General features: G+C 40.8%; 99 protein-coding genes, 1 rRNA gene and 4 pseudogenes. 62 read left to right on the plus strand and 42 right to left on the minus strand.

Annotated features, from left to right (window positions below; genetic code table 11):
• Positions 1-73: ribosomal RNA gene (locus C2M30_RS19470) — 16S ribosomal RNA — on the minus strand; the annotation flags it as partial.
• A gap of 585 nt (positions 74-658) precedes the next feature.
• Between C2M30_RS19470 and C2M30_RS19475 the strand changes: the two genes are divergently transcribed.
• Positions 659-1,192, plus strand: coding sequence for a gamma carbonic anhydrase family protein (locus C2M30_RS19475; protein WP_105173008.1), 534 nt, complete (start codon positions 659-661; stop codon positions 1,190-1,192).
• Here the strand turns inward: C2M30_RS19475 and C2M30_RS19480 are convergent.
• Complete coding sequence (locus C2M30_RS19480) at positions 1,187-1,429, minus strand: DUF1488 domain-containing protein (protein ID WP_010561282.1); 243 nt, start codon at positions 1,427-1,429, stop codon at positions 1,187-1,189. The two genes, C2M30_RS19475 and C2M30_RS19480, sit on opposite strands and share 6 nt — an antisense overlap.
• A complete protein-coding gene (aroE, locus tag C2M30_RS19485) occupies positions 1,429-2,250 on the minus strand; it encodes a shikimate dehydrogenase (RefSeq protein ID WP_105173009.1) in 822 nt (273 codons plus the stop codon). Before aroE ends, C2M30_RS19480 begins: the two co-directional genes overlap by 1 nt.
• Before the next feature lie 47 nt (positions 2,251-2,297).
• Here aroE and C2M30_RS19490 point away from each other — a divergent pair, with 47 nt between their 5' ends.
• Positions 2,298-2,729, plus strand: coding sequence for a group II truncated hemoglobin (locus C2M30_RS19490; RefSeq protein WP_442792820.1), 432 nt, complete (start codon positions 2,298-2,300; stop codon positions 2,727-2,729).
• A gap of 85 nt (positions 2,730-2,814) precedes the next feature.
• Complete coding sequence (locus tag C2M30_RS19495) at positions 2,815-4,422, plus strand: methyl-accepting chemotaxis protein (protein ID WP_105173011.1); 1,608 nt, start codon at positions 2,815-2,817, stop codon at positions 4,420-4,422.
• Positions 4,423-4,493: 71 nt separating this feature from the next.
• Here C2M30_RS19495 and hemF read toward each other — a convergent pair whose 3' ends face one another.
• The 6 genes from hemF to C2M30_RS19525 all read right to left on the minus strand — a co-directional run bounded on the left by hemF (position 4,494) and on the right by C2M30_RS19525 (position 9,328).
• The gene (hemF, locus tag C2M30_RS19500) at positions 4,494-5,408 is read right to left on the minus strand and encodes an oxygen-dependent coproporphyrinogen oxidase (protein ID WP_105173012.1); all 915 of its coding nucleotides are present in this window, start codon (positions 5,406-5,408) and stop codon (positions 4,494-4,496) included.
• Between the two features lie 2 nt (positions 5,409-5,410).
• Entirely contained in the window at positions 5,411-5,974 is a 564-nt protein-coding gene (locus C2M30_RS19505; RefSeq protein WP_105173013.1) for an L-threonylcarbamoyladenylate synthase, read from the minus strand.
• Positions 5,975-5,987: 13 nt separating this feature from the next.
• Complete coding sequence (locus tag C2M30_RS19510; RefSeq protein ID WP_105173014.1) at positions 5,988-6,545, minus strand: DNA topoisomerase family protein; 558 nt, start codon at positions 6,543-6,545, stop codon at positions 5,988-5,990.
• Between the two features lie 78 nt (positions 6,546-6,623).
• Positions 6,624-7,097: a DUF494 family protein gene (locus C2M30_RS19515; RefSeq protein WP_105173015.1), complete on the minus strand. Its 474-nt coding sequence runs from the start codon at positions 7,095-7,097 to the stop codon at positions 6,624-6,626.
• Between the two features lies 1 nt (position 7,098).
• Complete coding sequence (gene dprA / locus C2M30_RS19520; protein WP_105173016.1) at positions 7,099-8,190, minus strand: DNA-processing protein DprA; 1,092 nt, start codon at positions 8,188-8,190, stop codon at positions 7,099-7,101.
• 31 nt (positions 8,191-8,221) lie between these two features.
• Positions 8,222-9,328, minus strand: a complete 1,107-nt coding sequence (locus tag C2M30_RS19525; RefSeq protein WP_105173017.1) for a LysM peptidoglycan-binding domain-containing protein — start codon at positions 9,326-9,328, stop codon at positions 8,222-8,224.
• A gap of 124 nt (positions 9,329-9,452) precedes the next feature.
• Between C2M30_RS19525 and def the strand changes: the two genes are divergently transcribed.
• The 5 genes from def to C2M30_RS19550 all read left to right on the plus strand — a co-directional run bounded on the left by def (position 9,453) and on the right by C2M30_RS19550 (position 14,914).
• Positions 9,453-9,965, plus strand: a complete 513-nt coding sequence (gene def, locus C2M30_RS19530) for a peptide deformylase (RefSeq protein ID WP_100912359.1) — start codon at positions 9,453-9,455, stop codon at positions 9,963-9,965.
• A gap of 18 nt (positions 9,966-9,983) precedes the next feature.
• Positions 9,984-10,937, plus strand: a complete 954-nt coding sequence (gene fmt, locus C2M30_RS19535) for a methionyl-tRNA formyltransferase (RefSeq protein ID WP_105173018.1) — start codon at positions 9,984-9,986, stop codon at positions 10,935-10,937.
• Entirely contained in the window at positions 10,921-12,213 is a 1,293-nt protein-coding gene (rsmB, locus tag C2M30_RS19540) for a 16S rRNA (cytosine(967)-C(5))-methyltransferase RsmB (protein WP_105173019.1), read from the plus strand. The genes fmt and rsmB overlap by 17 nt, the downstream gene beginning before the upstream one ends.
• A gap of 35 nt (positions 12,214-12,248) precedes the next feature.
• Positions 12,249-13,625: a Trk system potassium transporter TrkA gene (gene trkA / locus C2M30_RS19545; protein WP_010561295.1), complete on the plus strand. Its 1,377-nt coding sequence runs from the start codon at positions 12,249-12,251 to the stop codon at positions 13,623-13,625.
• 164 nt (positions 13,626-13,789) lie between these two features.
• The gene (locus tag C2M30_RS19550; RefSeq protein WP_105173020.1) at positions 13,790-14,914 is read left to right on the plus strand and encodes a DUF3103 family protein; all 1,125 of its coding nucleotides are present in this window, start codon (positions 13,790-13,792) and stop codon (positions 14,912-14,914) included.
• 380 nt (positions 14,915-15,294) lie between these two features.
• Here C2M30_RS19550 and C2M30_RS19555 read toward each other — a convergent pair whose 3' ends face one another.
• The 4 genes from C2M30_RS19555 to C2M30_RS19570 all read right to left on the minus strand — a co-directional run bounded on the left by C2M30_RS19555 (position 15,295) and on the right by C2M30_RS19570 (position 20,797).
• Entirely contained in the window at positions 15,295-16,746 is a 1,452-nt protein-coding gene (locus tag C2M30_RS19555; protein ID WP_010561297.1) for a TrkH family potassium uptake protein, read from the minus strand.
• A gap of 37 nt (positions 16,747-16,783) precedes the next feature.
• Positions 16,784-17,401: a YigZ family protein gene (locus tag C2M30_RS19560; protein ID WP_105173021.1), complete on the minus strand. Its 618-nt coding sequence runs from the start codon at positions 17,399-17,401 to the stop codon at positions 16,784-16,786.
• A gap of 59 nt (positions 17,402-17,460) precedes the next feature.
• On the minus strand, positions 17,461-18,783 hold the full coding sequence (pepQ, locus tag C2M30_RS19565) for a Xaa-Pro dipeptidase (RefSeq protein WP_105173022.1): 1,323 nt from the start codon (positions 18,781-18,783) through the stop codon (positions 17,461-17,463).
• 121 nt (positions 18,784-18,904) lie between these two features.
• Positions 18,905-20,797, minus strand: coding sequence for a transglycosylase SLT domain-containing protein (locus C2M30_RS19570; protein WP_105173023.1), 1,893 nt, complete (start codon positions 20,795-20,797; stop codon positions 18,905-18,907).
• Positions 20,798-21,123: 326 nt separating this feature from the next.
• On the opposite strand from C2M30_RS19570, the gene fadB reads away from it, so the two are divergent.
• The 3 genes from fadB to tusA all read left to right on the plus strand — a co-directional run bounded on the left by fadB (position 21,124) and on the right by tusA (position 24,833).
• A complete protein-coding gene (gene fadB, locus C2M30_RS19575; RefSeq protein ID WP_105173024.1) occupies positions 21,124-23,286 on the plus strand; it encodes a fatty acid oxidation complex subunit alpha FadB in 2,163 nt (720 codons plus the stop codon).
• A 1-nt stretch (position 23,287) separates the two neighbouring features.
• Positions 23,288-24,451 (plus strand): acetyl-CoA C-acyltransferase FadA, encoded by a 1,164-nt coding sequence (gene fadA / locus C2M30_RS19580; protein ID WP_105173025.1) that lies wholly within the window; start codon positions 23,288-23,290, stop codon positions 24,449-24,451.
• A gap of 139 nt (positions 24,452-24,590) precedes the next feature.
• On the plus strand, positions 24,591-24,833 hold the full coding sequence (gene tusA / locus C2M30_RS19585; RefSeq protein ID WP_010561303.1) for a sulfurtransferase TusA: 243 nt from the start codon (positions 24,591-24,593) through the stop codon (positions 24,831-24,833).
• Between the two features lie 59 nt (positions 24,834-24,892).
• On the opposite strand, the gene C2M30_RS19590 is transcribed toward tusA, so the two are convergent.
• The 7 genes and pseudogenes from C2M30_RS19590 to dnaA form a co-directional block, all read right to left on the minus strand.
• The gene (locus C2M30_RS19590) at positions 24,893-25,351 is read right to left on the minus strand and encodes a hypothetical protein (RefSeq protein ID WP_234004806.1); all 459 of its coding nucleotides are present in this window, start codon (positions 25,349-25,351) and stop codon (positions 24,893-24,895) included.
• A 174-nt stretch (positions 25,352-25,525) separates the two neighbouring features.
• The gene (glyS, locus tag C2M30_RS19595) at positions 25,526-27,592 is read right to left on the minus strand and encodes a glycine--tRNA ligase subunit beta (protein ID WP_105173026.1); all 2,067 of its coding nucleotides are present in this window, start codon (positions 27,590-27,592) and stop codon (positions 25,526-25,528) included.
• Between the two features lie 2 nt (positions 27,593-27,594).
• Positions 27,595-28,518: a glycine--tRNA ligase subunit alpha gene (glyQ, locus tag C2M30_RS19600; protein ID WP_010561306.1), complete on the minus strand. Its 924-nt coding sequence runs from the start codon at positions 28,516-28,518 to the stop codon at positions 27,595-27,597.
• A gap of 138 nt (positions 28,519-28,656) precedes the next feature.
• On the minus strand, positions 28,657-31,074 hold the full coding sequence (gene gyrB / locus C2M30_RS19605; protein WP_105173247.1) for a DNA topoisomerase (ATP-hydrolyzing) subunit B: 2,418 nt from the start codon (positions 31,072-31,074) through the stop codon (positions 28,657-28,659).
• Positions 31,075-31,086: 12 nt separating this feature from the next.
• Positions 31,087-32,181, minus strand: a complete 1,095-nt coding sequence (recF, locus tag C2M30_RS19610) for a DNA replication/repair protein RecF (RefSeq protein ID WP_105173027.1) — start codon at positions 32,179-32,181, stop codon at positions 31,087-31,089.
• A 22-nt stretch (positions 32,182-32,203) separates the two neighbouring features.
• Positions 32,204-33,306: pseudogene (gene dnaN, locus C2M30_RS19615) on the minus strand (DNA polymerase III subunit beta).
• A gap of 12 nt (positions 33,307-33,318) precedes the next feature.
• Positions 33,319-34,698 (minus strand): chromosomal replication initiator protein DnaA, encoded by a 1,380-nt coding sequence (dnaA, locus tag C2M30_RS19620; protein ID WP_105173028.1) that lies wholly within the window; start codon positions 34,696-34,698, stop codon positions 33,319-33,321.
• Between the two features lie 546 nt (positions 34,699-35,244).
• Here dnaA and rpmH point away from each other — a divergent pair.
• The 8 genes from rpmH to C2M30_RS19660 all read left to right on the plus strand — a co-directional run bounded on the left by rpmH (position 35,245) and on the right by C2M30_RS19660 (position 42,922).
• Positions 35,245-35,379 carry a 50S ribosomal protein L34 gene (gene rpmH, locus C2M30_RS19625; protein ID WP_010376846.1) on the plus strand — a complete coding sequence of 45 codons (135 nt, stop codon included), beginning with the start codon at positions 35,245-35,247 and terminating at the stop codon, positions 35,377-35,379.
• 4 nt (positions 35,380-35,383) lie between these two features.
• Positions 35,384-35,812 carry a ribonuclease P protein component gene (gene rnpA / locus C2M30_RS19630; RefSeq protein WP_010561311.1) on the plus strand — a complete coding sequence of 143 codons (429 nt, stop codon included), beginning with the start codon at positions 35,384-35,386 and terminating at the stop codon, positions 35,810-35,812.
• 79 nt (positions 35,813-35,891) lie between these two features.
• Positions 35,892-36,158: a membrane protein insertion efficiency factor YidD gene (gene yidD, locus C2M30_RS19635; protein ID WP_010561312.1), complete on the plus strand. Its 267-nt coding sequence runs from the start codon at positions 35,892-35,894 to the stop codon at positions 36,156-36,158.
• Positions 36,159-36,166: 8 nt separating this feature from the next.
• Positions 36,167-37,795, plus strand: a complete 1,629-nt coding sequence (gene yidC / locus C2M30_RS19640) for a membrane protein insertase YidC (protein ID WP_105173029.1) — start codon at positions 36,167-36,169, stop codon at positions 37,793-37,795.
• Positions 37,796-37,888: 93 nt separating this feature from the next.
• The gene (gene mnmE, locus C2M30_RS19645; protein WP_010561314.1) at positions 37,889-39,253 is read left to right on the plus strand and encodes a tRNA uridine-5-carboxymethylaminomethyl(34) synthesis GTPase MnmE; all 1,365 of its coding nucleotides are present in this window, start codon (positions 37,889-37,891) and stop codon (positions 39,251-39,253) included.
• A gap of 85 nt (positions 39,254-39,338) precedes the next feature.
• A complete protein-coding gene (locus tag C2M30_RS19650) occupies positions 39,339-39,698 on the plus strand; it encodes a ribosome recycling factor family protein (protein ID WP_105173030.1) in 360 nt (119 codons plus the stop codon).
• Between the two features lie 596 nt (positions 39,699-40,294).
• Complete coding sequence (locus C2M30_RS19655) at positions 40,295-41,332, plus strand: leucine-rich repeat domain-containing protein (RefSeq protein WP_105173031.1); 1,038 nt, start codon at positions 40,295-40,297, stop codon at positions 41,330-41,332.
• Between the two features lie 435 nt (positions 41,333-41,767).
• The gene (locus C2M30_RS19660) at positions 41,768-42,922 is read left to right on the plus strand and encodes an IS30 family transposase (RefSeq protein WP_105173032.1); all 1,155 of its coding nucleotides are present in this window, start codon (positions 41,768-41,770) and stop codon (positions 42,920-42,922) included.
• A gap of 148 nt (positions 42,923-43,070) precedes the next feature.
• Here C2M30_RS19660 and C2M30_RS19665 read toward each other — a convergent pair whose 3' ends face one another.
• Entirely contained in the window at positions 43,071-43,325 is a 255-nt protein-coding gene (locus C2M30_RS19665; protein ID WP_105173033.1) for a hypothetical protein, read from the minus strand.
• 449 nt (positions 43,326-43,774) lie between these two features.
• Between C2M30_RS19665 and C2M30_RS19670 the strand changes: the two genes are divergently transcribed.
• The 16 genes from C2M30_RS19670 (at position 43,775) to nadE (ending at position 57,633) form a co-directional block, all read left to right on the plus strand.
• Positions 43,775-44,209: a flavodoxin domain-containing protein gene (locus tag C2M30_RS19670; protein WP_105173034.1), complete on the plus strand. Its 435-nt coding sequence runs from the start codon at positions 43,775-43,777 to the stop codon at positions 44,207-44,209.
• A gap of 428 nt (positions 44,210-44,637) precedes the next feature.
• Positions 44,638-46,527: a tRNA uridine-5-carboxymethylaminomethyl(34) synthesis enzyme MnmG gene (gene mnmG / locus C2M30_RS19675; protein ID WP_010561324.1), complete on the plus strand. Its 1,890-nt coding sequence runs from the start codon at positions 44,638-44,640 to the stop codon at positions 46,525-46,527.
• A 30-nt stretch (positions 46,528-46,557) separates the two neighbouring features.
• On the plus strand, positions 46,558-47,178 hold the full coding sequence (gene rsmG, locus C2M30_RS19680) for a 16S rRNA (guanine(527)-N(7))-methyltransferase RsmG (protein WP_105173035.1): 621 nt from the start codon (positions 46,558-46,560) through the stop codon (positions 47,176-47,178).
• A gap of 16 nt (positions 47,179-47,194) precedes the next feature.
• Complete coding sequence (locus C2M30_RS19685) at positions 47,195-47,980, plus strand: ParA family protein (protein ID WP_010561326.1); 786 nt, start codon at positions 47,195-47,197, stop codon at positions 47,978-47,980.
• A gap of 16 nt (positions 47,981-47,996) precedes the next feature.
• Complete coding sequence (locus tag C2M30_RS19690; protein WP_105173036.1) at positions 47,997-48,905, plus strand: ParB/RepB/Spo0J family partition protein; 909 nt, start codon at positions 47,997-47,999, stop codon at positions 48,903-48,905.
• Positions 48,906-49,123: 218 nt separating this feature from the next.
• Positions 49,124-49,501 carry an ATP synthase subunit I gene (locus C2M30_RS19695; protein WP_010561328.1) on the plus strand — a complete coding sequence of 126 codons (378 nt, stop codon included), beginning with the start codon at positions 49,124-49,126 and terminating at the stop codon, positions 49,499-49,501.
• 15 nt (positions 49,502-49,516) lie between these two features.
• Positions 49,517-50,371: a F0F1 ATP synthase subunit A gene (atpB, locus tag C2M30_RS19700; RefSeq protein WP_100914453.1), complete on the plus strand. Its 855-nt coding sequence runs from the start codon at positions 49,517-49,519 to the stop codon at positions 50,369-50,371.
• Positions 50,372-50,420: 49 nt separating this feature from the next.
• Complete coding sequence (gene atpE, locus C2M30_RS19705) at positions 50,421-50,654, plus strand: F0F1 ATP synthase subunit C (RefSeq protein WP_010561330.1); 234 nt, start codon at positions 50,421-50,423, stop codon at positions 50,652-50,654.
• A 44-nt stretch (positions 50,655-50,698) separates the two neighbouring features.
• Positions 50,699-51,169, plus strand: coding sequence for a F0F1 ATP synthase subunit B (gene atpF / locus C2M30_RS19710; RefSeq protein ID WP_010561331.1), 471 nt, complete (start codon positions 50,699-50,701; stop codon positions 51,167-51,169).
• Between the two features lie 15 nt (positions 51,170-51,184).
• Positions 51,185-51,718 carry a F0F1 ATP synthase subunit delta gene (atpH, locus tag C2M30_RS19715; protein ID WP_010561332.1) on the plus strand — a complete coding sequence of 178 codons (534 nt, stop codon included), beginning with the start codon at positions 51,185-51,187 and terminating at the stop codon, positions 51,716-51,718.
• Positions 51,719-51,732: 14 nt separating this feature from the next.
• Entirely contained in the window at positions 51,733-53,274 is a 1,542-nt protein-coding gene (gene atpA / locus C2M30_RS19720; protein ID WP_105173037.1) for a F0F1 ATP synthase subunit alpha, read from the plus strand.
• Positions 53,275-53,318: 44 nt separating this feature from the next.
• Positions 53,319-54,179, plus strand: a complete 861-nt coding sequence (gene atpG, locus C2M30_RS19725) for a F0F1 ATP synthase subunit gamma (RefSeq protein WP_105173038.1) — start codon at positions 53,319-53,321, stop codon at positions 54,177-54,179.
• 30 nt (positions 54,180-54,209) lie between these two features.
• Positions 54,210-55,595 carry a F0F1 ATP synthase subunit beta gene (atpD, locus tag C2M30_RS19730; RefSeq protein ID WP_105173039.1) on the plus strand — a complete coding sequence of 462 codons (1,386 nt, stop codon included), beginning with the start codon at positions 54,210-54,212 and terminating at the stop codon, positions 55,593-55,595.
• A gap of 13 nt (positions 55,596-55,608) precedes the next feature.
• Positions 55,609-56,028, plus strand: coding sequence for a F0F1 ATP synthase subunit epsilon (locus C2M30_RS19735; RefSeq protein ID WP_105173040.1), 420 nt, complete (start codon positions 55,609-55,611; stop codon positions 56,026-56,028).
• Positions 56,029-56,139: 111 nt separating this feature from the next.
• A complete protein-coding gene (locus tag C2M30_RS19740) occupies positions 56,140-56,787 on the plus strand; it encodes a YceH family protein (protein ID WP_105173041.1) in 648 nt (215 codons plus the stop codon).
• A gap of 15 nt (positions 56,788-56,802) precedes the next feature.
• On the plus strand, positions 56,803-57,633 hold the full coding sequence (nadE, locus tag C2M30_RS19745) for an ammonia-dependent NAD(+) synthetase (protein WP_100914450.1): 831 nt from the start codon (positions 56,803-56,805) through the stop codon (positions 57,631-57,633).
• A gap of 63 nt (positions 57,634-57,696) precedes the next feature.
• Here the strand turns inward: nadE and C2M30_RS19750 are convergent.
• A pseudogene (locus C2M30_RS19750) lies at positions 57,697-60,217 on the minus strand (zinc-dependent metalloprotease).
• A gap of 171 nt (positions 60,218-60,388) precedes the next feature.
• On the opposite strand from C2M30_RS19750, the gene C2M30_RS19755 reads away from it, so the two are divergent.
• The 4 genes and pseudogenes from C2M30_RS19755 to C2M30_RS19770 all read left to right on the plus strand — a co-directional run bounded on the left by C2M30_RS19755 (position 60,389) and on the right by C2M30_RS19770 (position 65,703).
• Entirely contained in the window at positions 60,389-62,464 is a 2,076-nt protein-coding gene (locus C2M30_RS19755) for a S9 family peptidase (RefSeq protein WP_105173042.1), read from the plus strand.
• Between the two features lies 1 nt (position 62,465).
• Positions 62,466-63,056 carry a DUF938 domain-containing protein gene (locus C2M30_RS19760; RefSeq protein ID WP_105173043.1) on the plus strand — a complete coding sequence of 197 codons (591 nt, stop codon included), beginning with the start codon at positions 62,466-62,468 and terminating at the stop codon, positions 63,054-63,056.
• Positions 63,057-63,185: 129 nt separating this feature from the next.
• Positions 63,186-64,493 carry an alpha/beta hydrolase gene (locus C2M30_RS19765; RefSeq protein WP_105173044.1) on the plus strand — a complete coding sequence of 436 codons (1,308 nt, stop codon included), beginning with the start codon at positions 63,186-63,188 and terminating at the stop codon, positions 64,491-64,493.
• 230 nt (positions 64,494-64,723) lie between these two features.
• Positions 64,724-65,703 (plus strand): annotated as a pseudogene (locus C2M30_RS19770) (GGDEF domain-containing protein).
• Between the two features lie 29 nt (positions 65,704-65,732).
• Here the strand turns inward: C2M30_RS19770 and C2M30_RS19775 are convergent.
• From C2M30_RS19775 to C2M30_RS19800, 6 genes are all read right to left on the minus strand, one after another.
• Positions 65,733-66,227, minus strand: a complete 495-nt coding sequence (locus C2M30_RS19775; RefSeq protein ID WP_010561344.1) for a YcxB family protein — start codon at positions 66,225-66,227, stop codon at positions 65,733-65,735.
• A gap of 6 nt (positions 66,228-66,233) precedes the next feature.
• Entirely contained in the window at positions 66,234-67,133 is a 900-nt protein-coding gene (locus C2M30_RS19780) for a prenyltransferase (RefSeq protein WP_105173045.1), read from the minus strand.
• A 10-nt stretch (positions 67,134-67,143) separates the two neighbouring features.
• The gene (locus C2M30_RS19785) at positions 67,144-67,851 is read right to left on the minus strand and encodes a substrate-binding periplasmic protein (RefSeq protein ID WP_158683602.1); all 708 of its coding nucleotides are present in this window, start codon (positions 67,849-67,851) and stop codon (positions 67,144-67,146) included.
• Between the two features lie 149 nt (positions 67,852-68,000).
• Positions 68,001-69,272, minus strand: a complete 1,272-nt coding sequence (locus C2M30_RS19790) for a hypothetical protein (protein WP_105173047.1) — start codon at positions 69,270-69,272, stop codon at positions 68,001-68,003.
• The gene (locus C2M30_RS19795; RefSeq protein ID WP_105173048.1) at positions 69,259-70,146 is read right to left on the minus strand and encodes an ABC transporter ATP-binding protein; all 888 of its coding nucleotides are present in this window, start codon (positions 70,144-70,146) and stop codon (positions 69,259-69,261) included. Before C2M30_RS19795 ends, C2M30_RS19790 begins: the two co-directional genes overlap by 14 nt.
• A gap of 2 nt (positions 70,147-70,148) precedes the next feature.
• Entirely contained in the window at positions 70,149-70,547 is a 399-nt protein-coding gene (locus tag C2M30_RS19800; RefSeq protein WP_105173049.1) for a GntR family transcriptional regulator, read from the minus strand.
• Positions 70,548-70,613: 66 nt separating this feature from the next.
• On the opposite strand from C2M30_RS19800, the gene C2M30_RS19805 reads away from it, so the two are divergent.
• Positions 70,614-70,931, plus strand: a complete 318-nt coding sequence (locus C2M30_RS19805; protein ID WP_105173050.1) for a DUF4144 family protein — start codon at positions 70,614-70,616, stop codon at positions 70,929-70,931.
• Between the two features lie 22 nt (positions 70,932-70,953).
• Here C2M30_RS19805 and C2M30_RS19810 read toward each other — a convergent pair whose 3' ends face one another.
• The gene (locus C2M30_RS19810) at positions 70,954-72,942 is read right to left on the minus strand and encodes a winged helix-turn-helix domain-containing protein (protein WP_105173051.1); all 1,989 of its coding nucleotides are present in this window, start codon (positions 72,940-72,942) and stop codon (positions 70,954-70,956) included.
• Between the two features lie 164 nt (positions 72,943-73,106).
• On the opposite strand from C2M30_RS19810, the gene C2M30_RS19815 reads away from it, so the two are divergent.
• Positions 73,107-75,341 carry a DUF5916 domain-containing protein gene (locus tag C2M30_RS19815; protein ID WP_105173052.1) on the plus strand — a complete coding sequence of 745 codons (2,235 nt, stop codon included), beginning with the start codon at positions 73,107-73,109 and terminating at the stop codon, positions 75,339-75,341.
• Positions 75,342-75,369: 28 nt separating this feature from the next.
• Here C2M30_RS19815 and C2M30_RS21655 read toward each other — a convergent pair whose 3' ends face one another.
• The 4 genes from C2M30_RS21655 to C2M30_RS19830 form a co-directional block, all read right to left on the minus strand.
• Positions 75,370-75,543 carry a hypothetical protein gene (locus tag C2M30_RS21655; RefSeq protein WP_010561356.1) on the minus strand — a complete coding sequence of 58 codons (174 nt, stop codon included), beginning with the start codon at positions 75,541-75,543 and terminating at the stop codon, positions 75,370-75,372.
• A 22-nt stretch (positions 75,544-75,565) separates the two neighbouring features.
• Complete coding sequence (locus tag C2M30_RS19820) at positions 75,566-75,829, minus strand: hypothetical protein (RefSeq protein WP_010561357.1); 264 nt, start codon at positions 75,827-75,829, stop codon at positions 75,566-75,568.
• Positions 75,830-75,936: 107 nt separating this feature from the next.
• Entirely contained in the window at positions 75,937-77,817 is a 1,881-nt protein-coding gene (locus tag C2M30_RS19825) for an ATP-binding protein (RefSeq protein ID WP_105173053.1), read from the minus strand.
• Positions 77,810-78,769 carry an ABC transporter substrate-binding protein gene (locus C2M30_RS19830; RefSeq protein WP_105173054.1) on the minus strand — a complete coding sequence of 320 codons (960 nt, stop codon included), beginning with the start codon at positions 78,767-78,769 and terminating at the stop codon, positions 77,810-77,812. Before C2M30_RS19830 ends, C2M30_RS19825 begins: the two co-directional genes overlap by 8 nt.
• Before the next feature lie 187 nt (positions 78,770-78,956).
• On the opposite strand from C2M30_RS19830, the gene C2M30_RS19835 reads away from it, so the two are divergent.
• Positions 78,957-79,706: a helix-turn-helix domain-containing protein gene (locus tag C2M30_RS19835; RefSeq protein WP_105173055.1), complete on the plus strand. Its 750-nt coding sequence runs from the start codon at positions 78,957-78,959 to the stop codon at positions 79,704-79,706.
• Between the two features lie 65 nt (positions 79,707-79,771).
• Here C2M30_RS19835 and C2M30_RS19840 read toward each other — a convergent pair whose 3' ends face one another.
• Positions 79,772-80,185 (minus strand): MAPEG family protein, encoded by a 414-nt coding sequence (locus tag C2M30_RS19840; RefSeq protein WP_105173056.1) that lies wholly within the window; start codon positions 80,183-80,185, stop codon positions 79,772-79,774.
• Positions 80,186-80,284: 99 nt separating this feature from the next.
• Here C2M30_RS19840 and C2M30_RS19845 point away from each other — a divergent pair, with 99 nt between their 5' ends.
• Positions 80,285-81,277: a GlxA family transcriptional regulator gene (locus C2M30_RS19845; RefSeq protein ID WP_010561362.1), complete on the plus strand. Its 993-nt coding sequence runs from the start codon at positions 80,285-80,287 to the stop codon at positions 81,275-81,277.
• Between the two features lie 23 nt (positions 81,278-81,300).
• Here the strand turns inward: C2M30_RS19845 and C2M30_RS19850 are convergent, their stop codons facing one another.
• A complete protein-coding gene (locus C2M30_RS19850) occupies positions 81,301-82,575 on the minus strand; it encodes a Xaa-Pro dipeptidase (protein WP_105173248.1) in 1,275 nt (424 codons plus the stop codon).
• Positions 82,576-82,762: 187 nt separating this feature from the next.
• On the opposite strand from C2M30_RS19850, the gene C2M30_RS19855 reads away from it, so the two are divergent.
• From C2M30_RS19855 to C2M30_RS19870, 4 genes are all read left to right on the plus strand, one after another.
• Positions 82,763-83,911 carry an efflux RND transporter periplasmic adaptor subunit gene (locus C2M30_RS19855; RefSeq protein WP_105173057.1) on the plus strand — a complete coding sequence of 383 codons (1,149 nt, stop codon included), beginning with the start codon at positions 82,763-82,765 and terminating at the stop codon, positions 83,909-83,911.
• A gap of 9 nt (positions 83,912-83,920) precedes the next feature.
• Positions 83,921-87,049 carry an efflux RND transporter permease subunit gene (locus C2M30_RS19860; RefSeq protein ID WP_105173058.1) on the plus strand — a complete coding sequence of 1,043 codons (3,129 nt, stop codon included), beginning with the start codon at positions 83,921-83,923 and terminating at the stop codon, positions 87,047-87,049.
• A gap of 166 nt (positions 87,050-87,215) precedes the next feature.
• Positions 87,216-88,247 carry a GGDEF domain-containing protein gene (locus C2M30_RS19865; RefSeq protein WP_105173059.1) on the plus strand — a complete coding sequence of 344 codons (1,032 nt, stop codon included), beginning with the start codon at positions 87,216-87,218 and terminating at the stop codon, positions 88,245-88,247.
• A 9-nt stretch (positions 88,248-88,256) separates the two neighbouring features.
• Positions 88,257-88,457: a hypothetical protein gene (locus C2M30_RS19870; RefSeq protein ID WP_054979358.1), complete on the plus strand. Its 201-nt coding sequence runs from the start codon at positions 88,257-88,259 to the stop codon at positions 88,455-88,457.
• Between the two features lie 11 nt (positions 88,458-88,468).
• Here the strand turns inward: C2M30_RS19870 and C2M30_RS19875 are convergent, their stop codons facing one another.
• The gene (locus C2M30_RS19875; RefSeq protein WP_234004807.1) at positions 88,469-89,377 is read right to left on the minus strand and encodes a sulfite exporter TauE/SafE family protein; all 909 of its coding nucleotides are present in this window, start codon (positions 89,375-89,377) and stop codon (positions 88,469-88,471) included.
• Positions 89,378-89,739: 362 nt separating this feature from the next.
• Between C2M30_RS19875 and folM the strand changes: the two genes are divergently transcribed.
• The 3 genes from folM to folX are packed head-to-tail and all read left to right on the plus strand — an operon-like array spanning position 89,740 to position 91,376.
• Positions 89,740-90,447 carry a dihydromonapterin reductase gene (gene folM / locus C2M30_RS19880; protein WP_105173061.1) on the plus strand — a complete coding sequence of 236 codons (708 nt, stop codon included), beginning with the start codon at positions 89,740-89,742 and terminating at the stop codon, positions 90,445-90,447.
• Between the two features lie 9 nt (positions 90,448-90,456).
• Positions 90,457-91,011 carry a GTP cyclohydrolase I FolE gene (gene folE / locus C2M30_RS19885; protein WP_010561370.1) on the plus strand — a complete coding sequence of 185 codons (555 nt, stop codon included), beginning with the start codon at positions 90,457-90,459 and terminating at the stop codon, positions 91,009-91,011.
• Between the two features lie 2 nt (positions 91,012-91,013).
• Positions 91,014-91,376 (plus strand): dihydroneopterin triphosphate 2'-epimerase, encoded by a 363-nt coding sequence (folX, locus tag C2M30_RS19890; protein WP_010561371.1) that lies wholly within the window; start codon positions 91,014-91,016, stop codon positions 91,374-91,376.
• On the opposite strand, the gene C2M30_RS19895 is transcribed toward folX, so the two are convergent.
• On the minus strand, positions 91,373-91,795 hold the full coding sequence (locus C2M30_RS19895) for a YqaA family protein (protein WP_105173062.1): 423 nt from the start codon (positions 91,793-91,795) through the stop codon (positions 91,373-91,375). The two genes, folX and C2M30_RS19895, sit on opposite strands and share 4 nt — an antisense overlap.
• Before the next feature lie 91 nt (positions 91,796-91,886).
• On the opposite strand from C2M30_RS19895, the gene C2M30_RS19900 reads away from it, so the two are divergent.
• On the plus strand, positions 91,887-92,384 hold the full coding sequence (locus tag C2M30_RS19900) for a TlpA family protein disulfide reductase (protein ID WP_105173063.1): 498 nt from the start codon (positions 91,887-91,889) through the stop codon (positions 92,382-92,384).
• A 118-nt stretch (positions 92,385-92,502) separates the two neighbouring features.
• The gene (locus C2M30_RS19905; protein WP_010561374.1) at positions 92,503-92,952 is read left to right on the plus strand and encodes a c-type cytochrome; all 450 of its coding nucleotides are present in this window, start codon (positions 92,503-92,505) and stop codon (positions 92,950-92,952) included.
• 70 nt (positions 92,953-93,022) lie between these two features.
• Here C2M30_RS19905 and C2M30_RS19910 read toward each other — a convergent pair whose 3' ends face one another.
• On the minus strand, positions 93,023-93,676 hold the full coding sequence (locus tag C2M30_RS19910) for a cytochrome b/b6 domain-containing protein (protein WP_105173064.1): 654 nt from the start codon (positions 93,674-93,676) through the stop codon (positions 93,023-93,025).
• A 219-nt stretch (positions 93,677-93,895) separates the two neighbouring features.
• On the opposite strand from C2M30_RS19910, the gene C2M30_RS19915 reads away from it, so the two are divergent.
• The 3 genes from C2M30_RS19915 to C2M30_RS19925 are packed head-to-tail and all read left to right on the plus strand — an operon-like array spanning position 93,896 to position 95,729.
• Positions 93,896-94,720: an AraC family transcriptional regulator gene (locus tag C2M30_RS19915; protein WP_105173065.1), complete on the plus strand. Its 825-nt coding sequence runs from the start codon at positions 93,896-93,898 to the stop codon at positions 94,718-94,720.
• 26 nt (positions 94,721-94,746) lie between these two features.
• Complete coding sequence (locus tag C2M30_RS19920; RefSeq protein ID WP_100914424.1) at positions 94,747-95,433, plus strand: AzlC family ABC transporter permease; 687 nt, start codon at positions 94,747-94,749, stop codon at positions 95,431-95,433.
• The gene (locus tag C2M30_RS19925; RefSeq protein ID WP_010561378.1) at positions 95,427-95,729 is read left to right on the plus strand and encodes an AzlD domain-containing protein; all 303 of its coding nucleotides are present in this window, start codon (positions 95,427-95,429) and stop codon (positions 95,727-95,729) included. The genes C2M30_RS19920 and C2M30_RS19925 overlap by 7 nt, the downstream gene beginning before the upstream one ends.
• Before the next feature lie 35 nt (positions 95,730-95,764).
• On the opposite strand, the gene C2M30_RS19930 is transcribed toward C2M30_RS19925, so the two are convergent.
• On the minus strand, positions 95,765-96,916 hold the full coding sequence (locus C2M30_RS19930; RefSeq protein WP_105173066.1) for an iron-containing alcohol dehydrogenase: 1,152 nt from the start codon (positions 96,914-96,916) through the stop codon (positions 95,765-95,767).
• Between the two features lie 142 nt (positions 96,917-97,058).
• Between C2M30_RS19930 and C2M30_RS19935 the strand changes: the two genes are divergently transcribed.
• The 3 genes and pseudogenes from C2M30_RS19935 to C2M30_RS19945 all read left to right on the plus strand — a co-directional run bounded on the left by C2M30_RS19935 (position 97,059) and on the right by C2M30_RS19945 (position 98,938).
• Positions 97,059-97,931: a LysR family transcriptional regulator gene (locus C2M30_RS19935; RefSeq protein ID WP_010561380.1), complete on the plus strand. Its 873-nt coding sequence runs from the start codon at positions 97,059-97,061 to the stop codon at positions 97,929-97,931.
• 83 nt (positions 97,932-98,014) lie between these two features.
• Positions 98,015-98,496 (plus strand): annotated as a pseudogene (locus C2M30_RS19940) (glutathione peroxidase).
• 1 nt (position 98,497) lies between these two features.
• Positions 98,498-98,938 carry a MarR family winged helix-turn-helix transcriptional regulator gene (locus tag C2M30_RS19945; RefSeq protein WP_010561382.1) on the plus strand — a complete coding sequence of 147 codons (441 nt, stop codon included), beginning with the start codon at positions 98,498-98,500 and terminating at the stop codon, positions 98,936-98,938.
• Positions 98,939-99,115: 177 nt separating this feature from the next.
• On the opposite strand, the gene C2M30_RS19950 is transcribed toward C2M30_RS19945, so the two are convergent.
• Positions 99,116-99,295: a PA3496 family putative envelope integrity protein gene (locus tag C2M30_RS19950; RefSeq protein WP_040641207.1), complete on the minus strand. Its 180-nt coding sequence runs from the start codon at positions 99,293-99,295 to the stop codon at positions 99,116-99,118.
• Between the two features lie 278 nt (positions 99,296-99,573).
• Between C2M30_RS19950 and C2M30_RS19955 the strand changes: the two genes are divergently transcribed.
• Positions 99,574-100,392, plus strand: a complete 819-nt coding sequence (locus C2M30_RS19955; RefSeq protein ID WP_105173067.1) for a YggN family protein — start codon at positions 99,574-99,576, stop codon at positions 100,390-100,392.
• 72 nt (positions 100,393-100,464) lie between these two features.
• On the opposite strand, the gene C2M30_RS19960 is transcribed toward C2M30_RS19955, so the two are convergent.
• Positions 100,465-101,328 carry a diacylglycerol/lipid kinase family protein gene (locus tag C2M30_RS19960; protein ID WP_105173068.1) on the minus strand — a complete coding sequence of 288 codons (864 nt, stop codon included), beginning with the start codon at positions 101,326-101,328 and terminating at the stop codon, positions 100,465-100,467.
• 221 nt (positions 101,329-101,549) lie between these two features.
• Between C2M30_RS19960 and C2M30_RS21575 the strand changes: the two genes are divergently transcribed.
• The 3 genes from C2M30_RS21575 to C2M30_RS19970 all read left to right on the plus strand — a co-directional run bounded on the left by C2M30_RS21575 (position 101,550) and on the right by C2M30_RS19970 (position 104,380).
• Positions 101,550-101,690: a hypothetical protein gene (locus C2M30_RS21575; RefSeq protein ID WP_157813522.1), complete on the plus strand. Its 141-nt coding sequence runs from the start codon at positions 101,550-101,552 to the stop codon at positions 101,688-101,690.
• 400 nt (positions 101,691-102,090) lie between these two features.
• Positions 102,091-103,719, plus strand: a complete 1,629-nt coding sequence (locus C2M30_RS19965; RefSeq protein ID WP_105173069.1) for a sensor histidine kinase — start codon at positions 102,091-102,093, stop codon at positions 103,717-103,719.
• Positions 103,700-104,380 carry a response regulator transcription factor gene (locus tag C2M30_RS19970; protein WP_010561387.1) on the plus strand — a complete coding sequence of 227 codons (681 nt, stop codon included), beginning with the start codon at positions 103,700-103,702 and terminating at the stop codon, positions 104,378-104,380. Before C2M30_RS19965 ends, C2M30_RS19970 begins: the two co-directional genes overlap by 20 nt.
• An 85-nt stretch (positions 104,381-104,465) precedes the next feature.
• On the opposite strand, the gene C2M30_RS19975 is transcribed toward C2M30_RS19970, so the two are convergent.
• Complete coding sequence (locus tag C2M30_RS19975) at positions 104,466-104,759, minus strand: DUF3718 domain-containing protein (RefSeq protein ID WP_105173070.1); 294 nt, start codon at positions 104,757-104,759, stop codon at positions 104,466-104,468.
• Positions 104,760-105,008: the final 249 nt, after the last annotated feature.

Genomic DNA, 105,008 nt, shown 5'->3' on the forward strand with positions numbered 1-105,008 from the left:
GTTACCGCTCGACTTGCATGTGTTAGGCCTGCCGCCAGCGTTCAATCTGAGCCATGATCAAACTCTTCAATTAAAAGTGTTTTTGGACTTACGTCCGACTCAATGAATTCTGATTTTGATATCATAAAGATATCGAATTGACTGTGCTGAAATAAACTATGTTTATTTCCGTTGGTCACTCAGCTCAATTAAGTCTAAATTTTGTTACGCTTTAAAAGCGTATGTTAGAACTTAACCTGTACGAGTGCCCACACAGATGATTGCTTAAATTTTTAAAGAACAGTGCAAACAACTTTGTGTTTGCCGCGACGCTTCGTCGCTGTTAGGGCTGCGTATGTTACGCTTTCCTAATTTTTTGTCAACACTTAATTTTGATTATTTTCTTTTTATTTTGAAAACGTTCAAAACTCAGTTTTACTTGACTCAACCAACTCGTGATTCGCTGCTATGCTGCGTCGTTCCCCGTGTTGGTGGAGGCGCATTATAGAGAGATTTGATCTGAGCGCAACCCTTTTTTAAAGAAAATTTGTATTTTTTTACTGTTTGTTTGAAATAACAGCTAAAAGCCTTAAAAACATACATTTTCTGATCAGAAATTAACAAATCCGTTACTCTTCTCTATACTTTGCCTATCAATAAGCATGTAAATGGTAGCGTGATGACTATTAGAAGTTATAAAGGTGTAGAGCCAAAAATAAATTTAAATACCTATATAGACGAGTCGGCTGTATTAGTTGGCCAAATTGAAGTTGGTGCCGATTCAAGTATCTGGCCATTAGTTGCCGCACGCGGTGATGTTAACTATATAAAGATTGGTGAGCGTACTAATGTACAAGACGGGTCTGTGCTTCATGTAACGCGTAAAAGTAAATCCGTGCCAAATGGCTACCCGTTAATTATTGGCGATGATGTTACTATTGGTCACAAAGCCATGTTACATGGTTGCGTACTGGGAAACCGTATATTAGTTGGTATGGGTGCTATTATTATGGACAATGCAATTATTGAAGATGATGTGATTATTGGAGGAGGCTCATTAGTGCCACCTAATAAGACGTTAGAATCAGGTTATTTATATGTAGGTAGCCCAGTGAAGCAAGCCCGAAAGCTAACTGAAGCAGAATTAGCTTTCCTTAAAGTATCTGCTGATAACTACGTTATATTAAAGAATGAATACCTAGAAGAGCTATAAAAGCTCTTCTACTTCTATCTCACCTAGATCATTGTATAGTTCGTCTTCAATTGCGCTTTCAGCAATATCTTCGTAGTCGAACTTTTTACTTTCAAAGTCTTTTATAGCACTTTCTTTAGATTGCTTAGTTAAATAAAAGCAGGTAATCAACTGTCCACTTACCTGTGCAAAAAAGTTTATACGTTTTGCATCTTCTATGTATTCAACGCGGTCGACAAATAAAATAGACTGGTTCATTACAAAATTCCTGATTTTAGCTTTTCAATCACATTATCGGTTAACGGCCTAACACCTCGCCACACAAAAAATGCCTCAGCGGCTTGCCCCACCAGCATACCCGAACCATCTAGCGTTGTTGCGTTTGGGTTTATGCTGTTAACCCAATCATTAAATGAAGTGCTTTGTTGGCTATAAAACATATCGTATGCCAGTTCACACTGTGCAACAAAACGCTTAGAAATTGGCGGCACATCACCTGTTATACTTGCTGAAGTAGAGTTGATTACAATATCGTAGTCAATGTCAGGTTCGTGCTCGAAGCCATAGGCTTCGATATCACCATATTTTGCAAATTCGTCTCTTAAGGTTTGTGCTTTCGCTTTTGTTCTATTGATTACTGTTAGCTGAGCTGGATGTTGCTGTAATAGAGGTAGCAAGGCACCTCGTGCTGCGCCGCCTGCACCAATTACCAATACTCGCTTTGATTGCAGCGTAAAGTTATTACTTAAGATGTCGTTTACTAAGCCAATACCGTCTGTGTTATCACCTAGTAACGAACCATCTGAGCTAACCTTTATTGTATTAACTGCGCCCGCACATTTAGCTCGTTCCGAAAGCTCATCTACTAACGCAAATGCTTGCTCTTTGAATGGCACAGTCACATTTGCTCCCTTGCCACCACGTGCGACAAACTGCTCTACTGATTCCTTAAAGCCGTCAATCGGTGCTAAGATTGCGCTGTATTCGATTTGCTGATTTAGTTGGCTAGCAAACTCACTGTGAATTTTCGGTGATTTTGAGTGATTTATTGGGTTTCCGAATACAGCGTATTTATCCATTAGTTTTCTCGCATTGAGTTAGAGTTATGAAACAAATATTAAGACGTATGTTTGGCACAACGCAGACACAGAGTGAACCTCATCAATCTCCTTCACCTGAAACAACACCTTATATGCTAATGGGTGGTGAAAGCGGTGCTCGCGCGCTAGCAAATCGATTTTACGACATTATGGCAGAAGAAGAATACGCCAAACCATTATATGATATGCATCCTCAACCTTTAGATAGAATTAGACAAGTATTTTTCGAGTTTTTATCAGGTTGGCTTGGTGGGTCTGATTTATTTGTAGAGAAATACGGGCATCCTATGTTGCGAAAGCGTCATATGCCCTTCCCTATTGATCAAGACTTAAGAGATCAATGGATGTTTTGTATGAACAAAGCACTTGATATTGAAGTTGATAACCCCGTATTGCGCGAAGGACTTAAACAATCACTAGCGCAACTTGCGACACATATGATTAATCAGGGACGTTAACACTCACCATTAGATTGCGTTAAATCAATGCAGCTTCGTTGATAATTGCGCATACTCAGTTTACTTAGTGCTTGAGAAAACTGTTATGCGTCACCACTCTATTCAACACAAAATTTTTGCATTACTTACGGTTACGGGTATTTTGGTACTTGTTGCTAGCTTGCTTACTGGGCAAAAGCAACAAAGCGAACTTGCTCATCAAACCATTGAGCAAAATATAAAAATACTTGCCGACAACTATTTTGACTCGATAAACACCATGATGCTTACTGGCACTATGGCAAACCGAGAAATTTTGCGTCAAAAAATACTCAGTGAAGAACAGATAAAAGATATTCATATTATTCGCGGAGATAAAATAAATAAATTTTTTGGCCCCGGCGAAGCAAATCAAACACCACAAAACCAACAAGAAAACGAAGCTTTAAACGGCACCGAACAAATCCACTTTAGCAAAAGCGAAGACGGCAGCAATTTAATTACATACTTAAAACCAGTTGTTGCCAGTGAAAATTATCGCGGCACCAATTGTTTAGGTTGCCATCAAGCCACTGAAGGAGAAATACTCGGTGCGGTGAAAATCAGTTATTCACTTGATAAGGTAGATGCGGCAGTCACTCGTAATTCATGGATTAGCTTTGCCATTCTGACAACAATATTCGTTATTACCTTTGCTACACTTGGCTGGTTATTTAGAAAATTCTTAATTGAACGTCTTCGTGTAATTGGCAAATCAATGCGCTTAGCATCGCAAAATAACGATTTAACCATTCATGTGGAAGATAAAACCAATGATGAACTTGGACGTTTAGCAAATAACTTTAATTTAATGATGGCTGCATTTAAGGGAAATATTAGTCAGTTATCAGAGTCGTCCAAGGTGCTTATTCACAGCGCTGAAAAAATTTATGCATCAGCTGAAACAACAGAGCAGGCTATTAATCAGCAAAAACAAGGTACTGACTCAGTAGCTGCTGCAATTAACGAGTTAGAATCTTCGTCTTCTGAAGTACGCAATACTACACATTTTGCATCGGAGCGTTCAGATACCAGTAATCATCTTGCTGAAAGCAGTTTAGAAATTGCTGAAAGCACAGAAGAGAGCATTAACGGCCTTGCGTTAGAAGTACGCACTGCAGCAAAACAAGTCAGTGAGCTACAAAACCGGACATTAGAAGTTGGCAAAGTACTGGAAGTGATCAGTAACATTGCAGAACAAACTAACCTACTCGCGCTTAACGCAGCTATTGAAGCTGCACGGGCTGGTGAAGCTGGCAGAGGATTTGCTGTTGTTGCTGATGAAGTACGCACACTCGCAAATCGTACTCATGACTCAACCGATGAAATAAAGCGCACCATTGAGAATTTGCAATCTGAAGCGTTGGACACTGTAAATACCATGAATCGCTCTAGTGAAGATGCGGATCAACGAGCCGAGCAAGTAAAAAAAGTAGCGTTGGCGCTGAAAGATATTTCAGAGCATATGAAAGAAATTAACCAACTGAATACGCAAATTGCCGATGCAACAGAACAGCAGAACTTAGCGGCAGAAGAAATTAATCAGAGTGTGATTGCAATAAGTGATAACGCAGAGACCTCTCTTGTGGATGCCCATGAAAGCAAACAAGTAAGTGAAAGCTTATTATCGCTGGCAAGAGAGCTTGATCAGCAAGTACGTAAATTTAAATTATAAGCACAAAAAAAGCCGCAGAATTGCGGCTTTTTATTAACCTCTTATTTTTATGAAAAGTTATGAGGTTATTATTAAATTTGCAACCAATCCTTTGGCGACAAGTAATTCTCGTAGAGGTTGACTTCTAAGCTATTTGGCTCAGGTTTAAAGTCATACTCCCAACGCGCAAGCGGCGGCATCGACATTAAAATAGACTCAGTACGACCGCCAGTTTGTAACCCAAATAGCGTGCCTCTATCCCATACCAAATTAAATTCCACATAGCGACCACGGCGGTAGAGCTGGAATTCACGTTGCTGCTCGGTGTGCGGGAAGTCTTTGCGTTTTTCTACAATTGGTAAGTAAGCATCTAAGTAACCATTACCTACGGCACGCATAAAAGCAAAACAGCGGTCAAAGCCCCATTCATTTAAGTCATCAAAGAACAAACCGCCTACGCCACGGGTTTCACCACGGTGCTTTAAGTAAAAGTATTCGTCACACCATTTTTTGTAGTCATCATAAACGGTTTCACCGAATGGCAAACATAATTTACAGGCTTCTTGGTGCCAATGTTTTACGTCTTCAAGCACAGGGTAAAACGGTGTTAAGTCAAAACCACCACCAAACCACCAAATCGGGTCTTCACCTTCTTTTTCAGCAATAAAGAAACGAACATTGGCATGTGATGTGGGTACATGAGGGTTTTTTGGGTGAATAACTAACGATACACCGCATGCATGAAAACTTCGACCAGCAAGTTCTGGGCGATGTGCAGTAGCAGAAGCTGGCATTGATTCACCATACACATGAGAGAAATTCACTCCGCCTTGCTCTATTACGGCACCATCTTTGATCACTCGTGTGCGGCCGCCACCACCTTCTTCGCGTTGCCAAGCGTCTTCGACAAATTTAGCGCTACCATCAGCTTGCTCTAAAGCATCACAAATTTTGTCTTGTAAGGCCAATAAAAACTCTTTTACTACTTCTAAGTTAACGTGCGACATAATTACTCTCTAAACAACTTACCTGTAAATGCATCTTTAATCTGGCTTGGTTTGGTGTTGCCACCAAGTGCACCTTCAACATAAGCTGATACCTTATTGCCAAATGCACTTTTAGCTTCTTCTAATGTTAAAACAGGATCTTGCCCCGTTAGATTTGCGCTTGTTGATACTAATGGTTTACCAAACTCTTGGCATAACTGTTTTACTACTGGATGAGCAGTAACCCGAACTGCGATTGTATCAAACTGCCCCGTTAGCCATTTTGGTGTACTTTTTTTAGCTGGCATTACCCAAGTTACTGCTGCTGGCCACGACGAAAATATATCAGCGCGTTTATCCATGGGTATTTTATCATCATCGACATACTCTAACAGTTGACCATAGTTATCTGCGATAAGGATTAACCCTTTTTCTACTGGGCGTTGTTTTATATCTAATAGCTTCATTACCGCAGTTTCGCTGTCAGGATCACAACCCAAACCGTAAACGGCTTCTGTAGGGTAAACAATTACACCGTCACTATTAAGTGCAGAGACAATTGGGTTTTCTAATAACTCGTTACTCACAACTCACTCCAATTCATAACGAGACTTTGTGGTTACAATGCTTTTGTGGGCACTGTAACATTAAGCCTTTTGCTGTTTTTTTCTCAACCATCACTTGCCAACCACATTCAGGGCACGATTGTGCAACTGGTTTATTATTTAAAATATATTTGCATTTGGGGTACCCCCCACAGGAGTAAAATGTTTTACCCGATTTATTGCTGCGTTCAACTAGCTCAGACTTATTGCAGCTAGGGCAAATAGGTAATGACTCTTTAGATTCTTCTTGTGCGACATAATGGCACTCGGGAAAGTTAGTGCAGCCAATAAACATGCCAAAGCGGCCATTTTTTACTGCTAAAGGCGACTCACAAAGAGGACATTCGCTGTCATCAAGCACTTTAAGAAGTGTTTCATGGTGTTCGACTAATGGGCGAGTATAATCACAATTAGGATAATTATTGCATCCGACAAACGCACCTTTTTTACTGTGCTTCACACTCGTTTCAGAGCCACACTTCGGACACACTTCATGCTCTTTTTCTAAAGCATGTTCGTGAACAGAAAATAAAGAATGATCAATTTTGCTCATAATTGTCAAAACGCAGGCGTAAATTTCGCAGAATTATACCATGCAAGCCTTGGCAAGATGCAAATTTAAACATTCTCGCTAGTGAATGGTACCGTTTTGCTCTTCAAACAATAGATCTTCCATTTGCGCATAGGCAATTTCTTTGCCTGGCACGTTAAACAACACCATTAGCACAACCCACTTTAAATCATCTAATTCGATAATGTCTTTATCAAGCGCAAAAATACGATCGATCACCATCTCACGCGTGGTTGTGTCGATAACCGAAATTTGCTCCAAAAACATTAAAAAGCCACGACAAGTCAGATCCAGTTTGTCGCATTCTTGCTGCGTATAAATACGTACTGACTTGCCAGGAACGCGATTTAAGTAAGGGCATTCATCGCTGTGTTGTAGATCTGCTAATTGCTCAAGCCAATCGAGCGCTTTATAAATTTCTCGATGATTAAACCCGGCTCGTAATAATTCATCTGTTAATTCACTTTGTTCAACGAAAATTTCTGTTTCACTGTGAATATAGTTCTCAAACAAGTACATGAGGATATCAAACATTTCAACTCCTCCCTATTCGGGTGTAACCATCTAGTACACGAACAACTTGACCAGATAGCTCTAGATCTAATAATCGGGATAGCAATTCATCCATTTGAATCCCTGAAAGTTGTTGTAATTTATCTACTGACGTCACTTCAAAAGTTAGGTGCTCTAAAACAGAATCTGAAATCACATTTTTTTCAGTCTCATCTACTTTATATAGACAACTTTTTGGTAAAACGCTTAATTCTGAAAAAATATCATCGCAATTCTCTATTAATTTAGCGCCTTGTTTTATTAACGCATGACACCCTTTTGCTAATTCGTTATACACAGAACCAGGTACAGCAAAGACTTCCCGATTTTGCTCTAGCGCAAACTTTGCGGTAATCAGTGAACCGCTCTTTTGCTCTGCTTCAACTACAATGACTCCCATGGAAATCCCTGAAATAATGCGATTTCTACGTGGAAAATTTGCCGCTTGTGCGAGAGTTCCTGGTTTATACTCTGAAATTAACAAGCCATGCTCTGAAATGTTCTCATACAATTTACTCGCACGTTTGGGGTAGCATAGGTCAACGCCAGTACCGAGTACTGCAATAGTTTTACCATTTGCTTGCAATGCGCCTTGGTGCGCACAACTATCAATACCTCGGGCCATACCAGAAACAACACAGAATTCATTAATCGCTAGACTATGCGCTATATCAAAACTGACTTGCCTGCCGGTTTCAGTTGCATTTCTAGAACCAACAATTGCCAACTTAGGTGAGTCAAGTAATTGGATATCACCTTTACAAAAAAGCACCAAGGGTGGAGCGGGAATTTCTTTTAGTAATGCGGGATAATCAGAATGAGATAAATGGATAATTTGAATGTTTAACACTTCGCATTGTTGAATAATTGAATCAACTTGCTGCCATTCAAAAGTTTTAATGGCGTTGGCTACTGCAGATTTGAGTCCTAATTCGCATAGTTCGTTACACGAGCGAGAGAAAAGCGCTTCGAAGCTTGTATGCGTTAGTAACTGTTTAGCAGTTTGAAAGCCTATTCCTTTAATCAAATAAAAAGCGAGCCAATATTCAAGCTCGCTTCGTGTAGTTCTTTGCATCTTCCCTCCTTAGAAGACGCGCCAAATATTTTTAGTTATCTACATGGATTGTGTCGCCAACACGAACAGGTTCTAATGTTTTAGTAACGATCGCATAACTTACTTTATCGTAAACTTTAAACACCATTAATTCGCCAACTTTCTCTTTTGGCATCTCCCATTCTCGGCTGTCTTCTCCGTCACCAAAAATACTCATTGCTCGTTCATATCGTGAAGCAGAATCTTTATATTTAGGTCCATCTTTGCCTACTACAACTGTAGGTGATGCTCTGCGAATGTCCAATATATGGCCAGGTTTAAGCGAATTAACTTCACCGCGGTTAATTACAACCACATCCATAGTACTAAATTCACGTAGCTTAGAAGTAGTATCAATAATCGTTCCCGAGATTGCAGAATCGGGACGTTGCATCATAAAGAAAGCTGGTAAGGTTTGCCCTTCTAACGCTGGCATTAAGAAGTCACCTTGGCGAACTTCTCGTTTTACATTTTTTACACGAACAGATGCAGGTACGGCACTTGCTTCATCACCGGTTCTAAACGCACGGCCTGTACCAACTAAAATAGCTTCGTGACCTAGCACTTCGTCTGTATCTGGATCAATATAAGGGTCACCTTGACGATAGATGCCATAGTACTGTGAACGCTCTAAATTGCCTTTCACGTAAATAATATGGTCTGTCTTCATATTTTTTACGCTGTGGTTTGCACCTAAAACAACTGGCCTTGCGTCGATATCTTCTTTATCTAAAGCTTGCTCATAGGTTAGGAAAGGACGAATCACTTCCAAAGGTAAGGTTGGAATAGCATCACCTTTTTTCATAGTTTTACGTACACCCGGAGACAATCGCTTAAACTTTTGATTAATCACAAGCATTGGACGACCCTGTGAATCATAAACTAATGACAGTTTATCACCTGGGTAGATAAGATGAGGGTTATCAATTTGTGGATTAAGGCGCCATAGCTCAGGCCATAACCATGGCTGATCAAGATAAATGGCTGAGATATCCCAAAGGGTATCGCCTTTTTCTACAACATATTCTTTCGGGGCGTCCTTTCTGATCTGAAGCACATCAGCAAGAGTTGGAAACGCCATAGTTAATGCGACTATCGCAGCTGTCAGCTTTTTGACCATAACTAGCTTCCTTGAGCTGTTTTTTATTATTATTTACTTAAACCTGTAAAAGGTGAAGACAAATGGCTAAAATAAAAACATATCATAATTTGATGATTTTCGCATAGTTAAAATTAAGGTAAATATGGCTATTTTAGAAGTTTTACGCTTTCCAGACGAGAGATTACGCACAGTCGCACAAGAAGTTGCGCAAATTAATGATGATACTAAGAAAATTGTATCAGACATGCTTGAAACCATGTATGACGAAAACGGCATTGGTTTAGCCGCAACGCAAGTTGACATCCACCAGCGCATCGTTGTTATTGACGTATCTGAAGAAGGTGACGAGCCTTTGGTACTCATTAATCCAGAAATCATCAAAAAAGATGGCAGTAAAATTAGCGAAGAAGGCTGTTTGTCAGTACCAGGTTCTTATGCAAAAGTAGACCGCGCAGAAACGGTTACAATTAAAGCGTTTGATGAGAATGGCAACCAATATGAAAAAGATGCTGATGGCTTGCTTGCTGTATGTATTCAACATGAATTAGACCATCTAAAAGGCGTACTTTTCATCGATTACCTTTCACCTTTAAAGCGTCAACGTATTCGTAAAAAGCTAGAAAAAGAAGCAAAATTAGCAGCTCGTGCTGGCTAACCTACCTGGAGTTAAAACTTGAGCAAGCCTTTAAAAATTGTATTTGCGGGTACCCCTGATTTTGCCGCGCAGCACCTCGATGCTTTAATAAAATCGCACCATGATGTGATCGCCGTTTACAGTCAGCCAGACCGCCCTGCTGGACGCGGAAAAAAGCTAAAAGCAAGTGAAGTAAAACAACTGGCTTTAACCCATGACATTCCAGTGTACCAGCCAGAGAATTTTAAGTCAGACGATGCCAAGCAGCAGTTAGCTGATTTGAATGCGGATATTATGGTAGTGGTTGCGTATGGCCTACTACTACCAAAAGCAGTTTTGGAAACACCTAAACTAGGCTGTATCAATGTGCATGGTTCAATTTTACCTCGCTGGCGTGGTGCTGCACCGATTCAACGCGCTATCTGGGCTGGTGATGCCGAAACAGGTGTAACCATTATGCAAATGGATGAAGGTTTAGATACCGGTGATATGATTTCCATAGCCACCTGTCCAATTGAGGCGGCAGATACAAGTGCAAGCCTTTACAGCAAGCTTGCTGAACTTGGTCCCACAGCACTCATCGACACGTTAGCCACAATTGCCGATGGCACTGCAACTCCTGAAAAGCAAAATGATGAGCTTGCCAACTATGCGAAAAAGCTAAGCAAAGAAGAAGCGAATATCGATTGGCACATGCCTGCCCAACAAATCGAACGCAATATACGCGCATTTAACCCTTGGCCAATTTGTTTTACGCAAATGCAAGGAAACACTGTAAAGATATATGCTGCTGAATTAGTTGAAAACACTGGTAACCCGGGTGAAATATTAGCAGCTGATAAAACAGGCATTACCGTTGCGACCACTGAAGGCGCGCTAAAGATCACGCAGCTTCAACCACAAGGTAAAAAGCCAATGTCGGCACAAGATTTTTTAAATGGTCGTGCTGATTGGGTAGCGGTTGGTTCAACTTTAGGTGACAACAATGAGTAGTGTTCGCGCTTATGCAGCTGAAACACTGCACCTTGTGGTTGATAAAGGCCATTCATTGTCGCAAGTATTGCCAAGGTACTCTGATAAACTACCGCCAAAAGAACGCCCGCTTTTACAGCAACTTTGCTATGGCGTATTACGCTACTTACCAAGCTTAGAAAACTACTGTTCTCACTTGCTTGAAAAACCATTGAAAGGCAAGCAACGTCCTTTCCAATTTTTGCTTTATGTGGGTATTTATCAACTTCAGCATATGCGTATTCCTGCACATGCTGCACTTGATGAAACAGTAAATGCGGTTAAAACAATGCGTGCACCAGGCCTTAAAGGCTTAGTAAACGCAGTACTGCGTAACTTTCAGCGCCGCCAAAGCGAGCTGGAAAATTTAGCCGACCAAATTGACGCCTGTAAATACAACCACCCTGGTTGGTTCTTGAATAAGCTAAAAGCTGCTTACCCAAATAACTGGCAAGATATTGTTGAAGCAAACCAAGTACAAGCACCAATGTGGCTGCGCGTTAATGGCAACTACCATTCGCCTAAAGCATATCGAGATTTACTGCTTGATGCAGATATTGAAGCACATTTAGTTGATCAGTTTGATGATGCGCTAGTACTTGAAAATGCCGTTGATGTATTTAAATTACCTGGCTTCGAATTAGGCCATAGCTCAGTACAAGATGGTGCAGCACAACTTGCAGCTAGGTTACTCGAGCCAAAAGATGGCGAAAAAATTCTTGATGCTTGCGCAGCGCCTGGTGGTAAAACATGCCATATTTTGGAGCTAGCAGAGTGTGATGTTACCGCCCTTGACCATGACGCAACCCGTCTTGAACGCGTACAACAAAACCTAGAACGTATTGGCCTAAGTGCAAAGCTAATTAGTGCCGATGCCAGTCAACCCGACGACTGGTGGGATGGCGAGCAATTTGACCGTATTTTGTTAGATGTTCCCTGCTCTGCAACTGGTGTAATTCGTCGTCACCCTGATATTAAGTGGTTACGCCGAGCGTCTGATATTGAGCAACTTGCACAATTACAAAAGCAAATACTTGATCAAATCTGGCCATTATTAAAATCTGGTGGCACATTGGTGTATGCAACATGTTCTGTTTTACCGGAAGAAAATACCGACCAGATAAAACAGTTTTTAGCACAGCATGCTGATGCTAAGCATATCGCACTCAATTTAGCAGATACCATCGAACAACCAGGCTGGCAATTACTACCAGATGAGCATGATGGCTTCTTCTACGCGAAAATTGAAAAATTATAATTAAGGCGAAGCTCGCCAACTAAGCGATTGACAGTATGAAAATTATCATTTTAGGTGCCGGACAAGTTGGCGGCACCTTAGCAGAAAACCTTGTCGGTGAGAAAAACGAAATCACCGTGGTTGATATTAATCGAGAAAAGCTACGCGTATTACAGGACAAATATGACCTGCAAGTCGTATCAGGCCACAGCGCTCACCCTGAAATATTACGCCAAGCAGGTGCAGAAGATGCCGATATGATTATCGCCGTTACTAGCTCTGACGAAGTTAATATGATTGCCTGTCAAATCGCTTACAGTATTTTTAATACGCCAACAAAAATAGCGCGTATTCGCTCTGAGCAATACCTCAAATACAAAGAGCAGCTATTCCATAATCATGACCTACCGGTTGATCACTACATTGCACCAGAACAACTGGTGACCCGTTACATTCATCGTTTAATTGACTACCCAGGGGCACTGCAAGTACTGCAATTTGCCGAAGGTAAACTATCACTAGTAGCGGTAAAAGCGTATTACGGTGGTTTACTTGTTGGTTATGCACTATCAGCACTAAAAAAACACATCCCTAATGTGGAAACACGCGTTGCTGCAATTTACCGAAAAGGTAGACCAATTAAACCGCTTGGTACTACCGTAATTGAAGCCGATGACGAAATCTTTTTCGTTGCAGCAACGAAACATATTCGCGCGGTCATGAGTGAACTGCAAAAACTTGAACAATCGTACAAAAAAATAATGATTGTAGGTGGCGGTAATATCGGTGCGGGTCTCGCCCGCACGCTAGAAAAAAGCCACAGCGTAAAACTAATTGAACGCAACCCAGAACGAGCAGAGTACTTATCAGGCAGACTTGATCGTACCGTGGTTTTTTGTGGCGATGCATCAGACCAAGAACTGTTATCAGAAGAGCATATCGAACAAGTTGATGTGTTTATTGCCGTTACTAACGACGATGAAGCAAACATCATGTCTGCCATGCTAGCAAAACGCATGGGCGCACAAAAAACCATGGTGTTAATTCAACGTGGCGCATACGTTGACCTAGTGCAAGGTGGTGAAATTGATATTGCTATTTCTCCACAACAAGCAACTATTTCAGCCTTGCTAACGCATGTCCGACGCGGTGATATTGTTAACGTATACTCGCTGCGTAAAGGCGCTGCAGAAGCAATTGAAGCGGTTGCGCATGGTGATGAAAACACCTCGAAAGTTGTCGGCAGAGCGATTCAAGACATTAAATTACCAGCAGGCACAACCATTGGTGCAATCGTCCGAAACGATGACGTGTTAATTGCCCATGACGATACAGTGATCCTCTCTGGTGACCACGTCATTATGTTCCTTATCGATAAAAAGCAAATTCACGTAGTTGAAAAACTGTTCCAAGTAAGTGCTATTTTCTTATAAATTTAAAGTAAAGATAGCACTTCATTACAAAGGTTTATTTATAAGCATTTCATTATAATTTCTGTTTATTTATTAACCTTTCGTTACATTATTGACTATTTACTCTAACTTGGAGCTAATAGGGGTACACATGAATGTGTAATACTACTATTGGAGACAAGTGAATGAATAAAAAAATAAAATCGTTGCTACTGAGTGCACTCGCACTACCATTTGTTAGCGCTGCAGCAATGGAAACGACAAGTCAAGAGCATTCAGTACAAATCGCTGAGCAAAAACGCGCTCTAGCACTGTCATTTGCAGAAAACTACGCAAGGCTAAAACCAAGCATTTTAGCATCAACATCAAGTTATGATTTAACCATTGAGACTTCTGAGCTGTCGTTAGCAAACAAAGAGATTCAAACTCTTAAACAAGTTGAAACTCGCATTCGATCGGCAAAAGGTCTACCGTATAACCCTAGCTCAATTACCCAGCTAAGAGTTGCTGACTCCAGCATGCTTAACTCGTTAATGTCTGAAACACCTTTATTTGCATGGGCTCCAGCGGGTAATGAGAAATCATGGCAATTTATTGAAGCATTTGATACCCAAGGTAACACCTATCACTTACCCGTAAATGAACTACCTGAACGCCCTGTGTTAATTGTTGAGCTAGACAACAAACAAGCGTTATCGGAAGGCATTTCAGTACTAAAAAAAGCGCTGAAACCATTTAGCAGCGAACCAAAATTAGCATTGAATTCAACAACTCAATCAACCACGAGTCCAATTCAAACCTCGGTGCTTAAATCCATTCATTTACAAGATGATGAAGAACCATGGATATCAGGTAAAGCGGAAGTGTATAGCATTGTTACTGGTGTGAGTCCGTCTCGTGATGAGCCAGTACTAGATATTGTCGATATGCCTTATCTTGATTACGATGGCACTACCTATAACCCTAATCAAATTATCATTTATTGGGACCGCTACCGTTGGCAAGCTGCTGATATTTTAATGATGGAACAGGATGACAACACAAACTATAAAGAACTAGCGAGCCGCTTACTTGACGTTGCAACCGAGATTCTTAAAGCGATTCCAGACCCTGAAGTACAAGGCTATGCCATCATCCCACAGTTAACCAATAAAGTACTAGCAGCAATGCCTGACTCATGGTTTACCAATGATGATGACTATGTAGATGTGTATTACACTCTATTTGAAGGTCAACGCTATTCAAATCACAAAGGCGCTAGCTCAAATGCAACCATCACACTTGAGCCATTAACGATTCAGCCGCGTTAATTAACAGAGTACATTTAAACCAGAATCAAAGAGCGTCAATGGCGCTCTTTTTTGTTTTTATCTCTGTTTTAACTTAATAGCTTCATGTGTCCTTGAAGTGATTTGCTGCTCCCCCATCCGAGCGTTCACTGAAAAACTGAGTCGTCCTGACGCGATATTCCGGCTCGAAATCCCTTTCTCGCGTTCGACCAGCTGTGACGTACAGGACATACTAATGCCGCAATTACATGGATGTAAATGAGCGGCCTAAACTTCGTTTCGGTCTGGAATCGGCAACATAAATACTAAGTCTTCCTGACGCTATATTCCGGTTCGCCCGTCCAAGGGCTCACATTCGGCTCTAGTCTTGCTGCGCGCACTCGCAAGCCTCAAGACGAGCCTTATCCACGCCAGAATGTTGGGGTGAATAATACGAGTAATGTGAAGATTTCGAGTCGGCCAAACACCATAGCGAGTGTCAAAATCCACTTTGCTGTGTCGGTGATATCACCAAAGTGCGCTGCTACATCGCCTAAGCCTGGGCCTAGGTTATTTAAGCATGCGGCAGTTGCTGAGAATGCCGTGATGTTGTCCATTCCAGTTGCTAATAAACACAGCATAATGATGACAAATACCAAAGCATACGCGGAAAAAAAGCCCCATACAGCTTCGACTACTTTATCAGGTAAGGCTTTGCGACCAAGCTTAATAGAATAAATTGCACGTGGGTGTACCAAGCGGTTTAACTCGCGAATACCTTGCAAGTACAACAGAAACACGCGCACTACTTTCATGCCGCCACCTGTTGAGCCCGCACAGCCACCAATAAAGCTTGAAAAGATCAGCAAAATTGGTAAAAACAGCGGCCACTGCGAGAAGCTATCGGTGGCAAAGCCAGCCGTCGTACTAATTGAAACAGCTTGGAAAAGTGCTTGGTCAAATGCCTGATCGGTCGAGGTATAAATACCTGCAGAAGTAAGCACAAAGAAACACAAAAGCACTAAACATGTTTGAATAAATAGGAATACTTTGAGCTCTGGGTCGCGCCAATAAACACGAAAGTTTTTATTTGCAACTGCCGCATAATGCAGTGAAAAGTTCACAGCCGCGATTAATAAAAACACCACACAAATAATATTAATTAGCGGGCTATTAAAGTGGCCAATTGACGCATCATAGGTCGAAAAGCCCCCTATCGCTATAGTCGAAAAGGCATGACAAATAGCATCAAACCAATTCATACCTGCCGCCCAATACGCCAAAGTACAGGCCGCGGTAAGTGATACATAAATGTACCAAAGGTGTTTTGCTGTATCGGCGATGCGCGGGGTCATTTTCGAGTCTTTCACAGGCCCCGGTGTTTCAGCGCGGTAAAGCTGCATACCACCCACCCCAAGCATCGGCAGTACAGCAACGGCAAGTACGATGATACCCATACCACCCAACCATTGTAGTTGCTGGCGATAGAACAAAATTGCTTTCGGTAAATATTCAATACCCGTTAGAACAGTCGCCCCTGTGGTGGTGAGACCTGAGAATGACTCAAAAACAGAATCCGCTATAGATAAATTAGGTTCTTCTAAAAAGATCAGTGGTAACGAACCAAAACTGCCCAGTACCAACCAAAACAACACCACAATTAAAAAGCCTTCACGGGCTTTTAAGTCCCCTCTTTGCTTTCGGTTTGGGTAGTAGGCTATTAAGCCAATAATAATACTGAAGACAAATGCCAGAACAAACGGCACACCACCACCATCTTTATAAATAAGCGAAACGAGCGCAGGCGGGATCATGGTGATACTAAATAAGGCAACTAACTGCCCTAAAATTTTAATTATTGTTCTGTATTGCATTGCAAGAGTAAGAAACGAGCTATTTTAAGCTATTCTCTTACTGTTTTACTTTTAACTCAACAGCACCATTGGATATTTCATAAATATCTTTTATCGCTTGCTCTGCATTTCGCTCATCAATAGCAATTTGCCATGCAATATTGGCGGAAAATTCTTTCTCAATACTACTACCACTAAACTGGCTATTAATATGCTGCTCAATGACACCTTGCAACGCATAACTTGATTCGCCAAGTAATGTCACCATAGGTACGCGAGTTAAGAGCTCTATGTCACTTAACGCATTATTAAGCGAGCCACCATAAGCTCGCACCAACCCACCCGTGCCTAACTTTATGCCACCAAAATAACGCGTAATTACCGCGGTAATTTCACCAAGCCCTGAGCCCATCAAAACATTCAACATTGGCTTGCCCGCCGTGCCATTGGGTTCACCATCGTCAGAAAAACCCAATACATGGCTGCCACCAGGCTCGCCCGCGACATGTGCCCAACAGTTGTGACGTGCATCTGGGTATTCTAGATTGATACTTTTAATAAACGCTTTCGCATCGGCAATGGTTGGCGTATGCGCAATGTGCACAATAAACGTGCTTTTTTTAATTTCTTCACGATACAAGGTTCGTGTCGCTGGGTACTGGTATTCTTGAGTCATAATTTACAAAATAAAAAGGAGCCGAATGGCTCCTTAAAGTGTATCACTTGCTAATTAGATTAAGCTAAACCTAAATCGCGTGTCATATTTTCATTGCGGTCTTGGTGCACAATCACATTATCTTCAATGCGGATTCCACCAAATGGTTTAAATGCTTCAACTGTTTGCCAATTGATATACTGATTGTTATCTGTTTGCGCCAAATCTGCTAACAATGAATCAATAAAGTAAAGCCCAGGCTCAATGGTAAACACTTGGTTTGCTTCAATTAAGCGAGTACAACGTAAGAACGGATGACCTTCAGGTGGCGCTTGATGCGTACCGCGAGCATCTGCCATAAAACCACCCATATCATGAACTTGTAAACCTAAATGATGGCCTAAACCATGTGGGAAGAAGGTTTTCGTGATGCCTTTTTCAACAATAGCATCAGCCGATAAGTTAACAATATTAAAGTCACTTAGAACTTGCGCTACTCGCTGATGGCAGTCTAAATGAAGCTCACCATACTTGATGCCTGGCTTTAACCCTTCACATAAAGCTTGTTGATGCGCATTCATCGCACTCACTAACTCTGCAAACTGACCTTGCTGTTTAAAGTCATAAGTGCGCGTAATATCAGCCGCATAACCGTTGAAGTTTGCACCCGCATCAATCAAAAATGATAAATGTTGATCGGGCTTCGCAATATCTAAGTGAGTGTAATGTAAAATCGCGCAGTTTTTGTTAAGGGCAACGATATTGCCATAAGGCATTTGGTTTTCAGTATGTTGCGTTGCAACAAGATACGCATGCTGAATATCGTACTCCGAACCACCTGCAAAAAATGCGTCGCGCGCCGCTGTATGGCCAAGTACTGCTAAACGGTTTGCTTCGCGTAAACATACTAGCTCGTAATCTGTTTTATAAGCACGGTGGTAGTGTAAGTAGTTTAAAACACCTTCAGGATTAATTGCGTTAAACCCTAATGCTTTCGCTACTTCAATGTATTCACCAATATAAGCAAACCTTTCTTTATCATAAGGCAGTAATTGCTCAACTTGTTCTGGAGATTTTAATAAACAAATATCAAAGTATTCAGCCCAGAAGTCACTTGGCTCATCTGGCACTTTATGCCAGAAATCTACAGGACGATAGAAAATCAATTTTGGCTTATCAACGCCGTTTACCACTAACCAGCAATGAGGATTATCAATCACAGGTAGCCAAGCTTTAAATTGCGGATTTACTTTAAATGGGTAATCCATATCATCTAAGAATTGGCGTTTTGCTTGACCTGAGTGAATGATCAGACCATCAAGTCCTTCACGCGCTAAAACATCTTTGGTACGTGACTGTAAGGTTGCTATATGCGCTGCATAAGTTGTTGAAAGTTTATCCATTATTAATCCAGTTCAGTGTGTTCTAAAAACAAGTGTATCATCTTGGCCCACCATTCTTAAGGGGTGGACAAAAATCGAGAACACTTACTCTGTAAATTGATTAGCAATATATTTGCCAAAACTACCTTTTGATTTTCATTGAAATGAGTTCATCAAATAGGTTTTCTTTATTGCCTGAGCGCGTTGCATACACTTGACGATAAGCGTAAACATTTTTTACGTACTCACGTGTTTCACGATACGGTATTGCTTCAACCCATAGATCAAAATCGACCGCTTCTTGAGGTAACCAACGTTTCACTTTGTGATAACCCGCATTATATGAGGCTGTCGCAATCACCTCGTTACCTTTACTTTTTTTCTTTAAATACTTGAGATACTGCGTACCCAAGCGAATATTAATATGAGGCTTTTTAAGTTGATTACGGCTGACGCTGCCTTTATTTACGTAGCGTGCGGTGCTTGGCAATAACTGCATTAAACCAATTGCCCCAGCGCTTGAATGAGCATCTGAGGCAAATGAGCTTTCACGTCGTGAAATCGCATAAGCCCATGTTTTATCAACCTTACTACGGCTACTAAAACGCTCAAACTGATCGCTGTAAGGCGTAGGAAAACGGTAATCAAGCATATTGTAAGCCTTTAGTTGGCTCATCACGCGAATAACACTATCATGCCACCCCATATCATTCGCTAAACTGGCTGCCGCTAGCTTTTCATCATCGGTAGAGCCTGCAATTAGCGAATTCCATTCACGGCGCGCTGAATAAAAACGATCTAATTCATACAATGCTTTTGCTCGTTTAAAACCAGGGCTTTCACTAACAAGTTTTTGCTTTTGAGGATCAACAACCACAGGTTGGTATTCAAGCGAAACCGCTAAATCTAACCGTGACGCCGCTAAAAAGCCGTAGTAATCGCGCTTTTGGGCTAGCTCTTTCCATAACTGATTTGCTCGCTGTGCGTCACCAATCTTATGATATGCATATGCCAACCAGTAGCGATAACCGTTATTCAGTGTTTTACCCGTTGAATAGGCAATAACCCCTTGCCAGTCTTGCTCGCGCAACATATTACTAAGCTGCCATTGCATTAGCTTGCTATCGTGTCTTTCTGGCGCCACTTTATTTAAGTAAAACTTTGCTTCTTTATGTTTTCCCGACGCCAACGAAAGCGCAAAAATATAATACAACGACTGTTTTTGTTGCTCGGTATAATCGAACATGGTTTCAAGCTTTTGCCATGCACGAATAGCTAAATCACGGTCGCGCCACACCAAACGCTTAACGCCATAAAGTGCTATTTGGCCTTCCTTGTCGGTACGTTTTTTAAAGCGATAAAGCCCGGCGGCCGCGGATGGATCTCGTCTTACTGTTTTATACAAATCAGCTAAGTAGCGCTCGTTCTTCGGTAGCAAACGACTCAGATAAGCTAGCAAGCTGGTATTGCCTTTTTCCGATACTTTGGTAATACGTTGCCACACCAGTTCTTGATTTAAATGCCCTGCTTTTTTCCATTTTGAAAAAAGCACATCACATTCTTTAGGCTGTGATTTAGCTACGCTCCAAAGCTCATCCACTTGGTTAAAAATGGCCTCTTTGGGTGCACCAAGTTGTAACTGATAGTTTAGATAGGTACATTGATACTCCGCTTTTCTGGTCGGACGGTAAGCGTCGATATAAAGTGCTTTTTTATTACTTTTCTTTAAATTATCTAACCATGCGTAACGCACTTTCCACTCAAGTGGAGTGCCTTGATAGGTATCTAAAAACTTTTTAATTTCTTGCTGGTTAGCAAGCCATGGGGAATTAGCAAGATAAGTGGCCTCAGCATAAGGTGCTAGCGGATGTGACGACTGTTTTAATGCGCGATAAAAATCACGCTTATCATTTTTATTGGCGAGTTTTTCAAGTGCCAAGAAGTCTTTGTGCGCGGCTTTATCCGCGCTTGCGTTCAACGCTGAAGAAGAAAGTACCAAGCTAACAAGCGCTGTTAAAATCACTGATTTTTTCACTGTTTTGCTCTCTTTACCACAGAAATAAAAGGCGCTGTGGTTATCTATTTAAATAAATTTAAAAATGCGCTGCATAATTCTAGCGTTTACGCTAACTGCAGTAATGCCATCTTAATCAATGCAAACCTAAACGTCAGCCTTTTAAGCTTAATCCCCTTATTGATACGACCACTGACAACACTTACGTTAATTTTTTTGTCCAGTTTTTAATCTTATGTAAAAAGCCAACTAAAATTTTAATTGCAATTTAATCGCAAAGAAGCGACACTGCGTAAAAACCAAACTCATCGTACCAGTTGTGGTGCGAGAAATTAGGGAGCAATAATATGCTATTTCAAAGCGAATCTTTTCAGGTTGCTTTTGTTAAAGACAACATTGCTGAGTTTAAGTTCTGTGTTCCAGGCTCAGTAAATAAGCTTTCTCAGCAAACTCTTAGCGACTGCGGCGCTGCATTAAAAGAGCTAGCTGCTAACAAAGACATTAAAGGTATGATTTTCACCAGTGATAAAGATCACTTTATTGTTGGTGCTGACATTTTTGAATTTTTACCTACCTTTAAAAAATCTGAAGAAGAACTAACTCAGTGGATTAAAAATGCCACTGACGTTTTCGACCTACTCGAAGATTTACCTTTCCCAACGATTTCAGCAATCAATGGCATGGCCCTTGGTGGTGGTTGTGAATGGGTACTTGCTACTGACTTCCGCGTAGCAAGTGAAGAGTTAAAAATGGGCTTACCAGAGGTTAAACTGGGCATTATGCCAGGCTTTGGTGGTACTGTTCGTCTACCACGTATTATCGGTGCAGATAATGCGATGACTTGGATTACAACAGGTAAAGAACACCGTGCTAAGCAAGCGCTTGCTGTGGGTGCTGTTGATGCCGTTGTAGCAAAAGAAAAACTGGTCGATTCAGCAATTAAAATGGTTGAACTTGCTGCAAACGGTAAACTTGATTGGCAAGCAAAACGCCAAGCGAAGTTAGACCCGCTAGCAATGAACCAAATGGAGCAAGGCATGAGCTTTGCAACAGCGCAAGGCATGGTATTTGGTAAAACAAAAGGCCATTACCCTTCTCCGCTGATGGCTGTTGCAACAATTAAAGCTGCTGCAAACCACGGCCGTGCAGAAGCAATGGCAATTGAGAATATGAACTTTGCTAAGCTAGCTAAAACTGATGAAGCAGCTGCGCAAGTGGGTATTTTCCTAGCAGACCAATTTATTAAGTCTAAAGCACGCAAACTTGCTAAAAACAGCTCGACTGAAATTAAGCAAGCTGCGGTATTGGGTGCAGGTATTATGGGCGGTGGTATTGCATACCAATCTGCTTATAAAGGCACGCCAATCATCATGAAAGACATAAACCAAGCTGCACTTGATCTTGGTATGCAAGAAGCATCAAAACTGCTTGGCAATAAAGTTCAACGCGGTCATATGAAGCTTGAGCAAATGGTTGCAACTTTAGGCGCAATCAAACCAACGCTAAGCGATGACGATGTTAAAAAAGCTGACATCATTGTTGAAGCGGTTGTTGAAAATCCAAAGATTAAACAAGCGGTACTTTCTCAACTAGAAAAAGACATGCCTGAAGGCACAGTACTAACATCAAATACTTCAACAATTCGTATTGATGAATTAGCAAGTGCACTTGAAAAACCAGAAAATTTCTGTGGTATGCACTTCTTTAACCCTGTGCACCGTATGCCACTGGTTGAAATTATTCGCGGTGAAAAAACATCTGACGAAACCATTAATGCCGTTGTTGATTACGCATTAAAATTAGGTAAGTCACCGATTGTTGTAAACGACTGCCCAGGTTTCTTTGTTAACCGTGTGCTTTTCCCTTACTTTGCCGGCTTTAACCAATTAGTGGTTGAAGGTGCAGATTTTGCGAAAGCAGATAAAGTAATGGAAAACGTGTTTGGCTGGCCAATGGGCCCTGCTTACCTGCTTGATGTTGTTGGTCTTGATACAGCAAATCACTGTACAGGTGTAATGGCAGACGGTTTCCCTGAACGTATGGCTGAACAAGAAAAAGATCCAGTTGCTCTGCTTGTTAAAGAAGGTCGTTTTGGTCAGAAAAATGGTAAAGGTTTCTACCAATACGCACCAGACCGTAAAGGTAAACCTAAGAAAGCAAAAGATGCGGATGCAATTGAGCTACTAAGCGCTATTTGCGATGCACCAAAAGAATTTAGCAAAGAAGAAGTCATCGACCGTTGTATGATCCCTATGCTGAACGAAGTGCTTCTGTGCTTACAAGAAAACATTGTTGCTTCACCACAAGAAGCTGATATGGCACTTATTTACGGCTTAGGCTTCCCTCCATTCCGAGGTGGTGCTTTCCGTTATTTAGACCAAATTGGTTTAGCTAACTTTGTAGCAAAAGCGGATCAATACGCACACTTAGGTGCGATTTACCAAGTTTCTGATATCACGCGTCAGTGGGCAGAAGAAGGTCGTCAATTTTATTCAGTAGAGGGTGCATAATATGAAAACACCAGTAATTGTTGATTGTATTCGTACCCCTATGGGTCGTTCTAAAAACGGTGTTTTTAGAAACGTACGTGCCGAAGATTTAAGTGCACAATTAATGAAAGGGTTAGTTGAACGTAACCCTGCATTAAATCCAGCTGATATTAATGATATCTACTGGGGTTGTGTACAACAAACCCTAGAGCAAGGTTTTAATGTTGCGCGTAATGCGCAGCTTCTAGCAGGTATTCCTCATAGCGTACCCGCAACTACGGTTAACCGTTTATGTGGTTCATCAATGCAAGCATTACATGATGCAGCACGCGCAATTATGACTGGCTGTGGTGATGTTTACCTAGTTGGTGGTGTTGAGCATATGGGTCACGTACCAATGAACCATGGCGTTGACTTTCACCCAGGTTTATCAAAATCAGTAGCACAAGCTGCAGGCATGATGGGTTTAACTGCTGAATACTTAGGTAAGCAGCATGGCATCTCTCGTCAGCAACAAGATGAGTTTGCAGCACGCTCGCATGCACGCGCTCACGCAGCAACCGTTGAAGGTCGTTTCAAAAATGAAATCTACCCGATTACTGGCCACGATGCTGACGGTGCAATGATTTTAGTTGAAGACGATGAAGTGATTCGTCCTGAAACAACTGTAGAAGGCCTATCACAGCTTCGCCCTGTGTTTGACCCAGCAAATGGTACTGTAACAGCGGGTACATCATCAGCGCTTTCAGATGGTGCATCTGCAATGCTTATTATGAGCGAAGAAAAAGCTAACGAACTTGGCTTAACTATTCGTGCAAAAGTAAAAGCTATGGGTGTTGCTGGTTGCGATCCATCAATTATGGGTTACGGTCCTGTTCCTGCTTCTAAAAAGGCATTAAAAGCAGCTGGCTTAACCATTGATGATATTGATGTAGCAGAGCTTAATGAAGCATTTGCAGCACAAGCATTACCGGTACTTAAAGACTTAGGTTTAACCGATGTGGTTGACGAAAAAGTTAACCTAAACGGTGGTGCTATTTCACTTGGTCACCCACTTGGTTGTTCAGGTACACGTATCAGCACAACACTTATTAATCTTATGGAAGACAAAGACGCAAAATATGGTCTTGCAACTATGTGTATTGGTTTAGGCCAAGGCATCGCAACTATTTTTGAACGCCCGTAAGATTTAAACAAGAACCGATTTATTCTTGGTGATAAGGCGCTGTCTCGAAAGAGCAGCGCCTTTTTTCTTTGCTATGGTTTACATCACACGCTTAGCCACCTACAATTCCGCCTCTACTTTTTAACAGGGCTAAATTTTCATGACTGATTTTTCAAATGCAGACCATACTCTTGATGCAATTGGTTTACGATGCCCTGAACCGGTAATGATGGTGCGTGGTGCAATTCGAAAAATGCAGCACGGTGAAACTTTAGTAGTGATCGCAGATGACCCATCAACAACCCGCGACATTCCCTCATTTTGTCGTTTTATGGATCACACCTTGCTGGCACAAGAAGTGGAAAATGAACCATATAAATATTTAATAAAAAAAGGGCTTTAAATGCCCTTTTTTATTGCTCGTCGTTAAGTCGTAGAGCTAGCTTAATTTTGCTTAGTTGCTTACTCGAAAATTTGGTTAATTGTTACCAGCGGTGTACTTTTATTACGGAAGTTAATTGATACTTCGTACCAACCCGCTTCATAAGGTGTAAAACTGAAATAGTTATAAACGCTGTCACAGTTTGCTTGTACTGGAATACCAATTTCTAAAAACTTATCTAAGTCTTCGTTTTTAAAACCGCAGTTGTAACCTTGCGTCCAATTCGCATCTGCTACTTTAAATTCGTATGCTTTACCAATTGTGCCAAATTTAACTTTGGTGCTAAAAACATTCGCAGTTTGCTGCGTCAGCTGATACGCCTTTTGTGCTTCCCATAGAGTGAAGTCACCTCGTAAATAAAGCGTAGTATCTACATTACCAACATTGCTTGTTTGATCTAACAGGCTATCGTCTGTGCTTGAGCAACCAGCGAGCACTAAACTTGCTGCTGCCATAATTGTAAGTGATGCTTTTTTCATTGTTGTTATCCGCGATTTTCTAAGCTTAATTACTATACTAAATATCGTATAATTTTATGCAAGCGGCTTTTGTACCTGTTGCGAATATTTCCGCTATAACTAAGCTAAATACAGAATAAGTGGCTTTAAAATAAAAAAGCCGGTGATTACACCGGCTTTTTCTGTGCGTTTTGCTTACTTTTGTAACAGTGAAATATCCGCTACTTGTAAGAATAAACTTCTTAACTGACTCAGCATTGTTAAACGATTTAGTTTCACAGCTTCGTCGTCAGCCATTACCATTACGTTATCAAAGAAGGTATCAACTACTTCACGTAAATCTGCAAGACTTGCCAAAATAGTTTGGTAATCATGTGCCGCAAATGCCGGAGCTAGTTCCACTTGGTAGTGCGCAATTTTCTCTGCTAATTGCTTTTCAGCGTCTTCAGCTAATAGGCTCTCATTAACAGTCTCTGCAAGTTCTGCTTCATTCTTAGCTAAGATATTACCTACACGCTTATTAGCCGCTGCAAGCGCTTCTGCTGAGTCTAATTCACGGAAGTGAGATACCGCTTTAACGCGTTGATCAAAGTCTGCTGGCTTAGTTGGGCGACGTGCCAATACTGCTTGAATAATGTCAACACTAAAGCCTTCATCTTGATACCAAGCACGGAAACGACCAAGCATAAAATCAATTACATCAGATTCAACATTGTCATTGCTAAGCTTATCGCCAAATAGCGATTTTGCTTTTGCAATTAAATCTACTAAGTCTAGGTTATAGCCCTTTTCAACAATAATACGCAATACACCTAGTGATGCACGGCGTAGCGCAAATGGGTCTGAACCTTTTGGTGCTTGACCAATACCGAAGATACCCACAATCGTATCGAGCTTATCAGCCATCGCAACTGCCGCTGATACACCTGTGCTTGGTAACTCGTCACCTGCAAAACGCGGCATGTATTGCTCGTAAAGTGCTTTCGCCACTTCCGCATCTTCACCGTCGTGCGTTGCATAGTGCATACCCATAACACCTTGCGTATCGGTAAATTCAAATACCATAGATGTCATAAGGTCACATTTTGCCAGTAAACCTGCACGCTTAGACTTTTCAACGTCTGCTTCGATTTGTTCAGCAATGTAACCAGCAAGCTCGGTAATGCGGTCAGTTTTATCTTTAATGGTACCAAGCTGTTTTTGGAAAATAGCTTGGTCTAACTCAGGTAAGCGATCGATTAACGGGCGTTTACGGTCAGTATTAAAGAAGAACTCAGCATCCGCTAAACGAGGACGAACAACCTTTTCATTACCTTCAATTACGTAACGAGGCTCTTTTGATTCAATGTTTGAAACAAAGATAAAGTTAGGTAATAACTTTTTGTTTTCGTCGTAAACTGGGAAGTATTTCTGATCACCCTTCATGGTGTACACAAGTGCTTCTGAAGGTACTTTTAAGAACTCTTCTTCAAACTTAGCCGTCAGTACAACAGGCCATTCAACCAGCGAAGTTACCTCTTCAACTAAGTTTTCTTCTAAGTCCGCAATACCACCTACAGCTTGCGCTGCTTTTTGTGCGTCGGCAAGAATAATCGCTTTACGTTCTTCGTAATCAGCCATTACTTTACCGCGCTCTTCTAAAATAGCAGGATATTGCTCGGCAGAATCAATGGTAAACTCTTGTTCACCCATAAAGCGGTGACCACGAATAGTTCTATCTGATGCGACACCTAAAATCTCACCCGCAACTAACTCGTTACCCATTAACATTGTTAATGTTTTAACTGGGCGAATAAATTGCGTTGTTTTATTACCCCAACGCATTGGCTTGGCGATCGGTAATTTAGCAAGCGCTTGCGCTGCAAGCTCAACGATAATTTCGCTAGTCGCTTTACCTTTTACTTCTTGTTTGAATAAAAGCCACTCGCCTTTTTCTGTTTTTAAACGGTCAGCTTGCTCAACAGTAATACCATTGCCGCGCGCCCAACCTTGTGCCGCTTTTGTCGCATTTCCGTCTTCATCAAATGCAACTGAAATTGCCGGGCCACGTTTTTCAACTACTTTGTCAGATTGAGACTCAGCAAGTGCCGCTACTTTTAGCGCTAAACGACGCGGTGCAGCAAACCACTTTACGCCTTCATGACTTAACTCAGCAGCTTTTAATTCTGCTTCAAAATTTGATGCAAAGCTTTCAGCTAGCGTACGAAGCTGTGTTGGTGGTAGTTCTTCAGTGCCTAATTCAATTAAAAATTCTTTTGCCATGATTACTTCTCCTCACCACTTTTTTTACACATTGGGAAACCTAACGCTTCACGCGATGCGTAATACGCTTCAGCAGTTGCTTTAGTAAGGTTGCGAATACGAAGAATATAGCGTTGACGTTCTGTCACTGAAATTGCTTTTCGTGCATCTAATAAGTTAAATGCGTGCGCCGCTTTCAAGATGCGCTCGTATGCCGGAAGTGGTAACGGTGTTTCTAGCGCCAATAATTCTTGTGATTCTTTTTCACATTGGTCAAAGAAGCTAAATAAGAAATCAACGTCAGCGTGTTCAAAATTATAAGTCGATTGTTCAACTTCATTTTGATGAAAAATATCACCGTAAGTAACCTTGCTACCATCTGGCGCATGGTTCCAAACTAGGTCATATACTGAATCTACTTCTTGAATGTACATCGCTAAACGCTCAATGCCGTAAGTGATTTCACCTGTTACAGGCTTACATTCAAGGCCACCTACTTGTTGGAAGTAAGTAAACTGAGTTACTTCCATACCGTTTAACCACACTTCCCAACCAAGACCCCAAGCACCTAGCGTTGGGTTTTCCCAGTTGTCTTCTACGAAGCGAATATCGTGCACTAATGGGTCAACACCCAAAACTTCTAAAGAGCCTAAATAAAGCTCCTGAATGTTATCTGGCGACGGTTTTAACGCTACTTGAAACTGGTAGTAATGTTGAAGGCGGTTCGGGTTTTCACCATAGCGACCATCAGTTGGACGACGTGACGGTTGAACGTATGCGGTAGACATTGGCTCTGGGCCAAGTGCACGCAAACATGTCATTGGATGCGATGTACCCGCACCTACTTCCATATCGAGTGGCTGAACGATAGTACAGCCGTTTTGTGCCCAGTAATCCTGTAATGCTAGGATCATTCCCTGGAAGGTTTTGATATCGTATTTTTGCATTGGCTTTAGCTGATATTTTAATCTGAAAAATTACGCCACAGTATACCGCGGCAGCAAACAGGTTTTAAGCGATTTGTTGATTTACAGCCAATAAAAAAGGGCCATTTAGGCCCTTTTATGAAAAATATTCACTATATTCTAAACATCTAAGTTCACAACTTTAAGCGCGTTTTGTTCGATAAACTCACGACGCGGCTCAACTTGGTCACCCATTAACGTCGAGAATAATTGGTCAGCTGCAATCGCATCTTCAATAGTTACTTTCAACATACGGCGTACTTCAGGGTCCATTGTAGTTTCCCAAAGCTGATCTGGGTTCATCTCACCAAGACCTTTGTATCGTTGAATGTATAAACCACGTTTAGATTCAGCAATTAACCAGTTAAGCGCTTCAACAAAGCTTGAAACCTGTAGGGTCTTTTCACCACGTTGAATATAGCCACCTTCTTCAATTAGGTTGCCAATTTGCTCACCCGTTTTCGCAATTGCTAAATAATCGCGAGACGTTAGGAATTCGTAATTCAGTACATGCTCACGGTCTACACCGTGCTGACGAATTACAATATTTGGATAGAACAAGTTACGCTCTTCATCTTTCTTCACTTGCGCCGTGAATAAAGTAGCGTCGGTATCTTTTTCCGTTAAGTAAGCAACAAGATTATCCGTCCACTCACGCACGTGCGCTTCGTTCGCTAAATCTGCTTCATTAATTTTAGCTGAGTAAACTAATGAGTTAAGCACACTTAATGGATACTTGCGTGTTAGGCGCGTGATAATTGTTTCGGTCGCTTGATAATCTTTAACTAATGACTCTAACGCTGTATCTTTAATTGCAGGCGCATCTTCATTAACGTATAGCGAAGAGTTATCTAACGCCAATGTTGTTAAGTATTCAATCAACGCTGGATCATCTTTGATGTAACGCTCTTGCTTGCCTTTTTTCACTTTATAAAGTGGTGGCTGAGCAATATATACGTAACCACGCTCAACAATCTCAGGCATTTGACGATAGAAGAAGGTCAATAGTAACGTACGAATGTGCGAACCATCGACGTCGGCATCGGTCATGATAATAATACTGTGATAACGCAGTTTTTCAGGGTTATATTCATCGCGGCCAATACCACAACCTAATGCTGTGATTAGCGTTGCAACTTCCTGCGAAGATAGCATCTTATCAAAACGTGCTTTTTCAACGTTTAGAATTTTACCTTTCAGCGGTAGAATCGCCTGATTCTTACGGTTACGACCTTGCTTAGCCGAACCGCCCGCTGAGTCACCCTCCACTATATATAGTTCAGAAAGTGCTGGGTCTTTTTCTTGGCAGTCCGCTAATTTACCTGGTAAACCTGCTAAGTCCATTGCACCTTTACGACGTGTCATTTCACGCGCTTTACGTGCCGCTTCACGCGCACGCGCCGCATCAATAATCTTAGTAACTACAATTTTTGCATCTTGTGGGTTTTCTAATAAGTATTCACCTAATTTTTCACCCATAGCTTGCTCTACAGCCGATTTAACTTCACTTGATACAAGCTTGTCTTTCGTCTGAGATGAGAATTTTGGATCAGGTACTTTAACAGAGATAACCGCAGTTAAACCTTCACGGGCATCGTCACCTGATGCACTGCTTTTCTCTTTCTTATTAAAGCCTTCTTTTTCCATATACGTATTTAATGTACGCGTTAAGGCGCTTCTAAAGCCCGCTAAGTGCGTACCACCATCACGTTGTGGAATGTTATTTGTGAAGCAGTAAATACCTTCTTGGAAGCCATCGTTCCACTGCATTGCTACTTCTACACTAATACCGTCTTCTTCACGTGTTGAAGTGAAGTGGAAAACATTTTGGTTAACCGGTGTTTTATTGGTATTTAGGAATTCAACAAACGCTTGAATACCACCTTCATATTTAAAGTGGTCTTTCTTCTCATCACGCTCATCAGCAAGAATGATACTCACACCTGAGTTTAGGAATGAAAGTTCACGTAAACGCTTTGCAAGAATATCGTAATGGAAGTTTACATCACTGAATGTTTCTGAGCTTGGCCAAAAACGAATTTCAGTACCGTTGGTTTCTGACTCACCCACTACCGCTAATGGCGCAGCAGGTTCACCCATATTATAAATTTGCTCGTGAATTTTACCTTCACGGCGAATGGTTAGTTTTAGCTTTTCAGAAAGTGCATTTACTACTGAAACACCTACACCGTGTAAACCACCCGATACTTTATATGAGTTATCATCGAATTTACCACCAGCGTGAAGTACCGTCATAATAACTTCAGCTGCAGATACACCTTCTTCTTCGTGAATTTCTGTCGGAATACCACGACCATTATCGCGTACCGATACAGAACCATCAGAGTGGATAGTTACATAAACATCATCACAGAAGCCTGCTAATGCTTCATCAATTGAGTTATCAACGACTTCAAACACCATATGATGAAGACCCGTTCCATCATCCGTGTCACCTATGTACATCCCAGGACGCTTTCTTACTGCATCCAGTCCTTTTAGTACTTTAATACTCGACGAATCGTAATTTTCAGACATGGTTTCTTCCAATTAACTTGTTATTAGTTTGCCATGTTTCACGTGGAACACTTTCATATTTTTATTTAGAGGTTCCACCACAGCTGAAATACTGTCGTAATCAATAGCGCTTATAAACAGCTGAGAATTTGAATGAGCGAGCAACTCACTTACAGCTTGTTTTGTTTCACTGCTTAATTCAGACGGTAAATCATCAATTAAAAAAAGTGATTGTTTATCTGTTTCACTTTCAATCAGGCTATTTTGACAAATCTTTAGCGCATACATTAAAAGCTTCAACTGCCCTCGTGACAAATAATTATCAACTGCGATACCGTCAATTAAAAAGTTGATATCGGCTTTATGAGGGCCTTTACTGGTGTAACCCAGTTTTGCGTCTCTTTCAAAGTTTTTACTCAGTTGATCGGCTAAATCATCTTCAGCTTTCCAACCTGGAGAAAAATCAAAAGTAAGACTTTTAAATAATTCAATCTGACTAGCTATCTTATCAAAAAACAGGTTAGATAACCTAGTTATATATGTGGTTCTAAGTGTATTTATCTTTGTCGCGATTGTTACAAATTCTTTATCCCAGAACTGAATTTGTTGCTCAAATCCATGTGGTTTTTGCTTTAACAGCGCATTTCGTTGTTTCAATAATTTATTAAAACGATACCAATGATAATAAAATTCTTGTTCCACGTGGAACAATCCTAAATCTAAAAAGCGACGGCGCTCTTTTGGGCCACCAAAAAACAGCTCAAAACTTTCTGGGGTAATCACTTGAACAGGAAGCACCTCTGCAAGCTGTGCCATACGTTCACAGCGCTTTCCATGCACTTTTGCCAGCGTATCACCAGAGCGTTCTTTTTGCAGCCCCACAGGGATTTGTAGGCTGTTAAATTGCTTTTTACCATGCAGTACCATGGCATTTTTTTGATGTTGAATTACAGCTTTAAATTTAGAAGTGCGGAAGGATTTACCGTGAGACAGAAAATAAATGGCTTCAAGTAAACTACTTTTACCGCTGCCATTCTCGCCAATAATCACATTAACTTCAGGAGAGGGTTCAAAGCTTAGCGCTTCAATATTACGAAAATTTGAAACATTAAAGGTAACTAAGCTCATTTAATTATACTTACTCCAACCACTATAAACGCATCGGCATTACAACGTACATGGCGCCTTCGTCGCCCTGTCCTTCAATTAATGCACTGCTGTTTGAATCAAGTAAGGTAAATAAAACGTCGTCGGTTTTAATGGTATTTAATACTTCTAATAAGTACGACACATTAAAACCAATTTCTAAATCAGGGCCTTGGTACATTACTTCTACGGTTTCTTCCGCCTGTTCCTGCTCTGGGTTATTGGCAGAAATCGTTAACTCGCCTGAAGTAAGGTTTAACCTTACACCGCGGAATTTTTCGTTTGAAAGAATCGATACTCGGGCAAATGCGCTGCGTAACCACTCGCGATTAGCCACAATTTGTTTGTCACCACCACGTGGTAATACGCGACGATAATCAGGGAAACGACCATCAACTAATTTAGATGTAAAGATAAATGCTTGGTCGATAATACGAACATGATTAGCGCCTAACTGAATTTCAACAACTTCATCATCAGCAATCAATAAGCGCATAATTTCTTGTACGCCTTTACGTGGAATAATCACCTGACGTTGAGTATTAAGTGATGCTTCTAATGCTTTTGCGCTAATGCTAAACGGTGACCATCGGTTGCAACCGTTTTAACTACATCGTTTTCGATTTCCAGTGACATACCATTCAGATAATATCTGACATCTTGATTTGCCATAGAAAAACTTGTGCTTTCAAGTAGTTTTCTAAGTTCTAAACGCGTTAGGTTAAGGGTTACTTCGCTGTCCCAGTTTTCTAAATTAGGAAAGTCTTCTGCCGCTAATGTCGCGAGTGAAAAACGACTTTTTCCAGACGTAAGTAAAACTTGTGCATCTTGAATAGTAAGCGTGATATCAGAACCATCAGGCAAGCTCTTACAAATATCTAATAGCTTTTTAGCCGGTAATGTAAGCTTACAGTCTGCTACAGGTTCGGCTAATACCACACTTGCTACAAGTTCTATTTCAAGATCGGTACCTGTGAAATAAAGTACACCTTCTTTTACCTCTAACAACACATTAGATAGAATCGGTAACGTATGTTTGCGCTCAATCGCCCCTGAAACCTGCATTAAAGGTTGTAAAAATTGCTCGCGCGAAATAGTAATTTTCATGCTGTACTCGTCCTAAGATGACAAAGTTCTAATCAAGTTTTGATAATCTTCTTTTACTTCGTGAGATTCTTCACGAAGTGACTTCACTTTTCTACATGCATGTAGCACGGTTGTATGATCTCGTCCGCCAAACGCATCGCCGATTTCAGGCAAACTGTGATTGGTTAATTCTTTTGATAAAGCCATTGCGACTTGGCGTGGCCTTGCAACTGAACGACTGCGACGTTTTGATAATAAGTCAGAAACGCGAATACGGTAGTACTCTGCTACTGTTCTTTGAATATTATCGATCGTTACCAGTTTATCTTGTAGCGCTAGTAAATCACGCAGCGCTTCTTTTACAAAGTCGATAGTAATTGGCCTACCGGTAAAGTTAGCATTGGCAATTACGCGGTTTAACGCCCCTTCTAGTTCACGTACGTTAGAACGCAAACGCTTGGCAATAAAAAATGCTACTTCTTCAGGTAATTTAATTTGACTTTGCTGTGCCTTCTTCATCAAGATGGCAACGCGCGTTTCAAGCTCTGGCGGCTCAATCGCAATGGTTAAACCCCAGCCAAATCGCGATTTAAGGCGATCCTCTACCCCTTCAATTTCTTTTGGATAGCGGTCTGAGGTTAAAATAATTTGTTGGTTACCTTCTAATAATGCATTAAAGGTATGAAAGAACTCTTCTTGTGAACGTTCTTTATTAGCAAAAAACTGAATATCATCGATAAGTAATGCGTCAACGCTACGGTAGTAACGTTTAAATTCTTCAATCGCATTATTTTGCAGCGCTTTTACCATATCTTGTACAAAACGCTCAGAATGCATATAAACAATTTTTGCATTCTCTTTTTTATCTAAGATGCCATTACCCACTGCATGTAATAAGTGGGTTTTACCTAAACCTGTGCCACCATATATAAAAACAGGATTAAAGGCCGAGCCAGGGTTATCAGCAACCTGCGTTGCCGCAGCTTTTGCTAGTTGGTTCGATTTACCTTCAACAAAGCTATCAAAGGTATAGTTTTCTTTGATATTTGATTTAGGCATGTTTTTAGGTGCAGGCTCAACAGGCACTTTGTTTTCTTTTTTAACGGGCGCTTCAACGGCTGCTTTTTCTTGCGCAGGTGTTTGTGGTGCAGCGGGTTTGCTAATATTAACCGTACTGCCAACTTCAAAACGCAATTCCGGCGCTTCGTCACCACAAATCTCAATTAATAACTCGTTAATACGGTTTAGGTATTTTTCACGCACCCAATCAAGCACAAAGCGGTTAGGCGCATAAATAGTGAGGGTATCTTCAGTGCTTTCTGCCTGTAGCGGACGCACCCACATACTAAATTGTTGTGATGGCAGTTCATCTTGTAAAACGTAAAGACAGCTTTGCCAAACCGACAAATACACGGCAACCCCCAATAATATTCCCGCTCACCAAAATAGAGCAGAAATTAAGCATCAAATCCAAGTTAAGACTGCCATTATGAAGCTAGTTTATCCACAACATCAACATTGATTTTTATATTTTTTATGATCTGACACAGGTAAATATATAACTTATTATTTTTAAATGCTTTTTAGTTAAAAAATAATGTGGATAAATTATTAATAAAAAGCTTGATCAAAATGATTAAAGTAGATCTATAAAAGTTTTCCAAAGAAAAGTCGCAATTTTTACACTATCATTGTGGAAAACTTTATTTTAAAATTGATCCTCGCTGGATCAACAGAGAAATACAGTACGATCTCTCCTTATATAAAGGTAAATGTAACTACCTTGTTAAGATTAGAACGGCTTTTATTCAATGCCTATAATTAACGCGACTATTGTGTGTTTTTTATTGACTTTGTGTGTGCTTCTCTATAACATCTCGCGCTCGCAATGGCACCTGTGCCAGGATCGCGACCTGCATAGGATGTTTTAACTTTTAACCGATCGGATGGAATATAGTTATGAAAAGAACTTTTCAACCTAGCGTTCTTAAGCGTAAACGTACTCACGGTTTCCGTGCACGTATGGCGACTAAAAATGGTCGTAAAGTTTTAGCACGTCGTCGTGCTAAGGGCCGTAAGGTTCTTTCTGCTTAATATAGTGGAAGACTTTCGCTTTGGTAGGGAGTTACGTCTGTTAACTCCCTCACACTACTCCCGCATCTTCAATGAGCCTGCACGCGCAGCAAATCAACACTTTACTCTTTTAGCAAAACGAAATGATTTAGACCATCCACGTCTTGGTTTAACCATAGCTAAAAAACGCGTTAAAAAAGCGGTACAACGTAATCGCATTAAACGCCTTGCCCGTGAAAATTTCCGCTTAAACCGCCATCAACTCGACAATATTGATATTGTTTTAATGGTTAAAACTGGCGTTGATGAATTATCTAACGAAGAGTTGCATAAGCAATTAACTAAGCTTTGGCGCAAAATTAATGAGCGTTGCCAACCTGGCTATAAGCCAAAACCACGCCCTAATCACTGGCAAAAAAACAAAAACGCAAAAAAACCGAATAACAAAGCCTAATAAACCTGTTGTTGCATAGCAAAACTAGGCAAATTTAGGTAAAGTTAGCTCACCTTTTAATCAGGCACTTTTTCATTAAATGCACTTTTTATTTGCTCTACCGAGTAATCTGATGATCTTAATTATTAAGGTGTATCAAAAACTACTCAGTCCACTGCTTGGCCAAAACTGTCGTTTTACCCCGACATGCTCAAGTTATGCGATAGATGCAATAAAAATACATGGATTTGTAAAAGGGAGTTGGTTCGCAGCGAAACGCATTATAAAATGTCACCCTTTGCATCCAGGTGGGGATGATCCCGTGCCTGATAAACAAAATTCACTTAAACAACACCGCGAGAAATAAGAGCTGTTATGGAATCACAACGCACGTTTTTATTTATCGGTTTTCTTTTGGTAAGTTTTCTTTTATTCCAACAATGGAATATGGATAACAACCCACAAGTAAATACCGAGACAAGTGCTACAACGCAAACATCTACAAACCAGTCTGCCAACAATGACTTTGTTCCACAGTCATCAACTGGCGACTTACCTGTAGCGAACGTCGCAAACTCACGTCAAATTATTGATGTAACAACCGATGTATTTTCTGTAAAACTTGATACCTTTGGTGGCGATATCATCGAAACCAAGCTATTAAACTTCAAAGAAAAAATCGATAGCGATAACCCATTTATGTTGCTTGGCGTGTTAGACGGCAATCAATATTTCTCACAAAGTGGCTTAATTGGTTTACACGGACCAGATGCATCATCTGACGGTCGCCCAACATACCAAGCTGCACAAACAAGTTACCAGTTAAAAGGTGATGAGCTACGTGTACCACTTACATTTGTTAAAGACGGTGTTAGCTATATCAAAACATATATTTTCACAGCGGGTCGTTACGATGTTGCCGTTGAATATCAAATTGCTAACAACACAGCTGAAACAAAGCAAGTTCAGTTATTTACGCAAATTAAGCGTTCGATCACCGAAAAAGGTGGCATGATTGACCAAACATATTTAGGTACAGCTTACGGTACAGCAGAAGAACCTTACGAAAAGTACAGCTTTGATGACATTAAAGAGCGTGACCTAAATATTAACACTACAGCGGGTTATATCAGCTTTATCCAGCACTACTTTGTAAGTGCATGGGTGCCAAACCAAGAGCAACAAAACAACATCTACACTAAGGCTCGCAGCGATAATTCAGTTATTATCGGTTTAAAAGGCCCACTAGAAAACGTTGCAGCAAATAGCACGCATACAATTAGCTCTACTTATTATATGGGTCCTAAAGATTCTGCTACGCTTGAAGCGTTACAAACAGACTTAGACCTAACCGTAGACTACGGCTGGTTGTGGTTTATTTCACAACCTCTACACTCATTACTAATGTGGTTATACGGCTTAATTGGTAGCCTAGGCTTAGCAATCATCGCGATTACCGTTATCGTGAAAATGGTGCTTTACCCACTTACTAAAGCCCAGTACACGTCAATGGCTAAAATGCGTAACCTTCAGCCAAAAATTATGGCGCTGAAAGATCGTTACGGCGATGACCGTCAGAAGATGGGTCAAGCAATGATGGAAATGTACCGCAAAGAAAAAGTTAACCCTATGGGTGGCTGTTTCCCACTATTGCTACAAATGCCAATCTTCCTAGGTTTATTCTATGTATTTATGGAATCAGTAGAAATTCGTCACACTGAATTCTTATACCTAAATGACTTAGCAGCGATGGACCCATACTTCATCTTACCAATTCTATTTGGTGCAAGTATGTTCCTAATGCAAAAGCTACAGCCAATGACGGTTACTGATCCAATGCAGCAGAAAATGATGACTTGGATGCCTGTAATGTTCTCAGTATTCTTTATCTGGTTCCCATCAGGTCTTGTAATGTACTGGTTAGTATCTAACTTAATTTCAATTGCTCAGATGCTATACATCTACAAAGGCATGGAAAAGAAAGGTATCTCGGTTAAATCATAAACCGAACTAAATAAATGAAAGGCGGCACAGTGTGTCGCCTTTTTTATGCGTGCCAGTTACAATATAAGTAACTAAAGCTATCAGTTCATCTCTATGTTCAATCAAGATACCATCGTTGCTCAAGCAACGGCGCCCGGCAAAGGCGGTGTAGGCATTATTCGCGTTTCTGGCAAACTATCACAACAGGTTGCCGAAAAAGTCTTAGGCAAATGCCCAAAACCGCGCTATGCCGATTATCTATCATTTAATACCTTGCAAGGCGAACAACTCGATCAAGGTATTGCGCTGTACTTTAAAGGCCCTAATTCTTTTACTGGTGAAGACGTACTGGAACTACAAGGGCACGGTGGCCCAGTAATTATTGATATGCTGCTGCGCGAAATCACGCAAATTGACGGTGTGCGTTTAGCTAAACCCGGTGAATTCAGTGAGCGCGCGTTTTTAAACGACAAGATGGATTTAACCCAAGCTGAGGCGATTGCTGATTTAATTAATGCAAACTCAGAGCAAGCAGCTAAAAGTGCCCTACACTCGCTGCAAGGTCAATTTTCTAAACATATCGACACGCTAGTAGAACAAGTTATTCACCTGCGTATGTATGTTGAAGCTGCGATTGATTTCCCCGATGAAGAAATCGACTTTTTATCAGATGGTAAAGTAGCGAACGATCTAAATGCGATTATTGAACAACTTGATAACGTAACCGCACAAGCCAAACAAGGTGCGATTATGCGTGAAGGTATGCGCGTAGTAATTGCTGGCCGCCCTAACGCGGGTAAATCAAGCCTGCTTAATGCCCTTGCTGGCCGTGAAGCAGCCATTGTTACAGATATTGCCGGTACTACCCGTGACGTACTACGTGAACACATCGATATTGACGGTATGCCACTGCATATTATCGATACTGCAGGTCTGCGTGAAAGCCCTGACGTAGTTGAACAAATTGGTATTGAGCGCGCTTGGCAAGAAATTAATCAAGCCGATCGCGTATTGTTTATGGTTGATAGCACCGAAACAAACGAAACCGATCCTGCAAAAATTTGGCCTGAATTTGCTGAGAAATTACCACAAGGTATGGGCATCAGCGTTATTCGAAATAAAGCCGATCTATCAGGTGAAAACATCAAAATTGATGACTCTGCTAACACGCCTGTACTGAGCGTGAGCGCTAACAGTGGCGAAGGCGTTGAACTGGTTAAATCACACCTTAAACAAATCATGGGTTTCCAAGGCGCTACTGAAGGCAGCTTTATGGCACGCCGCCGTCACCTTGATGCATTAGAAAGTGCAGCGTATCACCTTGCAACGGGTAAAGATCAGTTAGAAATGCACATTGCCGGTGAAATATTGGCAGAAGAGCTGCGTTTAACCCAACAATATCTCAACGAGATCACTGGTGAATTTACCTCTGATGACTTGCTTGGCAAAATCTTCAGCTCGTTCTGTATTGGTAAGTAATAAATTAAGTTTTAGTACTTAGAATTAAGATGTTAGATGCTGATATTTTCTCAGCATCTATTCTTCCAAAAGTAATAAAAAAACCATGCTTGATATTCAATTAAACAGCTTTGTGCGCCGTATAGAACAAGCTAATGAGTTAAAAGCCCAAATCAAATCATCTAGCGCCAAGTTAAGTCGCAAAGGGCGCTCACGACACTGGCGGCTACAAGGTACTTGGCCACAATTTCAAAGCATTATTGATCAAATACAACTCACTGAAGAACCCAGCTGGCAATGGGTGCTTGATACTCTGAAAAGTCATCAGCCAAAACCCCAAATGACTGACTTAGTCGAAATCGTTAAAAGCAATCCAAGCATCACACAAGAGCAGCTGATCAGCCAAACCGACTGCACGCTGGTGGAAGCAAGAAAAGCCTTTGATGTGGTTGAGTGGGAAGAGTGATCTTAAACGTTTAAACCTTAGAGACTGTGCAAACCTGAAAGCATATTTGTCGCGCTGGCGACACCAGCCAAAGATGAAAAGCAACCGAAACGAAGTTTCGTAGTGCTTTGAAATGAGGTCAGGGATGACCGATGTAACTCAGCTTCATGGATGAATTATTAGCTTCAATTTTTAAAAACGCCGGTCCCCCTTTGGAATCCCTCGGCGCCCCTACATCAAACTAATCTTCAAACGTTATTTAAATACGCCATGAAGAGGCATCCATGCCTAAGCATGGCTTACTCGACCCGCTACGCTCCCTGTCTCGCATTATTCATTTAAATCCCATTTTCAGGTTTGATATAAGGGTGAAGAAAGTCCGAAGCAACGCTTCGCAGCATAAAGAAGTGAAGTCATGGATGGCAAATGGAACCAAGTTTCAGAGATAAACACTTAGTACTTGAGTTTTACGTATTGAAAAATAGAAGTAGCAAGTCATCAATAGTACTTTATTCGTCAACATCAAAGTTCAAATATCAATTATATTAATACATTGATTTATATACAATTTATTTTAATGTTGGCTTTGCTAAAACATATCAAAGAGCTGGAAGCCAATGAATCTTTCAATTGAAGATAATATTGAAATTGCCGCAAGTATGGGTAGTAGCCAGATAGATAACTCTGTAACAAATGAATATTTGCAAGCAATAGCATCTGATAAACGGATCCGCTGTGTCCAATCGGAAAAACAGCTATCTAAAGATACTTTAAAGCGCCTAAATCAACACCTATTTTCCAAAAGAGATGATATTTGGTTAAGATTTTACAGCCTTGATTCATTAGATTTGTCATGCCTCAATTATGTACCTGATCTAAAGATGTTTCATATTGATTTAATTAAAGAGCTTAAAAACATTGAGTCACTGGCATCCCTTCCATTATTAACTAGCTTTAATATAAAAATAGAATCGCTTACAAGTTTTTCATTTTTGCAATACGTGACTCCTAACTTGGAACACCTTTATTTAGGAAGAACAAAGTCTAAACGACCGAATTTAGAAGAAGTATTAAGATTTTCATCACTTAAGAGCCTAGGCTTGAGAGGGCAAAGTAAAAACATTCATAAACTGGCACTATTAAAAAACCTTCAATCATTATCACTTAGTGGGTTAACAAGTAAAAACATAACCTGGATCACAGATCTTCCGCAGCTAACGACATTGGATATTGATATCTTTAAAACCGATGACTTTACACCGCTAGAAAATTTAAAAAAACTTAAAAGCTTTAGCGTCAGCGAGATAAGAGGGGCAACTGAACTTCCATTTTTACGTAATATGAAAGGCTTAGAAGAACTTAAATTAACTTATTTAAACAGAGTTAAAAAACTGCCTACTCTTGGCTCTGAATCCACATTAAAATCAATTGTGATATATGAAATGGAAAGTATAGAAAATATAGATTTCCTATATGGATGTATCAATTTAGTATCCGCGAGACTATTTTTCTCAAAAAAAATAAAAGTGCAAAATCTAGAAGGTTTTTTAAAACTACAAAATTTGAAAAAAGCGAGCATTGCGATAGATTCCATAGATAATGATGCCGCAATAAAAGAATTGATGAATAAATTCAACGTTAAATCGCTACGGTAACCAATTAACCGACTTCGATATTCTATCGCTAAATTCTCAAGCTAAAAATTTAGCGATAGTATTTAACCCTTACAAGTTTTAAACTTGTGAACAACTTGGGTCTGGTCTTGCATTTTGCATGGAGTTTAATATTTTCGCAACGGCTACAACTCGCCTAATGCCGACCTTGAAATACTGTTTCTGAGAATAACCAACCCCCTTTAAATCAAACCTGAAGCAATCATTTAAATGAGTAATGTGAGACAGGAGCGAAGCGGCCGAACAAGCCATGCTTAGGCATGGATGCCGCTTCATGGCGTTTATGTTCACATTTAAATTATTGGTGAAGAGTAGTTTGATTTCTGGGGCGGCTTATTCTTGGTTCGTTCTTTTTGGCCGTGTAGATTCAATTAATCAGTGCAACACTTTATTTAATCATAAAAGTGGAGCCAGTTAATGAGTAATAGTTCAGCTGTTCGTTTTACCGATAAAGAAAAAGATGAAGTTTGGCGAAGATGGAAGTCTGGTGAATCTTTGAGTGCTATCGGCAATATATTGGGACGCAAAGCACCTTCAATTTATCATGTTTTATCTAAATATGGTGGTGTAAAACGCTTTAAACGAAAACGCTCTAAGAATCATCTGTCTTTAAATGAGCGAGAAGAAATATCACGAGGTATAGCTCAAAATAAGTCTTTTAGGGTAATTGCTAAAGAACTCAAACGAGCGCCTTCGTCTATAAGTAGAGAAGTATCACGTAACGGCGGTATTCATAAATACAGGGCTTGTACCGCTGACGATAAAGCTTGGAAACGTGCTAAAAGACCTAAACTTTGTAAACTAAAATTAAATCAAGAACTCGCATTATTAATAGCTGATAAGTTAAAAAATTTGTGGTCACCTGAACAAATAGCTGGTTGGCTAAAGTTACAATACCCAAATGATAAGAGTTGGCACGTGTCTCACGAAACAATCTATAAAAGCTTATATATCCAAACTAGGGGAGTATTGAAAAAAGAGTTACTTAAATGCCTTCGCTCAAAGCCAAGAATAAGAGGAACTAGAACTAAAGAAAAAAACCAAAGAGGTCATATTCAAGAGCTAGTTTCAATTAGTGAACGCCCCGCTTCGATTAAAGATAGGGCTATACCAGGTCATTGGGAAGGTGACCTTATTGAAGGCAGTCAAAAAAGCTATATAGCAACATTAGTTGAAAGGCAAACTAGGTATGTATGTCTTGTTAAAGTAAAAAATAAAAGCACGCATAATGTCATTCCTCAACTAATAAAGCATGCTCAAAAATTACCTAGTAGTTTATATAAATCGTTGACTTGGGATCGAGGTACAGAGCTCAAAGGTCATAAAACATTTTCAGAACAAACAAATATTGATGTGTACTTTTGCGATCCTCAAAGTCCTTGGCAGCGAGGCTCAAATGAGAATACTAATAGATTGTTAAGACAATACTTCCCGAAGGGTACAAATTTATCAATATATTCTCAGGAAGAATTAGATGATGTAGCACAAGCACTTAATAGTCGACCAAGAAAAACTCTTGGATTTTGTACACCGTTAGACAAATTTAGAGAGTGTGTTGCATTGACTGATTGATCACACACGTTTAAAAAGAATGAACGAGTACATCATGGATGATGTGTGATAACCGTCAGGGACGAATGCTACAGAGTTAAAAACCTTAAATAAACTATAAAATCTCCCCCCTCAACACCCCAAAACTTTGCAATAAAAAGCCAACTTCTTATAAATTCCTTACTTGAAAACTGCCCTGCCCGAGCTTTTTTAATAGCATTGCTAGGCGATCTAAGCGCCATGATCTTAGCTCATCTACTCTTGCCTGACGAATGGTATAGCCCTTTCCTGTTTGCGTATTAATCGCAAATAAGTGATACTTATTGGCCTCCAGGTTCGATTCTTGCGCTATAAAATCTGTCATAGAGCCAGTTTCAACCAAACGAACAAACTCACCTTCTTTGATCCGATAAAAATCAATCACTACATATCACCAATATAGATATTACATATTGCCATTTTGTCACAAAGCGATCGAAAAAACAGATCAAACTCCATTTGGCCATGCTAAAAGATCGACAGTTTTTAGAATATTTGGATCTTAAAACCAATTGGTTAGATCTAATAAAAAAGCCGATCTCGAGCCGCATTGAATAGATCTATCCACAACATGATTAAACTTGATGTTTTTATCAATGCTAAATGAATTTATATAGCCTTTGTTAAGGGGTAATAAAGAGGTTAGCAACGAGTTTTACACAGATTGATCGCAAATTTATCAAAACATTCTAAATAATAAAAAACATGTAATAACAACAACCTGAATAAAATACGCTGATTAAACAAACAAACTATTTCTATCCACTGTGAATAAGATCTTTTAACCAAGCTATTTATACCTTAAGATCGAGAAAAATACCTGATCAACTCATCATGAAAAATCTAAGCATTATTGTTGGTAGCCAAATGGGTTCGGCAGAATATGTCGCTGAACAGATCCAAGAGGCGTTAGTAGAACATGACATTCATGCCACTGTGCACGAGCATCCTGTACTTTCAGAGATCAAAGATAATGCTTGGTTAATATGCACTTCAACTCATGGTGCAGGTGAGTTACCAGATAACATTCAAAGCTTTGCATCTGATTTAGCTGAGGTAGAACAACTTACACATCTAACATATGCGGTGATAGGTTTAGGCGATTCTAGCTATGATCAGTTTAATCAGGCAGCGAAAGACCTAGATCAACACCTTGCTAGTAAAGGCGCTGTAAAACTTGTTGATCGCTTAGAAGTTGACGCCCAATCGGAAGAATTACCTGAAGATATTGCACTGGCCTGGCTTCCACAGTTGTTAGCCAAGTTATAATCACCGCACTAGGCTATTGATCATATAAAAAGGTTATTCACAATTTTTAATATATTTAGATCGAAATGTGGATAACCCTTGATCTAACCTTGTATTTATAGATGATTATGCATTGGATAGAATTTTCACTTGATCGAGATGTTGATAACTAGGCAAGTTGATCAGTGCTTTTAAAGTACTTGATCCGATCATATCAACACCAATTGATCTAACTTAACTTACTGAAAGTAAAGTTTTAGTTAGAGTTATCAACAGAAACAGGGCTACTATATAATAGAAATAACAAGATCTTTCTAAAGATCATTTATTTTATATTAGATCAGTTCTTTAGATCGTGTTCATTATTTAATCGTTTCACTTCTTAGAATTTCTAGGTAGAATACGCATCCTTTCAAAATCTAACTCGGATATTACGCAGGATCCTTTACATGCTATTTCATGAACAATTTGACGTTATTGTTGTTGGTGGTGGACATGCTGGTACAGAAGCAGCACTTGCTTCTTCACGCATGGGAATGAAAACATTACTGTTGACTCATAATATTGATACTTTAGGTCAAATGTCATGTAATCCTGCGATCGGTGGGATCGGTAAAGGCCATTTGGTTAAAGAAATCGATGCACTTGGTGGCGCTATGGCACAAGCGATCGATAAAGGTGGCATTCAATTTAGAACGCTTAATTCTTCTAAAGGCCCAGCGGTACGTGCTACACGAGCACAAGCTGACAGAAAGCTTTACAAAGAAGCAATTCAGCAAACCTTGCAAAACCAAGAAAACCTCACCATTTTCCAACAATCGTGCGATGATCTCATCGTTGATGGCGATACCGTAAAAGGTGTTGTGACACAAATGGGGCTTAAGTTTGAAGCGCCAAGCGTGGTTTTAACTGTTGGCACTTTCTTAGGTGGTACAATTCACATTGGTATGGAAAACTTTAGCGGTGGTCGTGCAGGTGATCCACCCTCAATTGCCCTTGCTAAACGCTTACGTGAATTGCCATTCCGTGTTGATCGTTTAAAAACAGGTACGCCGCCACGTATTGATGCACGTACTGTTGATTTTTCAGTAATGCAGCCTCAACCAGGTGATACGCCAACACCTGTATTCTCATTTATGGGTAAACAATCGGATCACCCAACGCAGATCCCGTGCTATATTACTTACACTAATGAAAAAACGCATGACGTTATCCGCAATAACCTTGATCGTTCACCAATGTATGCTGGTGTAATTGAAGGCATCGGCCCACGTTATTGCCCATCGATTGAAGATAAGATCATGCGTTTTGCAGACAAAGACAAGCACCAGATCTTTGTTGAGCCTGAAGGCCTTACTACACACGAATTATATCCAAATGGTATTTCGACAAGTTTACCGTTTGATGTGCAAATGCAGATCGTAAGATCGATTAAAGGCTTTGAAAATGCTCATATTTGCCGCCCAGGTTATGCAATTGAATATGATTTCTTCGATCCACGTGATTTAAAGCAGTCTTTAGAAACTAAGTTTATCAATGGCTTATTCTTTGCTGGCCAAATTAACGGTACAACTGGTTATGAAGAAGCTGGCGCACAGGGCTTAATTGCAGGTATGAATGCTGCGTTACAAGTACAAGGTAAAGATGCTTGGACACCGCGCCGTGATGAAGCATACACAGGTGTACTGATTGATGACTTAGCAACGCTTGGTACAAAAGAACCGTACCGCATGTTCACAAGCCGTGCTGAATACCGTTTATTATTACGTGAAGATAATGCCGATCTACGTTTAACAGCGAAAGGCCGTGAACTTGGTTTAGTTGACGATGCTCGTTGGCAGGCATTCAATGAAAAGATCGAAGTGATGGAGCTTGAGTCTCAACGCTTAAAAGATACGTGGATCCATAAAGATCACCCAGCACTTGAAAATGTTAATGCCTTACTGAAAATGCCATTAACGCGTGAAGCAAGTCTTGCTGATCTGGTTAAGCGCCCTGAAGTAAACTACAACGATCTGGTTGCGATTGACGGCTTAGCACCTGAAACGAATAATGCACAAGCTCACGAACAAGTTGAGATTCAAATTAAGTACGCAGGTTATATTGCACGTCAGCAAGACGAAATTGATAAGCAATTGCGCCATGAGAATACCTTATTGCCAGCTGATTTTGATTACAGCAAGGTATCGGGTTTATCAAATGAGGTTGTTGCCAAGTTAACTGATGTACGACCAACCACTATCGGCCAGGCATCGCGAATTTCAGGTATAACACCTGCGGCAATTTCGCTATTATTAGTGTACTTAAAAAAACAAGGTTTATTACGCAAATCAGCTTAGTGCTGATTTGCTGCTTTCTGGGTTCATTACGTGATTCGCAATAAATTAGATGCCTTATTGGCAAAAACATCCATTTCATTATCTGATACGCAAAAACAGCAACTGGTTAGTTATGTTGAAATGCTTGATAAGTGGAATAAAGCTTACAACTTAACTTCTGTTCGTGATCCACAAGAAATGGTGGTTAAACATATTCTTGATTCACTGGTTGTGGCACCGCATTTAGACGGCAATCACTATATTGATGTTGGTACGGGCCCTGGCTTACCGGGTGTGGTATTAGCAATTGCTCATCCAGATAAACAATTTGTGTTATTAGATAGCCTTGGCAAACGCATTCGTTTTTTAAATCAAGTTAAGCTAAATTTAAAGCTTAAAAATATTACTCCGGTGCAATCTCGCGTTGAAGAATATCAACCAGAACAACCATTTGATGGTGTTTTAAGTCGTGCCTTTGCATCTTTGCAAGATATGGTAGACTGGTGTCAGCACTTAGTGGATCACTCTGGTCGTTTTATTGCGCTAAAAGGGCAATTTCCTGAACAAGAAATTGACCAATTACCGGCCTCGATTGAATACCAAGATAAAGTAGTATTAACAGTGCCTGAGCTGGATGCCGAAAGGCATTTAATAATTCTAAAAAAGAACTAATTTGTTAGGGGACACCGTGGCTAGAATCATTGCAATTGCAAACCAAAAAGGTGGGGTTGGCAAAACCACCACTGCGGTAAATTTAGCAGCGTCAATGGCTGCTACTAAGCGTAAAGTGCTGTTAATCGACCTCGATCCACAAGGTAATGCGACTATGGGGAGCGGCGTCGACAAATACGATGAAATTGCCACTACTTACGATCTGCTTGTTGAAGAAAAACCTTTCGATGAAGTTGTTATTAAAGAAACCTCTGGCGAATATCACTTAATCGCAGCAAACGGCGACGTAACTGCTGCTGAAGTGAAGCTTATGGAGATGTATGCGCGAGAAATTCGCTTGCGCAACGCGCTTGAAAAAATAGCCGACCAGTACGAGTTTATCTTTATTGACTGCCCTCCTTCGTTAAACATGTTAACGGTAAATGCAATGGCCGCAGCAGACTCGGTACTTGTGCCGATGCAATGCGAGTATTTTGCATTAGAAGGTTTAACTGCGCTGATGGATACCATTACGCAGCTTGCTAAATTAGTAAATCCAAAATTAGAAATTGAAGGCATCTTGCGAACCATGTACGATCCGCGTAATCGTCTAGCAAATGACGTGTCTGACCAATTAAAACAACATTTTGGTGAAAAAGTATACCGCACGGTAATCCCTCGTAATGTACGCTTAGCTGAAGCGCCAAGTTTTGGTGCGCCTGCAATGTACTACGATCGCGCATCAAGTGGTGCTAAAGCATATCTTGCATTAGCCGGCGAAATGCTGCGTCGTAAAGAGAAAAAAAGTCAGGCCGTTGCTTAATTTCTGAGGAATATGAATGTCTCCTAAAAAACGTGGTTTAGGGCGCGGCTTGGATGCCCTGTTAACATCTGCAAAACCAAAAGCGCAAGATGTTCAAGATCAATCAGTCGCGCAAACTGACGGTGTTAATGAATCTGCAAAAGCGACGCCGCCAAGTGAGCTACAAAAACTTCCGATTGAATTCTTACATCCAGGAAAATATCAGCCGCGTAAAGACATGTCTGAAGAGGCACTTGAAGAGCTGGCCTCTTCAATCCGCGCACAAGGGGTGATTCAGCCAATTGTGGTGCGTCCAATTGCACATAATAGCTACGAGATTATTGCCGGTGAACGTCGCTGGCGTGCGGCGCAACTTGCTAAATTAGAAGTTGTTCCTTGTTTAATCAAAGAAGTGCCTGACGAAGCGGCTGTTGCCATTGCATTAATTGAAAATATTCAACGTGAAGACTTAAATGCGATGGAAGAAGCGGTTGCTCTTGACCGTTTATTGAACGAATTTGAGCTGACACATCAACAAGTTGCTGATGCTGTTGGTAAATCACGTACAACCGTAACTAATTTGCTGCGTTTAAATAATCTCAATGAAGATGTTAAACGTTTACTCGAGCACGGCGACATTGAAATGGGTCATGCCCGCTGTTTATTAGCACTTGATGGTGAAGACCAGTCAGCCACAGCGCGTATCGTAGTTGCAAAAGCGCTTACCGTGCGTGAAACAGAAAAACTAGTGCGTTCAGTGCTTGAGCCTAAGCCTGAAGCGCAACCAAAAGAAAAAGATCCAGATGTATTGCAGTTAGAACAGCAACTTGCTCAAAACTTAGGGGCTAAAGTTGAAATTAACTACAATCAGAAAGGAAAAGGTAAACTGGTTATTTCGTATACCTCTCTTGATGAACTTGACGGTATTTTAGAGAAAATTAATTAACGCTATATTAATTTTCGATATACATTTCATTAATATTAACTAATAGTCTAAAAATACCTTAAATTTTGCATAAAAATCACGGTTTAAAGCCTGTTTATGCACCTTCCAAAAGCCTATAAATAAACGGCTTTCAAGTTGCAAATCTGGCAAAAATAAGTATAATTTTGCCAGTTTTTTGTACCCTGTTTCATTGTGCATCGTGAAGGTTGATTATTTTTGTGGCAAATTCTTTAGCAAAACCTTTACGAACCAAAGCACTGAAGTTTATTTATTTGCAGGGCGTAGTAGCACTTGTGAGTGCGTTAGTAGTTTGGCTTGGTTGGGGAGTGTTAGCGGGTAAATCGGCGTTAATTGGCGGATTTGTCGCGTTGCTTCCCAATTTTGTATATACCCTTTATGCGTTTCGCTTTGCAGGGGCCAGACAAGTACAACAAGTATATTCCTCGATTAAACGAGGAGCTGGATTAAAGTATTTATTAACCATTTTGCTATTCGCACTGGTACTTAAGTCGTCAACAGTGGTGTTGTTACCATTTTTCTCGGTTTATGTGTTGGTGATGATTGTGAGCTGGTTTGCACCGATTTTTTTTCATTAACTTTTGGGATAAAACATGGCTGAAGAAGTAACTCTATCGAGTCACATTCAGCACCACTTAACAAATGCTAAGATGTGTTCGACCGATGCTGGTCTTGCCTTCAACAAAGCATGTGCTGACAGTGGTTTCTGGACGTGGCATATCGATACCCTTGCTTGGTCTATCGGATTAGGGATCTTATTTTTATGGATCTTCCGTAGTGCAGCAAACAAAGCAACTACCGGTGTACCGGGTAAGTTTCAATGTTTCATTGAGATGATTGTGGAGTTTGTTGGTGACAACGTACGTGATACTTACCATGGTAAGAGCGCGTTAATTGCACCACTTGCACTGACCATCTTTGTTTGGGTTTTCTTAATGAACCTAATGGACTTAATTCCTGTTGACTTCTTACCTGCGTTTGCTGGCTTTGTTGGCGAATCAGCGTTTGGTATGGATTCACACGATGTCTACATGAAGATAGTACCAACCACAGATATCAACCTAACAGCTGCATTAGCGCTAGGTGTATTCTTGCTGATGATTGGTTACTCAGTAAAAATTAAAGGCATCAAAGGTTTCCTTGCTGAACTTACGCTTCACCCATTCAGCACTAAGAACAAAATCGGTATGTTGTTCTTAATTCCGTGTAACCTTCTTTTAGAAACAATTGCGTTAGTTGCTAAGCCGTTTTCACTAGCACTACGTTTATTCGGTAACCTGTATGCAGGTGAGCTTATCTTCATCCTAATCGGTGCAGTTGGCTTAATGCAGTTACCATTACACTTTATTTGGGCAGTTTTCCATATCTTAGTTATCGTTCTTCAAGCATTCGTATTTATGATGCTGACGATTGTTTACCTAAGCATGGCAAGCTCAGACAACCACTAATTTATACACTTTTTTAATTTAACTTTTAATTTACATTTTGGAGATAAAAATGGAACTAATGATTGGTCTTAAGTACATCGCTGTGGCTCTACTTATCGGTTTCGGTGCTATCGGTACTGCAATCGGCTTCGGTAACATGGGTGGTAAATTCCTAGAAGCATGTGCTCGTCAGCCTGAACTAGCGCCTTCACTACAAGTTAAAATGTTCATCCTAGCTGGTCTTATCGATGCGGTAGCAATGATCGGTGTAGGTATCGCAATGGTATTGTTGTTCGTACTTTAATTTTATTAATCGTTGAACAGCAAACTATTTAAGGAGGAGCGGTCGTGAACTTAACTGCCACTCTAATTGGTGAATTAATTGCGTTTACGGTTTTCGTACTTTTCTGTATGAAATATGTATGGCCACCGCTAAACGGCGCAATTGAAGCTCGCCAGAAAAAAATTGAAGAAGGTTTAGCTGCTACAGACAGAGCTGAAAAAGACTTAGAGCTTGCTCAGCAGAAAGCAGCTGACCAGCTTAAAGAAGCGAAAGCGCAAGCAGCTGACATTATTGAACAAGCTAAAAAGCGTGCGACACAAATCGTTGATGACGAGACATCTCGTGGTCAAGAGGAGCGTCAAGCTATCATTGCTCAAGGTCACTCAGAAGTAGAAGCTGAGCGTAACCGTGCTAAAGAAGAACTACGTAAACAAGTTGCTACTCTAGCAGTTGTTGGCGCAGAGAAAATTTTAGAGCGCGAGATCAATGAAGCGGCACATAGCGACATCGTTGAAAAACTTGTTGCGCAGCTTTAATAGGAGGGTATGAGCATGTCTGAATTGACTACCATCGCTCGCCCATACGCGAAAGCGGCTTTTGACCTAGCGGTTGAAAAAGGTGCTGTAGAAAGTTGGAATGAAATGTTGTTCTTCGCTGGCGCATTAGCTAGCGATGAGCAGGTTAAAGCCCTACTTTCAAGCATCCCATCTGCAAAAGAGCAAGCTGATGTAATCATCAAGCTTGGTGCTGAGCAGATCAACGAACTGGGTCAGAATCTTATCAAGCTAATGGCCGAAAATGAGCGTTTAGCCGCTATTCCTGCTGTTGCTAAGTTATATGCTGAGTTTAAATCAGAATATGACAAAGAAATCGACGTTGACGTGGTTTCTGCAACTGAGCTTTCTGCAGAGCAGAAAGCTACTCTTAGCGCAGCATTGGAAAAACGCTTCGCACGCAAAGTTAAGCTGAATTGTAGTGTTGATGCTAACACTATGGGCGGTCTAGTGATTAAAGCTGGCGATACTGTGATTGATGGAACAGTACGCGGCAAGCTAAATCGTCTTTCAACAACACTACAATCGTAATTGGGAAGAAGAGCATGCAACTTAATTCCACTGAAATTTCAGAACTAATCAAAAAACGTATTGAGCAGTTCGAAGTTGTAAGTGAAGCACGTAACGAAGGTACGATTGTATCTGTTACTGACGGTATCATCCGCATTCACGGTCTAGCTGACTGTATGCAAGGTGAGATGATCGAGCTTCCAGGCAACCGTTATGCTATCGCACTAAACCTTGAGCGCGACTCAGTAGGTGCAGTAGTAATGGGTCCATACGCAGACCTTAAAGAAGGCGTAAAAGTACAAGCAACAGGTCGTATCCTTGAAGTACCAGTTGGCCCTAAACTACTTGGTCGTGTTGTAAACACACTAGGTGAGCCAATTGATGGTAAAGGCGCTGTTGAAGCTGCAGGTTTCGAACCTGTAGAAAAGATTGCACCAGGTGTAATCGAGCGTCAATCAGTAGATGAGCCAGTACAAACTGGTTATAAGTCTATCGATGCGATGATCCCAGTAGGTCGTGGTCAGCGTGAGCTAGTAATCGGTGACCGTCAGACTGGTAAAACTGCACTTGCAATCGATGCTATCATCAACCAAAAAGGTACAGGCGTTAAGTGTGTGTACGTAGCGGTTGGTCAAAAAGCATCTACAATTGCTAACGTAGTACGTAAGTTAGAAGAGCACGGTGCACTTGAAAACACTATCGTTGTTGTTGCATCTGCTTCTGAATCAGCTGCGCTACAATTCCTAGCGCCATTTGCTGGTTGTACTATGGGTGAATACTTCCGTGACCGCGGTGAAGATGCATTAATCGTATATGATGACCTGTCTAAGCAAGCTGTTGCTTACCGTCAGATCTCACTACTACTTAAGCGTCCACCAGGCCGTGAAGCATACCCAGGTGACGTATTCTACCTTCACTCACGTCTTCTAGAGCGTGCATCACGTGTAAACGCTGATTACGTTGAGAAGTACACTAACGGTGAAGTGAAAGGTAAGACAGGTTCATTAACTGCACTTCCAATCATTGAGACTCAAGGTGGTGACGTATCTGCGTTCGTACCTACAAACGTTATCTCAATCACGGATGGTCAGATCTTCCTAGAAACTGACCTATTCAACGCAGGTATCCGTCCAGCGGTTAACGCTGGTATCTCGGTATCTCGTGTAGGTGGTGCAGCACAAACTAAGATCGTTAAGAAACTAGGTGGTGGTATCCGTCTAGCGCTAGCACAGTATCGTGAACTAGCAGCGTTCTCACAGTTTGCGTCAGACCTTGACGATGCAACTCGTGCTCAATTAGAGCATGGTGAGCGTGTTACTGAGCTAATGAAGCAAAAGCAGTACGCTCCAATGTCTGTTGCTGAAATGTCTCTGTCATTATTCGCTGCTGAAAAAGGTTATCTAAAAGACATCGAAATCAACAAAGTACTTGATTTCGAAGCTGCGTTAATCTCTTTCGCTAACAGTGAATATTCAGCGCTTATGACTGAAATCAACGAAACGGGTAACTACAACGCCGAGATCGAAGCTCAACTTAAAGAGCTTTTAGAGAAGTGTAAATCTACACAAACTTGGTAAGTTATTAATGGTGACTTCGGTCACCACTGATTCGGAGATAAGTCATGGCCGGCGGAAAAGAGATAAAATCACAGATCGGGAGTATTAAAAATACTCAGAAGATCACCAGCGCAATGGAGATGGTTGCCGCTTCTAAAATGAAGAAGGCACAAGAACGCGTGGCATCAAGCCGCCCATACGCTGAAAATATACGCAAAGTGATCGGTCGTGTTGCTCAGGCTAACTTAGACTTTAAACACCCGTTTTTAGAAGAACGTGATGTAAAGAAAGTTGGTTACATTATTGTTTCTACTGACCGCGGTCTATGTGGCGGCTTAAACTCAAATGAGTTTAAGAAAGTTGCACTAGACGTTAAAGCGTGGAAAGAAAAAGGCGTTGACGCTGAATTTGCTGCCCTAGGTAGCAAAGCAGCAGGCTTTTTCCAGCGTTTTGGCGGTGAGCTATTAGCAAGCAGAGCAGGGCTTGGTGATGCTCCTTCAATTCAGGACGTAATTGGTCCTGTAAAAGTTATGCTTGATGCATACTCTGAAGGAAAAATTGACCGCTTGTTTGTTGTTTACAACAACTTTGTAAACACTATGAAGCAAGAGCCAGTGATCGATCAGTTATTACCTTTGCCTAAAGCTGACGAAGAAGTTTCTAGCCACTCTTGGGATTACTTATATGAGCCAAACCCAGAGGCAATTTTAGAAACTCTTATTAAACGCTTTATCGAGTCTCAGGTATATCAGAGTGTTGTTGAAAACGCTGCATCTGAACAAGCTGCACGTATGGTTGCGATGAAAGCCGCAACAGACAACGCAGGTGACTTAATTGATGAGTTACAACTGGTATACAACAAAGCACGACAAGCCGCGATTACACAAGAAATTAGTGAAATCGTGTCAGGTTCAGCAGCCGTTTAACGGTTGGCAAAGTTAACGAGAGGAATAGACATGAGTTTAGGTAAGGTCGTCCAAATTATCGGCGCCGTTGTGGACATCGAGTTTCCACAAGACAACGTGCCAGCCGTATATGACGCACTAAAAGTAACAAGCGGTGAGCTTGCTGGTTTGACTTTAGAAGTTCAACAGCAGCTTGGCGGCGGTGTGGTACGTGGTATCGCACTAGGTACTACTGACGGTTTACGTCGTGGTACTGAAGTAGACACAACTGGCGAGCCTATCAAGGTTCCAGTTGGTACAGCGACACTAGGTCGTATCATGAACGTACTTGGTGACCCAATTGATGAAGCGGGTCCAATCGGTGAAGAGGAGCGTTACTCTATCCACCGTGAAGCACCAAGCTACGAAGATCAGAGCAGCTCAGTTGAACTTTTAGAGACTGGTATCAAGGTAATCGACCTTGTATGTCCATTCGCTAAAGGTGGTAAAGTTGGTCTTTTCGGTGGTGCGGGTGTTGGTAAAACAGTAAACATGATGGAACTTATCCGTAACATCGCAATCGAGCACAGCGGTTACTCAGTATTCGCAGGTGTTGGTGAGCGTACTCGTGAGGGTAATGACTTCTACCATGAAATGAACGAATCAAACGTACTTGATAAAGTATCGCTTGTTTACGGTCAGATGAACGAGCCACCGGGTAACCGTCTACGTGTTGCTCTTACAGGTCTTACAATGGCTGAGAAGTTCCGTGACGAAGGTCGCGACGTACTTTTCTTCGTTGATAACATCTACCGTTACACACTAGCGGGTACAGAAGTATCAGCACTTCTAGGTCGTATGCCATCAGCGGTAGGTTACCAGCCTACACTAGCTGAAGAAATGGGTGTACTTCAGGAGCGTATCGCATCAACTAAGACTGGTTCAATCACGTCTATCCAAGCAGTATATGTACCTGCGGATGACTTAACGGATCCATCTCCAGCGACTACGTTCGCTCACTTAGATGCGACAGTTGTACTTTCTCGTGATATCGCGTCACTAGGTATTTACCCAGCGATCGATCCACTTGATTCATCATCTCGTCAGCTTGACCCATTAGTAATTGGTCAAGAGCACTATGACATTGCACGTGGCGTTCAAACAGTTCTTCAGCGTTATAAAGAACTTAAAGACATCATCGCAATCCTAGGTATGGACGAGCTATCTGATGAAGATAAGCAAGTTGTATCACGTGCTCGTAAGATCCAGCGTTTCCTATCTCAGCCATTCTTCGTAGCTGAGGTATTCACAGGTGCACCTGGTAAATACGTATCACTGAAAGATACTCTTGAGGGCTTCAAAGGCATCCTAGGTGGTGACTATGACGATCTTCCAGAGCAAGCGTTCTACATGGTTGGTTCAATCGACGAAGCGATCGAAAAAGCCAAAGACATGTAATTAGGGGGCTGTTATGGCAATGACTATACATCTTGACGTAGTAAGCGCAGAAGAGACTATTTTCTCTGGTCGCGTTGAATCACTTCAAGTATCAGGTAGTGAAGGTGAGCTAGGTATTTTACACGGCCACGCACCACTACTAACACCCCTAAAGCCTGGTATGGTTAACTTTGTTAAGCAACACGGTGAAGAAGAAATGATTTACATCGCGGGTGGTACATTAGAAGTACAACCTGGCACTGTAACCGTTCTTGCTGATGTTGCAACACGTGCAGAAGACCTGGATGAAGCAACTGCATTAGAAGCGAAGCGTCAAGCTGAAGAGCACATGGCGAACGCATCTGCTGCAGACTTCAACTATGCTGAAGCTGCGATTGAGCTTTCAAAAGCGATTGCACAAATCAAAGTACTTCAGTCTATGCGCAAGAAGTAACCAAAACCTAACATGGTTTAGTAAAAAACCCGCCAATTGGCGGGTTTTTTGTTTTTTCATTTTCTAAATTGAGGTATATAAGAATCACAACTTGTTACTCAAGGAAGTAAGATGGAACTCAATTTAACGCCAGTTGAACAACGCATTATTGGCTGCTTACTGGAAAAACAACAAACCACGCCAGATCAGTACCCTCTTTCGCTCAATAGCCTGACTAACGCCTGCAATCAAAAGTCTAATCGAGATCCAGTATTAGATTTATCAGAATCAGAAGTACAAGATGGTTTAGATTCACTTGTTGCTAAACGCTTAGTGACAGTTGATGAAGGCTTGTCGGGTCGCGTTAGTAAATATGCCCATCGCTTTTGCAATACAGAGTTCGGTTCAATAAAGCTAACCGATCAACAAAAGGCGATTGTTTGCTTAATGTTGGTACGCGGTGCACAAACGCCTGGCGAGCTTAGAACGCGTTCTAACCGTTTAGCCGAGTTTAGCAATGTGGCTGAAGTAGAAAGTGCCCTTAACGCATTAGCGGAACAAGAATATGTTGTGAAGTTGGAACGCGAACCTGGTAAACGCGAATCACGTTTTATGCATTTATTTGGTGATGCCGATATTTCTGAACTAACAGCAGTGAATTCGAATGCGCAATCGACGGTTGTGGCTAGCCATCAAAGTGATGAAATGGCACAATTAAGATTAGAAGTCGCTCAATTACGCAGCGAACTTGCAGAGATAAAATCACATCTAGGTTTATAACATTGGAGATAAACAGTGCGCGCTGAAATCATGGCTGAAATGAAGGTACTCCCTTCAATCGATCCACAAGCAGAAATTACACGTCGAATTGCTTTTATTAAATCTAAGCTGGTGGAGTCAGGTACACGAAGTTTAGTGCTTGGTATCTCTGGTGGTGTTGACTCATCAACGTGTGGCAAGTTGTGTCAGTTGGCGATTGATGAATTAAACCAAGAAAACGCAACGGATAAATACCAGTTTATAGCCATGCGTTTACCTTATGGTGTGCAAGCGGATGAAGATGAAGCGCAGCTGGCGGTAGATTTTATTCAGCCATCAAAGCGTGTCACTGTAAATATTAAGCCTGCAACCGATGGTATGCATACAGAGGCTCTTGCCGCGCTTGAAACAGCAGGAATTGAGCCACCAGCACAAAGTGCAATTGATTTTACCAAAGGCAACGTAAAGGCGCGTCAGCGCATGATAGCGCAATATGAAATTGCTGGGTTAACGCAAGGTTTAGTGGTTGGCACAGATCACAGTGCTGAAAACATCACCGGTTTCTATACTAAATTTGGTGATGGTGCATGTGACTTAGCGCCATTGTTTGGTTTGTCTAAGCGTCAAGTTCGCTTGTTAGCTAAAACACTTGGCGCACCAGAATTACTGGTAACCAAAACGCCAACTGCTGATTTAGAGTGTGATCGCCCAGGCCTTGCTGATGAAGATGCACTTGGCGTGAGCTACGATCAGATTGATGATTTCTTAGAAGGCAAAGAAGTATCGAATGAAGTTGAAGAAAAGCTGATTGCGATTTATAAGCGTACTCAACATAAGCGCCAGCCAATTCCAACTGTTTATGATTAATCTTTATAATTTATAAAGGAAAGGCGCTCAAAATGAGCGCCTTTTTGTTTTACCGAGAGAGCGTTACGCTTTTAATGCTTTCTCAATTAGCATATCAATATAGGCTTTTTGTGCTTTCGCAGCATCTGAAGCGCCCCAAGATAGGCTTGTACCTTGAATATCTTGTAGTTGCTTAAATGCAGCTGCTTTTGCCAAGTTATCGTGCTTTGATGGCTTGTTGATACCCGCAATTTTAATTAACGACTGCACATACTCAGTTTGTACGTTGTGGCTTACTGATGACGCTGACTTTGCATCAACAAAAACGGCAGCGGTTAAGTCATTTAAGAAGCTATTCACATCGTATTCGTTACCGTATTTTGTGGTATCCGAAATACGCGTCATTACATTTGGGTGTAATAGCTGAGCTAATACATTCTTTTGCATGCGAAGTACCATAGCGTGGTACTTAGGATCTTCGTTTTTACCATAATGACTAAAGCCGCGACGCTGGTGTTGCATCTTGTTAAGCAGAGGTTCCATTGCTGATAGTGTATCTTGGTGCAAATACTAAATCAGTTAGTACGTTCATCGCCTCTTTTTGTTTCGCAAGTGGCACTGGCGTGTAAGGTTGTGTATTGCTACCTACATTGTCACGCTCTACGTAAACACCACCAATGTAACGCGATACAACGCCTGCTTGAGCGCGGTATTGACCAAATAGCATATTTGCTTTGATCAGCAGCTCTTGATAAGACTCACCGTCATTTAGCGCTGTTTGCTCAAGTTTACCGAATGTTTGGTTTACTAATTCCATACGATCTTTAGCATACGCCACAGCGTTTGATGACATATCGCCAATCATTACGCGTGGGTCTATATGACGACCAGGTGCGCGCATATCGTCGGCATCATTACCAAATGCTAAACCGTGTTCGCTAGAACGTTTTAAAATTGATTCTAAACGCGCCGCTTCTGCCGCAGCATCAGTTAAACCTTGTGAGTAACCATATTCAATAGCCCAATCATCGTAAGGGCCTGGCTTATCTTGGAAGTAATCGCCTTGGCTCATGCCTTTTGGTGCAATGTTTGCTGGCGTATAGTCCATTACTGAACCGGTTAAAATACCTTGCGTTTTAGCTTTGTCATGAACTTCTTTTTCATCCCACAAAATAGACGCTTTCATATTGTGGTTAAGACCCAGCGTATGACCAACTTCGTGAAGAATAAGCATCTTTAAGCCTTGCTCTAAAATTTCTTTCTTCTCGATATCGGTTGTTGCTAGCGAGTTAGCTAACATCATGCCCTGCTGTAATTCATGGCCCTGGCTGCAATGTAACCCTTCTTGGCTTGCGATCTCATGGTTGTGAGCGCTTGATGACGCCGCTTGGCTGTATAAGCTGTCCATCATCCAACGGTTTTTCATAAACACGTATTCAAGCATGATGTCAGAACCTAATATCTGGCCTGTTAGCGGGTTAGCAAGTGATGGGCCGTAACCGCCAAATGGAGGACGTGGTGAAGAAGTCCAACGTAATACGTTGTAGTTAATGTCGCCTGCATCCCAATCAGCATCGTCCGGCTGTACTTTTACTTCAATAGCGTTTTTAAAACCCGCTTTTTCAAATGCTAAGTTCCATGCTAATACACCCTCTTTTACTGTTTCGCGCCATTCAACAGGTGTGGTGTTTTCAATCCACCACGTAATTGGCTCAACAGGCTCAGAAATCGCGGCATTAGGGTCTTTTTTAACGAGATTCCAACGGTTAATGTAATCTTGATATGGCGCCCAGTCGCTAGTGGTCATGTCGTCAAATTGCTGACCAAAATAGCCAACGCGTGAATCATCTTTACGTGGTTGGTAATCGTTTTGTGGCAATTCAATAAATGAGTGCTGCACTTTAATTGATACCGTGCGCGGATCCGTTACTGACTGTGTACCGCGAACGCTTGGGTTAGCATTTTTAAATACATAATCAACAACAATATCTAAATTATTGGTGTAGTTGCGGTTACTAAGAATACGCGATTTTTTGTCGTCTAGCTTACCTGGGTTAAAACGCTTGCTAGCGTTTTTATCATTTGCGCGTTTCCAAGGAGATACCTTATGCAGTGCTTCGCTTTTAAATAACTTATCTACTTTAAGCGCAAACTTGCCGTCTTCTTCTTTTTCAATTTTTAAGCTTGCTAATACAGCTTCACTGATATTTGCATCGCTTGCTTTAGCAATTGCATTATTAGGATCAAACTTATAGCGTGGTGTTTTGCTTATAATATCAATGCGGTCGAAGTGACGGCGGAACTCAATTAATTTGGTTTCGCGGTAAGAGCCACGTACGTGGCCTGCATCAATTACACCGTCAACCGTATGTGCAAAGTAAACGTAAGGCTTATTTAAGTTTGCCTCACTAATCACCATCATGGTTTCGCCGGTTTTCTTATCTTGGTAAAGATTAAATAACCCTTCAGAAGCGGTTTTTTTCTCAAGCATTTCTGCAAGTGTTTTATCTTTCTTTTCGTCTTTTTTCTTGTCGTCTTTTGCCATTGCTGCGCCGTTGGTGGCGAAGCTTAGTGCTACAGCAAGTGTAAGTAGCTTTAATTTCATTGTGTTTCCCTTAGTACCTTCAAAGTGAAATTTTTGTTTTTATCAATAAATGAGTCTACCCAAAGCAAAAATGGATTTAAAACGTAAAAAGTAACTTAATGTTAACGATGCTTAATTTTGCTAAACTGCGGCTATTACTAACGCTAATATTTTGGGTTTACTGCTCACTCCATGACAACTTTACGTTTAGACCGTACAGCTAGTGCACCAATTGCGACTAAAACAGCAAAAACACTTCGTTCACACAATCAAGAACGCATAGACAACTATTACTGGATGCGCGATGACGCACGCGCTGACCAAGCCGTGCTTGATCACTTAATCGCTGAAAATAACTATTGCGATGCGGTATTAAAACCAAGTGAAACACTGCAAACCGAATTGTTTGAAGAGCTTAAAGGTCGCATTGAAAAAGATGACAGCACAGTGCCAGTAAAAGACGGCAAGTATTGGTATCACAGCGAAGTAACTGGTGACGAAGAATATGCGCGTCATTACCGAGCCACCAGCGCGACTGGCGACAATAAAACCCTTTTATTAGATGTTAATGTGCTTGCTAGTGAACATGAGTTTTACGACTTAGGTGAAATTGGCATTAGCCCAAACGATGAATTACTCGCTTATTCAGAAGATACCGATAGCCGCCGCATTTACACCGTACGTTTTAAGCATATTGATTCAAATACCTATTTAGATGATGTACTTGAAAATACTGAAGGCCAAATTATTTGGGCTAATGATAATAAAACAGTATTTTATGTAAGGAAGGACTTACAAACTTTGCTGGGCTATCAAGTCTACCGTCATGTGCTGGGTACATCACAAAATGATGATGTGCTGGTTTATGAAGAAGATGATCACAGTTTTTACATGGGGCTTGGCAAAAGCCGTGACGATAGCCTATTGATGATAGATCTTGCCGCTACCGAAACTACCGATTGCTTAGTGCTCGATGCCAACAACCCTTTTGGCGAGTTTAAACGCTTAATTCCTCGTGAAGAAAACCATATTTACGATATTGATAAGCTGGGCGACGAATACGTTATTTATTCCAACTGGCAGGCGAAGAACTTTTGTATTTTTACTGCTACCGCGCAAACTATTCAAGACAAATCACTGTGGCAATCATTTGTTGCGCACCGTACTAATGTACTGGTGGAAGGTGTTGAATTATTTACTCAGTTTAAAGTCGTGACAGAGCGCGAATTGGGCCAAATTCGTTTTGTTATCTACCCAAATAACGGTGAGCACTTTGCCCTTGCCTTTGACGACCCATGCTTTTTTGCCGGTATTGGTGATAACCCAGAGCCAGACACCAACACTGCACGTATTTTCTATTCAAGTTTAACTACGCCAAGTAGCTTATTTGAGTTTGACCTAAACACAGGTGAAAAACGTTTGCTTAAGCAACAAAAAGTACTGGGTGATTTTGATGCAGCTAATTATCAAGCTGAGCGCTTGATGATCACTAGCCGCGATGGTGTCGATATTCCAGTATCCTTGGTTTACCGCAAAGACATGTTTAAGCAAGATGGCACAAATCCGCTGTACCAATATGGTTATGGCGCTTATGGCATTACCATCGACCCTAACTTTTCGGCGCATAATCTAAGCTTGCTCGATAGAGGGTTTGTTTATGCTATCTCGCATGTTCGAGGCTCTGAAATGCTTGGCCGCGAATGGTACGAGCAAGGTAAAATGCAACATAAGCAAAATAGTTTTAATGATTTTATCGATGTAACACGGGCGCTGGTTGAAAGTGGCTACGGTGCTAAAGATAAAGTATTTGCTTCGGGCGGCAGTGCTGGTGGTTTATTAATGGGCGCTGTAGTTAACCAAGCGCCAGAGCTTTATTTAGGTATTGATTGCACCGTTCCTTTCTTAGATGTGTTAACCACCATGTTAGATGAAAGTATTCCACTTACGACTAATGAATATGATGAATGGGGCAATCCAAATGAACGCGATGCCTATGAATGGATTAAAGCGTATTCGCCATACGATAATATTAGCGCGCAAGACTACCCGAATATTTTAGTAACCACCGGTTTTCATGACTCGCAAGTTCAGTATTGGGAACCGATGAAATGGGTTGCTAAGTTACGTGAGTACAAAACAGATAATAACTTACTGTTATTTAAAACCGATATGGATAGCGGTCACGGTGGCGCATCTGGGCGTTTTAAGAGCTTAAAAGAGCGTGCGCTAGTGCTCGCTTTCTTCCTTTCGTTACTTTCAGAGAAATAGTATGCAGCCCTACTCTAAAGCCTGTGAGAATAATAAAGATCCGATTTTATCTATTCTTAAATCGGCATTTTCTAATGCAACCAGTGTTTTAGAGATAGGTTCAGGCAGTGGGCAACACGCGGTGTATTTTGCCCCTGCACTTGCTCACCTTAGTTGGCAAACCAGCGATGTGTTAGCAAATCATCAAGGTATGATGGTATGGCTTGATGCTTTTCCATCACCTAACTTATTGCCGCCATTAGCACTCGATATTGCAGAGCCTTGGCAAATAGCACAATACGATGGCATATTTACCGCCAATACCCTGCATGTTGTTAGCCCTCAACTTGTTGAAGCGTTTTTTGAAAAAGTGAATCGCTTTTTAGCGCAAAATGGCACGCTGTGTATTTATGGACCATTTAACTACCATGGTGAGTTTACATCACCGTCAAATGCAGAATTTGACCAATGGTTAAAAGTGAAAGACAACACCCGCGGTATTCGAGATTTTGAATGGATCTGCCAACTAGCTGTAAAAGCAGGTCTTGAATTGATTACCGATCACGAAATGCCAGCAAATAACCGTTTGCTCGAGTTTGTTAAGCGTTATTAACGTTTCCCATAAAGCGTCTTCCCACGCATTGTTTACATTCGTATAAGTTATTAGATAATTTTAGATCAGCTTATGTTGTAAATTGAGGTAGTATTTTGTTATTCCAATAAAAACCCCAAGGTTGGTTTGATGATTAACGTATTTAAAACATTAGGCATTTTACTATTTTTTATAAGTGCCAGTAGCTTTGCAAATTGCTTATCTCAAAGTGCAGACGTTAAGTTAATCAATCACTCAATTAGCGAGGGTAGCTATCGGTTTTTAGCTAAATCCGATGTTGCTAAAGTACTTGATTTATCTGACCTTAATTTCGAAGATTATTTAGTGCAAACCAAGCAGCAAATAACAGCGCTCAACCCCCGTGCGAATGTACCTTGCCCTGTTAATAACTATGTTTTAAACCAGCAAAATATCAGCGCACCAACCATTACTGATTTAGTAAAGCCGTATCAGTTAACGCGCGCAAATAGCGATAAAGTGGTGCTGCTAATCCACGGTTTAACCGATTCGCCATATAGTTTTCATGATTTATCCGCGTTTTACCACCAGCAAGGATTCAATGTGCGTACTGTATTGCTGCCAGGTCACGGCACTGCAGCGGAGCATTTACGTTATGTTGATTACAATGATTGGCGCGCACTGAGTGCATTTGCGATTGAGCAATCACTTAATGATTTTGAGCAGGTATATTTAGGCGGCTTCTCAACAGGAGCCGGTCTTATTTTAGATTATATGCTTACGCGAAAGTCTCTGAGCCCAAAACTGTCTGGTGTAATGCTGTTTGCGCCAGCGACAAAGGCTAAAAATTCAATGTCGTGGCTTGCGCAGTATATTGATTATGTGCCTTTTTTAAATTGGCTTGATAAAGACGCAGATGTTGATTTTGCCAAGTATGAATCGTTTCCGATTAATGCTGGTGCACAAGTACATCATTTAATGAGTAATGTATATCCTCTGACAAAACATCATATTACGCACAACGTACCTATGTTTGTTGCTGTGCCCGAGCATGATATGACGATTGATACTGCCGCAACACTTGATTTATTGGTTCAGTGGCAACGTAAAACCCCTACACCACTCACTTTGGTTTATTACGGCGAACGTGATAACGCAAATCAGCTGAGTGCATTTGAAAATGTAAAGTTAGTAACACCGCAATGCATACCAAAGTGTGATGACCAACTACAAATGGCTCATACCGCAATTCCTAATGCGCCAAGCAATATTCATTATGGTGAGCATGCAGTATATCGAAACTGCGGCCATTACTTGGCAGACGTAAAAAAATACAATGCTTGCAAAGTAACGCCCAATATTCCAGCTTCAGAAAAAACACCGCTTGCTGGGGAAAAGCATGCGCTTTTTCAGCGTTTAAGCTACAACCCTTACTATTCTGAATTAACTAACGAACTCGCACTGTTTTTAGCTAAATAGTGTTATGCGGCTTGGTATTGCGCAAGATTAGCTTTTTACCAAGTCTGTATTAAACTTAGTGCTAGCTGTTCGGTACTCGAATGTACTTAGTTAATTTCTAAAACAATAAATATAAAAAATAAAAGATGCAGCAAAATAACTCTCACACAACCGATCTATGGCGAAGCTTTATTGAAGTAGATGGCTTACACAGCGCCGAACTAAAACGCCGAGTTTTTTCGTTTTTGGCAATGTCTGGCATCGCTTTGGTAGTGTTTTCAGGGCTATTGTTAGCGAATTTTCAAACCTACCCGTGGCTTTTGAGCATTACTTTATTGGGCGCACTTATTGCCGTATTTATTAATGTGGTGATTTATTTTAGTACTCGACAACTTAAGTATTGCAGTATTGGCATTGCGCTAACGGTATTGCTACTAAGTATTTTATTGGTTTACACCGGCGGAAAGGAAAACACTGCGCTTTATTGGATTATGTTTTATCCGGTTGTGGTGTTTACTATGCTAGGCGTGCGTTTTGGCTTGTTGTTAACAGCGCTTGCGATCGGCGCGATTGCGTTTCAGTTATATGGCCCAGATCTTGGCCAAGCAAATTATGGCCACGTTGAAAAATCGCGATTTTTATCGGGCTTTTCGCTCGTGGTATTTTTTGCTTTTATTAGTGAATATTTTCGCGATAAAAGTCATCAAGCCATAACTAATATTACCTATAATCAAAAACAAAAAGCGAATACCGATGCGTTAACGGGTTTGCCAAATCGTCGATTTATTGATGCGATTTTCTTAACCAAAATGGAAAAAACTACCGCGGAATTTTTACCTATGGCGGTGATTATGTGTGATATCGACCGCTTTAAAGCCGTAAATGATAATTATGGTCACGATATTGGTGATAAAGCATTGATGCACATAGCTAAATTAATGCAAAATCAATTGCGTTATTCAGATGTAGTAGCGCGCTACGGCGGTGAAGAATTTATTATCTGCTTGCCCCACGCATCGATGCGTCAAGCTGTGCAAATCGCAGAAAACTAAGAAAGAATATTGAAGATCATCCGGTTAATTTGGAAAGTGGCGAGAATTTAGCGCTAACTGCCAGTTTTGGCGTGGCAGAAGTACATTCAGTGGTTGCCTTTTACAATGCGGTAAAACAAGCTGACGAGGCCTTATATAGCGCCAAACGAAGTGGTCGCAACCGTGTCGCGACGCTTTAGTACCAATGGATAACACAGCAAACGCTGTGTTATCGCGTTATTTTCACCTTATAAACTGCAATCTGCTTTTCAATATAGCTTTCGCTATCTTCTGGCATAAACGCTTTTGAAAGGTAAGTTTGTTGGCCTTTGTAATTAACAAAAAGCATACCTTTTGGTGTGTGAATGATTTCTTTGATCTGATCCCATTCAAGCAGTGATTCGGTATAGGGGTTTTTACTTTCAATGCCATCTTCATTTAGGGTGATTGTGACAGTTGAATTCGATGCCCTGCTCCACATCTGGCGTGTAAGCCACCAAGGACGGCGATAGTAGAAACTGATAAATTCTAGAATGCCTAAACCAACCATAATGTAAGGCGCTACGCCACCAATCTCGGTAAAGATAATAAGCCCCATTCCAATGCCAATAAAACTGCCTGCAAAGCCGTATTTTGGTGTTTGGTGAGGACTGTGTGGCAGTGATTCGTCAAAACACTCTTCAAGGTATGCTTTGTCGAGCGTGAATTGGTAACTAATGGTCATTGGTATTTAACTTTTACTCATAAATAAAGCGAGAGATAACATTAATGGCGTAAGGTTTGCCGCAGCAGCTACCATGCCCATCGCAGGTAAATGCTGTGCTATGTTATCGCCTAAACGGAACAAGTATACCAAGGAAAGCAAACAAAGTACGAGAGGCAGTAACGCGATTAACGCAAGCTTAGGCAGAAGACCAATCATTACTAAACACACTAAGCCAGCAAATGCCGAAATCAATGACAACGCAAATACCCAGCGAGCAACGTTAACGCCATAGTAAATAGCGATATGTTTGCGGCCAACGCTTTTGTCGGCGACTATGTCGGGTAGTTGGTTTATTAACAGTAGGTTATTGGTGATTAAAAACGGCACTAAACTAATCGCGACTAATGAGTAACTAATATTACCCGTTTGCACCAAAAATGCGCCAACAGGCATTAGAATAGCAAAGCCGATACCCGGAGCAATAAAACATAGCCAAGGGTGTTTGTTAAGTACCTTGGTATAACTCACTACTATCAATAGGCCAAGTAAACCAATCGGAACTAGCGCAGCGCCAATGCGAAAAATAAAAAATACACCGATTAATATTACCGCCATTACTGAGCCAATAGCATACCGCTTAACTATCGGGGCGAGAGCTGGGTTTTGCTTTAATAAACCGCTGCCACCGCTAAAAGGAGTTGGTGTGGTGTTTAAATCTAAACCACTTTGAAAATCTTGATATTCATTGATGGTATTCACGGCAATTGCAGCGAGTATTGCACCAAGCACGCTTAGTAGTGCATCGAACATATCAATAGTTATGCCTTGATAAGCACAGTATGCGAGTCCAACTAAACACGACAGCGGCGCTAACGTTAAAAATGGTGGGCGAATGGCGGGCAGCGCAGCTATGTATTTGTTCATGTGCTCACTCCTAGTTCAGCTTATATTCTTCCTTAAGTGCCATATGCTGGCTTTTCAGTTTATTTAAACTGGTTTGAAATGCCTGCACTATTTCATCAGGTGTGTCTTTACTAAAGGCAATGTAATCATCAACGACTTTCAATAGTAGAATACGCTGAAATAATTCGCTGCCAAGTTTTCTTTGTTTTATAGCGGCGTTTAACCCTGAGCGTGAAATCGCTAATAAGTCGACACGCTCAGCTTTAAACAAGGCTAGCGCATCATCCATACTTTTAGCGGCAAGAATTTGCTGATGTGGAAAATCCGTTTCGTAGATAAGACTTTGCGTTACGTCATTTCGAATAACCGCAATTGATTTATCATAAACTTGCGAAATATCGGTAATAAATAAACCAGTATTCGGTTGCGCAATAATGTAATACTCTGCTGTAAATAACGGCCCTACCCATTTAAATTTTGCTGCACGATCAGCTGTTTTAGACATGGCAAATAATGCCGTATTTGGTTTGTCGCTAATTTCTTTATAGCCACGTGCCCAAGGCACAACTAGTATAGGTTGCTCGGCGATACCTTGGTCGTGCCAAATGAGTTTTAATAAATCGACCGACAAGCCGATTAATTGGTCGTTGTAATAATAACTTGAAGGTGGGTAAAGCTCAGTGTAATAAGTGATTGGATGTGTTTTTTCAGCAGCCGCAAGGTGTTGCGCTAAAAGCAAACAGCTCGCAACAAAAGCTAAACTAATTTTTATATTTAAAAATCGAAAGAACTGCACTGTACTACATAATTACTACTTTTGTTTTACTCTAGCTTATTGAATTACATAGAACAATGCATTTTATTCAATCATCTTTGACCTAGTACAAGTTAATTGATAATTCTTTCAAGTGGTTGGCGCATAACCAATTGTTGCGTGAAATACCGCATTGGAATAGTAATCAAGGCAACCAAAATACAAATCAAATAAATACTAAGCTGTTCACTGGTGTAATGTACTAGTCCGAACACACCAACTTCTAACACACAAATCACCGCAAAAAGAGCGATATTCTTTAAATTTATACAGCCTGAAAAGTATACGATTAATAAAGGCGCAAACGCTAAAAACATTGTTGTTGCAAATACGGTTAAAAAGGCGATTTTCACAGCTTCTTGCGCATCTTGCCTAAATAAAGTGATGGCAACCATTGCAGCAAAAATTAATACTGTATTACGCAATACCACTTTATCAAATGCGTAAATAATGTGTTTGATCAACTGACTGGTGCTGTCAAAGCAGTGAGCTATCGACTTGATTTGATGTTTAAGCTGGTTGAACTCTTGGTAAACTGGAAACTGACACCCGAGCACGAGCGATAACAACATAAAGTTTATAAGTACTTCGTTATCAGTAGTGGCAAATAAAAAGCCAAATATCGCGGCAAAATAGCCACCTAAATAACCAATTTTCGTTTGTGGGTAACATACTGCCCACGCGATATCTTTGTTAAATGACTTTTTAAATTTAGCGGTAAAAGTAGCTAATTTTTGGTTCCACCAAATGACCGATTGGCGGTCAGTTGGTACCAGAGTTTTACTGAGTTTAGTTCTGCCGGTTGGTGACTGAAAGGCGCTATACATTGCGTAGCAAGCTGTAACAAAAATGATTATTTGGGCTATTTCATGCGTTGCTTCAAACATCATTAAAATTAATAGCGATGAGCTAAACAAGTTACGCAAAATATTGTGTACTATTGAGCCACTTGAGTTTACTAGTAATCCAATAATCGAAAAGCTAACCGGTATTAAAATGTAATGCAATGAAAGCTCACTACTCAAGGTAACAAACGAGCTCATTAGTAATGCGCCAATAACCGCTAAAATAAGCGCGCTTTTTAATATTGAGAAACGGTAAAGCGTATTTACAGCCCATAGGTAATGCGTTTTTAGTTTTGCCAGCCCAATTCCCAGCAAAAAGCCAAAAAAGAGTGATGGCAAACAGGTTATTAGCAAATAGGTTTTTACATAGCGAAAGGTGCCTGGGTCGAGCGATTTTTGCAGCCACAACACATTAAATACGACTGAAAGCACAAGCATAAATGGCAGTGTTGCTGTGCCACTACGCATTAAAATCCACGCGTTTGATTTAAACAAACTCATTTGCCACCTCCAAATACCAGTCTTCTAGGTTAATTGGCTGAATCGTGGCATCAATATCGTAAAAGGCACACCACTCGTCTATCGGCTTTTTCAATGGTGCAATAATGCAAGTATTGGTAGTGTCACCAAATTGTTGAATTCTGCTAATCGACGTGTCTTTTTCCAGCAGGTTAACTTTTGATTTATTAGTAAAGCTAAGTTTGGCAATGCTTGCCTTGAGCGCATCGAGCTCGTAGTAATGGCGGATTACACCAAATTGCAGTACCGCAACGCGATTGGCAATGCGTTCTAAGTCAGACACAATATGAGTTGAGAAAATCACCGTAGTACCGTGTTCACAGCACAAATCGATCACTTCTTTTAAAAAGGCGCGGCGCATATTGGGATCAAGGTGTGCAACAGGCTCGTCTAAGATCAGCAGTTCAGGGCGAATTGATAATGCCTGCACCACGTCTAGCATTTGTTTTTGACCACCAGAAAGCTTGCCAATTACCTGATCATGGCTGATGCGCCAGCGCTTTAGCAAGGTTTCGCAATAAGCCTTATCCCACGATGGAAAAAACTGACTAATGTAATCAATGTATTGCGCTACTTTCATCCATTCAAATGCAGAACTGGTTTGTGCTACATAGCCAATTTTTTGTTTTTTACTTTGCGGTAATTCATGCCATTCATAACCCCATAGTTTAATTGTGCCTTGATCTAATTGGCGCAGGCCCATAATCGATTCTAATAGGGTGCTTTTACCGGCGGCATTTTTTCCAAGCAAGCCAACAATATCGCCTTTGTTAACTTGCCAATTCAGTTTATCGATTACGCGCAAGCTTTTGTATGATTTGATGGCCTTTTCAATGGTGATAATCGGTTGAGTCATAGTTACGTCCTGTTGCTTAGCGCAGAAAGTGCATCTTGTACTAGGGTTATAATCGCGTCGTCAGAAAGCTTTTGCTGCTTGGCTAACGTTACAAATTGATCTCGCTGAGTGAGCAGCGCGTCACTGTAATTACTAATGTTGTGTTGCTCGGCAACCAACATGCCAATGCCTTTTCGCCTTTCCAGCACGCCTTGTTGTTCTAATTGCGAGAATGCTTTAGAAATAGTCATTGGATTTACTTGTAAGCTAGACGCCATTACACGTACCGAAGGTAGCTGTTGCCCCGGTTGTAACAATCCCGCACGAATGCCCTGCTTGGTTTGCTCCATCACCTGACGATAAAGCGCACTCGATGCTTGGGTGTTTATGGTGTAAATTGCATGAATTAAATCTATGCTCATAGTGTATTAGTAATTTATAGGTGTATTAATACACTAATACAGTTTGAAATTAAGTCAATAAATAAAATGAAATTAATAGCAACGCTTAACTACCCTGTAGTGATCCATTATTGCGGTGACGATGAATTGGAATATGTTGAAAGCCAGCATCAGATGCGGGATTTACTGGGTAGTTTAGTGATAAATGACGGTGTGATTGATAGTAGCGGAAACTACTATCGTGTTATCAGCAATAGCGAGCTTTTACAGATAAATTCGTTCAACTTAGAAGAATTTACGCTATTACTGCAAAAGCATGCCTTTGCTTTAGCAAATTGCTGTATTACTAAAATGCACTTTGCCAGTTTTGCAGAAGGCTTTGCTTTTGTTAAACAGAGCGGTTAAGCCCTGTTAACCTAAACTCGAGTTAGTTAATTTGCTCTGGCGATAAGCGCTTAATATCACCTTCGATCGCTTCCATGCGTGCGATAGTGAGTTGCTCGTACGGATCAATATCAAAATGCCAAATTAAATTACCTTGTTTTACCAGTGTAATGTCGCTTGGGTTAGTAAGGTCGAGACGCCAAATTTTATCTTGCTTTGACCATGATGATTGCCAATACAACGCATTGTTTTTAATGCGAATATTGTGCAATAAATTCGTTTGCTCGCGGCTAAGTTTTGCGAGATTTTCACCGCTTTCAGTTAAATCAGTTTTGCTAATTAATTGATTCTCTTGTAGTACTAACCAACGGTTATTACTGCTATCGAAATAGGCAAACTGTGCATTTAAATCAATACTTTTAAGCATTCTGCCTTGTAAATCATAGAGCTGTATTTTGGTGCCATCAAAGGCGTAAACCGTTTGCATATCATACCAGCCGGCATTTTTTATGGTGCTATTTAGCTCGGTGGTAAACTGCAAAATCAGGCTTTTGCGATCATATAGCGCTAAATCCATATCGCGGTTCGACAGCAGCATGCTTAAATCCGGCCGCCATTCTAAAAACTTAACGTATTCATAGCCTTTGTGATTAGAAAGGCGTGTTACCTTGTTGTCAGCATGCAAATACACTTCGCAAACGCCGCTGCGGCGCGACATAAATGCGGTTTCACCTAAACTATTACTTACCGGTAAGTAATCGATGCTTGAAGTTGAGAAAATCGGCAAATTGTCTTTATCACGAATATTCACCTGCCAGCTTTCAATTGCGGTGTAGATATCACCGTTTTTATCAATTGAAGCACTGGTGAAAAGACCTTGAGCGGTGTTATAAATAGGATAGCTTTGGCCATCACGGTGCGTTGCTATTAGGTTATGGCGCTGACTTTCATCGTTACTGACAATGGCACCGTTATTTGGATTATAGGCTACAAGCCAAACTGGAAATGACCAGCTAAGTGCTTCTTTGCCATCGAGTGACACCAGCTTGCTGGTGTGGTCAATATAATTAAATAGAAAATAAACGCGATTATCCCATGCTGAAATAGCCCCTTTATATTCAGCTTGAGCAGGGCGCTCAAGTGGCATCGCAATAAGTTCTTCGGTACCAATGCGGTACAAATAGGGCACTAATACACCTTGCTGTAAGATGCTTAAAATAAGCTCGTCATTTGATTTCCAAACAGGCGGTTTTGCCGATTCACACACGATGCCGTTAGCGCGATGGCTGGTGGCACCTTGCGGTGAAATAATTGAAAGCTCACATTTATCTTCAATAAATTGCCAATACGCTAATAGCTTTCCTTTGTGTTGCCAAGCGGGAAAACCAACACGATGAGCAAAGGTGCGATTGAATAACTGTTGGCCCTGCTTATCTGTAATGGTGAGGGTTTTGATATCTTTAATGTACGCCATCAAATCGTGTTCGCGATGTACGCTTACATCAAATTCTAACCCTAAATCGTAGCTCACATCATGAAGTTCATAATGCGGAACTTCAAACTCGCTTTCTTGGCTATTAAAAAACGCCCAAACGCTAAAACACACGACTAAAATCGGCAGCACCGCCAATAGTGGGTGAAACTTTCGACTACTGCGCTCTATGGCTTTTACTTGCGCTGGCGCATTGCTAACCAGCTCAACATCGGCAATAAAACAGTAACCCTTTTTCGGCACTGTTTTTATAAAGCGAGGATTGCGTGAACTATCACTTAGTAGTTTTCGCAGTTTAGTTAACAGTTGATACAGGCTGTTTTGTTCCACTATGGTGTTTGGCCATAACGCGGTTTGAATCTGTTCTTTTGAAATAACTTGCTGCGCATTATTTATCAGCATGGCAAGCAACTGAGACACTTGAGGTTCAAGTTTTTCTATCTGACCTGTTTGCCACAGGCAAAGCTCATCTTTAGATGCATTAAATTCAAACTCTGCAAATCTAAATGTACCTTGTCTTGGGGTATGAGCGTTTTCCATAGCTGTTTAAACAGGCCTTTTATAGTTTTAATAACAAAAATACGGTTTTGCAGATTAAAGTCAATAAATATAAGACTTCTAGCAGCTTTATTAAGAAAAAAATCAGCTTTTTAAGCAGCTTTTTCTGCTGATATGTAATGCAAATAAACCGCATATGAGCCGTTATGAAAAATCCGTTAATTTACTCTTTTACACTTGTGAGCTTTGCCACACTGGCCGAGCAATCGGAAATCACATTAGATGGTCAGCTCGCTGAAAATATATGGCAGGATGCCACTCAATACCAAACCTTTTATCAGGTAGTGCCAGCCACCTTGTCAGAACATAAAAACAAAGTGGAAGGGCGAGTCTACAGCGATGAAAAAGGCATGTATATCGGCATGATTAATTATCAGCCAAAGGAGCAGCGTAAAAAGCAATACAACTTGCAAGATGCGTTTATGCAAGCTGATTTCAATCGTTTTGTTATCGATTTTTCAGGCGATGGCAGTGGCGCGTATTTGTTTGCGGTAACGCTGGGTGGCGGTATTCAAGATGCGGTACTGACGCCGCAATTAGCAACCGACTATGATTGGGATGGCGCTTGGCAATCTGCATTTTATGAAGCTGATGATTTTTGGTCGATAGAAGCGTTTATTCCGTGGCATGCAGTGTCGTTTCGCCATAAACAAGACAACAACGGCTACTCTCAAGTGGGTGTATCGCTTCAGCTTTATGATTTAGCGAAAAACTATATTTATGGTTCGCAGCCACAAACCACTGGCAATAGCGATTTTTACATTGAAATGCCAAAAGTCCAGGTGAAAATACCACAGAGTCAGCAGTGGGCATTTGTGCCTTATGCCAGCTATTCAAACGATTTTGTGGCGAATGATGGCGATGCAAACTTAGGGTTTGATTTAGTCTATAAGCCGAATCACCACCAAAAGTTAAGTGTTGCGGTGAATCCTGATTTTGGTCAGGTCGACAGTGACGAGGTGGTGCTGAATTATTCTGCAGTGGAAACATTACGCACCGATAAGCGTCCGTTTTTTACTCAAGATATTAGTGTGTTTAGCATTCCGTCTGAGCGCAATACAAAGCTTATTCACACCCGTCGCATTGGTGCGGGCAGTGATGATAACAGTGAATTAATTACACCAATTGATTTGGCTGCGCGCTTTGTCCATCAAGGTGAAAACTTGCAGTTGGCGGGTTTTGCTGTAGCGGAAGATAATTTAGCCTCAGACGCGGGCAAAGACTTTTATGCAGGACGCATTAATTACACCCAACAAACGGCGCAGCAAAATTGGCAAACCGGTGTGTTGGCAACTAAAACCAAGCGGCCATGGTTAGATAGAGATGCCTCCAGTTATGCTTGGGATAGTCAGTATCAAAGTGATACCTGGTCAGGTCAGGTTGCATTAATGCACACGGATATAAGCGAGCAGGGGGTAAGTACACAAGGTACTGGTATATCGCTAAATGCAAAGTACCAATTTAATGTAAACACATCAATTTCAGCTAATTACTTAAGACTTGATGATAGTTTTGATAATAACGACTTAGGATACAGCGAACGTAATAATTGGCGTGCCAGTGAAATCAACTTTAGCCATGCTATCAACACTGACAATAAGTGGTTTAATCGCGTGCTACAAAAGGCCAGTATTAATTATCACACCGATGATAATGGCTTAAAGCTAACCAGTAATCCGCAATATTTAGTGAATCTAAATCTAGAAAATGGCGGTCAATTTGAAACCATAATTAATTACTACGCAGGAGCATGGCACGACAACTTAGGCTATGGCACGGACGCAGTTTATGTTGATGATAATTGGACTTCTCGCGTGATGTACATTAGCCCTTATACAGGTATGTTTAGCTGGGCAGCGAGTTACCAAAATGATCAAGAGGGGTTAAATGGCCGTGCTGATCAGTACGCTGTTGATTTAACGCTAATGCCTCACCCAAATTGGCGCATTGCATTTAACAATTACTTCCGTACGGGTGATGGCTGGTTGGTAGCAAATCAACAAAATGTGATTACCGAATACGACCGTGATTACTATGCAAACCATATTAAAATTTCAGGTTTAATTTTAGATAATCTTGAATTTAGTTCGACCTTTCAGTGGGCGAGTTTGAAGGCGCAAAGTAAGCAGGTTTATCGAGTTTCGCAAAATGGTTTGCAAGCCGACACTCGCGATACCAGCTTTGATGATTCGCGTTTCAACTTGCAACTAAAACTGCGCTATAAAATGGGCGCATATTCAGATATTTATTTGGTTTATGGGCGTGGTGGTAACGAATTAATTGAACGCGATTTAACTAATAACCGCTTTGCAACATTAGAGCGCAATTGGCAGCAGCCCGATCAAGAGTTTGTTACATTTAAAGTACGCTATCTGTTTTAGCTAACACCAAAGCAAAAACCTAACTGCCCTAGGTTTTTGCTTTTTTCTTGCCTTTTACAAGCTTTATCCAAAACGCTAGCTCAAACAACACACCTAATATAATTACCAAAAAAGTACCGCTTTGAAACGAAACGGTATAAAAGAAAATGGCCGTGATAAGCAGTGCCGCTAAAATTAGGTAGTGAGTAACAGTTGAAAACATATCGATTCCTTAAGTTGTTTTCTTACGCGTTGGCTTTAAATAACAACTGATTTTGGCCTGCCGACTTTAAATAAAAGCGAATTTCTTGGCCTAATCGCGTTGTTACCTGGCTAATAATAAAATCACCCATTTTTTCAAGCTTAGCTAAGTAGTTAGTGCGATTTTTAAATGACTGCTTAATTAAGGTTTGCTTTTGTCCGTTGATATAAAGCTTTGCATCCTGCTGATCATTTTTTGTTAAGCGTATTTGCTGTCCAGCTAACACTAATTTATATGTTTTAAGCATAATGCCTCCTTAATTCGTTAAGGCTAGACTAAGCAAAAACTAAATATGATGAGCTTAAAAGTGTTTAAAGGCGATATTCGGTGATAACTGGATTTATTTAACTTGGTTTATGGGTGATTCGCCCATTGATTGATCATATTGAGTAAGTCTTTTTCAACCAAAGGTTTAGATAAAAAGTCATTCATACCAGCTGCTAAGCATTTATCTTTGGTTTCACTCTGATTGCTAGCTGTTAACGCAATAATGGGGGTATTAGTATCAAATTGGCGTATTTGCTTAGTGGCATCAAAGCCATCTAACTCAGGCATTAGGCAGTCCATTAAAATAATATCAAACTGCTGCTCTTTTGCTGTCGCCACGGCTTCAAGACCATTATTTGCCGTTGTGACAGTATGTTCAGCAAGCATCGCTTTTGCGATATGTTGGTTTAGCGGTACATCGTCTACCAGTAAAATAGCTGCATCGACGACTTTTTCAATATTGTGTGCGGCATCTAGGTTTAGCTCTGGTTTTTCAACTTCATCGCACGGTAAGGTCACAACAAAACGTGATCCTTGACCAAGTTTACTGGCAACTTCAATTGCGCCATTCATTTGTTTTACTAGCGCATTACAAATGGCTAAACCGAGTCCAGTGCCGCCATATTTGCGGGTTGTACTGGCATCTGCTTGAACAAACTTAGTGAATAAGGAATTAATTTGCGCTTCGCTTAAACCTATGCCGGTATCAACAATCGTGATGGTGAGTAAATATCTGCCTTGTCCCGTTGCGGTTAACTCTACCGACACCGACACAGTGCCTTGCTCAGTGAATTTAATCGCATTACTAATTAAGTTGATTAATACCTGTTTTACGCGCACATCATCAAGTGCCACATAAGATGTTTGATTAGTATAATTTGCGATAATACTAACGTCTTTTTCCATCGCCGATGCATTAAACATATCGACAACGTTTTTTAGCATTTGGTTTATTTCACACGGCACAGGGTGAAGCACAAGTTTGCCTGCTTCGATTTTCGAGATATCTAAAATATCATTAATGGTTGCGAGCAATTGCTGCCCCGAGCTGGTGATCACATCAAGTTGTTGCTGTTGTTGTTTGGTCATTGATGTTTTGGCAAGCAGTATTGCTGTGCCGAGTACACCGTTTAGCGGCGTGCGAATTTCGTGACTCATTACGGCGAGGAAATCTGACTTAGCTTGCGCGGCCAATTGGCTCTTTTCGGTTTCTTTCTTTAATTCGGCCTGCTTGGTTAGCAAATTATCGAGCAAGTCGTTGTATGCATTGACTAGTTCGCCAATTTCATCGCTGCGTTGAACCGATACTTTTTTTGGTTTACGAGATTTAATGCCCGCGCGGATAGAGTTCAACAATTGATATAGCGGCACAATTGCTTGGGAGCGAATCACATAAATACTCAGGGCCATGGTGATTGAAAAGCCAAGCAGGGCGGCGAAGAAAATATATTGGTTAGACAGCGCGATATAGTTGCCTAATTGTTTGGTGTTTATAACCAAAATAACAATGAGATCTTCAAGTGCGCGGCGGTCTTCCGATACCGCTTCAAAGCTGGTTAAATAAATAAGCTGGTTATCAAAATAAAAGTAATCGGGTGCTTGGTTAAAGTTTAGGTTATCGAGTAGTTGGCTAAAGCGAAAATGAGAAGAGGTAAACGATTCACCAATTAATTCAGCTTGGTTGCTTGCTAAAATAACCCCCGAATCTGCTTTGGCAATAAGTACATGATCTACTGCATCGTTTGCACCGATTGCACTTGTAACGCGTTTAAAGTTTGCGGTGCTAATGCGATTGGCTGTGGCAACAACAATGCTTTCAATAATTAACTCGGCTTCATGCTTCATCATTGCTTTAGAAAGCTGGGTTGCATTGTGTTTATTAAACAATACTAACCCCGCCAACACGGTGATATAGATAATACTGAGCAGTAAAGTTATTCGCTTTCCGAGCGTTAAGCCTTCAGTCACTTAATTTCCCTATAGATAAAAACTGCGAGAGCGCTTTGCACTCAAAATTTATACTATTTGTTTCATTTAGCACAGTACACACTTGCTGCATGTTTTGCGATAAGCCTTTTGGCGAGAGTATCTCTCGCTGATCATTTGCGGATAACACCTTTAAATCCTGAAAAGCTGCGGCAAATTCATCTGCGCTAATACCTTCGCGTTTAGCCATAATATTGTTTGCTTCAATAGGATGCTGTTTCGCGTAATCAAGCGCTGCTTGCCATGCCCTATGAAAGCGTTTTATCCACTCTGGATTTTGTTCAACTAGCTCGCTTGAAACCGTTACCACATCTAAAATCGTTTTAGGTATTTCACGCGAATCAAACACCTTTTGTAACTCAAATTCATTTAATAGTAAGTTTGAATAGGGAGGATAGGTTACGTAGGCGTCGATAATATCTTTATCAAATGCATCTGGCGCATCAAGTTGCTCAATGTTTAGCATTTCAATGTCATTAAGTGCCAAGTCGTGCTTCGCCAGAGCTTGATGCAAAAAGAATGAACCTAGCGAACCAAGCTCAACACCTACACGTTTACTTTTAATTTGGCTAAATTCACTAATGTCTGACTTTGCTAAAATCATATCACCGCCGTTTGAATAATCCGTTACTAATACAATAGATATCGGTTTTTTATGCTGCGCAGCTAATGATACAGCTTCGATCATGGTACTGGTCATGGCATTTGCTTTACCTTGTCGGAAAAAGCGTTTTACTTCAGCCAATGACGGTGCTTCAATGATTTCTATATCTAATCCCGCTTGTTTAAATAGCCCTTTTTCATTCGCTAAATATAAAAACTCGTAACCTGGCCATGGATTGATTGCCAGTTTGATTTTTGGGTTATGAGGCTGAGAGCATGAGCTTAATAACAAGCTGGTAAAAATAACTAGTATGAGATGGATTGGTTTCATTATTTGTCTTCGCCTAACGCTTTTTTATTTAGTATAGAAAACCTTATGGTAAGTGGTATAAATCAAAGTAAAAATATGAAATTCTTCAATATTCTAAAATATTCAGCTGTTTATTTTCCAATGACTAGCCAAGAATAAGTGTGTTTGCTGGCCAGCGACGGACAATTAACGAATTAAGGAATATACAATGACATTAGGCGAAAAGTTAAAACAATTAAGACAAGAAAAAGGGTTAAGCCAACCCGAATTAGCAGCTGAAGCCGGTATTGAACAATCGTATTTATCAAAGTTAGAAAATGATAAATCGCTCCCATCGAATGACATTTTGCGGAAAATACTCGCTGCGTTTCAGGTGTCACTGAGTGACTTTGTAACAGACGAATTAGTGCAAAAAGACATGTCACGGCTAAAGCAAATACCCGATGTAGAGCAGCTTATTGCGCAAAAATCACAAAACCAATTTACGCAAAGGCGCAACTTTTTATTGGCTGCTAGCATAAGCATCGTGCTGGCCGCGACCTTGTTTTTTATAGGTTACAGCAAGCTTATTTTTAATGAGTATGTGTACCACTATGAATCGATTGGTGTGGTGAAAGACGATGAGCCAGCGGATATATTTTCGCGTTGGGAAAGGTATCAGTTGGCGGTATTAAAAGTGAGTGATATTTCGTCTGACGAAATGTTTAATCAACGAAACGCGTTAGCATTAGAAATGGCAAAGCGTCGCGTTACATTAGTGCAAATGACACCAGAATATAAAGGCCCAAGCTATACCGAGACAGTCGCAGGGGGCAGACGTATTTATAAGCTTGATAACCTAATGAGTAAAAAGATTCGCCGCCCAATTAATTCATGGTTACAAGTGCTTGGCGTACTGTTATTTGCATCAGGCATTATGGGTTTTGTATTAGAAAGGCGATTATTTAAACTGAACTAGGGTTAATAAAGTAAGCCGATCATGTTAAAGCACTTAATGGCCAATTAAGTGCTTAACGTTTTAGCTTAGAGCAACTGAGTTAATAAAAACGTCAGCCACATTGCCATAAGTAATAGTGCACTTAAGCCAAACGCATATGTACGCCTTTTTAAATTGCGTGCAGAGATATGCTCAAAGGCATGCCAAAACCGTAGCGCAACATAACTCCAAGCAGCAATCATCCAAATGAGCGTTTCAATGGAATGAAACGATAAAAAGCCTAACAGAATAATAAATAAAACTGGCTGTTGAAACTGATTGTCATAACTGCGCCCTGCTAACAGAATATCTTGTGGCATTTCGCGATAATCGAGATTTTGTACGATTTTATAATTGAGCTGTTTTTTACGCACAGCAACAATGCGCTTTGCTGCTGCGCGGATCAGTAAACTAAAGGTCAATGCTAGCAGTGCCCAAATAGGGCCGTATATCCAAATCATGTGTCTTTTTCTCCTTAAGTAAACACGGTAAGGCCTAGTGTATTGCTAAAAAGCTTGCTATAACGTGTCTTAACTGACTAAAAAAGGTTAATTAAAGACATGCATAAAATTGGTATATTGGTTAATCAAGGTGTGATGGCGACCGCAGTTACAGGTGTAATTGATGTACTCAATGTGGCGAATGGTGTTTACAAAAAACGCACTGGCGCAAATGCAGATGCCTTTAGTTGGCAACTAATTGGTGTCGATAAAAAATACGTAGAATCGAGCCAAGGGTTAGTATTTAAAGCGGATGTATGGCTTGAAGAAACCAGTGAATTTGATGTGGTGATTTGGCCTGGCAGCCAATACCGCAGCGATCAGGATCTCTGGCAGCTATGCAAAAGCCTAAAGCCGTTTCATCCGCATATTGTTAAGCTCGCAGAAAATGCTGAATTGGTAATGTCGGGGTGCACTGCTGTTCCACTGCTGGCGCACACAGGCTTACTGGCTGATAAAAAAATTACCGCGAGCTGGTGGCTAGATAGTTTTTTTCAGCGACATATAAAAGGCTGCAAACTCGATACGAGTGAAATGTTGCGACTTGATGGTAAGTTTTTAACCTGTGGTGCCACATCGAGCTTCTTGCTATTAACTTGGTATTTGGTGCGTCATTACTTAGGTAAAGATATTGCCGATACAGTTGCTCGTTATTTATTGATAGATACTGAGCAGGTAAAGCAAAGCGCATTTTTTGCGTTAAATGATTTACCTGAGCACCAAGATGCGGAAATGCGAAAGCTAGAGCAGTGGATCTGCGATCATTTGGATAGCAGTATCGATGTATCAACTATGGCGTATAAGCTTAATATTAGTGAGCGCACATTAACTCGTCGATTCAAAAAGCTGTTAGGCGTTGCGCCCATGCAATATGTACAAATTGCACGCATTGAACGCGCGTGTGGTTTGTTAAAAACAACCAATAAAACGGCACAGCAAATTGCGTTGGGTTTAGGTTATCAAGATGATGCCGCGTTTCGTAAATTATTTATTAAACATAAAGGCGTGGGTATGGGCGAGTACCGCAGAAATAAAGAGTTTTTTGAATTGTAAAAAAAGGGGCAAGTGCCCCTTTTTTATTTCATTAAATTAACTTCAACTTTGCCGTCTTTTATAACAAGATCAACCTGCTCCATTGTACTGATGTTCTCAAGAGGATTACCTTTTACCGCAATCACATCGGCAAACTTCCCAGCGTCTAATGAACCAAGAGAGTTTTGTTGTTTAAGTAACGTTGCGGCATTAATGGTTGCCGCCTGTAGCGCTTGTAGCTCAGTCATGCCAAATTTCACCATGCGGCTAAATTGGTGACCGTTGTCACCGTGAGGATATACACCTGCGTCAGATGCAAACACCATATTCACCCCAGCTTTTACCGCTTTAGTGAAACTCGCACGCTGGCGCGACCCTACTTTACGTTCTTTATTCAAACTTTCTTCTAGAATGCCGGCTTTTTTGCCCTCGCTAAGAATATATTCGGTGTTGTAGATATCCATCGAGAAGTAAGTGCCTTTTTCAAGCGCTAACTGGATTGCCTCATCATCCACAAAGCTGACATGCTCAACCGAGTTAACACCTGCTTTAATTGCCGATTTAATACCGTCGGTACCATGGGCGTGCGCTGCTACCGTAAGGCCGCGTAAATGAGCTTCATCAACAATCGCAGTCATTTCTTCTTGCGAATACTGTTGTGCGCCCACTTTGGTGCCTTTTGATAGCACGCCACCCGTAGCGCAAAATTTAATAACATCAGCGCCGTATTTGATGTTTTCACGCACTTTTGCTCGCACTGCCCAAGGGCCGTCGGCAACACCTTGACTCGTCACCGCATGTTCATGGGTTAATAAATTATTGTCACAGTGGCCGCCAGTAACGCCTAGGCTTGGCCCAGCCGCAAAAATACGAGGGCCGGGTACATCGCCATCTTTAATTGCATCTTTTAGCGCGATATCGGCGTAACCTGGTGCGCCTAGGTTACGTACCGATGTAAAACCGGCCTCTAATGTACGTTTTGCATTACGCACTCCAGTAATTGCGGAGCGTTGCGTAGTGCGTTGCAGGCGTTTGTAACCGTGTACTTGGGCGTCACTTGTTAAATGCACATGCATATCAAAAAGCCCTGGCAATAATGTGTAGCCTTTTAGTTCCATTACTTTGGCCTCAGGTGCGTAAGCTTTGCGATTGCTTTTGCTAAGGCTCACAATTTTATTATCTTCAATGACCAGTGTGGCCGGTTTAATTAATTTGCCTGTGTTTATATCGAGTGCCGCATCGGCATTTAATACGAGCTGCTCTGCCATTGCCGAAAAACTACTGAGTGTTGCTAACGCAATAAGTGTACGTTTAAACATAATTACAAATTCCTGCTGATTTTTATTTGTTATCCCATAGCTGTTAGCAATAGTGAAGAAAAACTCGATAATTAACCAAGTTAAAAATCCACATGGTAAAAATAAACGTAACATCATGGATATAGGCTAAAATTATCTGCAAAATTGGGTTATATTTAGCGTGCATAAATTCAACAGGAAGTCATAAATGAAAGCGTTACTCGTCAAAATTTTAGTACCAATCGGTATTTTTATTATCGGAGCTTTAGGTTTTAGTTTAATCAAAGCAAGTGCCGCCGATGATGGCGAGAAAAAGCCTGTTGATACTCGTCCTACGGTAAGTGTTTCAACATTAAAAGCGGTTGAACATCAAGTTGTATTAACCAGCTTTGGCGAGGTTAAGCCACTTGAAACAACGCGTTTAGCGGCGCAAGTTTCGGGCGAAGTGATGTCTTGGCATAAGAATTTTGTTGCGGGTGGTTTAGTAAAACGTGGTGAAGTGTTATTTACCATTGAAAAAGATAATTATCAGGCTGCGTTGTTGCAAGCGGAAGCTGCACTTACTAGCGCGCAAGCAGCGTTAATTGAAGAGCAAGCAAAAGCAAAAGTTGCGGAAGATGAAGCCAAACGCTTTCCGAATAAACCACGCACCGATTTATTCTTAAGAAAACCACAAGTGCTTAGCGCACAAGCACAAGTGAAATCAGCGCAAGCTGCATTAATGCGTGCACAACGCGACCTTGCCGATTGCGAAGTAAAAGCGCCTTACGATGCACTAATTATTTCGCGTGATATTGGCGTTGGTCAATTTGTTAACAAGGGCACTCAAGTGGCTCAGTTAAACAACATTGAAACCGCTGAAATCATTGTACCGATTGCTGGTTTTGATAGTTTATTTTTGCCTTCACCGCTTGCTGAAACACCTGTAAATATTTCTTATAAAGGCGTTAACGGCTTCGCTCGCCAAGGTAAAATTGCGCGTGACTTAGGGATAATTGATAGTGCAACGCGAATGAGCCATATCGTGGTTCAGGTTGACGATCCATATAATCTTAAAAGCCAAGGTAGCGACTTAAAATTTGGTAAATATGTCGAAGTGTCGTTTAGCGGTCAGCAACTATCGCAAGTATTTAAATTGCCACAAGAGCTCGTGAATAACCGTACTGTATGGGTTGTTGATAACGAACAAAAGCTGCAAGCCAAAGAAGTAAATATATTGCGCAGTGAAGGGGCATTCTTTTTGATTGATAAAGGCCTTACTAATGATGAGAAGCTGGTACTAACACTGCCTGAATACCCGCAGCAGGGCATGGCGGTAAAGCTAGCAGCAAGTAAATCAAGCGAAGCGCTAAAGTAAGGGCAAACCATGAAACATAATCAACAAACAGGGTTAATTGCCTTTTTTGCCAATAACTCAGTTGCCGCCAACTTAATGATGATTTTCATTATTTTAATGGGCATTGTGAGCTACGCAACGATTCAGCGACAAATGTTTCCCAGCATTGAAATTAACTATATTACGGTTAATGCCAACTACCCAGGCGCCTCGCCACAAGAAATTGAAGAAGGCATTTTAATCAAGATTGAAGAGTCGATTAAAGACATTACTGAAATTGAAAAAAGCATTTCGCGTGCGTTTCGTAATGGCGGTAGTGTAAGCCTAGAGATCGACCCTGATAAAAACTTGGCTGAAGTACTCGATAAAGTAAAACTGAGAGTGGATGGCATTGCCACTTTTCCTGCTGGAATGGAGCCTGTTACCGTTTCGCAGATAGAATTTCAGCAAGATGTTATCAATATGGCGTTAGTCGGGGATTTACCGCTAACTCAGCTAAAACCAATTGCACGCCAAGTTGAGACGGAATTGCTGCAATTAAAAAATGTGTCACTGGTTAACTTAAGCACGCCAGACGATGAAATAGCGGTTGAAATTCAACCCGATCAGCTGCGTAAATATAATCTCACCTTAAGCCAAGTAAGTGATGCGATTCGTCGCTATTCTGCCAACATTTCAGCAGGCCAACTGAAAACCGACTCGGGCATTATTTCTGTGCGTGTGGAAAATCAGTTTTATAAAGGCGATGAATTCCGTCAGATCCCCGTGAAGGTGGGTAGCAATGGCGCAAAAGTATTGCTCGGTGATATTGCGGAAATTAAAGACCAATTTGTTGAAGGTGAACGCTATTTCCAAATGTCGGGTGCCAATGCGATTTCTTTGTCGGTAAAAGCAACGAAAGACCAGAATATGATTCCAGTTGCGGAATCGGTAAACCGCTATATTGAAGAGCGTAATAAAACACTGCCACCGGGCGTGCAGCTTGAGAGCATTGTTGATATGACATATTACCTCAATGCGCGTCTCGATATGATGCTGAAAAACCTATTTCAAGGTGCGATTTTAGTTGCCTTAATGCTAACCCTATTCTTACGCTTTAAATTGGCGCTTTGGGTTATGGTGGGTCTGCCAGTGTGCTTCTTGGGTGCCATGATGATGATGCCGATGGTCGGCGTAAGCATTAATATTGTATCGCTTTTCGCCTTTATTATGGTGCTGGGTATTGTGGTTGATGATGCCATTGTAATTGGCGAAAGTGCCTATAGTGAAATTGAACGGTCCGGCCCTGGCGTAACAAGTGTGGTGCGTGGTGCGCAGCGGGTAGCGACCCCTGCGACTTTTGGTGTACTAACCACCATTGCGGTATTCGCGCCGTTTACGCTATCAAGTGGACCTGAAAGTGCGTTTTTTGTCAGTATCGCTGCAGTTTCTATTTTGTGCTTAATCTTTAGCTTGATTGAATCTAAGCTAATTTTACCCGCCCACTTGGCGCACACCCATTTTAGTGAAGTAAAAACAGATGGCTTTAGAGCCAAGTTTAACAAGCGCTTTTTTGGCTTTGTAAATGGCCCTTATCAGCGTTTTGTTATTAAGTGTGTGGAGTGGCGCTACGCTGTATTTGCTGTTTTTGTTGCGCTACTAATGATTAGTGTTGGTTTGCTAGCAGGCAACTATGTGCGCGTTGTACCAACGCCAAAAGTGCCACATGACTTCCCAACAATTCGTATTGAAATGAACGATAACGTTTCAGATATGCAAACGATTTCAGCGCTGCAAACAATTGAAGCTGTGATCACTCAAATAGATAAAGAAACCCAAGCAAATACCGGACAAACAATGATCCGCGATATGTTGGTGTTTAACCAAGGTCGTACCGAAGGCCAACTTGTTGTTCCTTTGGTTGATGAAGAGTTACGACCATACAATACATTTGAGTTATCGCGTCGTTGGCGTGAAGCATTACCCGAAATTCCGGGGCTTAAATCAATTAATATTCAAGATGATGTAAACGGTGGCGGTAATGATGGCGAATTTGGTTATCTGTTATTTGGCCCAGATATCGATACTTTAAATGCCGCAGGTCGTCAATTTATTGCCATGCTGCAACAACAAAAAGGCTTGTTTGATATTAGCTCGACAATCGACCCTGCCAGCAAAGAAGTGCAAATCAGCTTAAAGCCTGTTGCGTATGATCTGGGGCTTAATCTTGCCAATATTGCTAATCAGGTAGGCGCAAGTTTTTATGGTGGCGAAGCGCAGCGAGTCATTCGTAATGGCGAAGAAGTGCGGGTAATGGTGCGTTACCCTAAATTAACACGCGAAGCGTACTCGTCACTTAAATATACTGTTATCACAACACCTAGCGGCAAAGAAGTTATGCTAGGTGATGTTGTTGATTTAGTTGAAAAGCCGGGCATTAGTTATATTCGCCGTGAAGGCGGTTATCGTAGTGTGTATATTTGGGGCGCGATTGATGAAGAAGTGGTTGAGCCTGATGCTGTTGTTAAATCGGTTAAAGACGAGTTATTACCACAACTTAAAGAGCAGTTCCCAACAGTAAAATCTGAACTTGGCGGTTCCATTGAAGAGCAGCAAGCACAGGCCAATGAGCAGAAACTGTTTTTCGTAGCTGGTATGTTTATTGTGTATATTTTGCTGGCAGTGCCACTGAAGAGTTATTTCCAGCCGTTAATTATTATGTCGGTGATTCCATTTAGTATGGTGGGAGCAATTTGGGGGCATTTCTCGTTTGGTTTAGATATTTCATTGATGTCGACCTTTGGTCTTATTGCTGCAGCTGGGGTGGTTATTAATGACTCCCTAGTTATGACCGATTTTGTTAACCAAATGCGAGCGCAAGGCGCATCGATAAAAGAGGCGGTAACAAAAGCGGGGTGTGCACGTTTTCGCGCAATTACACTGACCTCAATCACCACGTTTGTTGGGGTATTGCCAATTATGTTTGAAACCAGCTTACAAGCGCGCTTTGTTATCCCAATGGCAGTTGCTCTTGGCTTCTCGGTGCTGTTTGCCACATTGGTAACACTAGTGCTAGTGCCATGTATGTACCTTATCTTACAAGATCTTGGTAATGGGTTTGTTTGGTTATGGAATAAAATCACCAACCTTTTCGGAAGGAAAACCAGCTTGCAAAATTAACTGAAAAAGCCCTATTTATTAGGGCTTTTTTAATTGCTTTAAATCGCTATAAATCTGAATAGTTTTTAGCAATTCAATTTTCCTCGACTACACTTTTTAAGAACACTTATATTGCGGCTAAAAATCGTACACGAATTATAGCTACGGAACGCATAAGGATTATAAAGTGGAGTTTCGTTTGAAAAATACCTTATCTCACTCAGCGGAGTGTTTACGCAAAGCTGTGCCGTTAATGGTTAAGTACAATATTGCGGTTACGCCCGCAAATTATGCGCTTTGGTATAGCTATGTATCTGGTAACCATCCCAAGTTAAATCAAAAGCTGGATTCTGCGTTAAGAACCTTTGGTACTTGCCCGCCTGCACTGTCACGGGATTTATTTGAAGAGTTTTTATCAGACAAAGATCTTGAGCTGTTTGATTCAGTTGCTGAAGACATTAATGCGGTTGTTGCAGAGGTTGAAAAAAACGTTGGGCAAACCTTAAATTCAGCCAATGACTTTAGTGAAGTTTTGAGCTCATGTAATCAAGAGCTGAGCGATTTTTCAAAAGAAGACGCATCAGAACGAGATATTTTAGAATTAGTTAATAAGCTGTCGGAAGAGTCAAAAAGCATGCAGCATACAACCGAGCGTTTTCAGCAGCAATTACGTGCTGCATATCAAGAGATTTCCAAGCTGCGCAGCGAGCTCAATGAATCGAAAAGAGCGGCATCGAAAGATGGATTAACAGGCCTTAATAATCGTAAGTCATTCGATGAAGATCTCGACTTATTGTGTAACAGTCACCACAGTGTTTTAAAGCTCTATTTAACCATTGTGGATATCGATAATTTTAAACAGTTTAACGATGATTTCGGTCATCAAAAAGGCGACCTCGTACTAAAAGTGGTTGCTGAAAGATTAAAAAAACACGCCGATGAACTTAATGCTGCGTACCGCTATGGTGGAGAAGAGTTTTGTATTTTGAGCCAGTTTAAAGACAAGCGCTCAGCGGTTAATTATTTAGAAAAAATTCGTGTCGATATTGAACGTTTGGCGTTAAAAGACAATAAAACAGGTAAATCATTGCGCAGTATTTCAGCCAGTTTTGGTGTTGCCGAGTTTGATGGTGAATCGTGTGAAATGTTTATCGAGCGTGCAGATAAAGCACTGTATAAAGCGAAAGAATCAGGTAGAAACTGCATTATTGTTGCTTAAGGAACAGCGATGACAACGTTAATTGAAATGTTAGCGATGCAAAGAGCACAAAGCGAAGGGCGTCTTAAAGTGACGGCTGATGATATTATGTGGGCGCAAGCCAACATAGATTGTTTTGAAGCGTTGCGGGATTGTATGGGATTAGATGTTGCCGATAATGACGTACTATTTGACGACCAAATACGCAGTTCTGAACGTTTACCTGAGTAACCCGAAGAGTTTTATAAATTGCCAATTATTTCATACAGGGTAAAGGCAACTTCAAGACCAATGAGCATTAGCAAAAAGCTTAGTAACACGGATTTGGGTACTTTTGCGCAGCAGTAGGCGCCCAGAGGTGCGCCTATTACAACAACCGGAATCGCCGCCAATACATATTGAGATATTGGCGCGGTTATCGCGTTTAAATATAACAAATTTATACCACTAGCAAATACTGATGTTACCGCCATAACGATGACTGACGTGGCAGTCGCGACCTTTAAATCAGCTTTAAAATGCAGCATTAGCAAGGCAAAAATAGCGATATCTGCCCCTGAGCCAATCAAGCCGCTGACGATACCTCCTAACAACGCCACAAATACCACTAACGCATTATTCTTTTTACAGCTTAAGTCTATATCTAACTGCTGTTTACCTTTCCAATGAGCACGAAGCAGGGTGATGGCAAAGACTAATAAAAAAACGCTAAACAGTGATTTTGTAACCAATCTAGGCAGAAGGTCTGCAATAAACAACAAGCTGATAGCGACGCCGGGTAATGCGCCAAAAAGCGCAAGCAATACAACTGAACGGTAATATTTGATGCCGCTAAATATAATGGTGAGACTGGCAGCGGTCATCCCAAAGCTCTGAATAGCAAGTGAAAATACTTTCGCAGTAGCAGGTTCAATGGCCAGCACTTTAGTCATGACTGGAAAAGCAACAGCACCGCCGCCAAGCGCTGTACCGCCAGCAACAAATGATCCGAATATCATAGTAATCGCAATACTAATTTGCGACATAAAATTAGCCAATGCACTGTTAATTCCCTGCATGAATAGCCAGCAAATATAAGTACTAGCTAAAAATAAAAGGGGAATGTATTGACGGAAGCTTCGGTTTTTAAAATTCATGGACAGCGCTGTCATTTTTGATTGTTTACAAAATAGCAAAGTATTTGATGCAAAGACAAGGTAAATAATTAAAGCGCTATCTTGGCGTGCGCTATCGGCTGACTCACATAGAATATGGCACGCAGCTTTTGCTTTTTATAAAACCCTATCAAGCTGCTGCAAAAATGAACTTGAAAGATCAACATACCCTAATACCAAAATGAATTTACTGAAGCAAGCAACCAAGAAATGGCATGTTACAGATCTAAGCGTCGTGAAAAACAGTATAAATCTCGGTGTAATTTAGTTTAATTTGCTTAACCACTTAATAAATCAAGAAGTTAGGTTTATAGTTAAATTAGAAACAAAAAACCTCAACGATAATTTATTAAAACTATATGGCAACAATATTAATTACCGGCGCGGCGCAGCGTATTGGCCTTGATTTAGCAAAGCATTTTTTAAATAAAGGCGACAAACTGATTATTACTTATCGCACTAAACATGCGTCAGTAGATGAGTTGTTGGAGCTCGGCGCTATTTGTTTAGCATGTGACTTTGAGCAAAGTGATGCCGTAGAAAAGTTGGTAGAACAAGTTAAAAGCCACACTAACGAACTCAGTGCGATTATTCATAATGCATCAAGTTGGGATTGCGAAAGCAAGAACCCAGACTTTAATAGTTTATTTGATAACATGATGAATATTCATGCAAAAGTGCCTTATTTATTAAACTTAGCACTTACGCCTTTATTACAAAATAGCAGCGACGAACACAGTGATATTATCCATATTACTGATTACGTTGTTGAAAAAGGTAGCCCAAAGCATATTGCTTATGCCGCAAGTAAAGCGGCGCTTGATAATTTAACGCGTTCTTTTTCTGCCAAGTTAGCGCCAAAAGTGAAAGTAAATTCGATTGCGCCGTCATTAATTATTTTTAATGACCACGATGATGATGCTTACCGTGCAAAAACCCTTAAAAAATCGATTATGGCGTTAGAACCCGGCACAGCAGAAGTTATTAATGGTATCGAAATGATTTTAAACAGCAATTATATGACAGGACGCACATTGCAACTCGATGGTGGTCGCCACCTAAAATAGGACAGAAAAATGGAAAAGAAACTAGCTGAAAACTACCGACAAATTATTGAAGCGGTTGGCGAAAATCCTGAGCGCGAAGGCCTGCTTGATACGCCAAAACGAGCTGCCAAGGCAATGGAGTACCTGACTAAAGGTTATCGTCAAACGCTTGACGAAATTACAAACAATGCAGTGTTTACCTCAGATGCCGACGACATGGTGTTGATACAAGATATTGAGCTGTATTCTATGTGTGAGCATCATTTATTACCTTTTGTTGGTCGTTGTCATATTGCCTATATTCCCGATGGTAAAGTACTTGGTTTATCAAAGTTTGCGCGTATTGTTGATATGTTTGCACGCCGCTTTCAAATTCAAGAACAGCTTACGCATCAAATTGCTGAAGCGGTGCAACAAGTTACCAACGCGAAAGGTGTGGGTGTTATTGTTGAGGCCAAACACATGTGCATGATGATGCGCGGTGTAGAGAAACAAAACTCCAAAATGCGTACGTCTGTGATGTTGGGTAATTTCCGTGAAGATCCAAAAACACGCAATGAATTCTTGCAGTTAGTTAAGGGGTAACTATGCTCAATGCGATTATAAATATAACGAATTTACGCCTGCGCACTTACATTGGCTTTAACCCTGAAGAGCGTGAAAAAAAGCAAGATGTAGTGATTAATATTGAAGTGCATTATCCAGCCGATATGGCCTGTGTTACCGATCAAGTAGACCAAGCGGTAAACTATAAAGACATCACCAAAGCAGTGATTGAGCTGGTGGAAAACGGCCACTTTTTGCTGCTTGAAAAATTGGTAGCTGATGTACTGGAAGAGTGTCATCGCCATTCAAGTGTGACATTTGCCAAAGTGTCTATCGATAAGCCACATGCATTGCGCTTTGCTGATTCGGTATCGCTTACGCTTGCATGGCAAAAGCCAAGCTAAAAAAACTGTAGCGCCATAGCAATAACTATGGCGTATCGCAGTGCTTTTCCAATAGCTACAAGCAATACAAAAATAGAAAACGGCACCCGCATAATGCCAGCAACAAAGGTGAGTGGATCGCCCACAATGGGCAGCCAAGCTAATAATAAACTGGCTCTGCCGTAACGATTAAAGCTTTGCTGTGCTTTTTCTAGTTGTTGCTCAGATACTGCAAACCACTTTCTATCTTTAAAGCGATTAAGCTCCTTTCCTAACCACCAATTAACGCAGCTACCTAAAGTGTTACCCAATGTTGCACTAAACCACAGCAAAGTAATGTTGTATTGTTGCTGGGTGAGATAAGCAAGCATGCCTTCAGAGGCTGTGGGAAGTAGTGTTGCAGCAATAAATGCGGTAAAAAATAGTGATAGGTAGCTCAAACAAGGACTTAAATATTACTCAGTGATAGCTTGACGCATGATGCTAAATTTTTAACACTGAGTCCAGCGTAAATAATTATATGGAATATAAATGAAATACCTATTACCTCTGATGTTGCTAGGAACGCTAGCAGGTTGTGCGCAAACGCCAAAAAATCAAACCACCTACCAGAAACCCAATTACGAAACCTATATTGCTCAAGGGGAATCTTTTCCTATCTCACAATTTAACGATATGAAAGGTGAGACGGTTGAGTTGGCCGAAGACAAGCGCAAGTTAGTGTTACTTTTCGCCACTTGGTGTAGTGATTCACAGCGTTTTGTTAAACAGTTAATGGCATCGCCACTTATCGCAGACCCTGATCTGCAGATTATTGCGATTGGTCGAGAAGAAGATACGCAAAGCTTAGTGAACTTTTCAGAAAAGTTTGCAACTAACTTCACCATGGTGGCTGATCCAGAACGTAAAATTTATAGTCAATTTGCCAACGCGGGTGTGCCACGCATTATTTTGTTAGATAAGCAAAATCGCGTGGTTTCGACCTTGATTGGTGAAGCGCCAAACACCATTGAAAAAGTGCTTTGGTAACAAAAGAATACACCATTTAAATCTTATAACGCGTAAATTCGCGGATTGGTCGTTTCCAGTTGCAGCATTGAATGGGATGCTGTAATAATTGGTAAGTTAATAATATTAGGGGCAAACTATGAAATTAAGAACATTAGTTCTTGCAGCTGCAATTGCTGCACCAGCACTTGCAAACGCTAACCCTGCATTCAAAGAAGCAGAGGATGCTATCGAATACCGTCAACAAGCGTTTCAGTTAATTCGTACGCAAATCGCAAATATGGGCGATATGTTGAAAGGTAAAGTTGAATTTAACGCGGAAACTTTCCAAATGCGTGCTAACAATGCTGCAGCATTATCAAAAATGCCTTGGGAAGCGTTTTACGCGGGCACAGATAAAGGCGATACGTCTGCACTAGCAGCTGTATGGTCAGACAATGAAACGTTTATGCAAAAAGCAAATGCGTTTGCTGATTATGCGGATAAACTAGCTGTTGCTGCACAGTCAGGTGACCCAAAAGTAATTAAGCCAGCATTTGGCGCTTGGGCAAAAGGCTGTAAAGATTGTCACAAGTCTTTCAAAGATTAATTGCTTAAGTTAATCGCAAAAAAAGGTCAGCATATGCTGACCTTTTTTAATGTGAGCGCTTGGTGTTAGTTTAGCCTATCAATGTACTAATTGACTCAGCGCCCCAAACGTAGAGAATAGCCGTGGCAAGCACTGCAAAAATCGCAAAACCTAGCCAACCGCTTTTCATTTTGACACTTTGTTCATAACTTTCTGCTGTTTTGCCTGTGATCATAGGCGGCACAAGTGCTTTGCCTTTTAGTTTATAAATAACAATAGCTGCAATATGCAGTGCGATAGCAATCAAGATTAAGTCAAAAATTTTGTGGTGTAAGCTGCCAGCAAGCGAAGAAAGATCACTGCTTACCATAGCCACTAACGGGCCATCATACATTATATCGTCTGTGGTCATTAAACCCGTAACGGCTTGCGAAATAAGTAATATAAGAAACGCGATCACCATATAACTACCAGCTGCGTTGTGCCCTGGTTTAGCTTGTTGTTGCCCTTTAATCGCTGCGATCGTGCTTTTGGGTGAATGCAGTAATGCCGATAACTTTGCAGTATCACTGCCGATAATACCCCAAATAATACGTGTTGCTAATAGTGCTAATAGTGTGAAGCCTGCGACAAAGTGCACTTCCATAAGGCTGTTTTCAGCCGAATAGTAAAGTGTTGCAACCAATGCGACCATGCTCCAATGGAAAAAACGGATAAATCCATCCCATACTTGTGTTTTTTGCATTTTGGCCCCTAAAGCGTGTTATAAAAATAAATCAATATGTAAGGTCGTTAGACCTAAATTGAAGTATTACTATGTTGCCATAAATCAGATAAATACGGTAAGCAAATACGTTAAACATCATAAAAAATGCTATTGAGCAATTTTGTACAATTTTAAAAAAACCGCTTGGCTATACTGATTGTGTAAATATTTTGCTCCCTTTATTTTTGAGAAGCGTTCATGGAAAAAACAGTCTTTCAATATCATCAGGATTTAAATGGACTCGAAGTACTTAAAGCGCAGTATAAGCAGCAGAATTTCGCACGCCATAGTCACGAAGGCTATACCATAGGGCTAATTGAAAATGGTGCACAGCGGTTTTTTCGCAGTGGTGCAAATCATGTTGCGCCAGCAAGCAGTATTATCTTAGTTAATGCAGACCAAGTGCATAATGGTCAAACTGCGACTGAGCATGGCTGGGGTTACCGTGCTATGTATCCAACCCCAGAGTTATTTGAAGGGCTAACGGATGATATTGGTAAAGCAAAACTAGGCGCGCCCTATTTTGAACAAGCGGTAGTGTTCGACCCTATGTTAGCGCAGCAAATGGCGTTTACCTTTGATTTACTCGCGACTGAGAAAAGTGTATTGGCAAAGCAGTCAGCATTGTATCAATTATTAATTAATTTAATTGCTCGCCATAATAAAAGTGCTTTTAATTTAAAAGGGCTATCACGCAAACCACAATTAAACACTGCGCTTGATTATTTGCGTGATTATTATTTCGATAATATAAGTTTGACCGAACTTGCCGCGATTGCTCATATGAGTCCGTTTCACTTTATTCGACAGTTTAAGGCTGAAACAGGTATGACACCGCATGTTTATCAAACGCAATTTCGTATAAATCGTGCCAAGCAAATGCTACGCTCGGGGCTTGCGATTAATGAAGTGGCACTATCTGTTGGTTTTTATGACCAAAGTCACTTTCATCGATATTTTAAGAAGAATATGGGGTTAACCCCTAAACAGTACAGCAAGGCAGTACTTTACCAAGCCTCATAAATTACTGGTCAATCAACGAGAATTAAATGAAAACAGCAATTGCTAAAGGGTTTTGGGATATGCTCCCACTCAATCTAGCGGTGATCCCATGGGGTATTTTATGCGGCTCACTGGCAGTGCAATCGGGCTTTAGTCCGCTTGAGGCACAGCTAATGTCACTATTGGTGTTTGCCGGGTCTGCGCAACTGGTTGCTATAGAACTAATCGCTGGTAACGCCTCACTTATCACTATTTTAGTCACTACTTTTATTATAAGCGCTCGCCACTTTTTGTATGGCTTAAGTGTACGCCATCGTTTAATTGATAAGCCACTTAAGTGGCGTTTAGGCTTGGGGTTTTTACTAACGGATGAGCTTTTTGCTTTTTCACATCACCATAGGGCATATCAAGGGAAAGTTAGGCTAGTTTACGCCTTAGTTGCGGGCGGCAGCTTTTATATCGCTTGGAATATTTGGACGCTCATTGGTGTTGTAGCAGGGGCATTACTGCCGGACCTCACCCAGCTTGGGTTAGACTTTGCGATCGCCTCAATTTTTATCGCTTTGGTGATCCCAAGCATCAACAATTGGCCAGTTTTAATAGCGTGTTTAACCTCAGCTATCAGTATTGTTATTTTTAAACTGTGGCAATTTGAACTTGGACTTATTTTCGCAGCGCTGCTGGGCATGAGTGTGGGTTATGTGCTTGAAAGCAGACGAGGTGCAAAATGCTAGAGATTATTTTTTTGATGGCATGCGTCACGTTCACAACGCGTTTTTTATTTTTATCTAAGCGTTTACCCTTTAGCATTGGCCCTAAAATGCAGCGTTTTTTAAGTTTTAGCGCGCCCTGTGTACTTACCGCGATTTGGGTACCGATTGTATTTGTGCAAAAGGGGGAGTTGGCTATTTCGCTCGATAATCCGTATTTAATAGCAGCAGGTGTTGCCGTTTTACTGGCATATCGCTTTAAGAATTTATATGTCACTACCGTGGTGAGTTTAGTGGTGTTCTTTTTACTGAAACTCTAACTGCTTTAAAGCAGTTAGAGTTTAGAAGCGGGCGCTTAAACCGACGCCTTTAATACTGCGCGGCTTATATCAAGTGTTACTTGTTGGCTTTCACCCAGTTCAGTCATACCGTGACGTTCAAGTTGTTCAACGACGGCATCAGCTACTTTTTCATCTAACTGGTAATCGCTTAAACGTGTTGGCATGTTTACCGAGTGGAAAAACGCCTCGGTTTTTTCAATCGCTTGGTCAATGGCTAAGTTTTTATCTTGCTCTGTAATACCCCAAATACGTTCAGCATACTGCAATAACTTCGCTTCTTTTTGTTGGCGCATAGCATTCATCATACGTGGCAGCACAATGGCGAGAGTTTGCGCGTGATCTAAACCGTATAATGCAGTTACCTCATGGCCAAGCATATGTGTAGACCAGTCTTGTGGTACACCTGCACCAATTAGCCCGTTTAGTGCCATAGTTGCCGACCACATTAGGTTTTCACGAACCATCATATTATCTGGTTCTGCGAACACACGTGGGCCATCTTCAATTAGCGTATGCAATAAGCCTTCAGCAAAGCGATCTTGCACTTTGGCGCCATGGTCAAATGTTAAGTATTGCTCCATAACGTGCACAAATGCGTCAACGACACCGTTCGCTAATTGTCTTTCTGGTAGTGTTTTTGTTACTTGTGCATCAAGTACAGCGAACTTTGGTTGTACTTTTTCACTTGCAAACGGCAGCTTGTCGTTGGTGTCGAGCTTAGACACAACTGAATAGCTATTTGATTCCGAGCCTGTCGCAGGTAAGGTAAGTACAACACCAATTGGCAGGGCGTCTGTTACTTCTGCTGCTTTTGCTAAAATATCCCATGGTTCACCATTGAACTTGGCCGCAGCAGCAATAAACTTAGTGCCATCGATAACGGAGCCACCGCCTACCGCAAGTAAGTAATCGATGTTGTGCTCTTTGATTTGCGCAACGGCACGCATTGCGGTTTCATAACTCGGATTTGGCTCAATACCCGAAAACTCAAAAACTTGGTGTTCACTTAGGGCATCGGTTACCTGCTGGTAAATACCATTTTGTTTGATACTGCCACCGCCATAAATAACCAGTACTTTTGCTGACTGTGGGATCTCGTGTTGAATACTTGCGATTTGGCCTTGGCCAAAAATAATTTTAGTTGGATTTACAAAACTAAATTCCATTGTATTGCCTCAATTAGGTACGGTAATTAAAGCCAGTCTAACGTTTTTCTGAGTTGGGATAATCCCCACTGTTGACAAATCACTTTTGCATGTATGCAATAATAAGTGTGTTCTAATTTCTATTTTTGCATAGGTGCTTAGTATGAACTGGCAAGGGATCAACGAATTTTTGGCTGTAGTAGACAGTGGTAGCTTTACTCAAGCCGCTAAAGTGCTTGATGTGTCAACATCACATATTAGCCGTAGCGTCTCGCAATTAGAGTCGAGATTGGGGGTTGCACTGTTAAAACGAACAACGCGTTCGCTTAATTTAACTGAAGCTGGGCAGCAATATGCGGCCTCATTACACTCGATTCAATCTGCAATGGAAGAGGCTAACCTAGCGCTGCAAGGTGAACAACAAGAGCCGAAGGGCAAGATTAAAATCTCGTGTGCTGGCGATTTTGCCTCAAAGCAAATTGCACCTAAGCTCGCGCAGTTTTGTCAGCGTTATTCACAAGTGTCGATTACCATGGATTTTAATAACCGCAATGTAGATTTGATTGCCGAAGGCGTTGATTTAGCGATTCGATTTGGCCGAATGGCTGACTCTAATTTAATTGCGCGGCCACTTTCAACACGTGTTATGACTTTAGTTGCATCGCCTGAGTACTTAGCAAGGTTTCCTGCACCAAGCCACCCAGAGCAATTGATAGAGCATAATTGTTTAATAGCAGTTACTAACCGTTGGCGCTTTAATATGGGCGACAATATTAAAGAGTTTAAGGTGGCTGGACGTTGGCGCAGCAATAATGGAGAAGCGCTGCTGCAAGCGTGTTTATCGGGCTTAGGCATTGCTCATCTAGCGTATGATATTGTTGGGGACTATATTGAAAGTGGCAAATTAGTAAGCTTATTAGACTCATATCAAGTTGCAGATAACGCTTCTTGGCTGGTTTACCCCAACCGTGATCTAATGCCCTTAAGAGTACGTTTATTAATAGATTTTTTAATTGAAGAGTTTAAATCGAGATGACCGCGATTTATTTCAATTTTTGAACTATTATTGTGCGATTATATCGTGCACGATATATTTGACTGCAATAGAGGAGAAAGCTAATGACACCATTTTATCAATTTAGTATTAACAGTTTGCAAGGTCAGAATATCGACTTTGCAGATTTTGCAGGCAAAGTCGTATTAGTTGTAAATACTGCTAGTAAGTGTGGATTAACACCACAATATGAAGGTCTTCAAGCGTTACACAAAAAGTATAGCGACCAAGGTTTAGTTATTATTGGTTGCCCGTGTAACCAATTTGGCCAACAAGAACCAGGCTCGCCGGAACAAATTCAGGGTGAATGTTTAATTAACTATGGCGTGATTTCACTATGACAGAGAAAATCGATGTAAATGGTGAAAATAGCCACCCACTTTATAAGTATTTACGCACTGAATTGTCGGGTATTTTGGGCAATAAAATTAAGTGGAACTTTACTAAGTTTTTAATTGGCCGAGATGGCAAACCAGTTAAGCGTTTTGCGCCAACAACAAAACCTGACGCACTTGCTAGCTATATCGAAAAAGCGCTGGCGCAATAGTATGGCAAGTAAGCCCGAGCAACTGTTAGAAAATCAACTTTGCTTCCCAATTTATGCGGCGTCACGTCTAGTGACGCGGCTTTACCAGCCTGAGTTAGACAAATACAAATTAACTTATCCGCAGTACGTTATTTTACTGATTTTATGGCAGCAAGATGGCGTTACTGTGGGGGAAATTGGGCAGCAGGCGATTTTAAACAATAATACATTAACGCCTATTTTAAAGCGTATGGCCGACAACAATTTAATTGAGCGCAGGCGTGATGATTGGGATGAGCGAAAAGTACGTATTTATTTAACTGATTACGGTAACTCGCTACAGCAATCGCTTTCGTGCCTACCTTCACAACTGGTAGATAAAGTAGGGTTAGATCTTGATAAAGCGTCCCAACTAAAAGCATTGCTCGGTGATTTAATGTTGCAGTTAAACGAACACAGTTAACCTAAATTTAGGTGAACTCGTTCAGATCGACACGCGCTAATTCTATGGATTAATGTGTATTGGCTGATTTTTATTATTTTTGTGTGACTAAGTTTGGAATTAGGGGTGTGAAATACCCGCCACATAAAGCATCAACAGTGGCTAATTATTGTTTTTAAACCATGGCGCGAAATGCTGTTATAGCTCATCCCAGTAATTGTGGGTGTCATCCATGCCAATGGATTTTCGTAATCGCTTTCTTTCTAAAATATCTTCTAAACGTTTTTTAACTTCGCGTTTATGTTCGTTTTCTTGGTTGTTTTCTAAATCGCTATTTAGCGGCTCTTGATTGTTTATGTTTTGGTAATTGTCTTTCATGATCACCCTCAACATTAAATGTTTAAGCACTCATAAACAGTAATAACCATTATTGTATTTTGCGCAAGTAAATATATTTCAAATAACTTAGTCAAATACACAACTCACATGGTTAAATTTACTATTTTTTAGTTTTTAAATGCTTTTTAGAAGCTCTCAAAGTTACGAGAAAATAGTTATCTATATGTATTTTAAATGTTTTTTAAATTTGGCACTGACCTTGATATAGCTATATCAACGAGAGAAAAAATTAAAACGCAAAAGATACGGGAATCACTATGAAACAATTACTTTTAACAACAGCAGTGGCAGCGTGTATTGGCTTATCAACAAATGCAGTAGCACATCAAGATGGTCACGACAGCAATATGAGCTTTTCGTCGGATAGCTGCAATTTAGAATTTAACAACACCCTATCAATTACACCTGATACGGTTAATATCAAAGCCGCTTCAGGTGAAGTAGTTATTGACCAAGATGGTAACTTGCAGATTAATGGCGAAGCGCAGTCACTCTCTGCAGCGGATCAAACATTACTTGCCCGTTACTCTAGCGATGTGCGCGGTCAGGTTCCACAAGTGGCTGAGATAGCGATGGAAGGTGTCGCGTTAGCAGGTGTTGCGCTAAGCGAAGTGGGCAGTGCATTTGGCTTAAAAAATATGGCTACAATGGAACAAATGATGTCAGAGATTGGCGATGAAATTCACGCTGCATTTTATGACGGTGGCACATTCATTATGGATCAAGGCCGTTTCGATAACATTGGCGACACATTCGATAGTAAGTTCGACCAGCAAATGGAACAAGCAATGGAAGAAATGATTATGGAATCCATTGGCAGCTTGCTGATTACTTTAGGTAGCGAAATGTTAAGTTCTGGCGGTGATATGAGCGAGTTTGAGCAGCGCATGGAACGTATGGGCGAGCAAATTGAAGAAAAAGTTGAGCTACAAGCGAAGAATATTGAGCAAAGAGCCGACCAAATGTGTTTTGACTTTAAAGACCTAGCAATGCAAGAGGATGAGTTACAAGCGCGTATTCCGGCACTTGCAAATTACGATGTATTTAAAGTGGAAACTAAAAAGTCATCAATCTAAATTAAGGATATTGAATTTAGATTAAAGCGTCAGTCATCAATGTGAAGGAGCCTAGGCTCCTTTTTTATGGTGTTAAATTATTTTTATCGTTAACGCGCTTTTAGCTACTTCAATCACCACAGGTGTGTAGCCTGCAGATTCTCCATCTGCTTGCACAGGCAAGTTTGGGGTTAGGACTTCAAGTTGTGTAAATGCGTGTTCCTTCACTTCTGGTAGCGAAATATGTTTACCGTAATAGAGCTTAGGTAAAGCCCAGAGCTTTTTGGCTAAATGCGTTTTTTCTACACTGTAACGCATTAAGTGCGACGAGTTTAGCTCTGCGTTGGGCGCAATTTTCATACCGCCGCCAAAGTATTTGCCATTAGCAAACACCGTAAGAAAGTTTTTATAATGCGTTTCTTTACCTTGCTGCTTTAATGATAAGAGCGACTCCTTAAAGAATAAAAGACAAGCAAGGGTATGATATAAATAGCTGAAACGCGCTAACCAGCCTTTATTTCCTTTGGTGCGCTCTACGATTTCAGCGTCAAAGCCTACACCGGCACTATTAATAAAATAACGCGCATTAACTTTTCCTAAATCAATTGTGATTACGCGATCGCTTTGTACTAACTGCTTTAGTTGTTGTTTGCTATAGGCAAAATTGCGCATAAAGTCGTTACCTGTACCGCACGGCAAAACGGTAATCGGTTTGTTGCTGTAAGCCATGCAATTAGCTAGCAAGTGCAGCGTGCCATCACCACCCAGCATGATCACTTCAGTGTACTCTGCTAAATGTTGTTTAAAGAAAAGTTGGTTATCCGCTAATACTGCTGAGGTCGTAAAAATATAGTAGCTATGTTGTTGCTGCTTTAAGGTGGTAACAAGCCAATTTAACCAATATTTTTTTTGTTTATTTGGTAGTGGGTTTAAAACAATTAGATAATGTTTATTCATGAAATGGTGATTAATAAAACGCTAAGCACAAGCTTGCCCGTTTAAGGCTTTTAGGTCAAATAGATAGGATTGGGTTTTGCACATTTATGCAGTTTATATGCAACTATAGTTACTTTGATTTCGCATTAGAAAAATTCATGTCAAAATGATAATTTTATTGATTGGATTTTAACCATTTTTAAACGCAAAATAGCACTTAGTTAAACAACAGGAGCAATCACATGACTAAACAAGCGTTAAATCAAGGTGGCCAATCTCAAGGTCAATTAACTCGTTCTAATAACGGTAAAAAAAGCTTATTAGCTAAATTAAACCGCTATGGCAAAAAACTCGCATTAGCAGGCGCAGTTGCATATAAATAAATGATGATTTATTTGCGACCGTTCGCACCTGTTTAAAAGGCTGTAATTTTATAAATTACAGCCTTTTTTAATTTAATAATCTAATGCTTTTTTAAGTAAGTTATGTTGTTTAACTAATTTTTAAATATGACTTAGGAAAGTTTAATTAATTCAACAGGCTTAATTTAGCTGTTGTCATTACTATATGTCTCGCGTTCCTGTATTACCGTCGGCTTTAATTGACGCAAGAATATTTCAGTCGATGGTATTTTCAGGGGACAGGAACGCAATCCCAATATTGTTGTTGTGAGAGTTAATAGGTAGGTGAATTATTAACTCTTTTTACTTCTAACAATATAGTAAACTCGCAGATTTACGGCTAACTTAGTATTTATGCACTAGTTAGTTGGTAACCCATTGAATGGAAAAGCAGTTGAATCACCTTCCTTATCAAATCCAAAGTCGCCTTACTCATAAATTACTTATCGCGTTAGTGATTATTTCACTGTTCAGCTCAGCGATGGCAGGTCTTTACTTTGATAGTTCAAACCGCTTTAAAGACAATGCACAAAAATCAGAACTTGTTCATAAAATTCTTAACCAGTATTCAAATATCGCCCTTTACACTTTCGAAAAGCTTGTTGCGATTGGTGAAATGTCGCGTAACGGCATTGTGCTTGCGCCTGAGTTACGTGAAGAAAATGAGCAAAAGTTGCGTACAGCAATTGTTGAAGTACGTAATTCCCTGTTAAAAAAAGTAGCCTTGGCACCTGAGGTCAGCACGCAAAATGAACTCGCGTTGTTAGACCGCGTAACACAAAAAGTTGAGCGCATTATTACGACTTCACAAGAAATCAGGTCGCTGATTACACGTGGTGAATTATCTGAAGCGCAAAGCCTGTATCGTTTATTGCAGCAACAGGGCGTGCATGCAGAGTTTAATGCCTTAATAAGTGAGGCCGTAAAGCAAGAAAATTTACAGGCTGAAGCGATCCGTGATAACAGTAAAATTATGTCTGAGCGCAATAACCGCTACTTGGCAATTGCACTCGGGCTATTAAGTTTGTTTATGATGCTGACCATTTGGTTTTTTTGGCAGCGTATTTCAAAGGCAACAAAACAACTTCAGTTTGCAGCTAGCCAGTTTACAGCCGGCAAACTAGAACACCGTATTCCAAAATTAAAAGACACCGAATTTGCCAAGCTTGCAGATGCCTTAAACTTTATGGCAAGTGAGCTAAAAACAAAACAAACAGAATTGGGTGAGGCTAAACTTCAGCTAGAAGAAAAAGTACAAGAGCGGACAAAAGCCTTGGCTTTGAGTAACGAAAAATTGGCCTATGTTGATAAGCAGCGTCGCCAATTTTTAGCTGATATTTCTCATGAATTACGCACGCCTCTTACAATAATTCGCGGTGAATCAGAGATCTTGTTACGCAGTCATTCAGAGAATGTTGATGATTACCTTGAAACCCTTGTTGCAGTTGTTGATCAAGTAAGTCATACCACTGCATTGATCGATGATTTGATGCTAGTTGCGCGGTCGAGCGCAGGTGAGTTAAGGCTTTCTTGTAGTGAAGTGAATCTATCAAAGTTGATTCAGGATTTGTGTTATGTGTACCGTCGTAAAGCGCAAGAGCGCAAACAAGATATAGTATTTGATATTAGCGAAGAGATCAGTCTTGAGCTTGATGAACGTAGAATTCGCCAAGTACTAATGATTTTGTTAGAAAATGCACTTAGCTACTCGACTGAACATGCGGTTACAGAAGTTAAAGTATTGTGTCGTCAGCAAGTGGTTATTATTAAAATAATTGACGCAGGTCAGGGTGTTACTAAGCAAGAGTTGGAAAATATTTTTGAACGCTTTTATCGTAGCAACCGTTCAAACACACCGGGTTCGGGGTTAGGTCTGCCTGTTGCAAAAGCGATAGTTGATGCGCATGGCGGTCATATTAGTTTAAAATCAAATGCTTCAGGTGTAGGCTCTGTGGCGACTATACTATTACCATTAAATGGTGAGGAACGTAATGAGAATTTTATTAGTTGAAGACGATGACCGCGTAGCGAGTTTTTTAGAGCGCGGATTGCGTGCTGAAGGGTACTTTGTGGTGCGCGCCAGCGACGGTAAAGAAGGTTTAGATCTGGCGCTTGAAGGCGATTTTAATCTGATTTTGCTCGATATAATGCTTCCGGGTTTAAACGGCTTAGAAGTGTGTCAGGCATTACGCATTAAAAACTTTGAGATTCCAATCATTATGCTGACCGCCATGGATGCTTCTCAGGATATTGTGCATGGCTTACGTTTAGGTGCAGATGATTACGTAACTAAGCCTTTTGCATATGAAGAACTTTTGGCGCGAATTGAAGCGGTTACGCGTCGCAAGCCATCGCAAAAAGCACGTTCGAATACATTAACGTTTGAAGAGTTGAGATTTGATCGTGACAGCTACATTGTAACCTTGGCAGATAAAGAAATTTCACTAACGGTTAAAGAGATGGCGATACTTGAACTGCTAATGACAAACCCTGGCAAGTACCTTAGCCGCGAGCGCATTTTAAGTAATGTGTGGGGTATGGAAATGGATCCAATGACCAATGTTGTTGATGTATATATTGGTAAGTTACGTAAAAAGCTAATGTTGTCAGATCAAGACGAGAGCATGATAGAAACTAAGCGAGGCATAGGCTACCGATTGGTTTGTGCATAATTGCAAAGGCCGAAGGGCTTTAAGAATCAAAAAGGGCGAGTTTACTTAGGTAAACTCGCCCTTTTAACTTCAGGTAATTGGTTTATTAGCGCTTAGCAATATAGTCTGTGTTATCGCTAAATTGCTTTGCTACTTTTGCGTTTTTGATGTCTTGTGCAAATGCCTCTAGCGACTTACCGTTACATAAAATATTTTCAGCAGCTTTACGTACGTTTTTGTTTTCCTGCTTAAGTAAACGACGTAATTTACCATCTTGCTCATTTGCTGCAGCGGCGCAGATTTTTGACGATAAGCTATTATCTGATGGTGTTACTTTAGCGGCTGCGTTGAAAGATAAAATGCTTGCTGCTGCGATAGTTGCTGTAATTAATTTATTCATGTCTCATTCCTCATGGCGGTGAAGTTAAATCGTTTTGTTGGGTTCTATATTACGAATTTTTAAAAGGTCTAGTTCGGCAAGATGATTAACGGTAATGTTTGGTGATTGATGGTAAATATGCGTGATAAGTGAGGTTTGGCAAAAATCTATCGTTGAAAATCAGTTTTAGTAGATAAAAAATTCATCTATTTTTTGTTGATGTATCGAAAGTAGAAAACCCTAACAGTGTTTAAACACAGAAAAGGGCGA

Source organism: Pseudoalteromonas sp. T1lg24 (assembly GCF_002964745.1).
Taxonomy (GTDB): Bacteria; Pseudomonadota; Gammaproteobacteria; order Enterobacterales; family Alteromonadaceae; genus Pseudoalteromonas; species Pseudoalteromonas spongiae.

What these genes read in the sequence shown, in the direction of transcription:
- C2M30_RS19475 (WP_105173008.1), top strand. Translation starts at nt 659, where the DNA reads ATGACTATTAGAAGTTATAAAGGTGTAGAGCCAAAAATAAATTTAAAT.
- C2M30_RS19480 (WP_010561282.1), bottom strand. Translation starts at nt 1,429, where the DNA reads ATGAACCAGTCTATTTTATTTGTCGACCGCGTTGAATACATAGAAGAT.
- aroE (WP_105173009.1), bottom strand. Translation starts at nt 2,250, where the DNA reads ATGGATAAATACGCTGTATTCGGAAACCCAATAAATCACTCAAAATCA.
- C2M30_RS19490 (WP_442792820.1), top strand. Translation starts at nt 2,298, where the DNA reads ATGTTTGGCACAACGCAGACACAGAGTGAACCTCATCAATCTCCTTCA.
- C2M30_RS19495 (WP_105173011.1), top strand. Translation starts at nt 2,815, where the DNA reads ATGCGTCACCACTCTATTCAACACAAAATTTTTGCATTACTTACGGTT.
- hemF (WP_105173012.1), bottom strand. Translation starts at nt 5,408, where the DNA reads ATGTCGCACGTTAACTTAGAAGTAGTAAAAGAGTTTTTATTGGCCTTA.
- C2M30_RS19510 (WP_105173014.1), bottom strand. Translation starts at nt 6,545, where the DNA reads ATGAGCAAAATTGATCATTCTTTATTTTCTGTTCACGAACATGCTTTA.
- C2M30_RS19515 (WP_105173015.1), bottom strand. Translation starts at nt 7,097, where the DNA reads ATGTTTGATATCCTCATGTACTTGTTTGAGAACTATATTCACAGTGAA.
- dprA (WP_105173016.1), bottom strand. Translation starts at nt 8,190, where the DNA reads ATGCAAAGAACTACACGAAGCGAGCTTGAATATTGGCTCGCTTTTTAT.
- C2M30_RS19525 (WP_105173017.1), bottom strand. Translation starts at nt 9,328, where the DNA reads ATGGTCAAAAAGCTGACAGCTGCGATAGTCGCATTAACTATGGCGTTT.
- def (WP_100912359.1), top strand. Translation starts at nt 9,453, where the DNA reads ATGGCTATTTTAGAAGTTTTACGCTTTCCAGACGAGAGATTACGCACA.
- trkA (WP_010561295.1), top strand. Translation starts at nt 12,249, where the DNA reads ATGAAAATTATCATTTTAGGTGCCGGACAAGTTGGCGGCACCTTAGCA.
- C2M30_RS19550 (WP_105173020.1), top strand. Translation starts at nt 13,790, where the DNA reads ATGAATAAAAAAATAAAATCGTTGCTACTGAGTGCACTCGCACTACCA.
- C2M30_RS19555 (WP_010561297.1), bottom strand. Translation starts at nt 16,746, where the DNA reads ATGCAATACAGAACAATAATTAAAATTTTAGGGCAGTTAGTTGCCTTA.
- C2M30_RS19560 (WP_105173021.1), bottom strand. Translation starts at nt 17,401, where the DNA reads ATGACTCAAGAATACCAGTACCCAGCGACACGAACCTTGTATCGTGAA.
- pepQ (WP_105173022.1), bottom strand. Translation starts at nt 18,783, where the DNA reads ATGGATAAACTTTCAACAACTTATGCAGCGCATATAGCAACCTTACAG.
- fadB (WP_105173024.1), top strand. Translation starts at nt 21,124, where the DNA reads ATGCTATTTCAAAGCGAATCTTTTCAGGTTGCTTTTGTTAAAGACAAC.
- fadA (WP_105173025.1), top strand. Translation starts at nt 23,288, where the DNA reads ATGAAAACACCAGTAATTGTTGATTGTATTCGTACCCCTATGGGTCGT.
- tusA (WP_010561303.1), top strand. Translation starts at nt 24,591, where the DNA reads ATGACTGATTTTTCAAATGCAGACCATACTCTTGATGCAATTGGTTTA.
- C2M30_RS19590 (WP_234004806.1), bottom strand. Translation starts at nt 25,351, where the DNA reads ATGAAAAAAGCATCACTTACAATTATGGCAGCAGCAAGTTTAGTGCTC.
- glyS (WP_105173026.1), bottom strand. Translation starts at nt 27,592, where the DNA reads ATGGCAAAAGAATTTTTAATTGAATTAGGCACTGAAGAACTACCACCA.
- glyQ (WP_010561306.1), bottom strand. Translation starts at nt 28,518, where the DNA reads ATGCAAAAATACGATATCAAAACCTTCCAGGGAATGATCCTAGCATTA.
- gyrB (WP_105173247.1), bottom strand. Translation starts at nt 31,074, where the DNA reads ATGTCTGAAAATTACGATTCGTCGAGTATTAAAGTACTAAAAGGACTG.
- recF (WP_105173027.1), bottom strand. Translation starts at nt 32,181, where the DNA reads ATGAGCTTAGTTACCTTTAATGTTTCAAATTTTCGTAATATTGAAGCG.
- rpmH (WP_010376846.1), top strand. Translation starts at nt 35,245, where the DNA reads ATGAAAAGAACTTTTCAACCTAGCGTTCTTAAGCGTAAACGTACTCAC.
- yidD (WP_010561312.1), top strand. Translation starts at nt 35,892, where the DNA reads ATGCACTTTTTATTTGCTCTACCGAGTAATCTGATGATCTTAATTATT.
- yidC (WP_105173029.1), top strand. Translation starts at nt 36,167, where the DNA reads ATGGAATCACAACGCACGTTTTTATTTATCGGTTTTCTTTTGGTAAGT.
- mnmE (WP_010561314.1), top strand. Translation starts at nt 37,889, where the DNA reads ATGTTCAATCAAGATACCATCGTTGCTCAAGCAACGGCGCCCGGCAAA.
- C2M30_RS19650 (WP_105173030.1), top strand. Translation starts at nt 39,339, where the DNA reads ATGCTTGATATTCAATTAAACAGCTTTGTGCGCCGTATAGAACAAGCT.
- C2M30_RS19655 (WP_105173031.1), top strand. Translation starts at nt 40,295, where the DNA reads ATGAATCTTTCAATTGAAGATAATATTGAAATTGCCGCAAGTATGGGT.
- C2M30_RS19660 (WP_105173032.1), top strand. Translation starts at nt 41,768, where the DNA reads ATGAGTAATAGTTCAGCTGTTCGTTTTACCGATAAAGAAAAAGATGAA.
- C2M30_RS19670 (WP_105173034.1), top strand. Translation starts at nt 43,775, where the DNA reads ATGAAAAATCTAAGCATTATTGTTGGTAGCCAAATGGGTTCGGCAGAA.
- mnmG (WP_010561324.1), top strand. Translation starts at nt 44,638, where the DNA reads ATGCTATTTCATGAACAATTTGACGTTATTGTTGTTGGTGGTGGACAT.
- C2M30_RS19690 (WP_105173036.1), top strand. Translation starts at nt 47,997, where the DNA reads ATGTCTCCTAAAAAACGTGGTTTAGGGCGCGGCTTGGATGCCCTGTTA.
- atpB (WP_100914453.1), top strand. Translation starts at nt 49,517, where the DNA reads ATGGCTGAAGAAGTAACTCTATCGAGTCACATTCAGCACCACTTAACA.
- atpE (WP_010561330.1), top strand. Translation starts at nt 50,421, where the DNA reads ATGGAACTAATGATTGGTCTTAAGTACATCGCTGTGGCTCTACTTATC.
- atpH (WP_010561332.1), top strand. Translation starts at nt 51,185, where the DNA reads ATGTCTGAATTGACTACCATCGCTCGCCCATACGCGAAAGCGGCTTTT.
- atpA (WP_105173037.1), top strand. Translation starts at nt 51,733, where the DNA reads ATGCAACTTAATTCCACTGAAATTTCAGAACTAATCAAAAAACGTATT.
- atpG (WP_105173038.1), top strand. Translation starts at nt 53,319, where the DNA reads ATGGCCGGCGGAAAAGAGATAAAATCACAGATCGGGAGTATTAAAAAT.
- atpD (WP_105173039.1), top strand. Translation starts at nt 54,210, where the DNA reads ATGAGTTTAGGTAAGGTCGTCCAAATTATCGGCGCCGTTGTGGACATC.
- C2M30_RS19735 (WP_105173040.1), top strand. Translation starts at nt 55,609, where the DNA reads ATGGCAATGACTATACATCTTGACGTAGTAAGCGCAGAAGAGACTATT.
- C2M30_RS19740 (WP_105173041.1), top strand. Translation starts at nt 56,140, where the DNA reads ATGGAACTCAATTTAACGCCAGTTGAACAACGCATTATTGGCTGCTTA.
- C2M30_RS19755 (WP_105173042.1), top strand. Translation starts at nt 60,389, where the DNA reads ATGACAACTTTACGTTTAGACCGTACAGCTAGTGCACCAATTGCGACT.
- C2M30_RS19760 (WP_105173043.1), top strand. Translation starts at nt 62,466, where the DNA reads ATGCAGCCCTACTCTAAAGCCTGTGAGAATAATAAAGATCCGATTTTA.
- C2M30_RS19765 (WP_105173044.1), top strand. Translation starts at nt 63,186, where the DNA reads ATGATTAACGTATTTAAAACATTAGGCATTTTACTATTTTTTATAAGT.
- C2M30_RS19775 (WP_010561344.1), bottom strand. Translation starts at nt 66,227, where the DNA reads ATGACCATTAGTTACCAATTCACGCTCGACAAAGCATACCTTGAAGAG.
- C2M30_RS19780 (WP_105173045.1), bottom strand. Translation starts at nt 67,133, where the DNA reads ATGAACAAATACATAGCTGCGCTGCCCGCCATTCGCCCACCATTTTTA.
- C2M30_RS19790 (WP_105173047.1), bottom strand. Translation starts at nt 69,272, where the DNA reads ATGAGTTTGTTTAAATCAAACGCGTGGATTTTAATGCGTAGTGGCACA.
- C2M30_RS19795 (WP_105173048.1), bottom strand. Translation starts at nt 70,146, where the DNA reads ATGACTCAACCGATTATCACCATTGAAAAGGCCATCAAATCATACAAA.
- C2M30_RS19800 (WP_105173049.1), bottom strand. Translation starts at nt 70,547, where the DNA reads ATGAGCATAGATTTAATTCATGCAATTTACACCATAAACACCCAAGCA.
- C2M30_RS19805 (WP_105173050.1), top strand. Translation starts at nt 70,614, where the DNA reads ATGAAATTAATAGCAACGCTTAACTACCCTGTAGTGATCCATTATTGC.
- C2M30_RS19810 (WP_105173051.1), bottom strand. Translation starts at nt 72,942, where the DNA reads ATGGAAAACGCTCATACCCCAAGACAAGGTACATTTAGATTTGCAGAG.
- C2M30_RS19815 (WP_105173052.1), top strand. Translation starts at nt 73,107, where the DNA reads ATGAAAAATCCGTTAATTTACTCTTTTACACTTGTGAGCTTTGCCACA.
- C2M30_RS21655 (WP_010561356.1), bottom strand. Translation starts at nt 75,543, where the DNA reads ATGTTTTCAACTGTTACTCACTACCTAATTTTAGCGGCACTGCTTATC.
- C2M30_RS19820 (WP_010561357.1), bottom strand. Translation starts at nt 75,829, where the DNA reads ATGCTTAAAACATATAAATTAGTGTTAGCTGGACAGCAAATACGCTTA.
- C2M30_RS19830 (WP_105173054.1), bottom strand. Translation starts at nt 78,769, where the DNA reads ATGAAACCAATCCATCTCATACTAGTTATTTTTACCAGCTTGTTATTA.
- C2M30_RS19835 (WP_105173055.1), top strand. Translation starts at nt 78,957, where the DNA reads ATGACATTAGGCGAAAAGTTAAAACAATTAAGACAAGAAAAAGGGTTA.
- C2M30_RS19840 (WP_105173056.1), bottom strand. Translation starts at nt 80,185, where the DNA reads ATGATTTGGATATACGGCCCTATTTGGGCACTGCTAGCATTGACCTTT.
- C2M30_RS19845 (WP_010561362.1), top strand. Translation starts at nt 80,285, where the DNA reads ATGCATAAAATTGGTATATTGGTTAATCAAGGTGTGATGGCGACCGCA.
- C2M30_RS19850 (WP_105173248.1), bottom strand. Translation starts at nt 82,575, where the DNA reads ATGTTTAAACGTACACTTATTGCGTTAGCAACACTCAGTAGTTTTTCG.
- C2M30_RS19855 (WP_105173057.1), top strand. Translation starts at nt 82,763, where the DNA reads ATGAAAGCGTTACTCGTCAAAATTTTAGTACCAATCGGTATTTTTATT.
- C2M30_RS19860 (WP_105173058.1), top strand. Translation starts at nt 83,921, where the DNA reads ATGAAACATAATCAACAAACAGGGTTAATTGCCTTTTTTGCCAATAAC.
- C2M30_RS19870 (WP_054979358.1), top strand. Translation starts at nt 88,257, where the DNA reads ATGACAACGTTAATTGAAATGTTAGCGATGCAAAGAGCACAAAGCGAA.
- C2M30_RS19875 (WP_234004807.1), bottom strand. Translation starts at nt 89,377, where the DNA reads ATGACAGCGCTGTCCATGAATTTTAAAAACCGAAGCTTCCGTCAATAC.
- folM (WP_105173061.1), top strand. Translation starts at nt 89,740, where the DNA reads ATGGCAACAATATTAATTACCGGCGCGGCGCAGCGTATTGGCCTTGAT.
- folE (WP_010561370.1), top strand. Translation starts at nt 90,457, where the DNA reads ATGGAAAAGAAACTAGCTGAAAACTACCGACAAATTATTGAAGCGGTT.
- folX (WP_010561371.1), top strand. Translation starts at nt 91,014, where the DNA reads ATGCTCAATGCGATTATAAATATAACGAATTTACGCCTGCGCACTTAC.
- C2M30_RS19900 (WP_105173063.1), top strand. Translation starts at nt 91,887, where the DNA reads ATGAAATACCTATTACCTCTGATGTTGCTAGGAACGCTAGCAGGTTGT.
- C2M30_RS19905 (WP_010561374.1), top strand. Translation starts at nt 92,503, where the DNA reads ATGAAATTAAGAACATTAGTTCTTGCAGCTGCAATTGCTGCACCAGCA.
- C2M30_RS19910 (WP_105173064.1), bottom strand. Translation starts at nt 93,676, where the DNA reads ATGCAAAAAACACAAGTATGGGATGGATTTATCCGTTTTTTCCATTGG.
- C2M30_RS19915 (WP_105173065.1), top strand. Translation starts at nt 93,896, where the DNA reads ATGGAAAAAACAGTCTTTCAATATCATCAGGATTTAAATGGACTCGAA.
- C2M30_RS19920 (WP_100914424.1), top strand. Translation starts at nt 94,747, where the DNA reads ATGAAAACAGCAATTGCTAAAGGGTTTTGGGATATGCTCCCACTCAAT.
- C2M30_RS19925 (WP_010561378.1), top strand. Translation starts at nt 95,427, where the DNA reads ATGCTAGAGATTATTTTTTTGATGGCATGCGTCACGTTCACAACGCGT.
- C2M30_RS19930 (WP_105173066.1), bottom strand. Translation starts at nt 96,916, where the DNA reads ATGGAATTTAGTTTTGTAAATCCAACTAAAATTATTTTTGGCCAAGGC.
- C2M30_RS19935 (WP_010561380.1), top strand. Translation starts at nt 97,059, where the DNA reads ATGAACTGGCAAGGGATCAACGAATTTTTGGCTGTAGTAGACAGTGGT.
- C2M30_RS19945 (WP_010561382.1), top strand. Translation starts at nt 98,498, where the DNA reads ATGGCAAGTAAGCCCGAGCAACTGTTAGAAAATCAACTTTGCTTCCCA.
- C2M30_RS19950 (WP_040641207.1), bottom strand. Translation starts at nt 99,295, where the DNA reads ATGAAAGACAATTACCAAAACATAAACAATCAAGAGCCGCTAAATAGC.
- C2M30_RS19955 (WP_105173067.1), top strand. Translation starts at nt 99,574, where the DNA reads ATGAAACAATTACTTTTAACAACAGCAGTGGCAGCGTGTATTGGCTTA.
- C2M30_RS19960 (WP_105173068.1), bottom strand. Translation starts at nt 101,328, where the DNA reads ATGAATAAACATTATCTAATTGTTTTAAACCCACTACCAAATAAACAA.
- C2M30_RS21575 (WP_157813522.1), top strand. Translation starts at nt 101,550, where the DNA reads ATGACTAAACAAGCGTTAAATCAAGGTGGCCAATCTCAAGGTCAATTA.
- C2M30_RS19965 (WP_105173069.1), top strand. Translation starts at nt 102,091, where the DNA reads ATGGAAAAGCAGTTGAATCACCTTCCTTATCAAATCCAAAGTCGCCTT.
- C2M30_RS19970 (WP_010561387.1), top strand. Translation starts at nt 103,700, where the DNA reads ATGAGAATTTTATTAGTTGAAGACGATGACCGCGTAGCGAGTTTTTTA.
- C2M30_RS19975 (WP_105173070.1), bottom strand. Translation starts at nt 104,759, where the DNA reads ATGAATAAATTAATTACAGCAACTATCGCAGCAGCAAGCATTTTATCT.